Here is a 111,829-nt window from a genome sequence, read left to right as displayed (position 1 = left end):
AGTGGATCCGGGGTGACTACCTGATCTCAGGCATCACCCTGAACCGCTTCTTCGCCTTGCACGTGGTGGCCTTGCCCATCGTGATCCTGGGCCTGGTGGTGTTGCACATCCTGGCGCTGCACGAAGTGGGTTCCAACAACCCGGATGGCGTGGACATCAAGAAGCACAAGGATGAAAACGGCATCCCGCTGGATGGAATTCCGTTCCACCCTTACTACACCGTCAAAGACATCGTAGGCGTAGTGGTGTTCCTGTTCGTGTTCTGCTCGATCGTGTTCTTTTTCCCGGAGATGGGCGGTTATTTCCTGGAGAAGCCTAACTTCGAGCAGGCCAACGCCTTCAAGACACCCGAGCATATCGCCCCGGTCTGGTACTTCACGCCGTTCTACGCGATCTTGCGGGCGATCCCCGACAAGCTCATGGGCGTGATCGCCATGGGCGCGGCCATTGCGGTGCTGTTCGTGTTGCCTTGGCTCGACCGCAGCCCGGTCAAGTCCATGCGCTACAAAGGCTGGCTGAGCAAGATCTGGCTGTGGGTGTTCTGCATTGCGTTCGTGATCCTGGGCGTGCTGGGCGTGCTGGCGCCAACCCCTGAGCGGACATTGCTGTCGCAGGTCTGCACCTTCCTGTACTTCGCCTACTTCATTCTGATGCCGTTCTACACCCGGCTCGAGAAGACCAAACCGGTTCCGGAAAGGGTGACTGGCTGATGAAAAAGTTATTCGTTGCATTGATCCTTGCGGCGCTGCCGCTGCTGTCTTTCGCTGCCGAGCACGGCGCGGAGCTGGAAAAAGTCGATATCGACGTGTCGGACAAAGCCGCCATGCAGGACGGTGCGCGCACCTTTGCCAACTATTGCATGGGTTGCCATAGCGCCAAGTTCCAGCGCTACGAGCGTGTGGCCGACGACCTCGGCATCCCGCATGAAATGATGCTGGAAAAACTGGTGTTCACCGGCGCCAAGATCGGCGACCACATGAACATTGGCATGAAGCCTGCCGACGCCAAAACCTGGTTCGGCGCGGCACCGCCGGACTTGACCCTGGTGGCACGTGTGCGCGGCACCGACTGGCTCTATGGCTACCTGAAATCCTTCTATGAAGACCCGGCGCGCCCCTATGGCGTGAACAACCGCGTGTTCCCGAATGTCGGTATGCCGAACGTTCTGGTCGGCCTGCAAGGCAAGCAAGTGGTAGGATGCAAGCAGATCCAGGTCGTTGAAGACGGCAAGAAGCAATACGATCCGCTTACCGGCACGCCTTTGACCCATGAAGCGTGCGATCAACTGAAGATAGAAACCCCAGGTTCGTTGACAGACGAGCAGTTCGACGCGAAGGTCAAGAACCTCGTGACCTTCCTGGCCTACTCGGCCAACCCGGTCAAACTGCAGCACCAGCGCATCGGTACCTATGTGTTGTTGTACCTGGCCTTCTTCTTCGTATTCGCCTACTTGCTCAAACGCGAATACTGGAAGGATGTGCATTGATCCAACCGTAAGCAATTGCTGTTAATCTTGCGCGCCCAGCGGCATCTCTGAATACGTAGCGATCTGGTTGTACCGGATGCTGCAGAGGTGCTCTCTGGGCGCGCTCGTTTTTGAGCTTTCGATAATTTCAACAAGCGAGGAGGACCGCCATGGGCGTGACCAATCGGTTGGCCTGTTACTCCGACCCCGCCGACCACTATTCCCACCGAGTACGCATCGTGCTCGCAGAGAAGGGTGTCAGCGCCGAGATCATCAGTGTGGAGGTGGGTCGTCACCCGCCGAAGCTGATCGAAGTGAACCCTTACGGCAGCTTGCCCACCCTGGTCGATCGTGACCTGGCGTTGTGGGAGTCGACCGTGGTGATGGAATACCTGGATGAGCGTTACCCGCATCCGCCTTTGCTGCCGGTGTACCCGGTGGCGCGCGCCAACAGCCGCCTGCTGATCCATCGGATCCAGCGTGACTGGTGCGGGTTGGTGGATTTGATTCTGGATACGCGCAGCAAAGAAGCCGCACGGGTACAGGCGCGTAAGGAATTGCGCGAAAGCCTGACCGGCGTTTCGCCGTTGTTCGCCGATAAACCTTTTTTCCTCAGTGAGGAACAAAGCTTGGTGGATTGCTGCCTATTACCGATACTCTGGCGCTTGCCAATTCTGGGTATTGAACTGCCGCGGCCGGCCAAGCCGCTGCTTGATTACATGGAGCGCCAGTTTGCGCGTGAGGCTTTCCAGGCGAGTCTGTCTGGCGTCGAACGCGATATGCGCTAAGGCTTAAGGAGCCGCTGATGAACTCCAGTCGACCCTACCTGGTCCGCGCGCTCTATGAGTGGATTGTGGACAACGATTGCACCCCGCACATGCTGGTCAATTCCGAATTTCCGGCGGTTCAGGTACCGCAGGGTTTTGCCAGTGACGGGCAGATTGTATTGAACGTATCGCCCAGCGCCGTGCGCCACCTGCACATGGACAACGAAGCGGTAAGCTTCGAAGGGCGTTTCGGCGGCGTGCCGCACACCCTGTACGTGCCAATTGGCGCTATCCTCGGCATTTACGCCCGAGAAAACGGCCAAGGCATGGTGTTCGATCTGGAATCGCCTTTCGAGGATGATGAAACGGTCGAAAGCACAGACGGCGACGATCTGCCGCCACCGGACTCCGAGCCACCGCGTCCCAGCGGCCGGCCGAGCCTGAAAGTGGTGAAATAACCGGCGTTCTCCTCGGAGCGGGCCAAAAAAATGCCTCGACCTGTGTCGGGGTATTTTTTTGCGCGCAGGATATGGATGAAAGTCGTGCCTGGACGGTGATCGTACAACAGCCATGGGCTATGATGCGTGCTCAAGTTCGCCGAAAAATGGATCACCATGGATAACGCCGCCGCCACCCCTCGTCTTCCCCGCAAGCGCCGCAGCCTTGCCCAGGAATTGGTCACGGTGTTGTCCGAGCAGATCCGCGACGGCCAGCTCAAGCGTGGCGACAAACTGCCCACCGAGTCGGCGATCATGGAAGCCCATGGGGTCAGCCGAACCGTGGTGCGTGAAGCCATCTCACGCTTGCAGGCGGCGGGGCAAGTGGAGACGCGGCACGGTATTGGCACCTTCGTGCTGGATACGCCGAGTCCGAGCGGCTTTCGCATCGACCCGGCCACCGTGGTGACCTTGCGTGATGTGCTGGCGATTCTGGAGTTGCGGATCAGCCTGGAAGTAGAGTCCGCCGGGTTGGCCGCCTTGCGCCGCAGTGACGAACAACTGGCCGCCATGCGTGCAGCGCTCGATGCCCTGAATGAGAGCGCGGCGCACGCCGGCGACGCGGTGGCCTCCGACTTCGCGTTCCACCTGGAAATTGCGCTGTCCACCGGCAACCGCTACTTCACCGACATCATGACCCACCTGGGCACCAGTATCATTCCGCGCACCCGCCTGAATTCGGCGCGCCTGGCCCATGATGACCAGCAGCACTACATGGGGCGCCTGAGTCGCGAGCACGAAGAGATCTATGAGGCGATTGCGCGCCAGGATTCGGACGCGGCGCGGGCGGCGATGCGGCTGCATTTGACGAATAGTCGGGAGAGGCTGCGCCATGCCCATGAAGAGGCGGAGGCTCAGCGGGGTTAAGGATCGCCTGTGGTGAGCGGGCTTGTCGAATCGTCGCACCGCCCGCGCTGGGTGGCGAAGCCGCCCCCAATAAAGACACTAGGGTGTTTCCAGATAAAACCAGGTCGCCTGGTTTGGGGCCGCTTCGCCGCCAAGCGCGGGGCAAGCCCGCTCACTACAGGGTTGTGTAGTGACCCATAATCAACTCACATCCTCGCAGCGCAGCGCCTTGTTCTCATCCAATAGCTCAATACCTCAAAGCTGAAGACTGATGATTTGCAGTTGACGAATCCATTTATAGTTGTACGATGACGTACGACATCACAAACCAACAATAACCTTTCGACAGAAAGTCTTTTACCCAGGGTGTTCGAATAATGAATCCACAAGAACTGAAGTCCATCCTTTCCCACGGTCTGCTGTCTTTCCCCGTGACCGATTTCAATGCCCAAGGTGATTTTCACCAGGCGGGCTACATCAAGCGCCTGGAATGGCTGGCCCCGTATGGCGCCACCGCCTTGTTCGCTGCCGGCGGCACCGGTGAGTTTTTCTCCCTCGCCGCCAGCGAATACTCCCAGGTGGTGAAAACCGCCGTCGATACCTGCGCCACCAGCGTGCCAATCCTGGCCGGCGTGGGCGGTGCGACCCGCCAGGCCATCGAGTACGCCCAGGAAGCCGAACGCCTCGGTGCCAAGGGCCTGCTGTTGCTGCCTCATTACCTGACCGAAGCCAGCCAGGACGGCGTTGCCGCCCACGTTGAAGCCGTGTGCAAGTCGGTCAAAATCGGCGTTGTGGTCTACAACCGCAACGTTTGCCGCCTGACCGCGCCGCTGCTGGAACGCCTAGCCGAGCGCTGCCCGAACCTGATCGGCTACAAGGATGGCCTGGGTGATATCGAGTTGATGGTGTCCATCCGCCGTCGCCTCGGCGATCGTTTCAGCTACCTGGGCGGCCTGCCGACCGCAGAGGTTTACGCCGCTGCCTACAAGGCCCTGGGCGTGCCGGTGTACTCCTCGGCGGTGTTCAACTTCATCCCGAAAACCGCGATGGACTTCTACCACGCCATTGCCCGCGAAGATCACGCCACCGTCGGCAAGATCATCGACGACTTCTTCCTGCCGTACCTGGACATTCGTAACCGCAAGGCCGGCTATGCCGTGAGCATCGTCAAGGCCGGTGCGAAAATCGCAGGTTATGACGCCGGCCCCGTGCGTACGCCGCTGACCGACCTGCTGCCGGAAGAATACGAAGCCCTCGCCGCGCTGATGGACAAGCAAGGCCCGCAATAATTTATCGATAAGGCCGCTGAGCAATCAGCGGCCTTTTGCGTCAGGAGAAGATTCGTGTCCCAAGCCCAACGTTTTGAAAACTACATCAACGGCCAATGGGTGGCCGGCGCCGACTACTGCGTCAACCTCAACCCGTCGGAGTTGTCCGATGTCATTGGCGAGTACGCCAAGGCGGATGTTGCCCAGGTCAACGCTGCCATCGACGCTGCGCGTGCCGCGTTCCCGGCCTGGTCCACCTCCGGGATCCAGGCACGTCACGATGCCTTGGATAAAGTCGGCAGCGAAATCCTCGCGCGCCGTGAAGAGCTCGGCACGCTGCTGGCCCGTGAAGAGGGCAAGACCCTGCCCGAAGCCATCGGCGAAGTGACCCGCGCCGGTAACATCTTCAAGTTCTTCGCCGGCGAATGCCTGCGCCTGTCGGGCGACTATGTGCCGTCGGTGCGTCCGGGCGTCAACGTTGAAGTCACCCGTGAAGCCCTGGGCGTGGTCGGTTTGATCACCCCGTGGAACTTCCCGATCGCCATCCCTGCGTGGAAGATCGCCCCGGCCCTGGCCTACGGCAACTGTGTGGTGATCAAGCCGGCTGAACTGGTGCCTGGCTGCGCCTGGGCCCTGGCCGAAATCATTTCCCGCGCCGGCTTCCCGGCCGGTGTGTTCAACCTGGTGATGGGCAGCGGTCGCGTGGTCGGCGATGTGCTGGTCAACAGCCCGAAAGTCGATGGCATCAGCTTTACCGGTTCCGTCGGCGTCGGCCGCCAGATCGCCGTCAGCTGCGTATCGCGCCAAGCCAAAGTTCAGTTGGAAATGGGCGGCAAGAACCCGCAGATCATCCTCGACGACGCCGACCTCAAGCAGGCTGTCGAGCTGTCCGTGCAGAGCGCGTTCTACTCCACCGGTCAGCGTTGCACCGCTTCCAGCCGTCTGATCGTCACCGCCGGTATCCACGACCAATTTGTCGCGGCCATGGCCGAACGCATGAAGTCGATCAAGGTCGGCCACGCGCTCAAAAGCGGCACCGACATCGGCCCTGTGGTTTCCCAGGCCCAGTTGGACCAGGACATGAAGTACATCGAGATCGGCCAAGGGGAAGGCGCGCGGCTGGTCAGCGGTGGCGGCCTGGTGACGTGCGACACCGAGGGCTACTACCTGGCGCCGACGTTGTTTGCCGACAGCGAAGCCCAGATGCGCATCAGCCGCGAAGAAATCTTCGGCCCGGTGGCCAACGTCGTGCGCGTGGCGGACTACGAGGCGGCGCTGGCCATGGCCAACGACACCGAGTTCGGCTTGTCGGCGGGCATCGCCACCACTTCGCTCAAGTACGCCAACCACTTCAAGCGCCACTCCCAGGCCGGGATGGTGATGGTCAACCTGCCCACCGCCGGCGTGGATTATCACGTGCCGTTCGGTGGCCGCAAGGGCTCCTCCTACGGTTCGCGTGAGCAAGGTCGCTATGCGCAAGAGTTCTACACCGTGGTGAAGACCAGCTACATCGGCTCGTAACACCCGTTTGACTGTAGGAGCGAGCTTGCTCGCGAAGAACGTCAATGATTACGCGAGCATTCAGGATGCCCGCGGTGCCTGTGAGTTTTTCGCGAGCAAGCTCGCTCCTACAGGGGCGGCACCCAGCAAGACATAAACATTACCCGCAAAAAAAATAATTAGTGGGAGTACTTCTACATGCAAGCGACCAAGCCGACCCATGTCCGCTATTTGATCCTGCTCATGCTTTTCCTGGTGACCACGATCAACTACGCCGACCGGGCTACCATCGCCATCGCGGGCTCCAGCCTGCAAAAAGACCTCGGCATCGACGCGGTCACCCTCGGTTATATCTTCTCCGCATTCGGTTGGGCCTACGTGGCCGGGCAAATTCCCGGTGGCTGGTTGCTGGACCGGTTCGGCTCGAAAAAAGTCTATGCCCTGAGCATCTTCACCTGGTCCCTGTTCACCGTGCTGCAAGGCTATGTGGGTGAATTCGGTATATCCACCGCCGTGGTTGCGCTGTTCATGCTGCGCTTTATGGTGGGCCTGGCCGAAGCGCCTTCCTTCCCGGGTAACGCACGCATCGTGGCGGCCTGGTTTCCTACCGCCGAGCGCGGCACGGCTTCGGCGATCTTCAACTCGGCGCAATACTTCGCCACCGTGTTGTTCGCGCCGTTGATGGGCTGGATTGTCTACCGCTTCGGCTGGCAGCACGTGTTTATCGTGATGGGCGTGATCGGTATCGTTTTCTCGCTGATCTGGCTGAAAGTGATCCACAGCCCGCGCCAACACCCGATGATCAACGAGGCCGAGTTCAATCACATCGCCGCCAATGGCGCGATGGTCGACATGGACCAGGACAAGGGCAAGGGTAAGAAAACCGACGGTCCGAAGTGGGATTACATCCGTCAGTTGCTGACCAACCGCATGATGCTCGGCGTTTACCTGGGCCAGTACTGCATCAACGGCATCACGTATTTCTTCCTGACCTGGTTCCCGGTGTACCTGGTGCAGGACCGTGGCATGACTATCCTCAAGGCCGGTTTCATCGCCTCGCTGCCGGCGATCTGCGGTTTTATAGGTGGTGTGCTCGGCGGTGTGATCTCCGACTACCTGCTGCGCAAGGGGCATTCGCTGACCTTCGCCCGCAAGGCGCCGATCATCGCCGGGCTGCTGGTGTCCAGCAGCATCATTGCGTGCAACTACGTCGACGTTGAATGGATGGTAGTGGGCTTCATGGCGTTGGCCTTCTTCGGCAAAGGCGTTGGCGCGCTGGGTTGGGCGGTCGTGTCCGACACGTCGCCCAAACAAATCGCCGGTCTCAGTGGCGGCCTGTTCAACACCTTCGGTAACCTGGCTTCGATCACCACGCCAATCGTGATCGGCTACATCATCAGCACCACCGGCTCGTTCAAGTGGGCCTTGGTGTTCGTCGGCGCCAACGCGCTGGTGGCGGTGTTCAGCTACCTGGTCATCGTCGGCCCGATCAAGCGTGTAGTACTCAAAGAGCCGCCAAGCAAGGGGCCAGAGTTGACCAACCTAACCCAAGCGCATTCCTGAGAGGCACCGTGATGCAGTTGATTGAACATGCCGACTCGCCGCGCTCGATTCGTTTGCACGAGCGCGACAACGTGGTGATCGTGGTCAATGACCAGGGCGTGCCGGCCGGGACCGAGTTCCCGGACGGCCTGGTGACCGTGGATTTCATCCCGCAGAGCCACAAAGTGACCCTGGAAGATATCCCCGAGGGTGGTGAGATCATTCGCTACGGCCAGACCATCGGTTATGCCCTGGCGCCGATTTCACGCGGCAGTTGGGTGCAGGAAGACCAATTGCGCATGCCAACCGCGCCGCCGCTGGACAGCTTGCCGCTGTCCACCGATGTGCCGCAGGCCCAGGCGCCGCTGGAAGGGTTCACGTTCGAGGGTTACCGCAACGCCGACGGCACGGTCGGTACGCGCAATATCCTGGGCATCACCACCACCGTGCAATGCGTGACCGGCGTGCTCGATCATGCGGTCAAGCGCATCAAGGACGAGTTGCTGCCCAAATACCCGCACGTCGATGACGTGGTGGCGTTGACCCACAGCTACGGCTGCGGGGTCGCGATCACCGCGACGGATGCCTACATCCCGATCCGCACCGTGCGCAACCTGGCGCGCAACCCGAACCTGGGCGGCGAAGCCCTGGTGATCAGCCTGGGCTGTGAGAAATTGCAGGCCGGGCAGGTGATGCACGACAACGACAGCTCGGTCGACCTGAGCGAGCCGTGGTTGTACCGCTTGCAGGACTCCAGCCACGGCTTTACCGAAATGATCGAGCAGATCATGGAACTGGCCGAGGTGCGCTTGAAGAAGCTCGATCAGCGCCGCCGCGAGACCGTGCCGGCGTCCGAGCTGATCCTGGGCATGCAGTGTGGCGGCAGTGATGCGTTCTCCGGCATCACCGCCAACCCGGCGCTGGGCTATGCCTCGGACTTGCTGCTGCGAGCCGGGGCGACGGTGATGTTTTCCGAAGTCACCGAAGTGCGTGACGCCATCTACTTGCTGACTTCTCGCGCAGAGACGAAGGAAGTTGCCGAAGAGTTGGTCAGGGAAATGGACTGGTACGACCGTTACCTGGCCAAGGGCGAGGCCGACCGCAGCGCCAACACCACGCCGGGCAACAAGAAGGGCGGGTTGTCGAATATCGTCGAGAAGTCCCTGGGCTCCATCGTCAAGTCCGGCAGCAGCGCGATCAACGGCGTACTGGGCCCGGGCGAGCGTTTCAAGGGCAAGGGCCTGATCTTTTGTGCGACACCGGCCAGTGACTTCGTGTGCGGCACCTTGCAACTGGCTGCGGGGATGAACCTGCATGTGTTCACCACTGGGCGCGGCACGCCGTACGGGCTGGCGATGGCGCCGGTGGTGAAGGTGTCGACGCGTACGGAGCTGGCGCAACGTTGGCCGGACCTCATCGATATCGACGCCGGGCGCATCGCTACCGGGCGTGCGAGCATCGAGGAGCTGGGTTGGGAGTTGTTCCACTTCTACCTGGATGTAGCCAGCGGCAAGAAACAGACGTGGGCCGAGCATCACAAGCTGCATAACGACATCACCTTGTTCAACCCGGCGCCGATTACCTGAGGGCTGGCGACTGATCGTTCCCACGCTCTGCGTGGGAATGCCTCATTGGACGCTCCGCGTCCGCTTTGGAACGGACGCGGAGCGTCCCAGGCTGCATTACCACGCAGAGCGTGGGAACGATCTGGATGAAAGTGGCTTATCATTAGCCACCTACCGACGCTGACCAAGGTTCTCCCCGGCATGCTGGCAATTTTCCTCACCACCCTCACCATCACCGCGCCGGTGTTTGCCATGCTGTTCCTGGGTGTGCTGCTCAAGCGCATCAAGTGGATCAACGACAACTTCATCCACACGGCGTCGTCCCTGGTGTTCAACGTCACCATGCCGGCGTTGCTGTTTTTGGGCATCCTGCATGCCGACCTGCATTCGGCGCTCAAGCCGGGCCTGCTGATCTACTTTTCCATCGCCACGCTGGTGAGTTTTGCCCTGGCCTGGGGCTGGGCGATCTTGCGCTGCAAGCGCGAAGACCGGGGTATCTATACCCAGGGCGCGTTTCGCGGCAACAACGGCGTGATCGGCTTGGCGCTGGCCGCCAGCATGTACGGTGACTACGGTATCTCGCTCGGCGCGATCCTCGCGGCGCTGGTGATTCTGTTCTACAACACGCTATCGACCATCGTGCTGGCGGTGTACAGCCCGGTGATCAAGTCCGATCCGTGGAGCATCTTCAAGAGTGTGGTGGCCAATCCGCTGATCATCAGCGTGTTTCTGGCGGCCCCATTTGCCTATTTTCAGATTGGCCTGCCGGGCTGGCTGGAAAAATCCATGCAATACCTTGCGGACACCACCTTGCCGCTGGCATTGATCTGCATTGGCGGCACGTTGTCCCTCGCTGCGCTACGCAAGAGCGGCAAGATGGCGCTGAGCGCGAGCTTGATGAAGATGGTCTGGTTGCCGGTGGTCGCCACGATGGGCGCTTGGCTGCTGGGGTTCCGCGGGCCGGAGCTGGGGATTCTGTTCCTGTATTTCGGTGCGCCGACAGCCGCAGCCAGCTTTGTGATGGCCAGGGCGGCCGAAGGGAATCATGAGCTGGCGGCGGCGATTATTGTGATCACCACGCTGATGGCGGCGGTGACCACCAATATCGGGATTTTCGTGTTGCAGGCGGGTGGCTGGATCTGAGATTTTCAGCGCCCTCAAGGGCCAATCGCAGGCAAGCCAGCTCCCACACCTGAATGTGTTCACACATCAAAACGTGGGAGCTGGCTTGCCTGCGATAGCTACCTGACAGTCACGGCTGTTCTGCCTGATACGCCTCAATCACTTCCTGCGCCGCCCGAAACGCATCAATTGCCGCCGGCACGCCCGCATACACCGCGCAATGCAGCAGCGCTTCGCGAATCTCCTCCACCGTACACCCATTGTTCAACGCGCCGCGCACGTGCCCCTTCAGCTCCTGTGGGCACTTGAGCGCGGTAAGGGCGGCGAGGGTGATCAGGCTGCGGGTCTTCAGCGGCAACCCTTCGCGATTCCACACGCTGCCCCAGGCGTGTTCGTTGACGAAATCCTGCAGCGGCTGGGTGAATTCGGTGGCATTGCCCAGGGCGCGGTCGACGAACACATCGCCCATGACTTGGCGACGCATTTCAACCCCGGGCTTTTTCTGATCGGTCATTGCGGTTCCCTCTTGTATTGGCGGCGCCAGGCTCGCAGCGTGCTGAATAACAGGAAAGCCACCAGCACTGGCAGTACGTAATACAGCATCAGTTGTTCAAGCTTGTTGGCCAGCGGCATGCCGGTGGTGAAAGCCATCACGTGCAGCCCGTACGCCAGGTACAGACCCAGCAGTACCAGGCCTTCGGCGCGGGTCATGCGGTAGCCGGTGTAGAACACCGGCAGGCACAGCAGTACCACGCCAAGCATCACCGGCAGGTCGAAATCCAGCGCGTTGGGCGAGACCGAGAGTGGCGAGGGCGCGAGCAGCGCGGTCAGCCCCAATACGCCAAGCAGGTTGAACAGGTTGCTGCCGATCACGTTGCCCACGGCGATTTCCCGCTGGCCGCGCAGCGCGGCAATCAACGACGTGGCGAGGCACGGCAACGACGTGCCGACGCCGATCAGCGTCAGGCCGATCACGCGCTCCGACAGGCCCAGATCGCTCGCCACATCGACCGCCGCGCCCAGCAGCAAATGTCCCGCCAGCACCAGGATCAGCAACCCGCCGAGCATCAGCAGCACGCTGCTCAACCAGGGCGCCCGGGCCACCGTGTTCAGCGTGCGCGGTCGCCGGGAATGGCGAGTCTGGTAGTGCAGCACGCCGAGGTAGGCGCCCAAGGCAACCAGCAGCAACAGGCCGTCGACGGGAGTGAGTTCTTCATTGGCGGCAAGAATGAACACCAGCAACCCGGCGAGGATCATCACCGGAATATCCAGGCGCACCAGTTGCCGCGAGACCCGCAGCGGAATGATCAGTGCCGACAGGCCCAGCGTTACCAGGATGTTGAAGATGCTGCTGCCGATCACGCTACCCACGGCGATATCGGTGTTACCGGCCAGGGTGGCCTGCAGGCTGACAGTCATTTGCGGTGCGCTGCTGCCAAAGGCGACGATCGTCAGCCCGATGATCAGCGGGCGCACCTTGAGGCTCGCGGCCAGGCGCACGGCGGCGCGCACCAGGATTTCGGCGCCGGCGATCAGCAGCAAAAGGCCGCCGGCCAGTTCCAGCAGGCTCCAGGGGGAGAGGGCGGTTAGTCCGAAAATGGCCAGGGCTCCATTGTCAGTTACTCATGGCTTGTACGCGCACGCGTGCCGTACCGCTGCCGATCATACCCAGTTGCTCGGCGGCCTTGCGTGAAAGATCGATCAGGCGCCCACGGGTATGCGGGCCGCGATCATTGATGCGCACCACCACAGATTTGTCGTTGTTCAGGTTGGTGACCTTGACCTGGGTGCCGAACGGCAGACGCCGATGGGCGGCGGTCAGCCCGTTCTGGTTGAAGGGCTCACCGCTGGCGGTACGTTTGCCATGGTGTCTGGCGCCGTAATAGGAGGCGGTGCCGGTTTCGTCGTAGCCGTTGGGGTCGATGACACCGCTGGCGCAGCCGGTCAGCAGGCCGAACACGGCCATAAGGCCGAGTAGACGCTTCATGTTCAAGGTGCCCCGTATGATCGTTCCCACGCTCTGCGTGGGAATGCAGCCCGTGACGCTCCGCGTCACAAAAGCGGACGCGGAGCGTCCAGTGAGGCGTTCCCACGCAAAGCGTGGGAACGATCAGGGTCAACCCTCGAGCTTGCTTTTCAGCAATTCGTTGACCTGTTGCGGGTTGGCCTTACCCTTGGAGGCTTTCATCGCCTGGCCGACAAAGAAGCCGAACATCTTGCCGCGCTTGGCTTCGTCCGCCGCGCGGTATTGCTCGACCTGCTCGGCGTTGGCCGCGAGCATTTCATCGAGTACGGCCGAGATCGCGCCGCTGTCGGTGACTTGCTTGAGGCCGCGCTTTTCGATGATCTCGTCCGCGCTGCCTTCGCCGCTGGCCATGGCTTCGAACACCGTCTTGGCGATTTTGCCGGAGATGGTGTTGTCCTTGATGCGCAGCAGCATGCCGCCCAGTTGCTCGGCGGACACCGGGGCCTCGTCGATTTCTAGGCCCTGCTTGTTCAGCAGGCTGCCCAGCTCGACCATTACCCAGTTGGCCGCCAGTTTGGCATCACCGGCAATGCTCACGACCTTTTCGAAGTAATCGGCTTGCTCGCGGCTGGAGGCCAGGACGCTGGCATCGTAGACCGACAGGCCGAACTGCGCCTGGAAGCGCTCGCGTTTCTGTTGCGGCAATTCCGGCAGGGTGGCGCGGATGTCGTTGAGGAACGAATCCTCCAGCACCACCGGCAACAGGTCCGGGTCGGGGAAGTAACGGTAGTCGTTGGCTTCTTCCTTGCTGCGCATGGCGCGGGTTTCGTCTTTGTTCGGGTCATACAGGCGGGTTTGCTGGATGACCTTGCCGCCGTCTTCGATCAGCTCGATCTGGCGACGCACTTCGCTGTTGATCGCCTTCTCGATGAAGCGGAACGAGTTGACGTTCTTGATCTCGCAGCGCGTGCCGTATTCGGCCTGGCCCTTGGGGCGAATCGACACGTTGCAGTCGCAACGCAGCGAGCCTTCGGCCATGTTGCCGTCGCAGATGCCCAGGTAGCGCACCAGGGCGTGGATGGTCTTGACGTAGGCCACGGCCTCCTTGGCGCTGCGCATGTCCGGCTCGGAGACGATCTCCAGCAGCGGCGTGCCGGCACGGTTCAGGTCGATGCCGGTCGCGCCCGGGAATTCTTCGTGCAGGCTCTTGCCGGCGTCTTCCTCAAGGTGCGCACGGGTGACGCCAACGCGCTTGATGGTGCCGTCTTCCAGCGGGATATCCAGGTAGCCCTTGCCGACGATCGGCAATTCCATCTGGCTGATCTGATAGCCCTTGGGCAGGTCCGGGTAGAAGTAGTTCTTGCGCGCGAACACGTTGTGCTGACCGATCTCGGCGTCAATTGCCAGGCCGAACATCACCGCCATGCGCACCGCTTCCTGGTTCAGTACCGGCAGCACCCCGGGCATGCCCAGGTCCACCAGGCTGGCCTGGGTGTTGGGGCCTGCGCCGAACGTGGTGGAGCTGCCGGAGAAAATCTTCGATTGGGTGGCGAGCTGGGTATGAATCTCCAGCCCGATCACAACTTCCCATTGCATAGTGTTCTCCTCAGAAGCCGGTAGGGGTGCGGGTGTGCCAGTCAGTGTTCAACTGGTACTGGTGCGCCACATTGAGCAGGCGGCCTTCCTGGAAATACGGGGCGAGCAATTGCACACCCACCGGCAGGCCGTCGACGAAGCCGGCGGGCATGGACAAGCCCGGCAAGCCCGCGAGGTTGGCGGTGATGGTGTACAGGTCTTCCAGGTACTCGGCGATCGGGTCGCCGGTCTTGGCGCCGATCTTCCAGGCCGGGTTCGGCGTGGTCGGGCCGAGGATCACATCGACGTCTTCAAAGGCAGCCATGAAGTCGTTCTTGATCAGGCGGCGGATTTTCTGCGCCTTGAGGTAGTAAGCGTCGTAGTAGCCGGCCGAGAGGGCATAGGCGCCGACCATGATGCGGCGTTGCACTTCAGCGCCGAAGCCTTCGCCACGGGAGCGCTTGTACAGATCGGTGAGGTCTTTGGGGTTTTCACAGCGATAGCCGAAACGCACGCCGTCGAAACGCGACAGGTTGGAAGAGGCTTCCGCTGGCGCGATCACGTAATACGCAGCAATTGCGTGCTGATTGTTCGGCAGGCTGATTTCCTTGACCACGGCACCGAGGCCTTCCAGCGTCTTGACGCTGTTGTGCACCAGTTCGGCGATGCGCGGGTCGAGGCCGGCGCTGAAATATTCCTTCGGCACGCCGATGCGCAGGCCCTTGAGCGAGGTATTCAGGGCGGCGCTGTAGTCCGGCACAGGCTCGTCGATGCTGGTGGAGTCCTGCTTATCGAAACCCGCCATGCCTTGTAACAAAATCGCGCAGTCTTCGGCGGTGCGAGCCAGCGGGCCGCCCTGATCGAGGCTGGAGGCGTAGGCGATCATGCCCCAGCGGGAAACGCGACCGTAGGTCGGCTTCAATCCGGTGAGGTTGGTGAACGCGGCAGGCTGGCGGATCGAGCCGCCGGTGTCCGTGGCGGTGGCGGCCGGCAGGAAGCGCGCGGCCACCGCGGCGGCCGATCCACCGGACGAGCCGCCGGGTACGTGCGCAAGGTTCCACGGGTTTTTCACCGCGCCGTAGTAGCTCGACTCGTTGGCCGAACCCATGGCGAACTCGTCCATGTTGGTCTTGCCCAGGGTCACGGCGCCGGCGGCGGCCAGCTTGGACACCACGGTGGCGTCGTAGGGTGCCTTGAAGTTGTCGAGCATCTTCGAGCCGCAGCTGGTGCGAATGCCCTGGGTGCAGAACAGGTCTTTGTGGGCGATGGGGGCGCCCAGCAGTGCGCCATTTTCACCGTTGGCGCGACGTGCGTCGGCGGCCTTGGCCTGGCTCAAGGCCAGCTCCTCGGTGAGGCTGATGAAGCTGTTGACCTTTGGATCGAGCTCGGCGATGCGCGCAAGCAGGGTCTTGGTCAGCTCTTCGGAAGAAAACTTTTTGTCGGCGAGACCGCGGGCGATCTCGGCCAGAGTCATGTGATGCATTGCAGGCTCTTTCCCTTTAGTCGATGACTTTCGGAACCAGGTACAGGCCGTTTTCGACCGCTGGCGCGATGGACTGGTAGGCCTCGCGATTATTACTTTCGGTCACGACGTCTGCGCGCAGGCGCTGGCTGGCTTCCAGCGGGTGAGCCAGGGGCTCGATACCGTCGGTATTCACGGCCTGCATCTGGTCGACCAGCCCGAGAATGCTGTTCAGGGCTGCGGTGGTCTGTGGAAGATCGGCATCATTGAGGCCTAGCGAGGCCAGATGCGCGATTTTTTCCACGTCGGAGCGTTCTAGCGTCATGGGAATCTCCAGTGGAAAACAGAACGGAGGCTATCCGTGTGTTAGATTGTCGGAACACTACCGCATTTCTACGGTCTTACGGCCGCGATTGTGGGGTTGGGTGCACAGAAAGTCGGCCAATTTAGCACATTGGCGCCTTGCCCAAAATCCCTGTCGTTGTTAGAGTTTGCCGCACTTTTTTACCCACGCGTTGCCTAGGGTCCCTTTCCCATGTTCAAGAAACTGCGTGGCATGTTTTCCAGCGATCTTTCCATTGACCTGGGCACTGCCAACACCCTTATTTACGTGCGCGAGCGCGGTATCGTTCTGAATGAGCCATCGGTTGTGGCCATTCGGACCCATGGTAATCAGAAAAGTGTCGTTGCCGTTGGCACCGAGGCCAAGCGTATGCTCGGCCGTACACCAGGCAATATTGCTGCCATTCGTCCGATGAAAGACGGCGTGATCGCCGACTTCAGTGTCTGCGAGAAGATGCTGCAGTACTTCATCAACAAGGTTCACGAAAACAGTTTCCTGCAGCCCAGCCCTCGTGTGCTGATCTGCGTTCCCTGCAAGTCCACCCAGGTGGAGCGCCGCGCCATCCGCGAATCGGCCCTCGGCGCCGGTGCCCGTGAAGTGTTCCTGATCGAAGAGCCGATGGCCGCTGCGATCGGTGCCGGCCTGCCGGTTGAAGAAGCGCGCGGTTCGATGGTGGTGGATATCGGTGGTGGTACCACTGAAATCGCCCTGATTTCCCTGAACGGTGTGGTGTATGCCGAATCCGTGCGCGTGGGCGGCGACCGCTTCGACGAAGCGATCATCACGTATGTGCGTCGCAACTATGGCAGCCTGATCGGTGAGTCCACCGCCGAGCGCATCAAGCAGGAAATCGGTACGGCCTACCCGGGCGGCGAAGTGCGCGAAGTCGATGTTCGCGGCCGCAACCTGGCCGAAGGCGTGCCACGTGCCTTCACCCTGAACTCCAATGAAGTGCTGGAGGCGCTGCAAGAGTCGCTGGCCACCATCGTTCAGGCGGTGAAGAGTGCCCTGGAGCAATCGCCGCCGGAGTTGGCCTCCGACATCGCCGAGCGTGGCCTGGTACTGACCGGTGGTGGCGCCTTGCTGCGGGACCTCGACAAGCTGCTGGCCCAGGAAACCGGCCTGCCGGTGATCGTCGCCGAAGACCCGCTGACCTGCGTCGCCCGTGGCGGTGGCCGTGCACTGGAAATGATGGATAAACACACCATGGACCTGCTTTCCAGCGAATAAGTCGTTGCGGGTTTGCCCATGTTTCGCCCGCAGGCAGCACTTTGCAGTGCTGCCTGTTGGCGTTTATCTTCTTCAATCTGCATCCGGGCCGGTTAGATGCCGTATGAATAAAGCGAACATTTGCCTGGGAGGAGCGGCTTATTAAACCGCTTTTCGCCAAAGGCCCCTCATTGGGCGTGCGCCTGTTGGTGCTGGTCGTGCTATCGGTCGCGCTGATGGTGGTCGATGCCCGTTTTGCGCTGCTCAAACCGGTGCGCAGCCAAATGTCGCTGGTGCTGATGCAGACTTACTGGATCACCGACCTGCCGCAACGTCTGTACCAGGGCGTGGCCAGCCAATTCGGCAGCCGTACCGAGCTGGTTGCAGAGAACGAAAAACTCAAGACCGAAAACCTGCTGCTGCAGGGGCGCATGCAAAAGCTCGCGGCCCTCACCGAGCAGAACGTTCGGCTGCGCGAGTTGCTCAATTCTTCAGCGCTGGTCAATGAAAAGGTCGAAGTGGCCGAGTTGATCGGCATGGACCCGAACCCTTTTACCCATCGTATCATCATCAACAAGGGTGAACGCGACGGTGTGGTCCTCGGCCAGCCGGTGCTCGATGCCCGCGGCCTGATGGGTCAGGTGGTCGAGCTGATGCCCTACACCTCGCGGGTATTGCTGCTCACGGACACGACCCACAGCATTCCGGTGCAGGTCAACCGCAACGGCCTGCGTGCGATTGCCAGCGGCACCGGCAACCCCGAGCGCCTGGAATTGCGGCATGTGGCCGATACCGCCGACATCAAGGAAGGCGACCTGTTGGTCAGCTCCGGGCTGGGTCAGCGTTTCCCGGCGGGCTACCCGGTGGCGACGGTGAAGGAAGTGATCCACGATTCCGGCCAGCCGTTCGCCATTGTGCGCGCCGTGCCTACCGCCGCGTTGAACCGCAGCCGCTACCTGCTGCTGGTGTTCAGCGACAACCGCACTCCGGAAGAGCGGGCCAACGACGCTGCCCAGGCCCAGGAGGCGGAAGACAAGAAGAACGGCACTGCGCCGGTCATTCCTTCCACCGTGCCCAAGCCTGCCCCGGCACCTGCCACCCCTGCGGCCACCCCGGCAGTGGTTGCGCCTGCCGCGACGCCCGTCAAGCCGGCGGCGCACCCGGTCAAACCGGCCGCAACCAAACCTTCCGCGTCGACGCCAGCCACCACCACGCCGGCGGCTAAACCGCCTGCCGCCGCCCCGGCCGCACGCCCGGCGGCGACTGCCCCGGCAACCACGCGGCAGAGGGAGGAATAATGGCCAGTACTCATTCGCGCAATGGCTGGATCGTTTGGCTGACCTTTGCCGTCGGCCTGCTGCTCAGTGTCTCGCCACTGCCACAGTTCATGGAGATCCTGCGCCCGCTCTGGCTGGCCTTGCTGCTGGCCTTCTGGTCGCTGAACCTGCCGCATAAAGTCGGCATGGTCACCGCCATGTTCCTGGGTTTGGCGCAAGACGTGTTGTATGGCACCTTGTTGGGCCAGAACGCATTGATCCTGACCCTGATTACTTTTCTGGTGCTGTCGTTGCAGCAGCGCCTGCGCATGTTCCCGATGTGGCAGCAGTGCCTGGTGATCCTGGTGATCTTCGGGCTGGCGCAGCTTGTTCAGCTCTGGCTGAGCGCATTGACCGGTAATCGTCAGCCTACGCTAGCGCTGGTATTGCCGGCCCTGGTCAGCGCCTTGCTATGGCCATGGATCAGCTTCGGCCTGCGTGGGTTACGTCGCCGCTATAAGATCAATTGAATGGATTGCGAGGCTCTGCCTGGTTATCGAACCCTACAGGGAGAGTCTGCAATGAATTCGCTATACCTGGCCTCGGGCTCCCCGAGGCGGCGTGAACTGTTGACCCAGATCGGTGTGCCCTTCACCGTGGTCAGCGCCGCTATTGATGAAACCCCTCTTACAAATGAATCCGCCGTTTCCTACGTCGAGCGCTTGGCGCGCGGCAAGGCGATGGCGGGTTTCGCTGCGCTTGAGCAAACCGCCGACGCCTGTGTGTTGGGTGCCGATACTGCCGTGATGGTTGATGGCAAGATCCTCGGCAAACCCGTGGACCAGGCAGATGCCTTGGCGATGCTGATGGCCCTGGCGGGACGTGAACACCAAGTGCTGACCGCCATCGCGGTCACCGACGGCCAGCGTTGTGAAACGCAATGCGTAATCAGCCGTGTGCTTTTTCGCGGGATTACTGTCGAGGAGGCTACGACCTACTGGCACAGTGGCGAGCCTCAGGACAAGGCGGGCGGCTATGCTATTCAAGGACTGGGTTCAGTGTTTGTCGCCGGCCTCAATGGCAGTTATTCCGCCGTGGTCGGCCTGCCAGTGTGCGAAACCGCGCAACTGCTCGGCCAATTCGGCATACCCTGTTGGCAAAACCTAACCGTGCGCTGAACGCCTCTACTTGAGCGCCCAGCCTTAAGCGATCGGTCACTATTGTGAAAACGCCTGAACGAGACCCAGCCATGAGTGAAGAGATTCTGATCAATATCACGCCGATGGAATCGCGCGTGGCGGTGGTAGAGAACGGTGTTCTGCAAGAAGTCCACGTGGAGCGCACCCAGAAGCGCGGGATCGTCGGCAATATCTACAAGGGCAAGGTTGTGCGCGTGTTGCCGGGGATGCAGGCCGCCTTCGTCGACATCGGCCTGGATCGTGCCGCGTTTATCCATGCTTCGGAAATTTCCCTGCGCGAAGGCCCGGCGGTCGAAAGCATCAGCGCCCTGGTGCACGAAGGGCAGAGCCTGGTGGTGCAAGTCACCAAGGACCCCATCGGTTCCAAGGGCGCTCGCCTGACCACGCAGCTGTCGATTCCGTCGCGCTACCTGGTCTACATGCCGCGCACCGCCCATGTCGGCATTTCCCTGAAGATCGAAGACGAAGCCGAGCGCGAACGCCTCAAGAAGGTGGTCAGCGATTGCGTAGCCGCCGAAGGCATCAAGGAGGCCGGTGGTTTTATCCTGCGCACCGCCGCGGAGGGCGCGGGCGCCGATGAAATCCTGATGGACATCCGTTACCTGCGCCGGTTGTGGGACCAGATCGACGTGCAGATCAAGACCATCAGCGCGCCAAGCGTCATTTACGAAGACCTGGGCCTGGCCCTGCGCACACTGCGCGACCTGGTCAGCCCGAAGATTGAAAAAATTCGCATCGACTCGCGGGAAACCTTCCAGCGCACCACGCAGTTTGTCGCCGAGCTGATGCCGGAAATTGCCGACCGCCTGGAGCATTACCCTGGCGAACGGCCGATCTTTGACCTGTATGGCGTCGAAGATGAAATCCAGAAAGCCCTGGAACGCAAGGTACCACTCAAGTCCGGCGGCTATCTGGTGGTGGACCCGGCGGAAGCCATGACCACCATTGACGTCAACACGGGCGCGTTCGTCGGCCATCGCAACCTCGAAGAGACGATCTTCAAGACCAACCTCGAAGCAGCTACCGCAATTGCCCGCCAGCTGCGTCTGCGCAACCTGGGCGGCATCATCATCATCGACTTCATCGACATGGAAGACGAAGAGCACCAACGCCAGGTGCTGCGTACTCTCGAAAAGCAGCTGGAACGCGATCACGCCAAGACCAACATCATCGGCATTACCGAGCTGGGCCTGGTGCAGATGACCCGCAAGCGCACCCGCGAAAGCCTCGAGCAGGTGCTGTGCGAGCCGTGCAGCAGTTGCCAGGGGCGCGGTAAATTGAAGACGCCGGAAACGGTTTGCTACGAGATTTTCCGTGAAATCCTACGAGAGGCGCGAGCCTATCAGGCCGAAGGTTATAGAGTACTCGCCAACCAGAAAGTGGTGGATCGGCTGCTGGACGAAGAGTCCGGCAACGTTGCCGAGCTGGAGGGGTTTATCGGGCGCACGATTCGCTTCCAGGTCGAAACCATGTATTCCCAGGAACAATATGACGTGGTGCTGCTCTGATCCCCAACCGTTTTCCTTTATTCGACGGGCAGACGTTGATCTGCCGTCCGCCTACCGCCTTGAGGGTCGCCTGACATGGAGCGTCTGATACGCTTTTTTGCCGCTTTGACCCGTTGGGGCCTGGGCCTTTGCGCCTTGCTGCTGGTACTGGCGGCCGTGTATGTGAGCCTGGGTCGTGAATTGACCCCACTGGTGGCCGAATACCGTGGGGAAGTCGAAGCCAAGGCCCAGGCTGCGGTGGACATGCCCCTGCATATCGGCAGTCTTGAAGGCCGCTGGAGCGGCTTCGCCCCGGTATTGCTGGCCCATGATGTGATGGTGGGCGAGGGCAGCAGTGCCCTGCGCCTGGACCAGGTCGAAATGGTGCCGGATATCTGGGCCAGCCTCATGGCTCGCGAAGTGCGCATTGCGCATTTGCAAGTCAGTGGCTTGCAGCTCAGCGTAAAGGAGGACAAGGACGGCAAGTGGGCCCTCCAGGGCCTGCCGCTGCGCGACGACCAGCCGCTGGACCCGGAGCAGTTGCTCATGCGCATGCAGCGGGTCAAGCGTGTGTCGCTGCTCGACAGCCAAGTCACGTTGCAACCGTTTGACCAGGCACCCGTGACGCTGACGTATGTCGGGCTGAGCCTGCAAACCGGCATGACCCGCCAGCGTCTGGACGCGCGCTTGACCCTGCCCGATGGTCAGCCGCTCGCCTTGAGCCTGCGCACGCGTATTCGCGCCACTCAGTGGAAGGACGGCGAAGTCCAGGCCTACCTGAGCCTGCCGCAAAGCGATTGGGCCAAGTGGATCCCGGCCAAGTTGACCCAGCAGTGGGCACTCAGCCAATTCAAGGCCGGTGGCGAATTCTGGCTGACCTGGGCCAAAGGCACCGTGCAAAGTGCAGTGGTGCGCCTCAACTCGCCTCAAGTCAAAGGCCGTTACGCCGAGCGCAAGCCTGTGCACGTCGAAAACCTTGCGCTCACCGCCTACCTGCAGCGCAGCGACACCGGCCTCAAGGTGCTGTTCGACTCCCTGGCGATGAACCTGGGGCAAACCCGTTGGGAATCCCGCCTGCAACTCCAGCAGACCCTGGCTACCGACAAGGACCAGGAAATCTGGAAACTTCAGGCCGATCGCCTGGACCTGACGCCGCTCACGCCACTGCTCAATGCCCTGGCGCCGCTGCCGGAGGGTTTCGCCAAAACCATCGAGCACCTCAAGGCCACCGGCCTGCTGCGTAATGTGCTGGTGGACTTTCGCCCTCAAGACACCACCGATCAAAAAGTCAGCTTCGCCGCCAACCTCGAGCGCATCGGTTTCGATGCCTACTCTGGCGCGCCGGCCGCGCGTAACGTGTCGGGCAGTATCAGCGGCGACCTGGGCCATGGCGAGCTGCGCATGGACAGCAAGGACTTCTCCCTGCACCTCGACCCGATCTTCGCCAAGCCCTGGCAGTATCTGCAGGCCAATGCACGCCTGACCTGGAAGCTGGACAAGCAAGGCTTCACCCTGATCGCCCCTTATATCAAAGTGCTGGGCGAGGAGGGCAAGATCGCCGCCGACTTCCTGATTCGCCTGCATTTCGACCACAGCCAGGAAGACTACATGGACCTGCGCGTCGGCATGGTCGATGGCGACGGGCGCTTCACCCCCAAGTACCTGCCGGCGGTGTTGAGCCCGGCACTGGATGAATGGTTGCGCACCGCGATTCTCAAGGGCGCGGTGGACCAGGGCTTCTTCCAGTACCAGGGTTCGCTGAACCACGGCGCGTTGCCGGCTTCGCGCAATATCAGCCTGTTCTTCAAGGTGCATGACGCCGAACTGGCGTTCCAGCCGGGCTGGCCCCATGTGAGCAAGGTCAACGGTGAAGTGTTTGTCGAGGAGAGCGGCGTACGCATCCTGGCCAGCAAAGGCCAGTTGCTCGACACCAAGGTCAAGGACATCTACGTCAATATTCCCCATGCGCTTGCCGGCAAGGACAGCCATCTGTTGCTGACGGGTGGTTTTGCCGGGGGTTTGGGTGATGGCCTGAAGATTCTCCAGGAAGCACCGATCGGCACGGCATCGACCTTCGCCGGCTGGAAAGGCGAGGGCGACCTGCAAGGCAATCTCGACCTGGATATTCCGTTGACCAAGGGCGCCGAACCTAAAATCGTGGTGGACTTCAAGACCGATAAGGCGCGCCTGCAACTGGCGGAGCCCAGCCTTGACCTGACCCAGCTCAAGGGCGATTTCCGCTTTGACAGCACCAAGGGCCTCAGTGGCCAGAACATCACGGCCCAGGCGTTCGACCGGCCGATCACCGCGCAGATTTTTGCCGACGGCAAGCCGGGCACTGTCAGCACGCGCGTGGTTGCCAAGGGCCAGGTAACGGTCAAGCGGCTGACGGACTGGCTGAACGTCACTCAGCCGTTGCCGGTCTCCGGTGATATTCCCTACCAGTTGCAACTGGACCTGAGCGGCGCCGACAGCCAACTGATGGTCAGCTCGAACCTCAAGGGCGTGGCGGTGGATTTGCCCGCGCCGTTCGGCATGCCAGCCAGCCAGGGCCGTGACAGCGTATTTCGCATGACCCTGCAGGGCGCCGAGCGCCGCTATTGGTTCGATTACGGCGAATTGGCGAATTTTACTTTTGCCGCGCCGCCGGACAAATTTAATGATGGCCGGGGAGAGCTGTTCCTCGGTGATGGCGATGCGGTGCTGCCAGGTGCCAGGGGCTTGCGTATTCGCGGCGTGCTGTCGGAACTGGATATCGATCCCTGGAGAAAGCTCGTCAACCAGTACGCCGGGAACGACCCTGGCGGCAGTGCCAAGCAATTGCTCAGCGGCGCCGATTTCAAGGTGGGCAAACTGACCGGTTTTGGCACCCAGTTTGATCGCGTGAACTTGCAATTGGACCGTAAGCAGGCGGCGTGGGGCTTGCAGCTCGACAGCCAGCAGGCCAAGGGCACGGTCAACCTGCCGGACGCCAAGGGCGCACCGATTGCGATCAACCTGCAATACGTGAAACTGCCGGCGGTGGACCCGACGGTGCAGGCGGACGAAAACGCGCCGGACCCATTGGCGAGCATCGATCCGAAGGATATTCCGGCGCTGGATATCGCCATAGACCAGTTGTTCCAAGGCCCGGACCTGGTCGGCGCCTGGTCGCTGAAAATCCGCCCGACCGCCAAGGGCCTGGCGTTCACTAACCTGGACCTGGGCCTCAAGGGCATGCAGCTCAAGGGGGCCGGTGGTTGGGAGGGCGCCGCGGGCGCCAGCGGCAGTTGGTACAAGGGCCGCCTGGACGGCAAGAATATTGGTGATGTGCTCAAGGGGTGGGGTTATGCACCGACCGTCACCAGCCAGGATTTCCATCTGGACGTGGATGGTCGCTGGCCCGGTTCGCCGGCCTATGTAGGGCCCAAGCGCTTCTCGGGCAGCCTGGACGCGGCATTCCGCAACGGTCAGTTCGTGGAAGTGGAAGGCGGTGCCCAGGCCCTGCGGGTATTCGGCCTGCTGAACTTCAACTCCATCGGGCGCCGGTTGCGCCTGGACTTTTCCGACTTGCTCGGCAAGGGCTTGAGCTATGACCGGGTCAAAGGCTTGTTGGCCGCCAGTGACGGTGTGTTCGTGACCCGTGAACCGATCACCATGACCGGGCCATCGACCAACCTGGAGCTCAACGGCACCCTGGACTTGGTCGCCGACCGGGTTGACGCCAAGCTGCTGGTCACCCTGCCGGTCACCAATAACCTGCCGATCGCCGCGCTGATCGTGGGCGCGCCGGCGATTGGCGGTGCGTTGTTCCTGATCGACAAGCTGATCGGTGACCGTGTTGCGCGCTTCGCCAGCGTGCAATACAAGGTGGAAGGCCCATGGAAAGACCCGAAAATCACCTTCGACAAGCCATTTGAAAAGCCAAACTGAGAGCCTGTGGAGTAGCATGGCGACCTATCCTTCAGGGAGTGTCGGCCCATGTCCTTTGCGGTAATTCAAATGGTCAGCCAGAGCGATGTGCTGGCCAACCTGGCCCAGGCCCGGCGTCTGCTGGAGCAAGCGGCGGCGGGGGGTGCGAAGTTGGCGGTGCTGCCCGAAAACTTCGCCGCCATGGGCCGTCGCGATGTGGCCGATATCGGCCGCGCCGAAGCGCTGGGCGACGGCCCGATCCTGCCATGGTTGAAACAGACCGCCCGCGACCTCACCTTATGGATAGTGGCCGGTACTTTGCCGTTGCCACCCGAGGATCAACCGCACGCCAAGCCACATGCCTGCTCGCTGTTGGTCGATGATCGCGGCCAGACCATTGCCCGTTACGACAAGCTGCATTTGTTCGATGTCGATGTGGCGGACGCTCGAGGTCGCTATCGCGAGTCTGATGACTATGCTTTCGGGGGCAACGTGGTGGTCGCGGATACACCGGTCGGCCGCCTGGGGCTGACGGTATGTTACGACCTGCGCTTCCCCGAGCTCTACAGCGAGTTGCGTGCGGCGGGGGCGCAATTGATTAGCGCACCTTCGGCGTTTACGGCCGTGACCGGCGCCGCGCATTGGGATGTGCTGGTGCGTGCAAGGGCCATCGAAACCCAGTGCTACCTGCTGGCGGCCGCCCAGGGCGGTGTGCATCCAGGCCCACGGGAAACCCATGGGCACGCGGCGATTGTCGACCCGTGGGGGCGCGTGCTGGCGCAACAGGACAAAGGCGAAGCGGTGTTGTTGGCCGAGCGCGATAGCAGTGAACAGGCGTCGATTCGGGCGCGCATGCCGGTGGTCAACCATCGGCGCTTTTTCTCGCAGGGCGCACAGCGGCCTGCTTCGGAACGATGAATTTAAGGCCATACCTATGAGCGAGTTGTTGTCCTCAGTCAGTGAACACCTCCTGGCACCCGGTGGCGTGACCATCGAAAGTCTGCAAACCGTGCTCGGCGATCTGGCCGGGCCGGGCATTGACGCGGCCGATCTGTATTTCCAGGGCCAGATCTCCGAGTCCTGGTCGTTGGAAGACGGGATCGTCAAGGAAGGCAGTTTCAATCTTGATCAGGGTGTCGGCGTGCGTGCGCAATCCGGCGAGAAAACCGGTTTCGCCTACAGCAACGCGATCACCCTGGAAGCCTTGGGCCTGGCGGCGCGTGCTGCGCGCTCGATCTCGCGCGCCGGGCAAAACGGCACGGTGCAGGCATTCAGCACCCAGGACGTGGCCCAGTTGTACGCACCGGAGAACCCACTGGAAGTGATCAGCCGCGCGGAAAAGGTCGAGCTGCTCAAGCGTGTCGACGCGGCCACCCGTGCCCTGGACCCACGTATCCAGCAGGTCACCGTGAGCATGGCCGGCGTGTGGGAACGTATCCTGGTGGCGTCCACCGATGGCGGCCTGGCGGCGGATGTACGGCCGCTGGTGCGTTTCAACGTGAGTGTGATCGTCGAGCAGAACGGCCGTCGCGAGCGCGGCGGCCATGGCGGCGGCGGGCGTACCGACTACCGTTATTTCCTCAGTGATGACCGCGCCATGGGGTATGCCCGTGAAGCGCTGCGCCAGGCGCTGGTCAACCTGGAAGCGATTCCGGCACCGGCGGGTACCCTGCCGGTAGTGCTGGGTTCGGGCTGGTCCGGTGTGCTGCTGCACGAAGCGGTCGGGCATGGCCTGGAAGGGGACTTCAACCGCAAGGGCAGTTCGGCCTACAGCGGGCGCATGGGCGAAATGGTTGCGTCCAAGCTCTGCACTATCGTCGATGACGGCACCCTGGCCGGGCGTCGTGGCTCGCTGAGCGTGGATGATGAGGGGACCCCAACCGAGTGCACCACCCTGATCGAAAACGGCGTGCTCAAGGGCTATATGCAAGACAAGCTCAACGCTCGCCTGATGGGGGTTGCCCGCACCGGTAACGGCCGCCGCGAATCTTATGCGCACCTGCCGATGCCACGCATGACCAATACCTACATGCTCGGTGGCCAAAGCGATCCGGCGGAAATCATCGCTTCGGTAAAGCGCGGCATCTACTGCGCCAACCTCGGTGGCGGCCAGGTGGATATCACCAGCGGCAAGTTCGTGTTTTCCACCAGCGAGGCATACCTGATCGAAGACGGCAAGATTACCGCGCCGGTCAAAGGGGCAACGTTGATCGGTAACGGCCCGGAAGCAATGAGCAAGGTGTCGATGGTCGGCAACGACCTGTCGCTGGACAGCGGTGTGGGCACGTGCGGTAAGGATGGGCAGTCGGTGCCGGTGGGTGTCGGCCAGCCAACGCTGAAGATTGATGCGATCACCGTGGGTGGCACGGGGTCGTGAGCCGTGGAGCTTCGGGTGGCGAAGACCGCCACCCGGGGAAGAGGATCAGCGCAGACCGCGTTGAGTCTCGTCCAGCTCTCGGATGTACTTGAAGATTTTACGGCTGGTGGCCGGCGCTTTGTTATGCGCCTGCTCGTGCTGGGCCTGACGGATCAGGGAGCGCAGTTGCTGGCGGTCCGCATCCGGATAGTCCAGCACGAATTTCTCCAGCACGGCGTCATCGCCCTCAATCAGGCGGTCACGCCAACGCTCCAGGTTATGGAAGCGTTCGTTGTACTGGCGAGTGGAGGCATCGGTTTGATCAAGCAAGGCCAGAATGGCGTCAGTGTCCTGATCGCGCATCAGTTTGCCGATAAACATGATGTGCCGTTTACGCGCGATATTCGCGGTGTGCTTGGGCGCATCCGCCAAAGCCCGGCGCATTTCGTCGGTCAACGGCAGTTTTGCAATCAAATCCTTCTTGAGCGTTGTAAGGCGCTCGCCGAGGTCAACCAGAGCATGCAGCTCACGTTTGACCTGGGTTTTGCTTTTCTCCCCATCGAGGGAGTCGTCGTAAGAATCAACCATGGTGGCAGTCCGCAAAGAAACGCCGCCATGATAACCAGTCGGGGGCCGCTTGTCCGGCCCGGTCGCTCGATGGCCTTAACCGAAAGCAGAATTTGAGTGGAGAAAACCATGAGTGCAGCCCAAAGCGTCGGTCCGCAAGCGTTACCGGCACTGCAGGAACAAGTGGAGCAGATCCTTGCCGAGGCCAAGCGCCAGGGGGCCAGCGCCTGTGAAGTGGCGGTGTCGCTGGAGCAAGGGCTGTCGACGTCGGTCCGTCAGCGAGAAGTGGAAACCGTTGAGTTCAATCGCGACCAAGGGTTCGGCATTACTTTGTATGTAGGGCAGCGCAAAGGGTCGGCCAGTACCTCGGCCAGCGGCCCGGAGGCGATTCGCGAAACCGTGGCCGCTGCATTGGCGATCGCCAAGCACACCTCCGAAGATGAAAGCTCGGGCTTGGCCGACAAGGCGCTGATGGCCAAGGACCTGCAGGATTTCGATCTGTTCCACGCCTGGGACATCACGCCGGAGCAGGCCATCGAGCAGGCGTTGATCTGCGAATCGGCGGCGTTCGACGCCGATGCCCGCATCAAGAACGCCGATGGCACCACGTTGAGTACTCACCAGGGGTGCCGCGTGTACGGCAACAGTCATGGTTTTATCGGCGGTTATGCTTCTACGCGCCATAGCCTGAGCTGCGTGATGATCGCCGAGGCCAACGGCCAGATGCAACGCGATTACTGGTACGACGTGAACCGCCAGGGTGACCTGCTCGCGGATCCGGTCAGCATTGGCCAACGCGCCGCGCAACGTGCGGCGAGTCGCCTGGGTGCGCGCCCGGTGCCAACCTGTGAAGTGCCGGTGCTGTTTTCCGCAGAGCTGGCCGGTGGTTTGTTCGGCAGTTTCCTGGGGGCGATTTCCGGTGGCAATCTGTACCGCAAATCTTCGTTTCTCGAAGGTGCGATCGGCCAGAAACTGTTTCCCGAGTGGCTGACCATTGACGAACGCCCGCACCTGATGCGCGCCCTGGGCAGCACATCGTTCGATGGCGATGGCTTGGCGACTTATGCCAAGCCGTTTGTCGAGAACGGCGAGTTGGTCTCCTACGTATTGAGCACCTATTCCGGCCGCAAACTCGGCCTGCCGAGCACTGCCAACTCCGGTGGCGTGCACAACCTGTTCGTCACCCACGGCGACGAAGACCAGGCCGCCCTGCTGCGGCGCATGGGGCGTGGCCTGCTGGTGACCGAATTGATGGGCCATGGCTTGAACATGGTTACCGGTGATTACTCCCGTGGCGCCGCGGGTTTCTGGGTGGAAAACGGCGAGATTCAATTTGCCGTCCAGGAGGTGACCATCGCTGGCAACATGCGCGATATGTTCAAGCAGATCGTCGCGGTGGGTAATGACTTGGAACTGCGCAGCAACATTCGTACAGGTTCGGTGTTGATCGAGCGAATGACTGTCGCTGGTAGCTGATCCTCTCATCGCTTCACCCAAAGGCGCGCCGTCTTGAAGATGGCGCGTTTTTTTTTGGGCGTGGCAAGGGATTAACACGCCGCCCTTGTTTTGATTCTTAATATCATTTAATAATAAATCTCATTACCGAGTGAGTGTGGATCATGAAGCCTGTCCTGCATGAGGATCCTTACCTTGAGAGTTGGCGCTGGATGAGTCGCCAGATTCGTTGCGGCCTCGACCCCAACGAGCCGCGCTTGATCGAGCATTACCTCGATGAGGGGCGGTACCTGGTGTGCTGCAACGCCACCCATCCATGGACGATCGCTGAAACCTCATTCCGTTTGCTACTCGACACAGCCAGCGATATCGCGCTGCCCTGGCATTGGCGTTCCATGTGCCTGGATCAGGCCTGGCGCCCACTGCGCGATCTGGAAAAGCTCTCCCACTGTGCCTGCCGCCTCAAGCGCTGGCAGACCCTGGCCTGGCAATTGGCTACGTGCCAATTGCTGCCTTCCCTTTCCGTTACTGACCTGGTCCAAGGATCCTCCGATGAGTGATACCCGTATCGAACGCGACAGCATGGGCGAATTGCAGGTGCCCGCCGAGGCTTTATACGGCGCCCAGACCCAGCGCGCGGTGAACAATTTCCCGATCAGCCATCAACCCATGCCGGCGCAATTCATTCGCGCATTGATTCTGGCCAAAGCCGCCGCCGCCAAGGTCAATGTCGACCTCGAGCAAATCAGCGCAGGGCAGGGCAAGGCTATCGTCGATGCCGCCCAAGGTTTGCTCGAAAGTGATTTCATGCGGCACTTCCCGGTGGATATCTTCCAGACCGGTTCCGGCACCAGCTCCAACATGAATGCCAACGAGGTGATTGCAGCCCTCGCGACCCGTTTGCTGGGCGAGCCGGTCAACCCCAACGACCACGTGAACTGCGGCCAAAGCAGCAATGACATCATTCCGACCACGATCCACGTCAGTGCTGCGCTGGTGCTGCATGAGCGCACGCTGCCGGCCTTGCTGCATTTGGTTCAGGTGATCGAGCAGAAAGCCGAAGAGGTCCACCCGTTCATCAAGACCGGCCGCACGCACCTGATGGACGCCATGCCGGTGCGCATGAGCCAGGTGCTCAACGGCTGGGCGCAGCAGCTCAAGGCCAACATCGGGCATTTGCAGGATTTGCTGCCAAGCTTGCAAGCGCTGGCCCAAGGCGGCACGGCGGTCGGCACCGGAGTCAACGCACACCCGCAGTTCGCCGCGTGTTTCAGCCAGCAACTGAGCACCATGACTGGCGTGACCTTCACCCCAGGCAAGAACCTGTTTGCGCTGATCAGCTCCCAGGACACCGCCGTTGCTGTCTCCGGCCAGTTGAAAGCCACCGCCGTGTCGCTGATGAAAATCGCCAACGACTTGCGCTGGATGAACTCCGGCCCGCTCGCCGGCCTGGGCGAAATCGAACTCGAAGCCCTGCAGCCGGGCTCCTCGATCATGCCCGGTAAGGTCAACCCGGTGATCCCGGAAGCGACCGCCATGGTCGCCGCCCAGGTCATCGGCAACGACACGGTGATCACCGTCGCCGGCCAGTCGGGCAATTTCGAGCTGAACGTGATGCTGCCGGTCATCGCCCAGAACCTGCTCAGCAGTCTCCAATTGCTGGCCAATGCCAGCCGTTTGCTGGCAGACAAGGCCATTGCCAGCTTCAAGGTCAATGAAGCCAAGCTCAAGGAAGCGTTATCGCGCAACCCGATCCTGGTCACCGCACTCAACCCGATCATCGGTTACCAAAAGGCTGCCGAGATCGCCAAGACGGCCTATCAGCAGGGCCGCCCGGTGATTGATGTCGCCCTCGAGCACACTGACTTGCCGCGCAGCCAACTGGAAGTCCTGCTGGATCCGGAAAAGCTCACGGCTGGTGGCGTGTAATCACCGACCCTGCTTTGGAGGCTCACCATGGAGCACTGGAAACGCACGATCGAACGGGCCAATCGCTGTTTTATGGCGGGCGAACTGGTGGACGCTCGCGAGGCCTACTTGCAAGCCCTGGCCCTGGCCCAAGTGTTGTTCGAACGCTGGGCGGATGCCGACGAAGCGGTGGCGGCCTGCGTCATTTCCCATCACAACCTGGCGGATCTGCACCTGCGCCTGAACCAGCCGGAAGAGAGCGCCGAATACCTCTGCGCGATCCACCAGCGCCTGCTGCAAACCATGCAGGACTCTCGGTTGAGCGCGCAATTGCGCGAAGCGGCCCTGCGTCAGAGCAGCAAGACTTACGTCGAGCTATTGAACTTCATCAGTGATCACGGTGAGTACCCGCGCACCCATCGCTTGCTGGGTGGCGCTGCGGCGCAACCGACCACTTCCCTCTACGGAGCACATTGATATGACTTACACCTTGCCTGCCTTGCCTTACGCCTACGACGCCCTGGAACCGCATATCGATGCGCAGACCATGGAAATTCATTACACCAAGCACCACCAGACCTACATCAACAACCTCAACGCGGCCGTAGAAGGCACCGAGTTTGCGGGCTGGCCGGTGGAGAAGCTGGTGTCCAGCGTGCAGCAGCTGCCGGAAAAACTGCGCGCTGCGGTGATCAACCAAGGCGGCGGCCACGCCAACCATTCGTTGTTCTGGGCGGTGATGTCGCCCAAGGGGGGAGGTAAACCGGAGGGTGCGCTGGGCAAGGCGATTGACGAGCAATTGGGTGGCTTCGACAGCTTCAAGGAAGCGTTCACGAAGGCGGCCCTGACCCGTTTCGGCAGCGGTTGGGCCTGGCTGAGCGTCACCCCGCAAAAGACCCTGATTGTGGAAAGCAGCGGTAACCAGGACAGCCCGCTGATGAACGGTAATACGCCGATCCTCGGCCTGGACGTCTGGGAGCACGCCTACTACCTGCTGTATCAGAACCGTCGCCCCGAATACATCAATGCCTTCTACAGTGTTATTAACTGGCCGGAAGTTGCCGCGCGCTATCAGGCCGCTGTTGCCTGACTTCAACCTCATAACAAGATCTAAGGCCGATTATGGGCACTGAAACACTGGCGATCAGCAGCGGGCGAATGTTTCGTTATGCGTTTGGCTCGCTGCTGCTATTGGCAGGTTCTGCATTGCTGGTGGCCCAGGGGCTGGCCTGGCTGGACCTGGAACCGCGTATTCTGCGCGCCCTGCAGGGCGGGGCCATCTGCGCGCTCGGCACGGCGCTTGGTGCCGTTCCGGTGCTGGTCATCCGGCGCATGCCGGTAGCGCTGAGCGATACGTTGCTGGGCTTTGGTGCCGGGGTGATGCTGGCGGCGACGGCGTTCTCGCTGATCGTGCCGGGCATTGCCGCGGCCGAGAGCCTGGGACTGTCGCCCTGGGGTGCCAGCGGCTTGATCAGTTTCGGCATTATGTTCGGGGCATTCGGGCTGTACCTGGTTGACCGCCAGGTCTCCGGTGCCAGCCCGGAAATGCTGGTGGGCACGCCGGACAAACCGGTGATCCCGCCGCGCATCTGGCTGTTCGTGTTTGCCATCATCGCCCACAACATTCCGGAAGGCATGGCGGTGGGCGTCTCCGCCGGTGGCGGCATGCCGGAGGCCGACAGCCTGGCTATGGGCATTGCATTGCAGGATGTGCCTGAAGGCCTGGTGATTGCGCTGGTATTGGCCGGGGCAGGGATGTCACGGGTCAAGGCCTTCCTGATCGGTGCGGCGTCAGGGCTGGTGGAGCCGGTGTTTGCCGTGCTCTGCGCGTGGCTGGTAAGCCTGGCCGAGGTGCTGTTGCCTTTGGGCCTGGCGTTGGCTGCTGGCGCGATGCTGTTGGTGGTGACTCACGAAGTCATTCCCGAATCGCGGCGCAATGGTCACGAAAAGCTTGCCAGCCTTGGGCTGTGTACGGGGTTTTGTCTGATGATGGTGATGGATACTGCGCTGGGGTGATTGCTGCTCTTTGTAGGAGCGAGCTTGCTCGCGAAGAACGTAAACGATAACGCGGGCATTCTGGTTTAACCGGGTGCCTGTGCGTTTCACGAGCAAGCTCGCTCCTACAAAGAGGGTTATTCGCCTTCGTCAAAATAGTTGTTGATCAACGCCACCAAAGCATCCATCGCTTCCTGCTCCTGCTCGCCTTCGGTCTTCAAGTGAATCTTGGTGCCCTTGCCGGCCGCCAGCATCATCATGGCCATGATGCTCTTGCCGTCGACCATGGATTCCGGGGTGCGCCCCGCGCGGATCTGGCAGGGGAACTGACCCGCCACACCCACGAACTTGGCCGAGGCGCGGGCGTGCAAACCCAGCTTGTTGATGATTTCAATTTCACGAGCGGGCATCGCGGGTGTGTTCCTTTCAGCTAAGGTCGCGGTGGCGGACCTGGACGTTCTTGAGGGTTTTTTGCAGCACCTGGCCCAGGCGCTCGGTCAGGTAGACGGAGCGGTGGTGACCGCCAGTGCAGCCGATGGCAATGGTGACATAGGCCCGATTGCTGGCGGCGAAGCGCGGCAGCCATTTGAGCAAGTAGCTGGAAATGTCCTGGAACATCTCCTCTACATCCGGTTGCGCGGCCAGGTAATCGGCCACCGGCTGGTCCAAACCGGATTGTTCACGCAGCTCCGGCTTCCAGTAGGGGTTTGGCAGGCAGCGCACATCGAATACCAGATCGGCATCCACCGGCATGCCCCGCTTGAAGCCAAACGACTCCACTAGAAACGCCGTGCCCGGCTCCGGCTGGTTCAACAGGCGCAGTTTTATGGCATCGCGCAACTGATACAGGTTGAGGCTGGTGGTATTGATCTTGAGGTCGGCCAGGTCAATGATCGGCCCCAGCAGCTTGGTTTCGTCTTCGATGGCTTCGGCCAGCGAACGCTGGGCGCTGCTGAGGGGGTGACGTCGACGGGTCTCGGAGAAGCGCTTGAGCAGGGTCTCTTCGTCGGCGTCCAGGTACAGCACGTCGCAATGGATGTGCTTGGCGCGCACTTCCTCGAGCAGTTCGGGGAACCGTGAGAGGTGGCTTGGCAGGTTGCGGGCGTCGATCGAAACCGCGACCAGCGGCTGCGCCAGCTCCGTGTGGATCAGTGCGCGCTCGGCCAGTTCCGGCAGCAGGCCGGCGGGCAGGTTGTCGATACAGTAGAAACCGCTGTCCTCAAGAACATTGAGGGCGGTGCTTTTACCCGAGCCGGAACGGCCGCTGACGATGATCAAACGCATGGTTACTGCCCGTTCTGTTCATCCAGGACAACCTGGTACAGCGCCTCGTTGCTGCTGGCACTGCGCAATTTGTCGCGTACTTCCTTGCGGTCGAGCATGCTGGCGATCTGCCGAAGCAGTTCCAGGTGTTTATCGGTGGCGGCCTGTGGGACCAGCAATACAAACAGCAGGTCAACCGGGGCGCCGTCGATGGCGTCAAAATCAATGGGAGCGTCCAGATGCAGCAGGGCGCTGACCGGTGTCTCGCAGCCTTTCAGGCGGCAGTGAGGAATGGCGATGCCGTTGCCAAAACCGGTGGAACCGAGTTTTTCACGGGCAATCAGGGCCTCGAAAACATCTTGCATCTCCAGCTCAGGCACTTGGCTGCTGATCAGGTTGGCAATTTGTTCAAGGGCGCGCTTTTTACTGCCGCCCGGCACGTTCACAAGGGAACGGCCGGGGGTCAGGATGGTTTCAAGTCGGATCATGGGGGGGGAGTTAACGACCTGTACCTTGCATCAGGTGCAGATTCTTTTCCTTATGCTTTTTGAGTTGGCGGTCAAGCTTGTCGGTGAGCAAGTCGATCGATGCATACATGTCTTCATGCTCGGCGTTAGCAACCACTTCGCCACCGGGAATCTGAAGGGTCGCCTCGATTTTCTGCTGAAGCTTATCGACCTTCATGATGACCTGCACGTTGGTGATCTTGTCGAAATGTCCTTCAAGCTTCTTCAGCTTCTGCTCGACGTATTCGCGCATCGGAGGGGTGACTTCTACATGGTGTCCACTGATGTTGACTTGCATACAGCTTCTCCTTCGTTGCCAGTGCATAAAGCGACAGGTAAGGAATACCTGCCACTGGAACGCTGCGGCCCGCCCGTCACATCAAACGCTTACGCTCGCTGGAAGGCGCGATCCCGAGGGACTCGCGGTACTTGGCGACGGTTCGACGGGCGACCTGAATGCCTTGTGCCTCCAGTAAACCAGCGATCTTACTGTCACTCAATGGCTTTTTCTGATTTTCCGCGGCAACCAGTTTCTTGATGATCGCGCGGATCGCCGTGGACGAGCATTCGCCGCCTTCGGAGGTGCTCACATGGCTGGAGAAAAAGTATTTCAGCTCATATATACCCCGTGGGGTATGCATGAATTTTTGCGTCGTTACCCGGGAAATCGTCGATTCGTGCATGCCTACCGCCTCGGCGATGTCATGCAGCACCAGCGGCTTCATCGCTTCGTCGCCGTATTCCAGGAAGCCGCGCTGGTGCTCGACGATCTGGGTGGCGACTTTCATCAGGGTTTCGTTGCGGCTTTGCAGGCTCTTGATGAACCAGCGCGCTTCCTGCAGTTGGTTACGCATGAAGGTGTTGTCGGCGCTGGTATCGGCGCGGCGCACGAAACCGGCATATTGCGGATTGACCCGCAGGCGCGGCACCGACTCCTGGTTCAATTCCACCAGCCAGCGCTCGTTGTCCTTGCGCACGATCACGTCGGGGACTACATATTCGGCCTCGCTGGACTCGATCTGCGAGCCAGGGCGCGGGTTAAGGCTCTGTACCAGCTCGATGACCTGGCGCAGGTCGTCTTCCTTGAGCTTCATGCGGCGCATCAACTGGCTGTAGTCGCGGCTGCCCAGCAGGTCGATGTAATCGGTGACCAGACGCTGGGCCTCGGCGAGCCAGGCGGTCTTGGCGGGCAGCTGGCGCAGTTGCAGCAGCAGGCATTCGCTGAGATTGCGCGCGCCGATACCGGCGGGCTCGAATTGCTGGATGCGATGCAGGACGGCTTCGATTTCGTCCAGCTCGATGTCCAGCTCCGGGTCGAACGCCTCGAGGATTTCCTCTAGTGTCTCGTCCAGGTAGCCCTGATTGTTGATGCAATCGATCAGGGTCACGGCGATCAAGCGATCGGTGTCCGACATCGGTGCAAGGTTCAGTTGCCACAGCAGGTGGCTCTGCAAGCTCTCGCCAACAGAAGTACGGGTAGTAAAGTCCCACTCGTCATCATCGTTGCTGGGCAGGCTGCTGGCGCTGGTCTGGTAGACGTCTTCCCAGGCGGTGTCGACGGGAAGTTCGTTGGGAATGCGTTCGTTCCAGTCACCTTCCTCAAGGTTGTCCACCGTGGGGGCGGTTTCCTGGTAGGAGGGTTCCTGCACGTCGGAATTGGGTTTTTGCTCGATGTTGTCGGCCAGCGGGTCCGCATTATCGAAGTCGTCGCCTTCTTCTTGGCGTTCGAGCATCGGATTGGATTCCAGGGCCTCCTGGATTTCCTGTTGCAGGTCCAGGGTCGACAATTGGAGCAGGCGGATGGCCTGTTGCAGCTGCGGTGTCATCGTCAGCTGCTGGCCCATTCTCAGGACTAGCGATGGTTTCATGGCAGGGGCTTAACACCTTATTCGCCGGCGCAATGCGCCATCCACGACAGGGCGCGTGAGCGCCAAACATAAGCAAATTATATGCCTGATATCGGGGGCTTTGCCTAGAGCGCGGTAACAATAAAAATCCGGAGGTTTTCATTGACTCCCGCGCACCTTGGCAAACGGCCTTTCACCGCCTTTTTCAGACAGGCTGGCTTACAGGCGGAACTCATGACCCAAGTACACTTCCTTGACCAGCTCGTTGGCCAGGATGGTGGCGGAATCGCCCTCGGCGATCAGCTGGCCATCGTTGACGATATACGCGGTTTCGCAGATATCGAGGGTCTCACGGACGTTGTGGTCGGTGATCAGCACGCCAATGCCCTTGGCCTTGAGGTGATGGATGATCTGCTTGATATCCCCAACGGAAATTGGGTCGACGCCGGCAAACGGTTCGTCCAGCAGGATGAACTTGGGTGCGGTGGCCAGGGCGCGAGCGATTTCTACACGACGACGTTCACCGCCGGAAAGGCTCATGCCGAGGTTGTCGCGGATGTGGTTGATGTGAAATTCCTGCAGCAGGCTTTCCAGCTCTTTGCGGCGGCCGTCACGGTCGAGTTCCTTGCGGGTCTCGAGAATGGCCATGATGTTGTCGGCTACCGACAGTTTGCGAAAGATCGACGCTTCCTGCGGCAGATAGCCAATACCGGCGCGGGCACGGCCGTGCATCGGCTGGTGGCTCACGTCCAGGTCATCGATCAATACACGACCCTGATCCGCCTGGACCAGGCCGACGATCATGTAGAAGCAGGTGGTCTTGCCGGCGCCGTTGGGGCCAAGCAAGCCGACGATCTGGCCGCTGTCGATCGACAGGCTGACGTCGCGCACGACCTGACGGCTTTTATAGGCCTTGGCCAGATGCTGGGCTTTCAGGGTTGCCATTACTCGGCCTTCTTCTTCGGCTGGATAACCATGTCGATGCGTGGGCGTGGCGCGCTGACCTTGGTGCCGTTGGCACGCCCAGCCTGCGCGACCTGGGTCTGCGTGTTGTAAACGATCTTCTCGCCTTCGGTAGAGTTACCGTCAGCACTGAGCACCTTCGCCTGGTCGATCAGAACGATGCGATTTTGCTGCGCATGATATTGGATAGTTTTGCCATAGCCCTTCATCGGGCCAGGATCTTCTGCTTTTTGCTTCTGTTCGAAGTAAGCCAGGTTACCCACCGAGGTCACCACGTCGATGTCGCCGGCCTGCGTGCGAGTCAGCGTCACCGTGTTGCCGGTGATCTTCATCGAGCCCTGGGTGATGATTACACCGCCCGTGTAGGTGGCGACGCCTTGCTTATCGTCCAGTTGCGCATCGTCAGCCGAAATGTGGATCGGCTGCTGGCTATCGTTCGGCAGAGCCCAGGCGCTCACGCTTCCCAGTGCTGCGCCCAGGCCGAGCAAAATAGGGAGAGTTTTAACGAGCCTCATACTGTCCTCTTACGTTCGATAGCAGGTGTATCCTGCTTTCTTTCAAATACGCTTTCATTCCCTTGCCAGTCGATACACCGCCAGCGCCGTCGATTCTAACGTCTTGCTCGGTCTGCGCATATTGCTTCTGCGGGAATACGGTCATGCGACTGCTGGTAATCACGGTGTCGCGGTTTTTATCGTCAGTACGCGCAACGCGCACCGAGTCGATCAGTTCCACCTCGGTACCGTCCGGGTTGACCTCACCACGCTTACTGGTGACGTGCCACGGGAACTCGGTGCCGCGGTAAATGTTCATGTCGGGATTGGTCAGCAGCGTGACTTCGCTGGCTTTGACATGCTCGACCTTGTCTGAGGTCATCTCGTACTGCAACTTGCCATCGGGCAGGAACTGCACGCTCCTGGCATTGGTGGCGTAATAATCGATAGTGCCTTCGTCAACCTGCGCGGCAGGCTGGTCGAGAAAGCGCTCCGGGCTGATATTCCAGTAGCCCACCGCCAGGAACAGCGCGGCGATGACCCCGAATAGCAGGAAGTTGCGAATCTTTTTGCTCAGCATAAAACGCTCTATAAGTAGGCGGCGTGGGCCGCTTCAAGGCTGCCCTGGGCACGCAGGATCAGCTCGCAGAACTCGCGGGCGGCGCCTTCACCGCCACGGGCGGTGGTGACGCCATGGGCGTGCTCGCGAACAAACGCCGCCGCATTGGCGACGGCCATGCCCAGGCCCACTCGGCGAATCACCGGCAGGTCGGGAAGGTCGTCGCCCAGGTAGGCGACCTGCTCATAGCTTAGGTTGAGTTGGCCAAGAAGCTCGTCCAGGACCACCAGTTTATCCTCACGGCCCTGATACAGGTGAGCAATTCCCAGGTTTTGTGCGCGGCGTTCCACAACGGGGGTTTTTCGGCCGCTGATAATCGCCGTCTGCACGCCCGCCGCCATCAGCATTTTGATGCCCTGGCCGTCGAGGGTGTTGAACGTCTTGAATTCGCTGCCGTCCTCGAGGAAATACAGGCGGCCATCGGTCAGCACGCCGTCGACGTCGAAAATCGCCAGCTTGATGTGCTTGCCGCGTTGCAACAGGTCGCTGCTCATCTACATCACTCCCGCACGCAGCAAGTCGTGCATGTTCAGGGCGCCAATCGGACGGTCATCACTATTGACCACCACCAATGCGCCGATCTTGTGGTCTTCCATGATCTTCAATGCTTCGGCTGCGAGCATTTCAGGGCGAGCGGTCTTGCCGTGGGGCGTCATCACCGCATCAATGGTGGCAGTGTGAATATCGATGGCGCGGTCCAGGGTGCGGCGCAAATCACCGTCGGTGAATACGCCGGCCAGGCGCCCATCGGCTTCCAGGATCACAGTCATGCCAAGGCCCTTGCGGGTCATTTCCATCAGCGCGTCCTTGAGCAGCGTGCCGCGCTGGACGTGGGGCAATTCATCGCCCGAGTGCATGACGTTTTCGACTTTCAACAGCAGGCGACGTCCCAGGGCACCGCCCGGGTGCGAAAACGCGAAGTCCTCGGCGGTAAAGCCGCGGGCTTCCAGCAACGCCACGGCCAAGGCATCGCCCATGACCAGCGCGGCGGTCGTGGAGGAGGTTGGCGCCAGGTTCAGCGGGCAGGCCTCGTGGGCCACGTGAACGTTGAGGTTTACTTCGGCGGCCTTGGCCAGTGTCGATTCCGGGTTGCCGGTGACGCTGATCATCTGGATGCCCAGGCGCTTGATCAGCGGCAGCAGGGTCACGATTTCGTTGGTGGTGCCAGAGTTGGATAGTGCCAGGATGATGTCATCCTTGGTGATCATGCCCATGTCGCCATGGCTGGCCTCGGCCGGGTGCACGAAGAACGCGGTGGTCCCGGTGCTGGCCAGCGTGGCGGCGATCTTGTTGCCGACGTGACCCGATTTGCCCATGCCGACCACGACCACTCGGCCCTTGCTGGCCAGAATCATCTCGCAGGCGCGTACGAAATCTGCGTCGATATGGGCCAGCAAGCCTTCTACGGCTTCAAGCTCGAGGCGGATGGTGCGTTGCGCGGATTGGATAAGGTCGCTGGATTGGCTCATGTCTGAATCGTATAGCCTGACGAAAAGTCGGCGATTATAACGGTAATGATCAATTCCCTCACGCAAGTTCGTCAGGGTTTGTACGCGATGCGCGTGAGATTCATCTCAAACAACGTTTTTTCCCTGCCTCCAATCTGAACTAGCGCAGTTCCGGCCTTGGGCGACTTGTACCAGCAGTGATATAGTTCGCCGCCAGTTCGGCCCGCCCTGCCCATGCGCCAACTAATGCGAGTTATTTGCACAGGCGTTGCAAACGTTTGTCGCAAGCGTGGTGTCTGAGTGAGAGGCTGCATCCCAAGGAGTTTAGATGAGTGCCGATAACGCCTACGCGGTCGAGCTGAAGGGCCTTTCCTTCAAGCGCGGGACGCGCAGCATCTTCAATAACGTCGATATTCGCATTCCCCGCGGCAAGGTCACGGGCATCATGGGGCCTTCCGGCAGCGGCAAGACCACCCTGTTGCGCCTGATGGGCATGCAATTGCGCCCCAGCGCCGGCGAAGTGTGGGTCAACGGCCAGAACCTGCCGACCCTGTCGCGCAGCGATCTGTTCGACGCGCGCAAGCACATGGGTGTGCTCTTCCAGAGTGGTGCACTGTTCACTGACCTCGATGTGTTCGAGAACGTGGCCTTTCCGTTGCGGGTGCATACCCAGCTGCCTGATGAAATGATTCGTGACATTGTGTTGCTGAAATTGCAGGCCGTAGGCCTTCGCGGTGCCATCGACCTGATGCCCGACGAACTGTCCGGCGGCATGAAGCGTCGTGTCGCCCTGGCGCGTGCCATCGCCCTCGACCCGCAGATACTCATGTACGACGAGCCTTTTGTTGGTCAGGATCCCATCGCCATGGGCGTGCTGGTACGTCTGATCCGCTTGCTCAACGATGCGCTGGGCATAACCAGCATCGTGGTTTCCCATGATCTTGCAGAAACCGCGAGCATTGCCGATTACCTCTATGTAGTGGGCGATGGCCAGGTGCTGGGCCAAGGCACGCCCGAGGAACTGATGAACGCCGACAACCCGCGCATTCGCCAATTCATGACCGGCGATCCCGATGGCCCTGTGCCTTTTCACTTTCCGGCAGCGGATTACCGCTCAGATCTTCTGGGGAAGCGCTGATGCGCAAGACATCTCTTATCGAGAAGGTTCGCCTTTTCGGTCGCTCGGGCATCGACGTTGTCGAAGTGCTGGGCCGTTCGACGATTTTCCTGTTTCACGCCTTGCTTGGCCGTGGTGGCATTGGCGGCGGTTTTGGCCTGCTGATCAAGCAGCTGCATTCAGTTGGCGTGATGTCGCTGGTCATTATTGTGGTGTCGGGTATCTTCATCGGCATGGTGCTGGCGTTGCAGGGCTTCAATATCCTTTCCGGCTACGGTTCGGAGCAGGCCGTTGGGCAGATGGTCGCCCTGACGCTGTTGCGCGAACTCGGGCCGGTGGTTACGGCATTGCTGTTTGCGGGTCGCGCCGGTTCTGCGCTGACCGCCGAAATCGGCAACATGAAGTCCACCGAGCAATTGTCCAGCCTGGAAATGATCGGCGTGGACCCGCTCAAGTATATTGTTGCGCCGCGCCTGTGGGCCGGTTTCATTTCCCTGCCTCTGCTGGCGATGATCTTCAGCGTGGTGGGTATCTGGGGCGGTTCGTGGGTGGCGGTTGACTGGTTGGGCGTCTACGACGGCTCCTACTGGGGCAACATGCAAAACAGTGTGACCTTCAGCGGTGACGTGCTCAACGGCATCATAAAGAGCATCGTCTTCGCCTTTGTAGTGACCTGGATCGCCGTATTCCAAGGCTACGACTGTGAACCCACCTCAGAAGGGATCAGTCGCGCCACCACCAAGACCGTTGTGTACGCCTCGCTGGCGGTACTGGGCCTTGACTTCATTTTGACCGCCTTGATGTTTGGAGATTTCTGATGCAAAACCGCACTGTGGAAATCGGTGTCGGCCTTTTCTTGCTGGCTGGCATCCTGGCTTTACTGTTGTTGGCCCTGCGAGTCAGCGGCCTGTCGGCCAGCCCCACCGCCGATACCTATAAACTTTACGCGTACTTCGACAATATCGCCGGTTTGACTGTCAGAGCTAAAGTGACCATGGCCGGTGTAACGATCGGCAAGGTCACGGCAATCGATCTGGACCGCGACAGCTTCACCGGTCGAGTGACCATGCAACTGGATAAGAAGGTGGATAACCTGCCGACCGACTCCACTGCATCTATCCTCACCGCGGGTTTGCTGGGCGAGAAATACATCGGTGTCAGCGTGGGCGGGGAAACAGCTCTGCTCAAGGATGGTTCGACAATCCACGACACACAGTCGTCGCTGGTGCTTGAAGACCTGATCGGTAAATTCCTGCTTAATACGGTCAACAAAGACGCCAAATGAGGAATCTGTACATGATCTCTACCTTGCGACGTGGCCTCCTGGTACTGCTTGCAGCGCTGCCTTTGATGGCCAACGCAGCAGGTTCTGCACACGAGCTGGTGCAGGACACGACCAACAAGATGTTGGCTGACCTTTCAGCCAACAAGGAAAAGTACAAACAGGATCCAACCCAGTTCTACAATGCGCTCAACACTATTGTTGGCCCGGTGGTCGATGCCGAAGGCATCTCGCGCAGCATCATGACGGTCAAGTATTCGCGCAAGGCAACACCCGCCCAGATGCAGACCTTCCAGGAAAACTTCAAGAAAGGCCTGTTCCAGTTTTACGGCAATGCGCTGCTTGAATACAACAACCAGGGCATCACCGTCGCTCCAGCCGGGGATGAGTCCGGCGATCGCACCAGCGTGAACATGAGCGTCAAGGGCAACAACGGCGCCGTCTACCCTGTGCAGTACACGCTGGAGAAGGTCAACGGCGAGTGGAAGCTGCGTAACGTGATCATCAACGGCATCAACATTGGCAAGCTGTTCCGTGACCAGTTCGCCGATGCCATGCAGCGCAATGGCAACGACCTGGACAAAACCATCAATGGTTGGGCCGGTGAAGTCGCCAAGGCCAAGGAAGAAACCGATAAAGCTGCCGGGAAGCCCGCGCAATGACCGAGTCGGCCGTTCGTCTCGGCGACGCCGGCGAGCTGTTCCTCAGCGGCGTGCTGGATTACCGCACCGGGCCTGGCCTGCGCAAGCAGGGCCAGGCACTGATCAAGACCAGCACCGCGCCTGCGCTGGTGCTGGACTGCTCGGCGGTGACGAAGTCCAGCAGTGTCGGTTTATCGTTGCTGCTGTGCTTCATGCGTGACGCTGAGGCAGCCAAAAAACCGGTCAGCATCCGCGCGATGCCGGAAGACATGCGCGAAATTGCCGAGGTCTCCGGCTTGAACGAGCTGTTGATGCATCCTTAATACACGTTTATTAGAGAAGCCCCCCGTCAGAGTCCTGCCATGCGGGGTTCGCAGGCGCGGGGCTTTTTTGTATGATGTGCGACCCGCGCGCACTGGGCGCCGATAGAGGTTGAGCATGCAGGCCCTAGAAGTTAAGAGCTTTCTTGAAGGAAAGCTGCCGGAAACGACCGTAGAAGTTGAAGGCGAAGGCTGCAACTTCCAGTTGAATGTGATTAGCGATGAACTGGCGGCACTTAGCCCGGTCAAGCGTCAGCAGCAGATCTATGCCCATTTGAACCCGTGGATCACCGATGGCAGCATCCATGCGGTCACTATGAAATTTTTCAGCCGCGCGGCCTGGGCCGAGCGCACCTGAGCCCCCAAGGCGTCGAGAGTTCTTATGGATAAATTGATTATTACCGGCGGTGCCCGCCTTGATGGCGAAATTCGCATCTCCGGTGCAAAAAACTCCGCCTTGCCGATCCTGGCAGCGACCCTGCTGTGTGATGGCCCGGTGACCGTGGCCAACCTGCCGCACCTGCACGACATCACCACCATGATCGAGCTTTTCGGTCGCATGGGCATTGAGCCTGTGATCGACGAAAAGCTCTCGGTTGAAATCGACCCACGCACCATCAAGACCCTGATCGCCCCGTACGAGCTGGTGAAAACCATGCGTGCGTCGATCCTGGTGCTCGGTCCGATGGTCGCGCGTTTCGGCGAAGCCGAAGTTGCATTGCCTGGCGGCTGCGCCATCGGCTCGCGTCCGGTTGACCTGCACATTCGCGGCCTGGAAGCCATGGGTGCAATCATCGACGTCGAAGGCGGCTACATCAAGGCCAAGGCGCCGGAAGGCGGCCTGCGTGGCGCCAGCTTCTTCTTTGATACCGTCAGCGTGACCGGTACCGAGAACATCATGATGGCCGCTGCCCTGGCCAAAGGCCGCAGCGTACTGCAAAACGCCGCGCGCGAGCCGGAAGTGGTTGACCTGGCCAACTTCCTGAACGCCATGGGCGCGAAGGTTTCCGGTGCCGGCACCGACACCATCACCATCGATGGTGTTGAGCGTCTGCACACCGCAACCTACAAAGTGATGCCCGACCGCATCGAGACCGGTACCTACCTGGTTGCCGCCGCCGTCACCGGTGGCCGCGTCAAGGTCAAGGACACCGATCCGACCATCCTGGAAGCGGTCCTGGAAAAACTGCGCGAAGCCGGTGCCGAAATCACTACCGGTGAAGACTGGATCGAACTGAACATGCACGGCAAGCGACCAAAAGCCGTCAACGTGCGTACTGCTCCGTACCCGGCGTTCCCGACCGACATGCAGGCACAGTTCATTTCCCTGAACGCGATTGCCGAAGGCACCGGTGCCGTCATCGAGACCATCTTCGAAAACCGCTTCATGCACGTGTACGAACTGCACCGCATGGGCGCGAAGATCCAGGTCGAAGGCAACACCGCCATCGTGACCGGCACTGAAAAGCTCAAGGGCGCGCCCGTCATGGCGACCGACCTGCGGGCTTCGGCCAGCCTGGTAATCTCGGCGCTGATCGCCGAAGGCGATACCCTGATCGACCGCATCTACCACATAGACCGTGGTTATGAGTGCATCGAAGAGAAACTGCAGATGCTCGGCGCCAAAATCCGCCGCGTACCGGGCTAGTTCCGGTAGCTGCGAACTTTGTCACTGTGGCGAGCGGGCTTGCCCCGCGTTGGACTGCGTAGCAGTCCCGTTTTGGGGGGCGCTACGCAACCCAGCGCGGGGCAAGCCCGCTCACTACAAGGCACCGGGCGGTATGCTGAATCTGTTTCAAATCGAGGCTGTAATGGCCTCGATCTGTGTCTGGCGCCGTATGCGACCAGGCAGCAATAGTCTGATGAAGGATTGACGTTTCCCATGTTGACCATCGCACTGTCCAAGGGCCGCATCCTTGACGATACTTTGCCGCTTCTGGCTGAAGCGGGCATCGTGCCGACCGAGAATCCGGACAAGAGCCGCAAGCTGATCATTCCCACGACCCAGGACGATGTTCGCCTTCTGATCGTGCGGGCTACCGACGTGCCGACCTACGTGGAACATGGCGCGGCCGACCTGGGCGTCGCCGGTAAAGACGTACTGATGGAATACGGCGGCCAGGGCCTGTACGAGCCATTGGACCTGCGTATCGCCTTGTGCAAGCTGATGACCGCCGGCCGTGTCGGCGACGTCGAGCCAAAAGGGCGTCTGCGCGTGGCCACCAAGTTCGTCAACGTTGCCAAGCGCTACTACGCCGAGCAAGGGCGTCAGGTCGACATCATCAAGCTCTATGGTTCGATGGAGCTGGCGCCGCTGATCGGCCTGGCCGACAAGATCATCGACGTGGTCGACACTGGCAACACCCTGCGCGCCAATGGCCTGGAACCCCAGGATTTCATTGCCGACATCAGCTCCCGCCTGATCGTCAACAAAGCTTCGATGAAAATGCAGCACGCCCGTATCCAGGCGTTGATCGACACCCTGCGCACCGCAGTGGAGTCTCGACACCGCGGTTGACTCACCCGCGTAGCCCGAAGGCTGCGCCCGTCTATCCGCCTCATAGCCAGAATTCTCAGGTGCCCAAGCGGAGCGAACGGTAGTTTAGGGCGCCTGAGTTTTGCCAATCCTATGAGGCCCTCGCTATGACCACGTCCACTGCAATTGCCCGACTCAACGCTGCCGACCCGGATTTCGCCCATCATCTGGATCATCTGCTGAGCTGGGAAAGCGTGTCCGACGACTCGGTCAACCTGCGGGTGCTCGACATCATCAAGGCCGTGCGCGAGCGCGGGGATGCGGCGCTGGTGGACTTTACCCGTCAGTTCGATGGCCTGGATGTCAAATCCATGGCCGACCTGATCCTGCCGCGCGAACGCCTCGAGCTGGCCTTGACGCGCATCACCGCGCCGCAGCGCGAAGCTCTTGAAGTGGCGGCGGCGCGCGTGCGCAGCTACCACGAAAAACAGAAACAGGACTCCTGGAACTACACCGAGGCCGATGGCACCGTGCTCGGCCAGAAGGTCACGCCCCTGGACCGCGCCGGTCTGTACGTGCCGGGTGGCAAGGCGTCCTACCCGTCGTCGGTACTGATGAACGCAATCCCGGCCAAAGTGGCGGGCGTGACCGAAGTGGTCATGGTCGTGCCGACGCCGCGCGGTGAAATCAACGAACTGGTGCTGGCGGCTGCCTGCATCGCCGGGGTCGACCGTGTGTTCACCATCGGTGGTGCCCAGGCCGTCGCGGCCCTGGCCTATGGCACCGAAAGCGTGCCGAAGGTCGACAAAGTGGTCGGCCCCGGCAACATTTATGTCGCCACCGCCAAGCGCCACGTATTCGGCCAGGTCGGTATCGACATGATCGCCGGTCCCTCGGAAATCCTCGTGGTCTGTGACGGCCAGACCGATCCGGACTGGATCGCCATGGACCTGTTCTCCCAGGCCGAGCACGACGAAGACGCCCAGGCCATCCTGGTCAGCCCGGACGCCGAGTTTCTCGACAAGGTCGCCGCCAGCATCGATAAGCTGTTGCCGACCATGGATCGCGCCGAGATCATCGAGAAATCGATCAATGGCCGCGGTGCGCTGATCCTGGTGCGTGACATGGCGCAGGCCATTGACGTGGCCAACCGCATTGCGCCGGAACACTTGGAACTGTCCGTAGCCGATCCACAAGCCTGGCTGCCGTCAATTCGCCATGCCGGTGCGATCTTCATGGGCCGTCACACCAGTGAAGCCCTGGGTGACTATTGTGCGGGCCCCAACCACGTGCTGCCGACCTCCGGCACCGCGCGTTTCTCGTCGCCGCTGGGGGTGTATGACTTCCAGAAGCGCTCGTCGATTATCTTCTGCTCGCCACAGGGCGCTTCCGAGCTGGGCAAGACCGCTTCGGTCCTCGCCCGTGGCGAGTCCCTGAGCGCCCACGCCCGCAGCGCCGAATACCGCATCCTGGAAGAGGGGAACTGAGGCATGAGCAAATTCTGGAGCCCCTTCGTCAAGGACCTCGTGCCTTACGTGCCCGGCGAGCAGCCGAAACTGACCAAGCTGGTCAAGCTCAACACCAATGAAAACCCCTACGGCCCATCGCCCAAGGCATTGGCGGCGATGCAGGCCGAGCTGAACGACAACCTGCGTCTGTACCCGGACCCCAACAGCGACCTGCTCAAGCAGGCGGTGGCCACGTATTATGGGATCGACGCAGGAAAGGTGTTTCTCGGCAACGGGTCCGACGAAGTCCTCGCGCACATTTTCCATGGCTTGTTCCAGCACGATTTGCCGCTGTTGTTCCCGGACATCAGCTACAGCTTTTATCCGGTCTACTGCGGCCTCTACGGCATCACATCCTACCCGGTGCCGCTGGACGAACAGTTCCAGATCCGCGTGGCAGACTATGCCAAGCCCAACGGGGGGATCATCCTCCCCAACCCGAACGCGCCGACCGGCTGCGTGCTGGCGCTGGACGCGGTGGAACAGATCCTTAAGGCCAGCCCGGATTCGGTAGTGGTGGTGGATGAAGCCTATATCGACTTCGGAGGCGAGACGGCCATCAGCCTGGTGGACCGCTACCCCAACTTGCTGGTGACGCAGACCCTGTCCAAATCGCGCTCACTGGCCGGTTTGCGTGTGGGCCTGGCCGTTGGCCACCCGGACCTCATCGAGGCGCTGGAGCGGGTCAAGAACAGCTTCAACTCCTATCCATTGGATCGCCTGGCGATTGCCGGCGCGGCGGCCGCGTTCGACGACCGTGAGTACTTCGATAAGACCTGCCGGTTGGTGATCGACAGCCGCAACACGCTGGTCGCACAGCTGGAGGTTAAAGGCTTTGAGGTGCTGCCGTCAGCGGCCAATTTCATATTCGCGCGCCACCCACGGCACGATGCAGCCGGCCTGGCGGCCAAGTTGCGTGAGCAGGGTGTGATCGTGCGCCATTTCAAGCAGGCGCGCATCGCCCAGTTCCTGCGGATCAGCATCGGTACGCCGGAGCAGAACCAGGCGTTGATCGATGGGCTTGGTGAGCTCTAAGCCACACTGAAAATCAAAAATGTGGGAGCGGGCTTGCTCGCGAAAGCGGAGTGTCAGTCGATACATGTTTGACTGATGCACCGCCTTCGCGAGCAAGCCCGCTCCCACATTTGGTTTTGTCGCGTTACTTAGAGCAACGGCTCATCCGGCTTCTTGGTCTTCCAGCCATCGTTGCCCGGCAGCAGCAGGTTCAAGCCAATCGCGACTACCGCACACAGGGCGATGCCCTTGAGGCCGAAATCATCCGGGCCGTCGCCGGTGCCGACCAGCACACCACCAATCCCGAACACCAGGGTCACTGACACAATCACCAGGTTGCGCGCTTCGCCGAGGTCAATCCTGTGGCGGATCAGGGTATTCATGCCCACCGCCGCAATCGAGCCGAACAGCAGGCACAGAATCCCGCCCATCACCGGCACCGGAATACTCTGCAGCAGCGCGCCGAACTTACCGATAAATGCCAGGCTGATGGCAAACACCGCCGCCCAGGTCATGATCTTAGGGTTGTAGTTCTTGGTCAGCATCACCGCACCGGTCACTTCGGCGTAGGTGGTGTTCGGTGGGCCGCCAAACAGGCCGGCGGCCGTGGTGGCAATGCCGTCACCCAGCAGGGTGCGGTGCAGGCCGGGCTTCTTCAGGTAGTCGCGACCGGTCACGCTGCCCACCGCAATCACACCGCCAATGTGTTCGATCGCCGGGGCCAGGGCCACCGGGACGATAAACAGGATCGCCTGCCAGTTGAATTCCGGCGCGGTGAAATGGGGCAAGGCGAACCACGGCGCGGCGGCGATCTTTGCGGTGTCAACCACGCCAAAGTAGAACGCCATGGCAAAACCCACCAGCACGCCGGAAATGATCGGCACCAGGCGGAAAATGCCCTTGCCGAATACCGCTACGATCAGGGTCGTAAGCAGCGCCGGCATCGAGATCATCATGGCGGTCTGGTAATGGATCAGCTCGGCACCGTCTCCGGACTTGCCCATCGCCATGTTCGCGGCGATCGGCGCCATCGCCAGGCCGATGGAAATGATCACCGGCCCGATCACCACCGGCGGCAGCAGCCGGTCGATAAAACCGGTGCCTTTGATCTTCACCGCCGCGCCGAGGAAGGTGTAAACGAAACCGGCCGCCATCACCCCGCCCATGGTCGCCGCGAGGCCGAACTGGTCCTTGGCGAGAATGATCGGGGTAATGAAGGCGAAGCTCGACGCCAGGAAGACCGGTACCTGGCGCCCGGTCACCACCTGGAACAGCAACGTGCCCAGGCCCGCGGTGAACAGTGCGACGTTTGGATCAAGGCCTGTGATCAGCGGCATCAACACCAGCGCGCCAAATGCCACGAAGAGCATTTGTGCGCCAGACAGGATCTGGCGCCAAAGCGGGTCGTTGAATTCATCCTGCATGCTCAACCGTCCTTCTGCTTGGTGCCGAAGATCTTGTCACCGGCATCGCCAAGGCCTGGGATGATGTAGCCGTGTTCGTTCAAGCGTTCGTCGATGGACGCCGTGTAGATCTGCACGTCCGGGTGGGCTTTCTCGACGGCGGCAATGCCTTCGGGCGCAGCCACCAGCACCATGGCGCGGATGTCCTTGCAGCCGGCTTTTTTCAGCAGGTCGATGGTGGCGACCATGGAACTGCCGGTGGCGAGCATCGGGTCGATGATCATCGCCAGGCGCTCATCGATTTCCGGGACGAGTTTTTCCAGGTAGGTGTGGGCCTGCAAGGTTTGTTCATTGCGCGCTACGCCCACGGCGCTGACCTTGGCGCCCGGGATCAGGCTGAGGACGCCTTCGAGCATGCCGATACCGGCGCGCAGGATAGGCACGACGGTGATTTTCTTACCGGCGATTTTCTCGACCTGGACGGTTCCCGCCCAGCCTTGAATATCGTAGGTTTCCAAGGGCAGATCCTTGGTGGCTTCGTAAGTGAGCAACGCTCCGACTTCCTGAGCAAGCTCACGGAAATTCTTCGTGCTAATGTCGGCGCGGCGCATAAGGCCGAGTTTGTGTCGGATCAGCGGGTGGCGGATCTCGCGAGTGGGCATGGGAAAGGCTCCGGCGGCGGGCAAAAAAACCGGCCTAGATTAATCTATCCGAGGGTGTTGTCCTATAGACATCACCTACGTTAGTCCATAAAGGCTTGCTCGGAGCGCATGAGAAGCGTACCTTCGCTCGCTTTTCTTGCCACCGCACCCCTTGGAGAGCGCCATGTCCGCTGATCTCGAGCATATCCGTCAAATCATGCGCGAGGCTGACTGCCTGTACACCGAAGCGCAAGTCGAAGCAGCGATCGCCAAGGTCGGCGCACACATCACCCGCGAAATGGCGGACACCAACCCGGTGGTTTTCTGCGTGATGAACGGCGGCCTGATTTTCGCCGGCAAATTGCTGACGCATCTGCAATTCCCGCTGGAGGCGTCTTACCTGCACGCCACCCGCTATCGCAACGAAACCACCGGCGGCGACCTGTTCTGGAAAGCCAAGCCGGAAGTCTCGTTCATCGATCGCGACGTGCTGATCATTGACGACATCCTCGACGAAGGTCACACCCTGGGCGCGATCATCGACTTCTGCAAACACGCCGGAGCGCGTAAAGTGCACACCGCCGTACTGATCGACAAAGACCACGACCGCAAGGCGCGCCCGGATCTGAAGGCCGATTATGTTGGCTTGCCGTGCATTGACCGCTACATCTTCGGTTACGGCATGGACTACAAAGGCTACTGGCGCAACGCCAATGGCATTTTCGCCGTCAAAGGGATGTAAACCATGACCCGCTTTCTTGATCAGACATTGTTTACCGAGCTGGCCGAGAAGGCGGCCGCCAGCCCCCGTGGCCGGCACCACCACAACTTCCACCAGATGGACGAGCCGTGCCACCGCCTGGCCGTGGGCTTGCAACCCAGCACCTATGTGCCGCCACATCGGCATCTGAGTGCCGACAAAGCCGAAACCTTGCTGGTGGTTCAAGGCAGCCTGGGCCTGCTGGTGTTCAGCGAAACCGGCGAAGTGCTCGCCAAGCGCATCATGCAGGCAGGTGGTGAATGTTCCGGCGTCGATCTGCCGCCCGGCGTGTTCCATGGCTTGGTGGTGCTGGCACCCGACACCGTGATGTTCGAGTGCAAAGCCGGGCCTTATCGTCCGGTAGGCGAGGGTGAACTGGCTGAGTGGGCGCCGCGTGAAGGCGATGCGGGCGTGGCCGAGTATCAACGCTGGATGCTCGCGCAGTTCGATTGAGCTACAGTGCTGGGCTATCTCGCACGGAGCGGCCCATGAACCTGTTTTTGATACGCACCTGCGCCGCCCTGGCGCTGACCCTGAGTTTGCCCCTGGCCGCCGCCCCGGCGCTGATGCACAGCCAGTTCCTGCCGCCCGACGACCTCACCCTGCGTACCGAAACCCCTGACCAGCAGCAATTGCTGCAGGTCACCGAGTACGCGGTAACAGTGGGCAACCAGCGCCAGTCCAACCAGCAACCGATCCCGGTGACCTCGCCGCTGGTGGTCCGCCTCAAGGGCAAGTCCCTGAACAAGGGCGCGACCATCAGCCAAGTGGTGCTCAATTTTGACGCTGAAAGCAAAAGCCTGAAAAAGCCGGTGTACGACGACAAGAGCAAAACCTTGACCTTGTCTTACCCCGTTGCTCAATACCGAGTCATCGTTGATTTGCTGCGCAACGACACGGTGTATGTACAGTTCCTCAGCTATGCCAACGGGCATATATGGGCGGACCTGCATACAGGCTCTGTTCGCGCACGGTAGTAAGAGCACAGAGTAACCAAATGTGGGAGCGGGCTTGCTCGCGAATACGGTATATCAGTTAAAGATAAGTTGGATGACCCACCGCATTCGCGAGCAAGCCCGCTCCCACATGGGGTCTGCGTCGCTTCCGAAGCTTGCGCGCCGCAGGTAAACTGCTCCTCCGTGTAATGTCCGCAGGCTGGAGTCGGTAATGCGTAAAGATAAGAAACAGGTGATTGGCGACGAAATCGGCGACGATCAGATCAAGTTGTTCCTGGACTTCGAGCCGGTCGACGCAACTTCGCCCTCCCTGCACAAACTGATCAAGGCCTACCGTGGCCTGCGTATCGACGATTTCGAGCGGTTCCTGGGCTTTTTCAAGGAGGCCGGCCTGGACCTCGACGGCAAGGATGAGCATGGCCAGACGTTCGTCGACCTGATCAAGGACCAGCGTAACGCCGCTGAGTACATCGAGCTGATCGACAACGCTCGCGGCTGATTCCGCAACCATAAAAAAACGCCCCGTTCTCGCAAGAGTCCGGGGCGTTTCGCTTTCACTGTAGGAGCGAGCTTGCTCGCGAAGAACCTGAGAACACCGCGTTAAACCAGGCGCGCTGCGTCATCGTTAACGTTTTTCGCGAGCAAGCTCGCTCCTACAAGTTCCAGGCTGATGTTGTTCTGCGTGTTGATCTTGCGATACAGCTCGGCATCGGTCTCCAGGACTTTTTCCCGGGCCGGGAAGATCTCGTGCAGTTTGGCCGCCCACTCACCGGCAGCTTTTTCCGGGAAGCAGCGCTCGATCAGTTCCAGCATGATCGAAACCGTCACCGAGGCACCTGGGGACGCGCCCAGCAGTGCCGCCAGCGAGCCGTCCTTGGCCGCCACCAGTTCGGTACCGAATTGCAGCACGCCGCCTTTTTTCGGGTCTTTCTTGATGATTTGCACCCGTTGGCCGGCCACTTCCAGGCGCCAGTCTTCGGCCTTCGCCTCAGGGTAGAAGCGACGCAGGGATTCCAGGCGCTGCTCCATGGACTGGCGCACTTCGCTGACCAGGTACTTGGTCAGGTCCATGTTGTCCCGCGCCACGGCCAGCATCGGGCCGATGTTGCCGGCGCGAATCGACAGCGGCAGGTCCATGAACGAGCCGTGCTTGAGGAACTTGGTGGTGAAACCGGCATAGGGCCCGAACAGCAGGGATTTCTTGCCGTCCACCACGCGGGTGTCCAGGTGGGGGACGGACATCGGCGGCGAACCCACGGCGGCCTGGCTGTAGACCTTGGCCTGGTGGTGTTTGACCACTTCCGGATTGTCGCAACGCAGCCATTGGCCGCTGACCGGGAAGCCGCCGAAACCTTTGCTTTCTTCTATGCCCGAGGCTTGCAGCAGTGGCAGCGCCGCGCCACCGGCGCCCAGGAACACGAATTTGGCATCCACTTCACGGCTGTTGCCGCTGTTGACGTCCTTGATGCTGACGGTCCAGCCGGCGCCGTTGCGTTTGAGACCCGTGACACGCTTGCAGTATTTGACCTGGGCATCGGCCGAGCTGGTCAGGTGGCTGAGCAGCTGAATCGTCAGGGCGCCGAAGTTGACGTCGGTACCGTTCATGACACGGGTGGCGGCGATTTTTTCGTCGAGCGGGCGGCCCGGCATCATCAGCGGCATCCACTCAGCCATCTCGCCACGGTCTTCGGTGTAGTGCATGTCCGAAAACGCGTGGTGCCGGCTGAGCGTTTCAAAGCGCTTCTTGAGGAAATCCACGCCTTTTTCGCCCTGCACGAAGCTCAGGTGCGGCACCGGGCTGATAAAGGATTTGGACGAGCCAAAGGTGCCCTTTTGGGTCAGGTACGCCCAGAACTGCTTCGACACCTCGAACTGGGTGTTGATATGCACGGCTTTCTTGATGTCGATGGAGCCATCGGCGGCCTGGGGTGTGTAGTTCAGCTCACACAGCCCGGCGTGGCCGGTACCGGCGTTGTTCCACGGGTTGGAACTTTCCGCGGCACCCGAATCCATCAGCTCAACGACTTCCAGCTTGAGGCCGGGGTCGAGCTCTTTGAGCAGTACGGCCAGGGTGGCACTCATGATGCCGGCCCCTACCAGTACGACGTCGACTGCTTCGTTATGCGCCATTTAACGCGTCTCCAAAATCTGCAGCACCAAATTGACGGCATGGCTGCCAGGAGTGACGGGGCGGTTCACGTGTTGCCCCAGGTTACCCATGGCCAGGATTGCCATGTCCGATTCGCAATTCTTTGCATGTTCAGCGCACGCTTGCTGCCAGCTAATCTGCCTATGAACGCATTCATGGGCGCCTGTGGCAATTCGACTTATGGTCAAAGCGTGCGATTCGTGCAATCAATCCGTAGCGGACAGGCTCAAGCTCCGGTTGTCGAGGCGCGCTCGGTCCTGTTGGGTTGGGCTGTTCCAGACGCTGATGGTGCTTGTACAAACGCCAAACTATTCATTTGCTCGCCACACTCTTGTGAAGTTGTGAATACCCGTTTTTTTCACGCTCTTTTGAAGACGTGAACCTCAAAAAAGGGCTGCCCCCGTCTGGCACCTGGCCCGCAACACTTTTGCCGACACGGCAAAACGGGCAAACAACTCAAGTGGCCGAGCGTAATGGCAGCTCTGGCAGATTCGGTAAAGGCGGGTGGTTTGCAAGGAATACAGCAAGCGCGCCAGCTTCACACGATCTGTGTGGGCGGCTCTCTGTGGGCGATTCTTGGGCTAATGCCGAGGCATTAACGATGCTGCGAGGCCCGATCAGGAGACGTCCTTATAATCGGGGGGAGATTGTAGCGAAGAACGCCAGGGAAATGGGCGTGTTTTATGACTTTTATTAGGTGTTCGGTCAGGCGGCCAACGGCTGGTGCCGTTGCGACCGCGCAGGCCGTGGGCTGACACGGGCGCGGGCAGGCAGCGGATGGTGCATCCAGCTCAGGCGGATTTCATCGATTTCCACCCAGCCCTCGCCCGTGGGAGGTTGGCGGCATTCTTTGAACGCCTGGCAACGGCCTTGCGCATCAAGCAGGGCGAACTGACGAAGGGCGGGCTTGCGCGTGAACAATGACCAGAGAAAATGCATGGTGATCAGCCTCCTGAAATTAAGGCCAAGCATGCCTGCCCAGGATGACGGGCCTATGTAACGGGTGTGACATATCGGTGACATCGAACCGCTCCCGAGGGAAGGGGTCACAGGTTGTAACTGATGCTGGTTCCCCGCAGTGGCGCCCCGCTATACTGCCGGCCTGTCGGTACCTGATTTCTGGAGAGAAGAGCATGTTGCAACGCCTGTTGTTCGGTTTGATCACTTTGACCAGTTTGACCCTGGTTGGCTGCGCCAACAGCCCGCAACAACTGACCCCGGAGCCGAAGATCACCACGCAACTTGCCCCCGTGGGCCACGGCCAGCCGGTGTCGGTGCGTGTGGTCGATGGTCGTCCGTCGCCTACGCTCGGCTCGCGCGGCGGCCTGTATCCGGAGACTGCGCTGATTTCGGTGAACGCTCAGGACGTGCTGCCCAAATTGCAGGCCCAGGCTGAAGCTGCCGTGCGTTTGCTGGGGTTCACGCCCAGCCCCAACGCGCCAGGTGCGCCGCAGTTGACGGTCACCCTGGCCGAATTGAAGTATCAGTCGCCTAAAGAGGGTCTTTACGTGACCGAAGCCTCCATCGGTGCGACCTTCAAGTCCGACGTCTCCGCCGGCACCCGCCGTTACAGCGGTCGCTACGCAGCGTCGTTGAACCAGCGTTTCGGCATGTCGCCGAACCAGGACACCAACACCAAGCTGGTCAGCGATGTCCTGAGTGACGCCTTGACCCGTCTGTTCAAGGACCCAAGCATCGGTTCGCTGCTCAGCGCGCAATAACCGATCCTGTAAAAAACCGGGCTCAGTGATGAGCCCGGTTTTTTTTCGCCTGCAGTTTTACGCGGCGGTGTCGATACAGAAATCCAGCAGGCTCACCCCCGTCAACAGATCGGTCTCCGGCAAGTCCGCATGCTGATGCCCGCCAAGGGCGCAATACACCAGCCAGTGGCGGTCCTGCACGTTGAACGCCAGGCCGCCGATCAGCGCCTCTTGCTCGTCGCTTTGGGCGATCAGGTACAACCGATCCTGGTTTTGCGCGTGCAGCATGACAAGCTCCTAAAGCGTCGAAGGGCAACAGAGTGGACTGTTAAGGTGACGTTCAGGTGACGCTGTAAATTACTGGATACAGTTGTCGTCAATGGGGGAGGGAGCGTTTCGGGCGCAGGAGGCCACTATCGTTCAGATGTGTATCTGAACCGATACCCAGACACTGTGTTACCGAGGTTTGCGATGGCGTCGTCCGCACTGTTGATCAATGTTGTTGCTTTAGCGGTGGCTTGCCCAGGGGCGGCGCTGCTGTTCATTACCCGCCTGCGCGAACAGCGCGCGATGGCCGACCTGGGCGCGCAAAGCGAAGACCGCGCGATCGACCAGCCGATGTTGTTCCTGGATGTGCGCACCGAACGGGCGCATCGCTTGGCGTATCGCATTGGGTTCGTTTGCCTGGGCCTTGCGTTGGCGACTTCCTGGCTTAGCACCCACCTGTAAAAACACCGCTAAACAAATGTGGGAGCGGGCTTGCTCGCGAATGCGCAGTGTCAGTCGACATATTCATCAACTGACAGCATTCGCGAGCAAGCCCGCTCCCACATTTTTAATCGGTGTTTACAGCGGGATTCCAGCTTTAACCCGATATTGATTACGCACCGGCGTTGCATATTGCACCACCAGGAACGGCCGGTGTTCAGCCGGGCATTCCTCCAGTCGACGCTCCCATTCCGCCTCTGCCTTGGCCAACTCGTCCGCCGGGAATATTTCGGCCGCCGTCGGTACCTGCAGTTGCGGGTCGGCGTCGCTCCATTGTGCATACGCCAGGTAATGCACCGGAAACAGCCGGTAACCGCCGAGAATCTGCCGGTCCATTTCCACGGCCAGCAGCTTGGTGTCTTCGAAACGCTCGGTGATCGGCGGTGCGAAGTTGATGTGAACCCGTCCCTTGTAGCCGGTGATGCCAAGGGCGATGCTCACGTCGTCCTCACCCGGTGCCTTGCAATAGGTGCCCGTGGTCGCGCGGATATACAACTCGCGTGCCTTGGCGGTATCGCAGGGGTCGTACTCGTAGCTGATGGACACCGGCGTCAGGTTCAACGACTGGATCACCTCGGCGAACGGCTCATCCTTGCGGCTGACGTGGAACATCTTGAGGATCGCCGACTCAGTGCGATCATCCCCATCCTTGGCGCGCCCTTCGGCCTGGGCGATCCAGATCGATTGGCCATCGTTGCGGATCGAGTGGTTGATGTAGGCCGACAGCAGATTGAACGCTGCCATCTTTTCCTTCCGTCCGGTGATCGAGCGGTGCACGATGAAGCTCTTGTTCAGGCGCATCAGGTCGCTGACGAACGGCTTTTGCAGCAGATTGTCGCCGATGGCGATCCTGGGGGTCGGCAGGCCGGCGTGGTACACCGCGTAGTTGACGAAGGCCGGGTCCATCACGATATCGCGGTGGTTGGCCAGGAACAGGTAAGCGGTACCGGACTTGAGCTGCTCGACGCCGGTGTAGGTCACGCCGTCGGTCGCGCGGTCAATGGTGTGATCGACGTAGTATTCGACTTTGTCCTGCAGCGTGGCCACGGTGGTGACGCCGGCGAACTCACGGCGCAGTTTTCGGGCGATCATCGGCTTGAGCAGCCAGCCCAGGGCGCCGGCGAAGCGCGGGAAGCGGAAGTGGGTCAGGATGTCCAGAAAGGCCTTGTCCCTGAACAGACGTGCCAGCACTGCCGGGACTTCGCTGTCGTTGTAAGGTCGGATGGTATCGAATTCGCCCATCATGCTCTCTTGTTAGAAACGGCTAGGGTAAGTAGAAGTAAATACCAGGGTGCGCCTGAGTAATGGGCTCAGCCGAACGATAACCCTGTGAATAGACCGGCGATTATACGCACAAGTCACCTTGGAGGCTGCGATGCTGGAAACTGCTACGTACGATTGCCCTTATTGTGGTGAAGGGGTCGAGACCACGGTGGATTTGTCCGGTGGGGACCAGGTCTACATAGAAGACTGCCAGGTGTGCTGCCGACCCATCACGTTCGATCTGCAAGTGCATGGCGAAGAGTGGATGCTCGAAACCCGAAGCGAAAATGAATAACAGGTACGCCGATGCAGCGAATCTACGAACCGGAAAACCTGATGGAGGGCGAGCTGCTGCAACAGATGCTTGCCAGCGAAGGGATCGAGGCGCATCTGGTGGGTCGCCATTTGCTCGGCGGCACCGGCGAGTTGCCCATCTTCGGCCTGCTGGGCCTGGAGGTGGACAACGACCAGGCCGCCTACGCCCGCGAACTGATTACCGCCTACATCGGCGCGCAACCCGTGCCGGGCGATGAACCCGACAGCTTCCCGGACGTGCTGGTCTGTTAGGCTGTCCGTCGGTTTAGCCAAGAGTCGTGTTGCCCCATGTGTGGACGTTATGCCCTGTTTCGCTGGAACCCCGCCTTTGCGGCCTTGCCGGGCTTCCCGGCCGACCAGCAGGCCCAGTGGAACATTTCCCCGAATGATTCGGTGCTGATCCAGCGCGCCAGCGAGGGCCAACGTACCCTGGCGCGCGCCCGCTGGGGCTTGACGCCGCCGTGGTTGACCGACCTCTCGCGCACGCCGGCCCACGCCCGCGCCGAAACCCTGGCCGAGCAACCGATGTTTCGCGAAGCGTTCCGCCAGCGCCGTTGCCTGCTGCCGGCCAACGGCTTCTACGAATGGCGCGGTACCCAGCGCAAACGCCCGTACTGGCTCACACCGGGGGAGGGCTCCACGCTGTTTTTTGCGGCGATCTGGGAAGCGTATCCGGTGCAGGAACAGGTGTGGCTGAGCACGGCGGTGGTGACGCAAGCGGCGCAGAGCCAACGCCGGCCACTGATTCTGGACGCGGCCGGGCAGCAAGCCTGGCTCGATCCCGAGACGCCGCTGCCGGTGTTGCAGGCTTTGCTGGCCAGCGAGCCTGCTGCGCTGCGCGAGCGGGTGCTGGCCAACATGGTCAATGATCCCAAGCTCAATGGCCCGGAGTGCCTGACCCCGGCTTGAACAGATTGGCTATTTTTGTTGCCTTTGCTGGCCTCTTCGCGAGCAAGCCCGCTCCCACATTTGAATGTATTCACAGATCCACCTGTGGGAGCGGGCTTGCTCGCGAAGGCGGCCTCAAACCGCCGCATCTCTCTAAACCTTGAACCGATTGATCTGTCGCCGCTGCGCAGGCAGGTGAGATGTATCCGAAAATCAGCGTTTAAACATCAGGTGTATCTAGCGCCGATACAAATCTGCGCCTACGATACCCGCCATGTTTTCAGGGAGCGTGTTCATGAAGAAGTCATTGGTAATAAGTGGGTTGGTTGCGGCGATGCTGCTGGCCGGGTGTCAGTCGGTCAATACCACCAGCGGCGGCGCCGTTGGGGTCGAGCGCAAGCAGTACATGTTCAGCATGCTGTCGAGTCAGGAAGTCGACCAGATGTATGCCCAGTCTTACCAGCAGACCTTGGGCGAAGCCAGCAGCAAGGGCCAGCTGGACAAGACCAGCGCCAATGCCAAGCGCGTGCAGGCCATCGCCAAGCGGCTGATCGCCCAGGCGCCCACCTTCCGCCCCGATGCGGCGCAGTGGCAGTGGGAAGTCAACCTGATCAAGAGCGACGAGATGAACGCCAACTGCGGGCCTGGCGGCAAGATCTTCGTGTACAGCGCCTTGATCGATAACCTCAAGCTGACCGATGACGAACTGGCGGCGGTGATGGGCCATGAAATCGCCCACGCCTTGCGTGAACATGGCCGTGAGGCCATGTCCAAGGCATACGGGATCGAGATGGCCAAGCAGGGTGCCGGTGCGTTGTTCGGCCTTGGCCAGGACAGCCTGGCACTGGCCGATACCGTGGCCAACTACGGCATGACCTTGCCCAATAGCCGCAGCAACGAAAACGAAGCCGACCTGATCGGCCTGGAGCTGTCGGCCCGCGCCGGCTACAACCCGAACGCGGCGATCACGCTGTGGAACAAGATGGCCAAGGCTTCGGAAGGTTCGCCACCGGAGTTCATGAGTACGCACCCGGCGTCCGACAGCCGGATTGCGTCGTTGCAGGCGGCGATTCCGAAAGTGATGCCGCTGTACCAGCAGGCCAAAAAATCCTGATCCACCGATAAGCACATGGCTGGATTTTTGTAGTGAGCGAGCTTGCCTCGCGCGGGGCAAGCCCGCTCACTACAGAACTGTGCTCATGAGCGCCTTAGATCCACCCGCTGCTTTGCATGGCCTTGTACACCGCCACAACCGCCAGAATGAAAAACGCGGTCGCCGCGAGTCGTCGGATCAAGGTCAACGGCAATTTCTCCGCCGCAAAATTCCCCGCCAATACCACCGGCACGTTGGCAATCAACATGCCCACGGTCGTCCCGATAATCACCAGCCACAACTCTGGGTACTGCGCCGCCAGCATCACCGTGGCAATCTGCGTCTTATCACCGATTTCGGCGAGGAAAAACGCAATCAACGTGGTCAGGAACGGTCCGAATTTGCGGCTGGTACTGGCTTCATCCTCGTCGAGTTTGTCCGGCACCAGGGTCCAGAGCGCCGTGGCGCAGAAGCTCGCTGCCAGGATCCAATGCAACACCGCATCCGAGAAGAAGCTACCGAACCAGGCCCCCACGGCACCGGCGGCCGCGTGGTTGGCCAGGGTCGCGGCAACGATGCCGGCGATGATCGGCCAGGGTTTGCGAAAGCGTGCGGCAAGGATGAGCGCGAGCAGTTGCGTCTTGTCGCCGATTTCGGCCAAGGCAACGATTGCGGTGGGAACGAGCAGTGAATCCAGCATCAGGTAGGTTTCCAGGGGCGGGTCGACACGGCTATGACACGTACAGCCTTCCCGCCCCGGGTAAGGTGTGCGTGTCATAGGTCTTGTCAAACCCCGGTCCGTCTGTGCGGACTCCTGGGTCGCATACGCCATGGTCTGTTGACCAAGTATGTTGACGTATGCCGGACGAGCGTGGCGCTCGTGGGAGACTACTCCCCTAGGACGGAGCGGATTCTGCCTAGGCAAAACCCGTTCGGCAAGCGTTCTTTTTCAAACGGGCCTCAGCCGCGTTTGGCCCGGTAGATGCGGAAACCGTTGCCTTCTGCCTTGATCGCACAGATGCCCAAGTGCTCCTCGATCAAGGGCTGGTACTTGAGGAAACTGTTCGCGACCAAGCGCAGTTCGCCGCCTTTTGCCAGGTGTTTGCCGGCTTTTCGCAGAAGATTCTCCGTGGCGAAATAGTCGGTGTGCACGCCTACATGGAAGGGCGGGTTGGTCAGAATCGCATTCAAACCCTGCGGTGCCGCGTCGATGCCATCACCGGTCAGCACTTCGGCTTCCAGACCGTTGGCGGCCAGGGTCAGGCGGCTGCTGGCGGCGGCGAACGCATCCACATCCAGCATCGTCACGGTGTTGTGCGGGTAGCGCCGCTTGACCGCAGCCCCCAGCACGCCGGCACCGCAACCGAAGTCCAGCAGATGGCCGCTGGGCAGCTTGTCCAGATGCTGCAGCAACAACTCGGTGCCGCGATCCAGACGGCCGTGGCTGAATACGCCCGGCAAGCTCACGACTTTCAGAGGGCCTTCGGCCAGGGGCACTTCGAAGACCTGTGCCAGGCTCTCCAGCTCGACGGCCTGCGGCGCGTTGGCCACGGTAATCTGCCACAGCTGGCAATGCCGCGCGCTGTCGAGCTTGCGCGGTTTGCCCAAAGGGCTCATCTGCTTGGCGGCGCTTTCGATGCCGGCTTTTTTCTCCCCCACCAGGAACAGCTCGGCGTCGGGCAGGCGCGCGGCCACCGCATTGAGCAGGTAGTCGGTGAGGTCCTTGGACTTGGGCAGGAAGATCACCGCCGCCTCAAACTCGCGCTCGGGCACATTCACGCCGAACTGGCTGCGCTCCGGGAAGCGGGCGTCGAGCGCCGCCTGGTCGCCGGCATGCCAGCACCAGCCGTGAGCGTTGGGCAAGCGCCCCAGCAAGTCGTCGGCAGGCAAACCCACCAGCAGCAGCTTGCCCTGAAAAAGTTCGGCCTGGCGAAGCAGTACTTCACTGCGCGGATCCATGGTCTGCTCCTTGAAAAGGGGCGAAGTTTATCAACTCACGACGCGCAGCGGGGCGCCGCCGAAAAAGCCGCGGGCGTTTTCGGCCAGTTGGCCGACGATGCGCTGGCGCGCTTCGCGGCTGCCCCAGGCATTGTGCGGCGTGACGATCAGCCTTGGAATATCGCCGGCCAGCAGCGGGTTGCCGTAGACCGGTGGTTCCACGCTCAGCACATCGGTCGCCGCGCCGCCCAAGTGGCCGCTGCGCAACGCATCCGCCAGGGCCTGCTCGTCGATCAAGCCGCCGCGTGCGGTGTTGACCACAAACGCGCCAGGCTTGAGCAGCGCCAGTTCACGGGCGCCGATAAAGCCGCGGGTGTGTTCGTTGAGCGGGCAGTGCAAGGTCAGCGCGTCGACCTGCGCCAGCAGTTCATCCAGCGGCACGCGATCAGCGCGGGCAGGACGCCCGGGGATCGCGCCGAGCAGCACGCGCATGCCAAAGGCTTCGGCCAGGCGCGCCACGGCGCTGCCCAGCTCACCGTGGCCGAGCAGGCCGAGGGTTTTGCCCTCCAGCTCGACAATCGGGTGGTCCAGCAGGCAGAACTGCTTGGCTTGCTGCCACTTGCCGGCGTTCACATTCCGTTGATAATCCTGCAAGCGCGTTGCCAGGTTGAGCAACAGCATGATCGTGTGCTGTGCCACCGAGGGCGTGCCGTAGCCTTGGCAGTTGCTCACGGTGATGCCATGGGCGCGCGCGGCGTCGAGGTCGATGTTGTTGGTACCGGTGGCCGACACCAGGATCAGCTTGAGTGCCGGGCAGGTCGCCAGGGTTTCAGCGGTGAGCGGGATTTTGTTACTGATGACCACTTGAATGCCTTGAAGGCGTTCGGCCACGTTCTGCGCGGTGGTGTCCGAAAACAACAGCAGCTCGCCGAAGCTGTCGCGCAGCTCACTGAGGTCAAGGTCCCCCAGGTCCAGGGACGGGTGATCAAGGAAGACGGCGCGGCGATTGTTCGTCATTGAAACTCCAGTTATTAGTAAGTTCATTTTTTAGTTGGGTTTGTCGTATCTATTGGTTCTGGGTCTCCTTGCGCTGGCTTTTCTTTATTGATTATGTGAAAGTTCTCTGTGAAATCTTGTAGACGCTTTTTTATCTCTGCTTGTTTGATTGGGATGTTTCGATAATTTCCTGATAAGAACTCTTTAAGTAGTTCCATCTTTAGTAAAGATTTTTGTGCGTAAATTAACTCCGCAGGAATATCGAGTCCGTCAGCCGAGGAGAGCGCGTTGTCCTTTGCGATAATAGATAGTTTTGTTAATAGTAAACGTTCTTGATGTATTTCGAATGTTCTATTAAGGAGTTGGAAAAGTATTTTCATGGCGGCGACCATTATGATGCCTAAAACAATCGCAAAGGGCAGGCGTGAGAGCAGTAAGTCAAATGCACTTATTTCTTTCAATATTTCAGGATCTCTAACTAAGGTTAATGATGACGCGATTAGTCTGTAAAGACAGACAAACAAAATGATAAAGCACGCCGCGCCTATTAAAAGGTAGCTGTTGATGCTTTCTCTGCCCTGCTTCACATAGGACGAGAACTCCTCCATAAATATGCTGTTATCTGATAGTAGGTTGTCTCGTCTCACACGATTGGCTTCTATCTCTTTCATTAAGTTGTTGTTTATTTCGTGTTGCGAAGCCGCCTTGTCTTCTAGTTCTGTGGATTTATTATTTATGATGTCAAATTTGGTTTGTGATTTTTCTATCTCCAGTTGAATTTGTTTTTCTTTATCGGATAGTAGTTCGACTTCGGTTTTTAAGGTTTCAATTGTGCTATTTAAATCTAATATTTGAGTTTCTTTTTGAGCAGCCAAAACCTCTTTAGCTGTGAGGTCCTCAATTATCTTATCGCGCTCTTTATGAAAGTCGGCTGAGGAGTTGAGGAATTCACTCACTTTGGAGTTGAAGTCATGGAATTCTTGCGCGGAAAAACCTCTAAGTACGATTTTTTTGCATGCCGCAGGGGATAAGATGTTTTTAAGACTGCCGAGGCTTGAAAAGCTAATATGTATCTCGTCAATAAAGTCTTTCAGGTAGTAGTCTGCAAATTTTTCGTGTGCGTTCAACTCAATGGTTTTGGAAGATCCTCGAGAGTGTTTAATTAAAACTTGAGTATGTTGTGCTATTTTCTGAGTTTGTGCTGTGCTGTTTTCTGTGATCCAAAAAGTTAAATCATATACCCATGTCGGGTCTTTGAACTTTATTGTTATTTTTCCATTTGTTATATCTGTAGAAGTGGGGTTTTGGCTATTTACTAACGTCGCCTGCTTTCCTGAGAGGCTGAGAAACTGCGTCGGAATAGGTGGAGGGTTGTCCAGTTGCTGTACCTTTATTTCTGCAATCTCAGCGACAGTCACAGTCTCATCCTTTAGTAAGTGGTAATTATGGCAAATAAGTCGTTCCGATTTCGTGGTTATGAAGAAGGTACTCGAAACGAGGCGGTTTCATGCGACTTGTTAGCGTATGCTGGCTTTTTGATTTCAGCAACTCTTCCATCGCCAAAACAACCTCGTGCTCACTAAAAAGTGCTTTCGACAGATAAAGGCAACAGATAATCTGATGTTCAATCTTCAGCCATTTCGTAGGTTTCTCTATGTTTCTCGCCGAGTTTTTGACCGTAGCCCTGATTCACCTGTTGGCGGTGGCCAGCCCCGGCCCGGATTTCGCGGTGGTGGTGCGTGAAAGCGTGACCCATGGCCGCCGTGCCGGGACTTGGACCGCGCTGGGGGTGGGCTCGGCGATTTTCCTGCACGTGGGTTACTCGCTGCTCGGCATCGGCTTGATCGTGTCCCAGTCCATCGTGCTGTTCAATGCGTTGAAATGGGCCGCGGCGGCGTACCTGCTCTATATCGGCTTCAAAGCCCTGCGTGCGCAGCCGGCCAAGCCTGCCGCCGAAGGTGAGCTGCATCGCGAAGCGGGCGAACGCACCCCGCGTGGCGCGTTTACCGCAGGCTTCGTGACCAATGGCTTGAACCCCAAGGCGACGTTGTTCTTCCTCTCGCTGTTCACCGTAGTGATCAACCCGCACACGCCGCTGGCGATCCAGGCCGGTTATGGGGTGTATTTGGCGGTGGCGACGGCGCTGTGGTTCTGCCTGGTAGCGATGCTGTTCAGCCAGCAGCGCGTGCGCGCCGGGTTTGCGCGGATGGGGCACTGGTTTGACCGGACCATGGGCGCGGTGTTGATTGCCATCGGCGTGAAGTTGGCCTTTACCAGCATGAAATAAACCCAGTTCTCACATTGCATGTTCGCAGAGTCATGAGGATGGCCTAAAGCTAGCATTCACTGCCTCCTACAAATCATTCCTTTGGCTGATTTGACTGAAACATAAGGTCTCTAAAGTGCAGGTTTTCAAGCCAAGACCGTGCAGTCATAAAAGGGATTCGTATGTTGCAGACCCGTGTCATTCCGCCCGCCGAAGGTGCGTATCAATACCCGCTCTTGATCAAGCGCCTGCTGATGTCCGGGACCCGCTACGAGAAGACTCGGGAGATCGTCTACCGCGACAAACTGCGCTACACCTACCCGACCCTGATCGAGCGGGTCGCGCGCCTGGCCAATGTGCTGACCGAGGCCGGGGTCAAGGCCGGTGATACCGTGGCGGTGATGGACTGGGACAGCCATCGGTACCTGGAATGCATGTTTGCCATCCCGATGATCGGCGCGGTGATCCACACCATCAATGTGCGCCTGTCGCCGGAACAGATCCTGTACACCATGAACCATGCCGAGGACCGTTTCGTGCTGGTCAACAGTGAGTTCGTGGGGCTTTACCAAGCCATCGCCGGGCAGCTCACTACTGTCGACAAGACCCTGCTGCTCACCGATGGCGAGGCCATGACCGCCGAGCTGCCCAATCTGGTGGGCGAGTACGAAACCCTGCTCGCCGCCGCCAGCCCGAAGTACGACTTCCAGGACTTCGACGAACACTCCGTCGCCACCACCTTCTACACCACCGGTACCACCGGCAACCCCAAGGGGGTGTACTTCACCCATCGCCAACTGGTGCTGCACACCATCGGCGTGGCGACCATCATGGGCAGCGTCGACAGCGTGCGCCTGCTGGGCACCAACGACGTGTACATGCCGATCACGCCGATGTTCCACGTACATGCCTGGGGCTTGCCTTACGTGGCGACCATGCTGGGGCTGAAGCAGGTTTATCCCGGCCGCTACGACCCGGAGTACCTGGTGGAGCTGTGGCGCAAGGAGCAGGTCACCTTTTCCCACTGCGTGCCGACCATCCTGCAAATGGTGCTCAACGCCAAGGCCGCCCAAGGCGTGGATTTCGGCGGCTGGAAAATCGTCATTGGCGGCAGTGCGCTCAACCGTACGCTGTATGAAGCGTCCAAGGCGCGTGGCATTCAGTTGACCGCGGCCTACGGCATGTCCGAAACCGGGCCGCTGGTGTCCTGCGCCCACCTCAACGAAGAGCTGATGGCCGGCACCGAGGATGAACGCACCACTTACCGCATCAAGGCCGGTGTCCCCGGGCCCCTGGTGGAAGCGGCGATCATGGACGGCGAGGGCAACTTCCTGCCCGCCGACGGCGAGTCCCAGGGCGAGCTGGTGCTGCGCGCGCCGTGGCTGACCGAAGGGTATTACCAGGAGCCGCAGAAGGGCGCCGAGCTGTGGGCCGGCGGCTGGATGCACACCGGCGACGTCGCGACCCTGGACGCCTTTGGTGTGATCGACATCCGCGACCGCATCAAGGACGTGATCAAGACCGGCGGCGAATGGGTCTCGTCCCTGGCCCTCGAAGACCTGGTCAGCCGTCACCCGGCGGTACGCGAAGTAGCGGTAGTGGGCATCGCCGATCCGCAGTGGGGCGAGCGCCCGTTTGCCCTGCTGGTGGTACATGATGGCCATGTGATAGGGGCCCGCGAGCTCAAGGAACACCTCAAGCCGTTCGTGGAACTGGGCCATTTGAGCAAGTGGGCCATTCCGAGCCAGATCGCGGTTGTTACTGAAATTCCCAAGACCAGTGTCGGCAAGCTCGACAAAAAACGTATCCGCATTGACATCATCGAATGGCAGGCCAACAACAGCACGTTCCTGTCCACCCTCTGACGCCCATTGCCGTGCCCATTCGGGCACGGCAATGCTCTATCTCGCAGCTTTACTTGTGATTTGCGAATTTTCAGCCATCCTTCCCGCGTCGGCCTTCGCCGACATGGCGAAAGGGTCGTGGCAGACGGGTCGGTGATGCAAATCACACTTTAGAGGGATCAAGCACTACCCCCTGCTGGCTATAGTCCCTCCCAGAGTTTTTCAAGGATGTTTCGCTACGGGCCAAGGGGGCCTGGTTGCCGAGCGGCATTGGAATCGTTGTATTCCGGCCGTTACAAGCATCACCGAAAGTACTCACTGCCATAACAATAATGCACATGGAGTAGCGTCGATGACCCAAGTAAACCAGTTCTGGCGCCGGGCGAAATTGCCCCTGGCCGTCAGTCTCGCTTCTACGCTCGCCGGGCCCGCATTCGGCGTCAGTTTCAATATCGGTGAAATCGAAGGGAGCTTTGATTCGTCGCTTTCGGTGGGGGCAAGCTGGTCGACGGCCAAGCCTAACCGCGACCTGATTGGCGCAAACAATGGCGGTCGGGGCCTGTCTCAGACTTCCGATGACGGTCACTTGAATTTCAAACGTGGCGAAACCTTCTCGAAGATCTTCAAGGGTATTCACGATCTGGAGCTGAAATACGGCGACACTGGCGTGTTTGTGCGTGGCAAGTACTGGTATGACTTCGAACTCAAGGATGAAAGCCGAGAGTTCAAGGACATCAGTGACAGCAACCGCAAAGAGGGCGCCAAGTCCTCGGGCGGGCAGATCCTCGACGCGTTCGTTTACCACAACTACTCCATTGCCGATCAGCCTGGCAACGTGCGCTTCGGCAAGCAGGTGGTGAGCTGGGGTGAAAGTACCTTCATCGGCGGCGGTATCAACTCCATCAACCCGATCGACGTGTCTGCGTTCCGGCGTCCCGGCGCGGAAATCAAGGAAGGCTTGATTCCGGTCAACATGTTCTACGTGTCGCAGACTTTGACGGATAACCTGTCGGCGGAGGCGTTTTACCAACTGGAGTGGGACCAGACTGTTACCGATAACTGCGGTACGTTCTTCTCGCAGCCGGACGTGATCTCGGATGGCTGCAGCGATAACCTGCGTGTATTGAACAAGCGTTCGACCATTCCTGGCGCGGCGTTGCCAACGTTGAATGCACTGGGCGTGGACGTCAACAGCGAGGGCGTGCTGGTACGTCGTGGCCCGGATCGGGATGCGCGCGACAGCGGCCAGTTCGGCGTGGCCATGCACTACAACTTCGAGCCGCTGGACACCGAATTCGGTGCCTACTTCATGAACTACCACAGCCGTGCGCCGATCTTCAGTGCCCAAGGCGCGCCTTCCGCTGCCTATACCCGGCCACTGGGGCCGCTGGGCGCTTTGCGTCCATTGATCGTAGCCGGCAGCTCGAACTATTTCGTCGAGTATCCGGAAGATATCCGCCTGTACGGCTTGAGCTTCTCCACCACCTTGCCTACCGGCACCGCCTGGAGTGGTGAGCTGAGCTATCGGCCGAACGCGCCGGTACAACTGAGCACTACCGATATTCTCTTCGCCGGTGTTACACCGATTCCCGGCTTCGGCAACGCGTCGGTGCTCAAAGGCTCGCCAGGCCAGGATCTGCACGGATACAAGCGCAAGGAAGTCACTCAATTCCAGACCACCTTCACGCACTTCTTCGACCAAGTCATGGGCGCCAGCCGCCTGACCACCGTGGGTGAAATCGGCGTGACCCATGTGGGCGGCCTGGAAAGCAAATCCGAAGCCCGTTATGGCCGTGATCCGGTATTTGGCCCAGGCAGCCTGCCGGGTGGCTTCTGTAACGCCCTGAACAACTCGACCGCTACCGGCGCCGGCTTGCCTAACGCCGCAGGCTTGAACACCAACTGCAATAACGATGGCTACACCACCGCAACCTCCTGGGGCTACCGCGCCCGCGCCATCTGGGAATACCCGGACGTGTTCGCCGGCGTCAACCTCAAGCCAAACGTGGCCTGGTCCCATGACGTCAAAGGTTATTCGCCGGGCCCTGGCGGTAACTTTGAAGAAGGTCGCAAGGCCGTCAGCCTGGGCCTGGACGCCGAGTACCAGAACACCTACACCGCCAGCCTGGCTTACACCAACTTCTTTGGTGGCAAGTTCAGCACGGTGGATGACCGCGACTTTGTCGCCCTGAGCTTCGGCGCCAACTTCTAAGTACACTGCATTTCAGGAAGACCAGAACATGAAAATAACCAAAAGTCTGTTGCACGTGGGTGTGCTTGGGCTGTCGATCCTGGCGAGCAACGTCATGGCGGCAGTGTCGGCGGACGAAGCCGCCAAGCTGGGCACCACCTTGACGCCGATGGGTGCTGAAATGGCGGGCAATGCGGCCGGTACTATCCCTAAATGGTCGCCGATGCCCACCAATGCCGGAGCCGTGGATGCCAAAGGCTTCCTGGCGAACCCGTACGCCAGTGAGCAACCGCAGTTCACCATCACCGCGCAGAATGTCGAGCAGTACAAGGACAAGCTGGCGCCGGGGCAGTACGCGATGTTCAAGCGTTACCCGGACTCCTTCAAGATGCCGGTCTATCCGACTCATCGTGGCGCCACGGTGCCTGCCGAGGTGTTTGCCTCGATCAAGAAAAACGCTACCAACACCAACCTGGTGTCCGGCGGCAACGGTCTGGAAAACTTCGAGACGGCCGTGCCGTTCCCGATCCCGAAAACCGGTGTGGAGGTGATCTGGAACCACATCACCCGTTATCGCGGCGGCAGCGTGACCCGTCTGGTGACCCAGGCCACGCCTCAGACCAACGGCTCCTACAGCCTGGTGTACTTCCAGGATCAGTTTGTGTTCCGCGACAAGATGAAGGATTTCGATCCGAAGAATCCCGGCAATGTGCTGTTCTACTTCAAGCAGGAGGTCACCGCGCCGGCGCGCCTGGCCGGTGGCGTATTGCTGGTGCACGAAACCTTGGACCAGGTGAAGGAGCCGCGCTCGGCGTGGGTCTACAACGCCGGTCAGCGCCGTGTGCGTCGCGCGCCGCAAGTCTCCTACGACGGGCCGGGTACCGCCGCTGACGGGCTGCGCACCTCCGACAACCTCGATATGTACAACGGTGCGCCGGATCGCTACGACTGGAAGCTGGAAGGCAAGAAGGAGATGTACATCGCCGCCAACAGCCACAAGATCGACGATCCGAAGCTCAAGTACGCCGACATCATCAAGGCCGGCCACATCAACCAGGACCTGACGCGCTATGAGCTGCGCCGCGTCTGGCACGTGACCGCTACCTTGAAGGACGGCCAGCGCCACATCTATGCCAAGCGTGACTTCTACATTGACGAAGACACCTGGCAAGCGGCCGTGATCGATCATTACGACGGTCGTGGCCAATTGTGGCGCGTGGCAGAGGCGCATTCGGAGAATTACTACGACAAACAAGTGCCGTGGTATGCCCTGGAAACGCTCTACGACCTGCAGTCCGGTCGCTACCTGGCCCTGGGCATGAAGAACGAAGAGAAGCGCGCCTATGACTTCGGCTTCACGGCCTCTACCGCCGACTTCTCCCCGGCGGCCCTGCGTCAGGCCGGTGTTCGCTAAGCTGGGTTAACTTTCCGATGTGGCAGCTGGCTCCTGTGGGAGCTGGCTTGCCTGCGATAGCCATAGGTATCTACACAACCCTCAAAGGCTGACAAATCTCTCTGTAGTGAGCGGGCTTGTCCCGCGCTGGGTGGCGAAGCCGCCCCAATAAAGGCATCGCCGAGCTTCAGGTAGAATCCGGTCGCCTGGTTTGGGGCTGCTTCGCCGCCCAGCGCGGGGCAAGCCCGCTCACTACAAAGATGTGTAGATACCTATGCTGCGATAGCATCACCTCGGTATCACTGAAATACTGAGGTAATGTAATCTCAGGCAGGCCAGCTCCCACATTTTTTGTCGCAGTCTTTTCAGCAAGATTCAGTAAAAACCTACAAACCTGCCGCCTTTACCGCTAGTCTGCGGACATCTGCAATGCCGACAACAGCCTTCTACAAGAGCCCGGCGATGACTGATCTGTCCCGAATCCAAGGGCCTGCCGGAATGGTAATCCCAACCCTGGAGGGCCGCTTCTACAGGCCACCCTTGCCTGACGGCTACGTGCTGCGACCTCGCCTGTGCGAACGCCTCAGCGCCGGGCTGCAAGGGCGATTGTTGCTGGTGAGCGCTCCGGCTGGGTTTGGCAAAAGTTCGTTGGCGGTGGAGTTCTGCCAGGGTTTGCCGGCCCATTGGCAAAGCCTGTGGCTGGGCCTGAGCCCGCGAGACAACGACCCCGGCCGTTTCCTCGAGCGCCTGCTCGAGGGTTTGCAACAATTCTTCCCGCAACTCGGCGCCCAGTCCCTGGGCCTGCTGAAAATGCGCCAGCGTCATCAACCCTTTGCCTTTGAAGAATGGCTGGATGGCCTGCTCGATGAACTGACCCTGCACCTGTCCACGCGCGCGCCGCTGTTGCTGGTGCTGGATGACTACCATCTGGCCCAAGGCCCTGTACTCGACCGTTGTCTGCAGTTTTTTCTCAACCATTTGCCTGATGGCCTGGTGGTGCTGGTCACCAGTCGCCAGCGCCCGGACTGGCACCTGGCGCGGTTGCGTTTGTCGCGTCACCTGCTGGAATTGCACGAACAAGACCTGCGCCTGACGCACAGCGAATCCCTGGCGGTGCTGGATCGCCACAGCAGTTCGTTGCGCGGCGAAGCCCTCGACAATCTTATTCGCCGCAGCGAAGGCTGGGTCGCCGGCCTGCGTTTCTGGTTGCTGGCCGCCTCCGAAGCTGGCGGCGACGGCGCCTTGCCCCAGAGCCTGCACGGCGGCGAAGGGCTGATCCGCGATTATTTGCTTGAAGAAGTGATCGATTGCCTGCCGGCCGAAGTGCAGGCGTTCCTGTACGACACAGCCCCTCAGGACCGGTTTTGCAGCGGCCTCTGCGACGCGGTGCGCGAAGCCCATGACAGCGCCGAAATCCTGCGTTACCTGCAAGCCCATCAAGTGTTCTTGGTGCCCCTGGACGAGCAGGGCCACTGGTACCGCTATCACCACCTGTTTTCCGACCTGCTGCGCACGCGGCGCGCAAGCAGCAATGTGCTGCCGGCGGCCAGCCTGCACCTGCGTGCGTGCCGCTGGTTCAATGCCCAGGGCTTGATTGACGAGGCGGTGGAGCAGGCGTTGCGCGCAGGGCACCTGGATGTGGCGGCCAACCTGGTGCAGAACCTGTCCGAAGAACAACTGCTGGCCGAGCAGAATGTGGGCATGCTGCTGCGCTGGAAAATGGACTTGCCCGACAGCCTGCTGATCAGCACCCCGCGCTTGATCGTGCTGTACAGCTGGGCATTGGGCCTGGCCTGCCAGTTGGATGCGGCGGAAGAACTGTCCAGTTACCTCAGCCGCTTCCTGCCGGCACCATCGGCCACCGCGCAGAAATCGATGTTGGCCCAGTGGCTGGCGCTGAGCGGGATCATCGCCCGGGGGCGGGGCGATCGCGAACTGACCCTGCGCTATTGCAGCGAGGCGCTGGAAAGCCTGCCGCAACGGCGTTACGGCCAGCGCTTGATGTGCCTATCGACGCTCTCCAACCTGGCGATTGTCGATGCCGACCTGTGGCGTGCGCGTGGCTTGAATCGCGAATCCCTCGAGCTAGCGCAGCGCGTCGGCAACCCATTGTTCGAGGCCTTGGCCCATTACGATCGGGCGCGGGTATTGCAGGCGCGCGGCGAAAGCCTGCGCTCCCTGGACGAAGTGCGCCAGGGCCTGCAACGCCTGCACGGCCTGGCACCGCAGCGGTTGTATGCGGTGCGTGCGCGGTTATCGCTCTATGAAGGTTACTTGTTGCTGTTGCGGTTCCAGCCCGAAGCCGGTCTGGCCCGCTTGCGCGCCGGGCTCGCCGAAGCGCGCGCTTGCCGCGACATCAGTGTATTGATCGGGCACTGTGTGATCGCCAGTTTCGAAGGCCGTCGCGGTGACTTTGCCAAAGCCTTCGCCGAACTCGCCGAGGCCGAGCGGCTGATGCACATCTGGGACGTTCCGCCGATCTACTACCTGGCGATGATCACCCTGATCAAATGCGAGTTATGGCTGGCCCAGGGCCGCACCGACCTGGCCGACGCCTGGCTGACGCGCCTGGCGCAAACCTATAACGGCGAACAGGCCGCCGCTGCGCCCGAATTCCACCCGCATCTGCCCCAGCACATCGAGCTGCAGCAAGCGGCGCTGGATGCCACCCGGCATCAACCCGCCGCGGCATTACAGCGGCTTGAAGCGTTGGCGCGGCAGGCCCACAACAGCGGTCGCCAAATGATTGCCCTGATGGCGCTGACCCAGCAGGCGCAATTGCTTCTGGAATGTGGCCAGGAGGCCAAGGCGCGTCCGGTGCTGGCCCAGGCCCTTGGCGCCGCCGACGGCGGTGCGCTGCAACCCTTCCAGCGCTTGCTGGAAAGTCACCCTGCCTGGATGCGCGAACAACTGCGCAAGGACTCTCACGGTTCGCTGAGCCAGAGTCTGTTGGCGCTGCTGCCTACGGTCGCTGCACCTGAGGCTGCGCCGGCTCACGAAACCTTGAGCACGCGAGAGTTGGCGGTGCTGAAACTGATCGCCCAAGGCTGCTCCAACCAGGAAATCAGTAACCAGCTGTTCATCTCACTGCACACCGTGAAAACCCACGCCAGCCACATCAACAGCAAGTTGGGCGTGGAGCGGCGGACCCAGGCGGTGGCCCGTGCCAAGGCGATGGGCCTGCTGGCGTAACCCTGCGGTCTACGGAGCGCTCGGACACTGGCCCGATGCGCTGTCGACTACCTGGCGAACCTGCGCCGCGAAGCGCTTGAGGTTGTTCTGGTGGGCGAGCACCAGGTCGTCAATGCTCGGGCCCGCCGGGGACTGCAAGGTGGTCCGGCAGGTCAGCGGCGCGCGATCGCTGGCGGCGGCTTGCCGCAGCCGCCACTTGACGTCGAACAGTGCGTACTGACCGGGCACGGAGTCAAAGCGCTGAACTTCCAGGCGTAACAACATCGGTTGCCGAGCATGGCTGCTGGCAAATTGGTCCACCAGTGCGCTTCGCAACTCATCCACCAGGCTGGCAGCCCACCACTGGGTATCGAGGATCGTCACGCCACTGTTGCCTTGGCGAACCACGATCTGCGGTCGGTCGACTTGCGGCGGTACAACGATGCTTTCAATGCGGATCGCACCCGCGTCGCTTCCCGTGGTGTTGCTCCATTGCACCGGGGTCAGGGTGTGAAAGCTGATGGGGGTGCTGCTGCATGCCCCCAATGCGAGCAATGCGCTGAGCAGGGTGATCTTCAACGGTAACGTCATGGTGCTTGCTCCACGGTTCATTTGCGCGGTGGCCCTTGCAGGTCCAGGGGCGCAGCGTTGTCGGGGCGGCCGCGAATCAATGATTCCGGGTGTCGACCCAGGTAGTCCGACAGTTCGCGCAAGGAGCGCGACATGCGACCCAATTCATCCAGCGTCTGGGTCAGCTGCTCACGTTGCGGTGAGTCTTCAGCCAGGGTCGAACTGGCCGATTGCAACGTCTTGCTCACGTCAGCCAAGGTGTTCTGGACGCTGGGCAAGGTCTTGGCGTTGAACTGGGTCAGCCCTTTACGCAATTCCACAAGGTTGCTGTCGAGGTTGCCGGCGATGCGCTCGATCGGCAGTTGGTTGATCTTGTTGACGATGTTTTCGAGTTTTTCCTGCAGTTGCTCCAGGTTGCCGGGGATAGTCGGAATGCTGACCGGGCGCAGTTTGGGGTCAAACGCGACCTTCTCGGCTTTCGGGTAGAAATCCAGGGCGATGTACAACTGGCCGGTCAGCAAATTGCCGCTGCGCGCCTGGGCCCTCAGGCCGTTTTCGATAAACGTGCCGATCAGCCGCACACCGGCGGCTTCGTCATTGGGGTCATGATTCATTGTCTTGAGCAATTTGGTATGGGCCTGACCAAGCAATTGCGGGTAGATCACGATGCCGACATTGAGCGGGAAGCTGCGTTTCTTCGCGTCGAAATCCAGGTTGATCGACACCACCCGGCCAAACTCGACCCCAAGGAATTCCACCGGTGCGCCGACCTTGAGCCCGCGTAACGCCTGGTCGAAGCGCAGGCTCATGTATTGCCCCTCGCCATTGGGCGGGGCGAGGGCGCTGAGCTGATCGTCGAACAACTCAAAGGTGCGTTCTTCACCGGCCGGCTTGTCGTTAGGGCTATAAGGCGGTGCCAGGAATGCGATACCGCCGACCAGCAGGGAGGACAGCGACTCGGTTTTCAAGGCAAAACCATTGGCGCCGACACTCAGGTCGACTCCACTGGCGTTCCAGAAACGCGTGTTCTCGGTCACGTAGACATCGTTGGGCGCATGCACGAACACCTCGATGTCGACGCCCTTGCCTTCGGCGTCCAGTTTGTAGGCCACCACTTGGCCGACTTCGATTTTGCGGTAATACACCGGCGAGCCGATATCCAGCGAGCCCAGGGCCTGGGTGTGCAAAGTGAAGCGCTTGCCCGGTTCGCCATAGGTGATGGGCGGCGGGTTTTCCAGGCCGATAAACCGTTTGGCGCGAGTCTCGGACTGGCCGATGTCGGCGCCGATGTAGTCGCCGGAGAGCAGGGTGTCGATGCCCGACACGCCGCCGGCACCGATGCGCGGGCGCACGACCCAGAACTGCGAGTCGGCGCGGGTGAAGCTTTCGGCCTGCTTGGCCAGTTTCACGGTCGCGTTGACGCTTTTCTGGTCATCGCTCAAGGCCACCTCGGTCACCTGGCCAATCACCACGTTGCGGTATTTGACCTCGGTTTTATTCGCCGTCAGGCCGCTGCCGGTCTTGAAATTGAGGGTGATGGTCGGGCCCTGCTGGAGCACGCTGTGGACCACCAGGGAAATCCCCACCAGCACCGCGACGATGGGCACGATCCAGACCAGCGAAACGCTGAAGCGCCGAGTTTTGATGGCAGGCGTGCCTGGCGTTTGCGGCTTGTCAGGGGTGGGTGACGTCATCCGAGGTCTCCTTGGTGGTTGGGGTTTCCCAGATCAGCCTCGGGTCGAAGCTCATGGCGGCCAGCATGGTAAACACCACCACCAGGCCGAAAAACAGAATGCCCAGTCGCGGCTCGATGGTCCCCAGCGCCTGGAATTTGACCAGCGCGGCCACCAGGGCAACCACGATCACATCGAGCATGGACCAATAGCCGATCAGTTCGACAAACCGAAACATTTTTGAGCGCTCCTTGCGCGCCCAGAGGCTATTGCGCTGCACGGTAACCAGCAGCAGGGTCAACGACACGAACTTGATTCCCGGTACTGCGATGCTGGCGATGAAAATGATCAGCGCGATGTCCCACGCGCCATGCTGCCAGAATTCCAGCACTCCACTCATGATGGTGCTGTCCGCACCCGAACCGAGCATGGTGGTGTTCATCACCGGCAGCAGGTTGGCGGGCACATAGAAGGCCAATGCCGCCAGCATGTAGGCCCAGGTGCGGGCCAGGGAATTGACTTTACGCGAGTGCAAGGGCGCGCCGCAGCGCGCGCAATCCGTCGCGCCGTTGCTGATATCGGCAGACAGGCCACAACTGTGGCACAGGCACAGGTCAAGCTCGCGGGCTGTCGGCGGTGGGTTCATACGGTGTCCCAGAGGTCGCGAACGTCGCGCCCGGCAATACGGATCAGCAGCAGGCTGAGCACCGCCAGGGCAAACAGGCCGATGCCGGGCATTACGTCCAGCATGCCGGCCAGCTTGAACACCGCCACCATCGCGCCGAGCAGGCACACCTCCAGCATGCTCCAGGGCCTCAAGGCTTCAAGCCAGCGCATGCACAGTTTGAAGGCGGGCGAGCGTCTGCCCCAAAGGGCGAAACTCAACACCCACGTCAGCAGCAACAGTTGGAAAACCGGGGCGATGATGATGGAGATCGCGGCCACCAAGGCGATAAAGGTAATCGGCCCCAGGCTCAGCGCAACCACCGAATCCCATAGGGTGGCACTGTTTTTCAGGCCTTGCAGGCTGATACTCATCACCGGATAGAAATTGGCGAAGGTCCACAACACAGCAGCGGTCAGGGTCAAGGCCAGGCGTTGTTGCACCGACAGGCCGTTGTAACGCTGAAGCACGCCGGCACAACGCACGCATTCGGCTTTTTGATGTTTGGCGAGCGTGACTTTCTCGTACACGCAGTCGCAGTGCTCGCAGATGATCAGTTGATTCGCCATGGGGCTCGCTCCAACGCGGCATGGTTGCGGTCTTGGATGGTTATGCAATGGCGCTCGGAAAGTTTAGCAGGTGGTTCTCGGGCGGTGCCCCCTTTCGGGCCGGAGCTGTCGTTACCCATACGCTGTGCCGAATATGCCACAGCGCCCGCAGGAGCACCGATGAATATGGGTTGGTCACCCCAAAGCGCCGCCCCGTTTACCCCATTTATGGGATATCACTTTGCGCGCTTCGCTATAACCTTATAAGCGACCGCCAATTAGACTTGAGCACGTGCAGTCCATGCCGTGATCGAGGATAACAACGTGCAAGAGATATTCAGCATCAACTGGCTGCTTTGGCTGTCAACCATGGCCCCGCTGACCCTCAGTGCAGGGCCTGGCAACTTGATGGTTGCGACATCGGGCGCACAAAGCGGCGTACGTCGTTCGGTGCAGTTCATCGTCGGCCTGGACATCACCTATTTTCTGCTGGCGGTGCTGGTCGGGTTGGGGCTTTACCACACGTTAATGAATAGCCCGCGGCTGGTGTGGGTGCTGCAAGTGCTCGGCAGTTTCTACATTCTTTGGCTGGGCGTACGCCTGCTGCGTCGTCCGCTGAAGGCGCCCGGCGACAAAGCCATACACTTGCAGTTTCGAGACGGCATCGTCGTGCAGTTGGGCAACGTGCAGGGCATCGTGATGCTGCTGGTGATGTTTTCCACCTTCATGCCCTCGGGAGAGACCAGCAGCAGCGCGGTGCTGATCTTGAGCGCTGCACTGATTTCGCTGAATTTCTTTTCCCATGTCGTCTGGGTATCGATGGGCTCATCCGTGCAGAGACTGATCCAGGCGCGGCCAAAGCTGCTGGTGCTCCAGAACGCGGTGTTTGGGTTGATGCTGATCGCGGTGGCGGTTTGGATTTTCCTGCGTACCGGCCCGCTGTAAGGAGGTCGCATGACCCGTGCCCAAGCTGTTGTCTTCGCCGCGCCCGGAGAACCCCAGGTTCTCGAACTGCTGGAATGCCCATTACGGGCAGCCGGCCCCGGGGAAATCACCGTTGCCATTGAGGCGGCTGGCGTCAATTTCATCGATGTGCATCGGCGCTCCGGGGTGCTTGAGGATGGCTCTGCCTTTCCACGGAACCTGGGCGTGGAGGGCGCGGGAAGGGTGGTCGATTGTGGACCGCAGGTGCGAGGTTTCAGCCCCGGCGACCGGGTCGCCTTCGTGGACAGTTCCACGGGCAGCTACGCCAGTCATGCTGTACTGCCAGCCACGCGCGCCATTCGGCTGCCCGATGACGTATCGAGTGAAACCGCCGCTGCGTTGATGTTCAAGGGGCTGACCGCCGAATACCTGACTCATCGCTGCGTACCGCTCGCGGCTGACGATTGGGTGGTGTGGCATGCGGCTGCCGGCGGTGTGGGGAGCATTGCCACCGGTTGGCTGGCGGCCAGGGGCGTACGGGTTTTGGGGCTTGCTTCCAGCGAAGCCAAGCGGCGCCAGGCGCTGGATGCCGGCTGCTACGCGGCCCTTGACCCCGACGCTCCCGGCGCCTTGTCGTTCATTCGTGAAGTGACCGACGGCAAGGGTGCTCACACCGTGTTCGACTCTGTCGGACGCGCTACCTTTGAGCTGTCATTGGCCAGCCTGCGCCAGCGCGGTCATCTGGTGCTCTTTGGCAATGCATCAGGCGATGTGACGGGGTTCAATCTGTCGCGGCTTGGAAGCATGGGCTCGCTGCATGTAACGCGGCCGTCTTTGAAGCACTACATCGGTCAGGACGCCGAGCTTGCCACCAGTGCTGCACAGGTGCTCGCGGCCCTGTCCAAAAGTCTGATAGCTGCGCCCCTCATAACGCGCCTGCCGCTCGCCATGGCAGCCGAGGCTCACCGCATCATGCAGGACCGGCAAACCCAGGGTTCACTGATCCTGGTGCCATGACCCTTCATCCACGGGATGTTATTGCATCTCCGCCGTTTTGCTGTGAAACAGCTCCGTCAGGTAGTCCACCACTTGATCGACGCGGCCCACGCCCTGCGTCGCCTGATTGCGCAGCAGCCATATATCGGAGCTGTGCAGCGGGCGGTCGGCCAGGACCTGACGCAAGCCTGACTGGCGCGCGACATAGGTTGGCAGCGCGGCGATCCCCAGATGAGCCTCCACCGCCTTCAACTGAGCATTGAGATTGGACACGCGCATCCACGGTTTCTGCTCGCCGCTCACCTCATTGAGCCATTGCGCGAGCGGCATATAGGACATCTCCTCGGTCCATCCAATCAGGTGGTGGTCTTTCAGGTCATCCGGCGTGGCGGGCAGTTTGTTGGCGGTCGCATACCCGTCGGAACAGAAAAGCCCCTGCATCAGCGTGCCGACCCGGCGCATGGTGAAGTTACCGTTTTCCGGCCTGCGCAGTCGGATAATGATGTCGCTATGGCTTTGCGTGAGTTTTGACGACACTGCCGTATTGATGAAGTCGAAGCTGATCTCGGGGTATCGATCACGGAAGTCCGCCAGCCCGGGAATGATCAGGTGCGTGCCCATCAACTCCGGGCAATCGATGCGCACCGGCCCGGCCATCCGGTCATTTGGCTGCGACATCTGACGCTCCATGAGCTTGAAGCGCTCTTGCGTCTCCAATGCCAGCGGAAGCAACGCTCTGCCGGCTTCCGTCAGAAAATAGCCGTTGGTCTTTTTCAGGAACAGCACGGTACTGAGCGAATCCTCAAGTGCGGCGATCTTGCGCGACACCGTCGATGCCGAAACTTTCAGCGAGTTTCCCGCCTCGGTCACGTTATTGGACTTGGCCACGAAGATAAAAACTTTCAGATCATCCCAGTTCACGTTGATGCCGTACTCAAAAATGGAAAATCGATCCCCACGTATTTCTGTTCGAAATAACGAGAGGCCACGGTACAGTTTTTTTCGATGGAGCGAACCCGCAGAGGAAACATGGATGATACGTAACTCGATGCGCACCCTTCCAGGGTTCATGCAGCCATTTTTGAGCTGGCTGACCGCCAAGCCTCTACCTGAGGATCTTAACCAGGTTCGCACGCTGAAACCCATTCACCATATTCTTGTGTCAACGGGATTAGTTGCATCGGGCGTGGTGTTGGCCGGCGTCGGTTACTTGCACGCCAGCGTAATGTTGTGGGTGCTGGGTTTTGTGCTGGCCACCGGCGGTATCAAGCAGATGCAGGTAATGATTTGCCACAACTGCGCCCATGAGATGGTGTTTGAACAGCGTGAAACGAACGTGACCGTGGGCCGGATTATTTCCGGCGTATTGATGCTCAAACCCTTCGATACCTATAAGCGCGAGCACGCGCTGCACCACAGTTCCAAGACACTGCTGACCGACGATGACGACACCCTCTCGTACCTGCAAGGGGTGGTGGGATTAACGCCGTCCGACAGCGTGGCCACGATGTGGACCAAACTGGTTTGCACGGCGCTGTCACCGCTGGCGATCCTGCGCTCGTTCTGGAGCCGGGTTAAGGGCACCGCAACCGCGTCGAACCGCCGTGTCGCCGCCCTGACGCTGAGCTTCTGGGCCACGATCAGTCTGCTGGCGGCAACCCTGGGCCATTTCGATCTTTTCATTATGGCGTGGGTGTTGCCGGTGTTTGCCGGCTATCACATCAGCACCACGTTCCGCCTGGCTGCCGAGCATACCTGGCCCAGTGTGGAGGTCTTGAAACGGCGCGGTATCGACTTCATCTGCGAAAGCACGACCGGCGTATTCATTGGTGAAGAGTTGCGCATACCGCAGGCTGCGGGCGCTGTTCGACGCACCGCCTGCATCAGCGTCTGGCTGATCAAAATGTTGGGTTTTCATTTGTTCATCCGCGTGTTCGTGATGGTTGGCGATACACCGTGCCATGACTTTCACCATCGGCGCCCCCGTTCCAAAGAGTGGCCCAATTACATAACCGCGCGCGAGCGCGACAGGATCGACGGCTCAAAACCGTTTCCGACCAACTATGCCGATTACTGGGGCTATATAAACGCCGTCACCGTCAACTTTCGCAACTTCCAGAACGCACTTCCGTATTACGCAAACAGAACAGAAACTTAAAAGGGATTTTAACGATGACGTTCAACAAAACCGCACTGCTCAGCACCGTGCCATCAGACTCCCATAGCTGGAATCTGGTGTTCATGGAGTTTCTGCTCAATGACCTGGGCTACACGGTAGAAAACCTGGGGCCCAACACGCCGATGGACGACGTGATTGCGCGGCTTGAGCGCAATGGCTGCGCAATCGTTGTGATCAGCACGGTCAATGGTCACGGTTACCTTGAGGGCGCCGAGCTCGCCCGGCGCATTCGCAGCGAGACCCATCACGTCGACGGGCTCTACATCGGCGGAAAAATCTGCACCGAAAACGACGCCCAGACCATCGCCCGGCACAGCGATACGCTTAGGGCCGCAGGGTTTGACGAGGTGTTCGACGACAGCGTGGCGAACAGTTTTGATGCCTTCCAGGCGCTCGTCAGTGCACAGTTGTTTCCCGCCCATTACCTGGAAAAGCGGGTCGCACGATGAGCGCGTACTCGGCGCCAGATAACATAGGTACCGGAAAAGGCCTGCCGACATGATCGACTTCAACAGCCACGTGCTTGAACAGTTTGACCTGCACGGCCCGGTGCTGCAGCCGCGCATGGGCTTCAGCGAACCCGGCCTGATGCAGTCCGGGCTTGAGGCCACGGCGGCCAGCCGCGCGAACACCGTATGCACCATCACCCTCGATGCATTCACCCGAGTGAATAACCTTGAGGCGGCGCAACGGGCGATCGACAGCGCGTCCATGCTTAACGGCTACCCGATCGTTAATCACCCGGCGGCGAAAACCCGCGCGATGCTTGAGCAGATTCATGCCCGCTATCAACTGCCGGTGCAGATTCGCCATGGCTCGCCCGATCCGCTGCACATCTTCGAACGCATGGTCGAAATCGGCTCGGCCACCACCGAGGGCGGGCCCATTTCCTATTGCCTGCCGTACAGCCGTACGCCGCTGCGTGAGGCTTTCGGCCACTGGAAAAAAGCCTGTCAGGTGCTTTGCGCAGGAGTGGAGCACAGCCATATCGAGAGCTTTGCCGGCTGCATGATGGGGCAGATGTGCGACCCGGTCATTCTAGTGGCGCTCAACATTCTGGAAGGCCTGTTTTTGCGCGCTCAGGGAATCAAGACGTTGTCGTTCTCCTACGCCCAGGGCACCTCGCCCGTGCAGGACCGCGCTGCCGTGGCCGCCTTGCAACAACTCGCCAGCGAATACTTCGCACCGGGCAGCTACCACTTCGTCGGCTACGTGTTCATGGGGTTTTTCCCACGAACCCTGGGTGGGTTTTGCCGGATCACCGGCGATGCACTCGGCATGATCCGATCCACCGGCGTACAGCGCGTGATCATAAAAACGCCGGTGGAGTCACGGCGTATTCCTCGGATCGAAGAAAACATCGCCGCATTGGAATACGCCAGCTATTGCCTGCATACGAAGGGTGTGTTGCCGGATGTGCCGTTCGACGCGCAAGAGCACGCCCGCATCCTGGGCGCATCAAGGCGACTGGTTGAAGGCACGCTGGCGCGTGATGCCGACTTGTCCGAAGCGATACTCAGCGCATTCGACAGTGGGTTTTTATCGATTCCTTATTGTCTCCACCCGGATAACAAACGCGGCGCGGGTACGGTGCTGACGGCGAACAATTACTACCAGGGGTTTGAGGGGGAGCGGGTGGAGAATGCCTTTTCCTTTCTGGCGGCGTTGCGGCAGAACATTCGGACTTATGATGGGGTGATGTGAGTGGTGGATCTGTCGATTGCTACGTCACTGACCTGCGTAGTGACCAACAGGCGCGTCGTCAAACGGTCATATCCTCTACGGCAGGCACGCTTTGTAGCAAAAACTCAGGCGGTGTTCAGCGTGCGTCTGCTAGGGTTTCTGTAGCCACGGAATTTTTACCGTTTGTTGCGTTCCAAACTCGGCACAGGTCCATTGCCAATGTCCTTTGCACCTTAGAATGCAAAAGTAGGAGCTCCCTTCATGTTCACTTCGCGTCGTCTGCTGGTTGTCGCTACCGCCGTAGCCTTGTTGTCCGGCTGCGCATCCCCTAACCCCTATGACGGCAGCAGTCAGGGACAGGCGAGCAATGAATCCGGCGGTATGAGCAAGACCGCCAAGTACGGTGGCCTGGGTGCCCTTGCCGGTGCCTTGGCGGGTGCGGCGATCGACCACAACAACCGTGGCAAGGGCGCGCTGATCGGTGCCGTGGTTGCAGGTGCCGGCGCTGCGGGCTATGGCTACTACGCCGACCAGCAAGAGAAGAAACTGCGTGAAAGCATGGCCAATACCGGGGTTGAAGTTCAGCGCCAGGGCGACAAGATCAAGCTGATCATGCCGGGCAACATCACCTTCGCGACCAATTCGGATGCCATCTCCAGCAGCTTCTACCAGCCGCTGAACAACCTGGCCAACTCCCTCAAGCAGTTCAACCAGAACACTATCCAGATCGTCGGCTACACCGACAGCACGGGTAGCCGTCAGTTGAACATGGACCTGTCCCAACGCCGTGCGCAGAGCGTCGCCAATTACCTGACCTCCCAAGGTGTGAGCCCGACCAACCTGAGTGCCCGCGGTGCCGGCCCGGATAACCCGATCGCCAGCAACGCCGACGTCAACGGCCGTGCCCAGAACCGTCGTGTGGAAGTGAACCTCGGCCCGATCCCAGGCCAACAGTACGGCCAGCCAGGTGCGCAACAACAGGCACCACAGCAGAACAATCAGTTCCAGGGCAACCCGTACTCGCAATACCAGTAAAGGTTCGCCAATAAATAAGGGCGCCGTGCAATCACTGCACGGCGCCCTTTTTTGCGGCTGCCGTTTACGTCAATCGATGTATTCGAAAACCTTGACGATTTTTTGCACGCCGGATACGCCCTGCACCAGGTTGGCTGCGCGAGTCGCTTCTGCCTGGGTGAGCAAGCCCATCAAATAAACGATGCCGTTGTCGGTGACCACCTTGATGCGCGATCCCGGAATCGCGTTATCGGTGAGCATCTGTGCCTTGATCTTGGTGGTCAGCAGGGCGTCGTTGCTGATCGCCAGCAGGGTGATCGGGTCCATCACCTGCAGTTCGTTGTGGACTTTTTTCACGCGCTGTACCGCGGCGGCGGCTTGCTCGGCCTGGGCCTTGAGGTCGGCGCGTGGCGTCTGGCCGGCCAGCAGTACGACGCCGTTGAAGCTGGTCACGACAATGCGCGAGGCACCGTTGCCCAGGTCCGGAGCGGCCTTGGCGACGTTGACTTCGACCTTGGTTTCGATCAGCGAGTCATCAATCTTGCTGCCGAAGGTGCGGGTGCCCTTGTCGTCCTGAATAGGGGTGTCACGTGTTGCGGTGATGGCCGTGCTGCAGCCGCTGATAGCGAGGCACAGGGTGATGGCCAAAAGGCTGAGGCGGTTAACGGTCATTCTTCACTCCCAAACAGTTGGCTGTCGATCAGATCACACAGGCAGTGGATCGTCAGCAGGTGGACTTCCTGGATACGTGCGGTGACATTGGCCGGGACGCGAATCTCGACGTCTTCCGGCAAGAGCAGCGAGGCCATGCCGCCGCCATCGCGCCCGGTCAATGCTACGACAATCATTTCGCGATCATGTGCGGCCTGGATCGCTTGAATAATATTCGCCGAGTTGCCGCTGGTGGAAATCGCCAGCAGCACGTCACCTGGTTGGCCCAGGGCGCGGATCTGCTTGGAAAAGATCTCGTTGTAGCTGTAGTCGTTGGCAATCGAGGTGATTGTCGACGAATCGGTGGTCAACGCGATGGCCGGCAGGCTCGGGCGCTCCCGTTCAAAGCGGTTGAGCAGCTCGGATGAGAAATGCTGGGCATCGCCGGCCGAACCGCCGTTGCCGCACGAAAGCATTTTGCCCTCGTTGAGCAGGGCATTGACCATGACCTGACTGGCTTGCTCGATGTGCGGTGCAAGTACGTCCATCGCCTGTTGCTTGGTGTCGATGCTGGCCTGGAAAAGCTGGCGAATTCGGGATTGCATGTCCATCTGTGTGACCTTAATTAGCGCGGCTGTTTGGCACAGGAATGTGCAGCCCGCAAAGCAAAGAGCAAAAGTGTGGGGTGAAGATGTCCGGCGAATCAGCTGTCGAAGGCATCTTTGAGCCAGTTCAGTTCAGCGATGCCAGACGGTGTGCTTTCAATGGCAACCACATCGAAACGGCAGGGGGAATCAGCCCAGCGATGCTCTTTTTGCAGGTAAAACTGCGCGGCGAGTATCAGCTTCTGACGCTTGCGCCCGTCGATACTGGCGAGTGCGCCACCCCATTGTGCGTGTTTCCTGTAGCGGACCTCGACGAATACTACTGTATCGCCGTCAAGCATGACCAGATCAAGCTCGCCGCGTTTACACAACCAGTTCTGCGCCAGTAGGCGCAGACCCTGCTGTTGCAAGTGCTTGAGCGCTTGGAGTTCGGCGTCCTTGCCGCTTTGTGCGCTGGGCCGCTCGGGCATCAGCGCGGGGTGTCCGGCAGACGCTGGATTTCGCCGCCGACAAACTTGGCCCATGGCATCTGGCGGTCAACGCGCTGGTTGGCGCTGATGCCCAGGTTGCCCGAAAGACCGTCGACACGGGTATCCGGCAGTGCCTTGAGCTGCCCGAGACGCGGCGCCAGGCGGTACGCATCGACACCCATCGCGTACAGGCGGCCGAGGCTGCCATTGGCTTGCGGCCATTGGGCGGCAACCTGGTTGCGCAGCGGATCGGTGGTGTTGAGCAACCAAGGGGTTTCGCAGAACATCACGTTGGTCATGTCCAGGTACTGGTTCTTGTCGCCGCTGGCGCTGAACACGTGGGACGTGGCGTACACCGGCACATCACCGGCGTACTGGAAGTTCAGGGTCGGCTTGATCTGCTGGGCCAGTTGCGGCGTCACGGCCAGGAAAATGAACTCGATGTCCTGGCGACGCGAAGGCTGCGCTGCAACGTCGGTGCCGACCGTGCTTTGCAGGCTCTTGGCGCGGCCTTCGCTTTTACGCAGCTGGAACAGGTCAGCGATCTGCTGGGCGAGGGCGACGGGCTGATCGACGTACTCAACGCCCATCACGGTGCCGCCATTGGCTTCCCAATCCTGACGGAAGGCCTTGTACACGCGCTCGCCCCATTCGCCACGCGGCACCATCGCTGCGGCGCGATGCAGGCCATCGGCACGGGCACGGCGCGATACTTCGCGGGCTTCGTCTTCAGCGGCCAGGCCGAACTGGAACAGCTGCGCCGGGCCTTGATCGCCCTCGCTGTAGTTCAGCGCCAGGGTAGTGATCGGCAATTGAGGGCGTGCACTGAGCTGTTTGACCAAAGGCTTTTCCAGCGGACCGACCACCAATTGCACACCTGCGGCCTGGGCCTTGGCGTAAAACTCATCGATGGAGGTCAGGCGCGAGCTGTCGTAGAACTCGATCACCGGCGGCTTCTGTCCGGCTTGTTCAGCCTGGTAGTGCGCCGCCATGAAACCTTCGCGCAGTGCCTTGCCCACGGAAGCCAGGGGGCCGTCCTGTGGCAGCAGCAGGGCGATCTTGGTCAGGGGCTGGCTGGCCAGCTCCTTGAGTTTGGTCAGCGGCGTCGGCAGTTGCACCGCAGCCGGGTGGCCCGGGTTCTGCGCGCGCCAGGTGTCGATGGCCGCCTGTTGCTGCTCCAGCGTACCGGCGCCCTTGACCGATTGGGCCAGGGTGATCCAGCCGTCCAGCACCGGGTTGCCGCTGGCTTTCAGTTGTTCGGCCGGCAGGGCGGCAATCAGGGCCCAGATGGCTTCGTGGTTGCTGTTGGCCGCATCGCCGCTGAGCAGCGGAGCCATGGCGACGCGCTCGCGGGCGGCGGCCAGGGTCTGGCCGTCGGCTTCATAGGCGCGGGCGTGCACGCTGCCGGTACGGATCTGCTGTTCCGGCGGCAGCTCCTTCAGGCTTTGCAGGCTCGGGTGGTTCAGGGCGGTCAACGCCGCCTTGGGCTGGTTGCGCGCCATCGCCAGTTCGGCGGCCAGCGTGCTGGCGAACACCTGCGCGGCCGGCTTGAGAGCATCCAGGGGCACCTGCGCAAGAATCTGCGACGAGCGTCCCGGGTTGTTCTGCTTGTAGGCCAGGTCTGCCGCACCCAGGCGCAGCATCGCGGCCTTTTCCGGCGTGGTGGCGGTCGTGGCCTGTTCGAGCAGTTGCTCGATACTGGCGTCCGGGGTCCGTGGAAGGTCGCCAAGGCTGGACGAGGGCGAGCTGGCGCAAGCGGCCAACAAGGCAGCAAGGCAGAGGGCGGAGAGCAGCCGCAGGCAAGCGATCATGTAAGTGTTCCTGATACCGATCAAATTAGCGTGGAAGTGTACCCAAGCACTGGCCCAGGCGCGATGTTACTGATGTGAAACCGTTGATTTAGGTCGTGCAAATGTTGCAATTGGCGTTAAACGGCTGAAAGGGCATCGGCAGCGATGGCATATTTTCAAGGCGCCTACGCGCTACAATGTGGTTTTTGCCAACCATCGAGGTGTGCGTTTTGACTGCTCCAGGTCCTTTGAATTCCACTGCAGGCTCGCTTTTTGTCGTGGCGACGCCCATTGGCAACCTGGACGACATCAGTGCGCGTGCGCTTAAGGTGTTGCGCGACGTTAAATTGATTGCGGCTGAAGACACGCGGCACTCCCAGCGGTTGATGCAGCACTTTGGCATTAGCACGCCACTGGCGGCCTGCCATGAGCACAACGAACGCGAAGAAGGCAGCCGTTTTATCGTGCGCTTGCTGGCTGGCGACGATGTGGCGCTGATCTCCGACGCGGGCACGCCGCTGATTTCCGACCCTGGCTACCACCTGGTGCGCCAGGCGCGGGCGGCTGGTATCAATGTAGTGCCTGTTCCGGGTGCGTGCGCGCTGATTGCAGCGTTATCGGCGGCGGGCCTGCCGTCCGACCGGTTTATCTTCGAGGGCTTCCTGCCGGCCAAGGCAGTTGGGCGTCGTGCGCGCTTGCAAGCGCTGAAGGAAGAGCCGCGCACCTTGATCTTCTATGAAGCCCCGCATCGCATCCTTGAATGCCTGCAGGACATGGAGCTGGTGTTTGGCGGCGAGCGCCTCGCACTGCTGGCCCGTGAGCTGACCAAAACCTTTGAAACCCTCAAGGGCCTGCCGCTGGAAGAACTGCGCGCCTTTGTCGAAGGCGACAGCAACCAGCAGCGCGGCGAGTGCGTGGTGCTGGTGGCGGGCTGGACGGCGCCGGCAAGCGAAGAGGCCGTGGGCACTGAGGCCATGCGCGTCCTGGACCTGCTGCTCAAGGAAATGCCGCTCAAGCGCGCGGCGGCCCTGGCTGCGGAAATTACCGGGGTGCGCAAAAATGTGCTGTACCAGGCGGCGCTCGATAAACAGAAAGCCGATTAGTTCCGGGATTGAGCCGGTATTTCGTCTGAGGGTGATGGCGGTTCTGAACTTTTAACACTTGTCCTAAGTCCGCGGTGCCGTTAACCTGCGCGGCGGAGAGTCGATTGGACAGTCGCTGCCCTCTATGAAAATTAGGGGGGGGAGGAAAGTCCGGGCTCCATAGGGCGAAGTGCCAGGTAATGCCTGGGAGGCGTGAGCCTACGGAAAGTGCCACAGAAAATAACCGCCTAAGCACTTCGGTGCCGGTAAGGGTGAAAAGGTGCGGTAAGAGCGCACCGCGCGACTGGCAACAGTTCGTGGCTAGGTAAACCCCACTTGGAGCAAGACCAAATAGGGTCCCAAGGCGTGGCCCGCGCTGGGACCGGGTAGGTTGCTAAAGATGTCCAGTGATGGCCATCGTAGACGAATGACTGTTCACGACAGAACCCGGCTTACAGATCGACTCTCCACCTTTTTCCTTTTGCCTGAGTCTCGGGCAGAAACCCGGTAGTAACGCAAGAATCCCTCCCTGCCAAATCATTGGCAGATGCGTCTTCGTAATACCAAAAAAATCTTACTCTTAATAAATCACTTTAACTTTGAGCTATAGCTCTTTGAGCCTTCTGCGCTTGCTGGGTCAAAAACACCGCCGAACTCTGGTTTCTCCTCCGTTTACGCTCCTAAATCTCCGTTCTGTAAGGCTTTTCCTTGAATCCGCGCCTTGACGGTGTGGTGGGCGCATTCCTATAGTGTGCGCAAGTGGCGGAAAGTGGCACAAAGTGGGTTTTTTGAACGTAAAACGCTAAAATTTGGAGAAACGCATCTGTGTTTCGCGGAGCTAACGCTATCAGTCTCGATGCAAAAGGCCGTCTCGCTATGCCGAGCCGGTATCGTGACGAGCTCATTTCGCGAAGTTCCGGACAGTTGATCATCACCATTGATGCCGTCGACCCTTGTTTATGTGTTTACCCGCTCGATGAGTGGGAGTTGATCGAAACCAAACTGCGCGCCCTGCCTTCATTGCGTGAAGAGAACCGCCGCCTGCAGCGTTTGCTGATCGGTAATGCCGTCGACCTTGAACTCGATGGCAGCGGTCGTTTCCTGGTGCCTCCGCGTTTGCGCGAGTACGCCAAGCTGGATAAGCGCGCAATGCTGGTCGGCCAGCTGAACAAGTTCCAATTGTGGGACGAAGATGCCTGGGACGCTGTTTCCGCAGCTGACCTGGCGGCTATTCAACAACCGGGCGCCATGCCTGATGAACTGCGTGATTTGATCCTGTGACTATTGATAGCGGCTTTAACCACATCACCGTACTGCTTGACGAAGCCGTTGAGGCTCTCGCCGTACGCGCGGATGGCTGCTATCTGGATGGCACCTTCGGCAGGGGCGGGCATAGCCGCCTGATACTCAGCCGGCTCGGGCCCGACGGTAAACTCCTGGGGTTCGACAAGGACCCCCAAGCGATTGCCACCGGGCAAGCGCTAGCGGCCGAAGACGGCCGCTTTGTCGTTGTGCAACGCAGCTTTGCCGAGCTGGGTGCCGAAGTCGCCGCGCGTGACATGGCGGGCAAGGTGGCCGGGGTTTTGCTCGACCTGGGCGTTTCCTCGCCACAGCTTGACGACCCGGAGCGCGGCTTCAGTTTCATGAATGACGGCCCGCTCGACATGCGTATGGACCCGACCCGTGGCGTCAGCGCCGCACAGTTCATCGCTACCGCGCCGGTGGAAGAAATTGCCCGTGTGTTCAAGGAATACGGTGAAGAGCGCTTCGCCGGCCGCATGGCCCGCGCCGTGGTCGAGCGTCGCGAAATCCAGCCGTTCGAGCGCACCGCCGACCTGGCCGAAGTGCTGAAGGTCGCCAACCCTGCCTGGGAGAAGGGCAAGAACCCGGCAACCCGTGCGTTCCAGGGCCTGCGTATTCACGTCAACAACGAATTGGGCGACCTGGAGGCCGGCCTTGAGGCGGCCCTCGAGGCGCTGGAAGTGGGTGGTCGTCTGGTGGTGATCAGCTTCCACTCTCTGGAAGACCGTATCGTCAAACTGTTCATGCGCCGCCTGGTCAAGGGCGAGTCCGACAACCTGCCGCGCAACCTGCCGGTACGTTTCGAAGCCTTTGTGCCGAAAATCAAAATCCATGGCAAAGCCCAGTTCGCTTCCGAAGCCGAACTCAAGGCCAATCCACGTTCCCGTAGCGCCGTCATGCGCGTTGCCGAGAAGTTGCGGTGAGCAAGCTTTTCGCCAAACCCCTCCCGGGCGGCAGCTTCTTCATGATGCTGCTGTACGTTGGCGTGCTGGTGTCCGCGATTGCGGTGTCCTACAGCGCGCACTACAACCGCCAATTGCTCAATACCCTGTATGGGGAATTGAGTGTGCGTGACAAGGCGCAGGCCGAGTGGGGCCGGCTGATCCTGGAGCAAAGTACCTGGACGGCCCATAGCCGTATCGAAGTGCTGGCCACCGAACAGTTGAAAATGCACATTCCGAGCGCGGCCGACGTTCGCATGGTGGCGCCATGATGAAGCTTGAAGGCGCACTTTACCCATGGCGCTTCCGCCTGATGCTGGGGTTGCTCGCATTGATGGTGGGTGCGATCGTCTGGCGCATTGTCGACCTGCAAGTGATCGACCGCGACTTCCTGATCGGCCAGGGCGACGCCCGCAGTCTGCGGCATATCCCGATTCCCGCGCACCGTGGCCTGATCACCGACCGTAACGGCGAGCCTCTGGCTGTCAGCACCCCGGTGACTACCCTGTGGGCCAACGCCAAGGAACTCCAGGTCGCCAAGGACAAGTGGCCGCAACTGGCGGCTGCCCTCGGCCAGGAGCCCAAGGCCTTGGCCGAACGCCTCGAAGCCCAGGCCAACAAGGAATTCATCTATCTGGTCCGTGGGCTCACCCCCGAACAAGGCCAGCAAGTACTCGACCTTAAAGTCCCCGGTGTCTATGGCATCGAGGAATTTCGTCGTTTCTACCCGGCGGGTGAAACCACCGCGCACATGGTTGGCTTTACCGACATTGACGACCACGGTCGTGAAGGGGTGGAGCTGGCCTATGACGAATGGCTCGCCGGGGTTCCCGGCAAACGACAAGTCATCAAGGATCGGCGCGGCCGACTGATCAAGGATGTCCAGGTCACTAAAAACGCCAAGGCCGGCAAGCCCTTGGCGTTGTCGATTGACCTGCGCCTGCAATACCTGGCCAACCGCGAGCTGCGTAACGCGATCATCGAGAATGGCGCCAAGGCCGGCAGCCTGGTGATCATGGACGTGAAGAGCGGCGAGATCCTGGCCATGGTCAACCAGCCGACCTACAACCCGAACAACCGCCGCAACCTGCAGCCGGCGATGATGCGCAACCGCGCGATGATCGACGTGTTCGAGCCGGGTTCGACCATGAAAGCCATCTCCATGAGCGCCGCCCTGGAAACCGGACGCTGGAAGCCCAGCGACAAGGTCGAGGTGTATCCGGGTACCTTGCAGTTGGGCCGCTATACCATCCGCGACGTATCCCGTACCGAAGGTCCGGTGCTGGATCTGACAGGTATCCTGATCAACTCCAGTAACGTGGGCATGAGTAAGGTCGCCTTTGATATCGGCGGCGAAGCCATCTACCGCCTGGCGCAGAAAATCGGCCTGGGCCAACCCACCGGCCTTAACTTCCCGGGCGAGCGCGTAGGCAACCTGCCGAACTACCGCGACTGGAAAAAGGCCGAGACCGCCACGCTTTCCTATGGCTACGGCCTGTCGGTGACCGCGATCCAGCTGGCTCACGCTTTCTCTGTACTGGCGAATAATGGCCGGATGGTTCCACTGAGCCTGATCCACGTCGACGAAGCGCCGCAAGCCACCCAGGTGATCCCGGAGAACGTCGCCAAGACCATGCAAGGCATGCTGCAACAGGTGATCGAAGCACCGCGCGGCGTGTTCCGTGCCCAGGTGCCGGCGTATCACGTGGCCGGCAAGTCGGGTACCGCGCGCAAGACATCGGTGGGCACCAAGGGCTACGCCGAAAACTCCTACCGTTCGTTGTTCGCCGGCTTCGGGCCGATGAGTGACCCACGCTACGCCGTCGTGGTCGTGATCGATGAACCGAGTAAAGCCGGCTACTTCGGTGGCCTGGTATCGGCGCCGGTGTTCAGCAAAGTGATGTCCGGCACCCTGCGCCTGATGAACATCACGCCGGACAACCTGCCGCCGACCCAGCAAGCGAACGCCGGTGCACCGGTCGCTGCGGTAAAAGCCAATGGAGGGCGCGGCTGATGTCTCTTAGCCTGAACAAGATTTTTGCCCACGCCGGTCGCGATCTGTTGATCCGCGAGTTGAGCCTGGACAGCCGTAATGTGCGCGCCGGTGACCTGTTCCTGGCCGTGCCTGGCGGTAAATTCGATGGCCGCGCGCATATCGCGGATGCGTTGCAACGCGGCGCGGCAGCCGTGGCCTATGAAGTGGACGGCGCCACCGTGCTGCCGATCACCGACGTGCCGCTGATTCCGGTCAAAGGCTTGGCCAGGCAGCTGTCTGACATCGCCGGGCGTTTCTACGGCGAGCCCAGCCGGCACCTCAACCTGGTCGGCGTTACCGGCACCAACGGCAAGACCAGCGTGACCCAACTGGTTGCCCAGGCCCTCGACCTGCTGGGCCAGCACTGCGGCATCGTCGGCACCCTGGGCACGGGCTTCTATGGCGCGCTGCAAAGCGGCCTGCACACCACGCCGAACCCTATTGCCGTGCAAGCGACCCTGGCCGACCTGAAGAAGGCCGGTGCCAAGGCGGTTGCCATGGAAGTGTCGTCCCATGGCCTGGATCAGGGCCGCGTGACGGCGCTGGCGTTCGACGTGGCGGTGATGACCAACCTGTCTCGGGATCACCTGGACTACCACGGCACCATGGAGGCGTACGCCGCCGCCAAGGCCAAGCTGTTTGCCTGGAATGATCTGAAGTGCCGGGTGGTCAACCTCGATGACGCGTTCGGTCGCCAACTGGCTGCCGAGGAAAACGAGTCGCGCCTGATCACCTACAGCCTGGAAGACTCCAGCGCCTACCTGTATTGCCGCGAAGCGCAGTTCAATGACGAGGGCGTGCGCGCCACCTTGGTCACGCCTCAGGGTGAACACCACCTGCGCAGCACCTTGCTCGGTCGCTTCAACCTGAGCAACGTCCTCGCCGCCGTCGGCGCGTTGCTCGGCCTGGATTACGCGCTGGATGAAATCCTCAAGGTCTTGCCCAAGCTCGAAGGCCCGGCCGGTCGCATGCAGCGCCTGGGTGGCGGCACGCAGCCGCTGGTCGTGGTCGATTACGCACATACCCCGGATGCACTGGAAAAAGTCCTGGTGGCACTGCGTCCACACGCCAAGGGCAAGTTGCTGTGCCTGTTCGGTTGCGGCGGTGATCGCGATCGCGGCAAGCGCCCGTTGATGGCCGAGATCGTCGAGCGCCTGGCCGATGGCGTGCTCGTCACCGACGACAACCCCCGCAGCGAAGACCCGGGCCAGATTTTCGACGACATCCGGACGGGCTTCAACGACGTGTCCAAGGCCGCCTTCGTTTCCGGTCGCGGCGCAGCCATCGCCCAGTTGATCGCCAGCGCCAGCGCGGACGACGTGGTGGTGTTGGCCGGTAAAGGCCACGAGGACTATCAGGAAATCAACGGCGAGCGCCATGCGTTCTCCGACCTGGTCGAGGCTGATCGCGCCTTGGCCGCCTGGGAGGTCGCCCATGCTTAAGGCGATGACATTCAGCGAGTTGGCCCAGGCCCTGTCGGCCCGTGTGTTGTCGAGCGATTGCAGCTTTGACGGCGTCAGTATCGACAGCCGCGCCATCAAGCCGGGTCAACTGTTCGTGGCGTTGGCGGGGCCGCGCTTCGATGGGCATGACTATCTCAATGACGTTGCCGCCAAAGGTGCCGTGGGTGCCTTGGTACAGCGCGCCGTGGCGGACTCCACGCTGCCGCAATTGCTGGTGGCCGATACCCGTCTGGCCCTCGGCCAACTGGGCGCGCTGAACCGTGCCGCCTTTGACAAGCCGGTTGCCGCCATCACCGGCTCCAGCGGCAAGACCACGGTCAAGGAACTGCTGGCGGGTGTGCTGCGCACGCGCGGGCCGGTACTGGCCACCCGTGGCAACCTGAATAATGATTTCGGCGCACCGCTGACCTTGCTTGAACTGGCCCCGGAACACACGGCGGCCGTGATTGAGTTGGGCGCGTCGCGCATCGGCGAAATTGCCTACACCGTGGCGCTGACCAAACCCCAGGTTGCGATCATCAATAATGCCGGTACCGCCCATGTCGGCGAGTTCGGCGGCCCGGAGAAAATCGTTCAGGCCAAGGGCGAAATCCTCGAAGGCCTCGATGCATCGGGCACGGCGGTATTGAACCTGGATGACAAGGCCTTCGAGACCTGGCGTGTTCGCGCCGCCGGTCGCAAGGTCCTGACGTTTGCCGTGCTCAATGCGGCGGCTGATTTCCACGCCTCCCACCTCAGCGTCGATGCCCGTGGCTGCCCGTCCTTTACCTTGCACACCCCGCAAGGCAGTGAACACGTGCAGTTGAACCTGCTGGGTAACCATAACGTCGCCAATGCCCTGGCCGCCGCCGCTGCCGCCTACGCCTTGGGCGTGTCGCTGTTCGGTATCGCCACCGGCCTGGGCGCGGTGCAGCCGGTCAAGGGCCGTACCGTGGCGCAACTGGCAACCAACGGCATGCGCGTGATAGACGACACTTACAACGCCAACCCGTCCTCCGTTAACGCGGCAGTCGACCTGCTGAACGGCTTTGCCGGACGCAAGGTGCTGGTGCTGGGCGATATCGGCGAACTGGGCGAGTGGGCTGAGCAAGGCCATCGCGAAGTCGGCGCCCACGCCGTCGGCAAAGCTGACGCGCTCTACGCCGTCGGCCCCAACATGGCCCACGCCGTCAAAGCGTTCGGCCCCGGTGCGCGGCATTTCACGACCCAGGCTGAACTCATCCAGGCGCTGACGGCGGCTGAGCAAGACACACACACAACCATTTTGATCAAGGGATCGCGCAGCGCGGTGATGGAAAACGTCGTCGCGGCCTTGTGTGGCTCAAGTACGGAGAAACATTAATGCTGCTGCTGCTGGCTGAGTATCTGCAACAGTTCCACAAAGGCTTCGCGGTCTTTCAGTACCTGACCCTGCGCGGGATCCTGGGTGTGCTGACCGCGCTGTGTTTGTCGCTGTTCCTGGGGCCGTGGATGATCCGCACCCTGCAGAACCTGCAAATTGGTCAATCGGTTCGCAATGACGGCCCGCAGTCGCACCTGTCCAAATCCGGTACGCCGACCATGGGCGGCGCGCTGATCCTGTCGTCCATCGGTATCAGCACCTTGCTGTGGGCTGACCTGAATAACCGCTATGTCTGGACCGTGTTGCTGGTCACCCTGTTGTTCGGCGCCATCGGTTGGGTCGACGACTACCGCAAAGTGATCGAGAAGAACTCCAAGGGGCTGCCAAGCCGCTGGAAGTATTTCTGGCAGTCGGTGTTCGGTCTCGGCGCCGCGATCTTCCTGTACAGCACCGCGCCGAGCGCCGTGGAAACCACCTTGATCTTCCCGATGCTCAAGGATGCCAGCATCCCACTGGGCATCGGCTTTGTGGTGCTGACCTACTTCGTAATCGTCGGCTCCAGCAACGCGGTGAACCTGACCGACGGCCTCGACGGCCTGGCGATCATGCCGACGGTGATGGTGGGCGGCGCGCTGGGCATCTTCTGCTACCTGTCGGGCAACGTGAAATTCGCTGAATACCTGCTGATTCCGTACGTACCGGGCGCGGGTGAACTGATCGTGTTCTGCGGCGCGCTGATCGGTGCCGGCCTGGGGTTCCTGTGGTTCAACACTTACCCGGCACAAGTCTTCATGGGCGACGTCGGTGCGCTGGCGCTGGGCGCGGCCCTGGGCACCATCGCGGTGATCGTGCGCCAGGAAATCGTGCTGTTCATCATGGGCGGTGTGTTCGTGATGGAAACCCTGTCGGTGGTCATCCAGGTGGCCTCCTTCAAATTGACCGGGCGCCGTGTGTTCCGCATGGCGCCGATTCACCACCACTTTGAACTCAAGGGCTGGCCCGAGCCGCGCGTGATTGTCCGTTTCTGGATCATCACCGTGATTCTGGTACTGGTCGGCCTTGCCACCCTGAAACTGAGGTAGAAACGAGTGTCCCTGATCGCTTCAGACCACTTCCGCATCGTTGTCGGCCTCGGCAAGAGCGGCATGTCCCTGGTTCGCTTCCTGGCGAACCGGGGCACGTCGTTTGCCGTGGCCGATACGCGGGAAAATCCACCGGAGCTGGTCACGCTGCGCCGTGACTACCCGCACGTGGAAGTGCGTTGTGGCGAGCTGGATGTCGAGTTTCTGTGCCGCGCCGATGAACTCTACGTGAGCCCCGGCCTGGCCCTGGCGACACCGGCCCTGCAAGCCGCAGCGGCGCGTGGCGTGAAGCTGTCCGGCGATATCGACCTGTTCGCGCGTAACGCCAAGGCGCCGATCGTGGCGATCAGCGGTTCCAACGCAAAAAGCACCGTGACTACCCTGGTCGGCGAGATGGCGATGGCTGCCGGCAAGCGTGTGGCGGTGGGCGGTAATCTCGGGATGCCCGCCCTGGACCTGCTCAGCGACGACGTCGAGCTGTACGTGATGGAGCTGTCGAGCTTCCAGCTGGAAACCACCCATGACCTCGGTGCCGAAGTGGCAACCGTATTGAACGTGAGTGAAGACCACATGGACCGCTACAGCGGCCTGCCGGCCTATCATCTGGCCAAGCACCGAATCTTCCGCGGTGCCAGGCAATTTGTGGTCAACCGCCAGGATGCCCTGAGCCGTCCACTGATCGGCGAGGGCATGCCGTGCTGGACCTTCGGCCTGAGCAAGCCCGACTTCAAGGCGTTCGGCATTCGTGAAGAGAACGGCGAGAAATACCTGGCCTTCGAATTCCAGAACCTGATGCCGGTGCGCGAACTGAAGATCCGTGGCGCGCATAACCAGGCCAACGCCCTGGCGGCCCTGGCGCTCGGCCACGCCGTTGGCCTGCCGTTCGACGCAATGCTGTCGGCGCTGCGCACCTTCGGCGGCCTGGAGCATCGCTGCCAATGGGTCCGTGACCTGAACGGGGTCAGCTATTACAACGATTCCAAGGCCACCAACGTCGGTGCGGCCCTGGCTGCGATCGAGGGCCTTGGCGCCGATATCGACGGCAAGCTGGTGCTGATCGCCGGTGGCGATGGCAAGGGCGCCGACTTCAAGGACCTTAAAGGCCCTGTGGCCGCGCATTGCCGCGCGGTGGTGCTGATGGGCCGCGATGCCGACTTGATCGCCGCCGCCCTGGGCGACGCCGTGCCGCAAGTGCGCGCCACCTCCCTGGGCGACGCCATTGCCCAGTGCAAAGCCTTGGCCCAGCCGGGCGATGCGGTGCTGCTGTCGCCCGCGTGTGCAAGTTTCGACATGTTCAAGAACTACGAAGAGCGCGGTCAGCTGTTCGCTCGCGCCGTGGAGGCCTTGGCATGAATATCGACTGGCGTAACATCATCAAGCCGTACCCCTCGCCGATCATTACCGGGCGCGGCATCGACCTGGATTTCCCGATGCTCGCCGGTTGCCTGGCGTTGCTGGGCCTGGGCCTGGTGATGATCACGTCGGCCTCTTCCGAAGTGGCCGCCGTGCAGTCGGGCAACACGCTTTACATGATGATCCGCCACCTGGTTTACCTGGTGATCGGTCTTGGCGCGTGCGTCGTCACCATGATGATCCCTATCGCCACCTGGCAGCGCCTGGGTTGGATGATGCTCATCGGCGCGTTCGGCTTGCTGGTCATGGTGATCCTGCCCGGCATCGGCCGCGAGGTGAACGGTTCGATGCGCTGGATCGGCTTTGGTGCGTTCAACGTGCAGCCGTCGGAAATCGCCAAGGTGTTCGTGGTGATCTACCTCGCCGGCTACCTGGTGCGGCGTCAGAAAGAAGTGCGCGAAAGCTGGATGGGCTTCTTCAAGCCGTTCATCGTGCTGCTGCCCATGGCCGGCCTGTTGCTGATGGAGCCCGACTTCGGTGCCACGGTGGTGATGATGGGCGCGGCGGCGGTCATGCTGTTCCTGGGGGGCGTTGGTCTTATACGCTTCGCCTTGATGGTCGTGCTGGCGGTGGTTGCCGTTTATCTATTGGTCCTGGCGCAGCCCTACCGGATGGCCCGCCTGATTACCTTTACCGATCCCTGGTCTGATCAGTTTGGCGCGGGTTACCAGTTGACCCAGGCCCTGATTGCCTTTGGTCGAGGCGGGTGGTTTGGCGTAGGACTGGGGAACAGTGTGCAGAAGCAGTTCTACCTGCCGGAAGCCCACACCGACTTCGTGTTTTCGGTCCTTGCCGAAGAGCTGGGTGTAGTGGGCTCGCTGTGCACCGTTGCGCTGTTTGTTTTCGTCTGTGTGCGCGCCATGTACATCGGCCTGTGGGCCGAAAAGGCCAAGCAATTCTTCGCCGCTTACGTTGCCTACGGGTTGGCTTTCCTTTGGATCGGCCAATTCCTGATCAACGTCGGGGTAAATGTCGGGCGGCTGCCTACCAAGGGCCTGACCCTGCCGTTCCTCAGCTACGGCGGCAGTTCGCTGGTGATTTGCTGCATTTGTCTGGGGTTGTTGCTGCGCATCGAGTGGGAGAGTCGAACCCACTTGGGCAGCGAAGAGATGGAGTTCAGCGAAAGCGACTTCGCCGAGGAGCCGACCCATGGGCGCTAACGTGCTGATCATGGCCGGCGGCACCGGGGGCCACGTGTTCCCGGCCCTGGCCTGCGCGCGGGAATTCCAGGCCCGTGGCTACAGCGTGCACTGGCTGGGCACGCCGCGCGGCATCGAAAACGAGCTGGTGCCGAACGCCGGTTTGCCGCTGCACCTGATCAACGTCACGGGCTTGCGTGGCAAGGGCAAGCTATCGCTGCTCAAGGCGCCGTTCGTGTTGCTCAAGGCGGTCATGCAGGCACGGAAAGTCATTCGTGACGTGAAGCCTGTGTGTGTACTCGGCTTTGGCGGTTATGTAACCGGCCCCGGTGGCGTGGCGGCAAAACTCGCCGGTGTGCCGGTGATCGTGCACGAACAGAACGCCGTTGCCGGTACCGCCAACCGCTTGCTGGTGCCGCTGGCCGCGCGGGTGTGTGAAGCCTTCCCGAACACTTTCTCGGCTTCGGACAAACGCCGCACTACCGGTAACCCGGTGCGCACCGAGCTATTCATGGGCATTGCCCGTGAGGCGCTGGCCGGACGCAAGGCACATCTGCTGATCCTCGGCGGAAGCCTGGGCGCCGAGCCGCTGAACAAACTGCTGCCTGAAGCCGTTGCGCAACTGCCTGAAGCGCTGCGCCCGGAAATCTTCCATCAGGCCGGCAAGCACCACGATGAAGTCACCGCCTCGCGCTATCGCGAGGCCGGTGTAGAGGCGAACGTACAGCCCTTCATCAAAGACATGGCCCACGCCTATGGCTGGGCCGACCTGGTGGTCTGTCGCGCTGGCGCGCTGACCGTCAGTGAACTGGCTGCTGCCGGTCTGCCGTCCTTGCTGGTGCCTTTGCCCCATGCCATCGACGACCACCAGACCCGCAACGCCGAATATTTGGCCGGGGAGGGCGCTGCCTTCCTGCTGCCGCAAAGAACGACTGGCGCCGCCGATTTGGCCGCACGCCTGACCGAGGTTTTGATGCAACCGGAACGACTCAATAGCATGGCGAGCACCGCAAGCCGCCTGGCCAAACCTGACGCAACCCGCACCGTGGTCGATATCTGCCTGGAGGTGGCCCATGGTTGAGAATCAGAAAGCCATGCCGCAGCCGGAAATGCGCCGCATCCGTCGTATCCACTTCGTCGGTATCGGCGGCGTGGGCATGTGCGGGATTGCCGAAGTATTGCTGAACCTGGGCTATCAGGTGTCCGGCTCTGATTTGAAGGAATCGCCGGTCACCGATCGCCTGAAGTCCTTTGGCGCCCAGATCTTTATCGGCCACCGCGCCGAGAACGCCGCCGAGGCTGACGTGCTGGTGGTGTCCAGTGCCGTGAACACCTCCAACCCGGAAGTGGCTACCGCCCTGGAACGCCGCATTCCCGTGGTGCCTCGTGCCGAGATGCTGGCCGAGCTGATGCGTTATCGCCACGGCATCGCCGTCGCCGGTACTCACGGCAAAACCACCACCACCAGCCTGATCGCCTCGGTGTTCGCGGCCGGCGGCCTGGACCCGACGTTCGTCATCGGTGGACGCCTGAATGCAGCCGGCACCAATGCCCAGCTCGGCACCAGCCGCTACCTGATCGCCGAAGCCGATGAAAGTGACGCGAGCTTCCTGCACCTGCAGCCGTTGGTCGCCGTGGTCACCAACATCGACGCCGACCACATGGCTACCTACGACGGCGACTTCAACAAACTGAAGAAAACCTTCGTCGAGTTCCTGCACAACCTGCCGTTCTACGGTCTGGCCGTGGTGTGCCTGGACGATCCGGTGGTGCGCGAAATCCTGCCGCTGGTCAAGCGTCCGACCGTCACCTATGGCTTCAGCGAAGACGCCGACGTGCGCGCAATCAATGTGCGCCAGGAAGGCATGCAAACCTATTTCACCGTACTGCGCCCCGACCGTGAGCCGCTGGATGTATCGGTGAATATGCCGGGCAACCACAACGTGCTCAACTCCCTGGCGACCATTTGTATCGCCACCGATGAAGGCGTCAGCGATGAAGCCATCGTCGAAGGCCTGTCACGTTTTGCCGGGGTCGGCCGACGCTTCCAGGTCTACGGTCAACTGCCGGTCGAGGGCGGTGACGTGATGCTGGTGGACGACTACGGTCACCACCCCACCGAAGTCGCGGCCGTCATCAAGGCCGTACGCGGTGGCTGGCCGGAGCGTCGCCTGGTGATGGTCTACCAGCCGCACCGTTACAGCCGTACGCGCGATCTGTACGACGATTTCGTCAATGTATTGGCCGATGCCAACGTGCTGCTGCTGATGGAAGTGTACCCGGCCGGTGAAGAGCCGATTCCGGGCGCGGACAGCCGCAAGCTGTGCAACAGCATCCGCCAGCGTGGCCAGTTGGACCCGATCTACATCGAGCGAGGCGTGGACCTGGCGCCGATCGTCAAGCCGCTGCTGCGTGCCGGTGACATCCTGCTGTGCCAGGGCGCCGGTGACATTGGCGGCCTTGCGCCTAAATTGTTGGCGAGCCCGCTGTTTGCCGTACAGAAGGGGAAGTCGAAATGATCACTGACTACGGCTCCCTGTTCTCGACCATCGCACCGGCTGATTTCGGCCGCGTCGCGGTGTTGTTCGGCGGTAAAAGTGCTGAGCGCGAAGTGTCGCTCAAGTCCGGCAACGCCGTGCTCCAAGCGCTGCAAAGTGCCGGTGTGAACGCATTCGGCATCGACGTGGGCGATGACTTCCTCGCCCGCCTGCAGGCCGAGAAGATCGACCGCGCCTTCATTATCCTGCACGGCCGTGGCGGTGAAGACGGCAGCATGCAGGGCTTGTTGGAGTGCGCCGGCATCCCTTACACCGGCAGCGGCATCCTTGCGTCGGCGCTGGCCATGGACAAGTTGCGCACCAAGCAGGTGTGGCACAGCCTGGGCATTCCGACGCCGCGTCACAGCGTGCTGTGCAGCGAGGACGATTGTATTTCTGCGGCCAAGGAACTGGGCCTGCCTTTGATCGTCAAACCAGCCCATGAAGGCTCCAGTATCGGCATGGCCAAAGTGAACTCGGCCGCCGAATTGATCGACGCATGGAAAGCGGCAAGTACCTACGATTCGCAAGTGTTGGTGGAACAGTGGATCCAGGGTCCCGAGTACACCATCGCCACCCTGCGTGGCCAGGTATTGCCGCCTATCGCATTGGGCACGCCCCACACCTTTTACGACTACGACGCCAAATACGTGGCTTCCGATACCCAGTACCGGATCCCGTGCGGCCTCGATGCAAGCAAAGAACAGGAACTGATGGACCTCACGGCGAAAGCCTGTGAGGCGCTGGGTATCGCCGGTTGGGGGCGGGCAGACGTGATGCAGGACGACCAGGGGAATTTCTGGTTCCTGGAAGTCAACACTGCGCCGGGCATGACCGACCACAGCCTGGTGCCCATGGCCGCTCGCGCAGCCGGCCTGGATTTCCAGCAGTTGGTGCTGGCGATCCTGGCGGCAAGCGTCACCGGTGCAGGTGCCGGTGAAGTAAGGAACCGAGGCTAAGACATGAAAGGCGCATCGCTTCGTCATCAGCCCCCACAAGCACCGAGCCGCAAGCCGGTGCCGCGGGGTGCCAGCCGGATGGTGGCTAAAGAGCCGATGTCGGCGCGCCTGCCCAAAGCCAACTTTGGGTTTATCAAGGCACTGTTCTGGCCGGTGATGCTGGTGGTGTTGGGCTTTGGCACTTACGAGGGCGCGCAGCGTCTACTGCCGTATGCCGATCGGCCGATCACCAAGATCAGCGTGCAGGGCGACTTGAGCTACATCAGCCAACAAGCGGTACAGCAGCGCATCGGGCCTTTCCTGGCGGCGAGCTTCTTTACCATCGACCTGGCCGGCATGCGCGCCGAGCTGGAACAGATGCCCTGGATCGCACACGCCGAAGTGCGTCGCGTATGGCCGGACCAGGTAACGATCCGCCTGGAAGAGCAACTGCCCGTGGCCCGTTGGGGCGACGAAGCGCTGTTGAACAACCAGGGCCAGGCGTTCACCCCGCGTGAGCTGGCCAACTATGAGCACCTGCCGCAGCTGTTCGGGCCGCAGCGGGCGCAGCAGCAAGTGATGCAGCAGTACCAGGCCTTGAGCCAGATGCTGCGGCCGCTGGGCTTCTCCATTGCACGCCTGGAACTGCGTGAACGGGGCAGCTGGTTTTTGACGACCGGGGCAGGCAGTTCCGGCCCGGGCATCCAGTTGTTGCTGGGACGCGACCGCTTGGTGGAAAAGATGCGCCGTTTCATCGCCATCTATGACAAGACCTTGAAAGAACAGATTACGAACATTGCGAGCGTCGACCTGCGTTACGCCAACGGCCTTGCCGTCGGCTGGCGTGAACCGGCTGCGCCCACGGCAGCGCAACCCGCTGTCGCGAAGAATTAAGAAGAGGCAGGACCCATGGCAAACGTGCAAAGCGGCAAAATGATCGTCGGTCTCGATATCGGCACCTCCAAGGTGGTGGCGCTGGTGGGCGAGGTCGGGGAAGACGGCACGATCGAAATCGTCGGTATTGGCACGCATCCGTCCCGGGGCCTGAAGAAGGGCGTGGTGGTGAACATCGAGTCCACCGTGCAATCGATCCAGCGCGCCATCGAAGAAGCGCAGCTGATGGCCGGTTGCCGGATCCACTCGGCGTTTGTCGGCGTGGCCGGCAACCATATCCGCAGCCTGAACTCCCACGGCATCGTGGCGATCCGCGACCGTGAAGTCAGCTCGGCCGACCTTGAGCGCGTCCTCGACGCCGCCCAGGCCGTGGCGATCCCGGCTGACCAGCGCGTGCTGCACACGCTGCCGCAGGACTACGTGATCGACAACCAGGAAGGCGTTCGCGAGCCGCTGGGCATGTCGGGCGTACGCCTGGAAGCCAAGGTTCACGTGGTGACCTGCGCCGTCAACGCCGCCCAGAACATCGAAAAATGCGTGCGCCGCTGCGGCCTGGAAATCGACGACATCATTCTCGAGCAGTTGGCTTCGGCCTACTCGGTACTGACCGACGACGAAAAAGAACTGGGCGTGTGCCTGGTGGACATCGGCGGCGGCACCACCGACATCGCGATCTTCACCGAGGGTGCGATCCGTCACACCGCCGTGATCCCGATTGCCGGCGACCAGGTCACCAACGACATCGCCATGGCGCTGCGTACACCGACCCAGTACGCCGAAGAAATCAAGATCCGCTACGCCTGTGCCCTGGCCAAGCTGGCCGGTGCCGGGGAGACCATCAAGGTGCCGAGCGTGGGCGACCGTCCACCGCGCGAACTGTCGCGCCAGGCCCTGGCCGAAGTGGTCGAGCCGCGCTACGACGAACTGTTCACCCTGATCCAGGCTGAACTGCGCCGCAGCGGCTACGAAGATTTGATCCCGGCCGGCATCGTGCTGACCGGTGGTACCTCGAAGATGGAAGGCGCGGTCGAGTTGGCCGAGGAAATCTTCCACATGCCGGTTCGCCTGGGCGTGCCCCATGGCGTCAAGGGCCTGGGCGACGTGGTGCGCAACCCGATTTATTCCACTGGCGTGGGCTTGCTGTTGTACGGGCTGCAAAAGCAGACCGACGGCATTTCCCTGTCGGGCCCGAGCAACCGTGACAGCTACCGCAGCGACGACGAAGCGAAAGCGCCGTTGTTCGAGCGGCTGCAGGCATGGGTCAAGGGCAACTTCTAACGATTTACCGCGGCACCGCAACACGCAACAAAGCAGTAGGCGAAAAAACTAGAGATAACGAAAGGAGAGGGAACATGTTTGAACTCGTAGACAACATCCCCGCTAGCCCGGTCATTAAAGTGATCGGTGTCGGCGGTGGCGGCGGCAACGCTGTCAACCATATGGTCAAGAGCAACATTGAAGGCGTTGAATTCATCTGCGCCAACACTGATGCCCAGGCGCTCAAAAGCATCGGCGCGCGGACCATCCTGCAATTGGGCACAGCCGTGACCAAGGGCCTCGGCGCCGGCGCCAATCCGGAAGTCGGCCGTCAAGCCGCCCTGGAAGACCGCGAGCGTATTGCCGAAGTGCTGCAAGGCACCAACATGGTGTTCATCACCACGGGCATGGGCGGCGGTACCGGTACCGGTGCAGCGCCGATCATTGCCGAAGTGGCCAAGGAAATGGGGATCCTGACGGTTGCGGTCGTGACCCGTCCGTTCCCGTTCGAAGGTCGCAAGCGCATGCAGATCGCCGACGAAGGTATCCGTCTGCTGTCTGAAAGCGTCGACTCGTTGATCACCATTCCCAACGAGAAACTGCTGACCATCCTGGGCAAGGACGCGAGCCTGCTGTCCGCATTCGCCAAGGCTGACGATGTACTGGCGGGTGCCGTTCGCGGTATCTCCGACATCATCAAGCGCCCAGGCATGATCAACGTCGACTTTGCCGACGTCCGTACCGTGATGAGCGAAATGGGCATGGCGATGATGGGCACTGGCTGCGCCAGCGGTCCGAACCGTGCGCGTGAAGCCACCGAAGCGGCCATCCGCAACCCATTGCTGGAAGACGTGAACCTGCAAGGTGCACGCGGCATCCTGGTGAATATCACCGCAGGTCCCGACCTGTCCCTGGGTGAGTACTCGGACGTAGGTAGCATCATCGAAGCCTTCGCTTCCGAGCACGCCATGGTCAAAGTCGGTACCGTGATCGATCCGGACATGCGCGACGAGCTGCACGTGACCGTGGTTGCAACCGGCCTGGGCGCAAAAATCGAGAAGCCTGTGAAGGTCATCGACAACACCCTGCACAACAGCCAGGCCAGCCACGCCAGCCAAGCGGCTGCCGCTCCAGCGCCTTCGCGCCAGGAACTGCCGTCGGTGAACTACCGTGACCTGGACCGTCCGACCGTGATGCGCAACCAGGCGCAAGCCGGTGCCGCGGCGTCCCGTAGCCCGAATCCGCAAGATGATTTGGACTACCTGGATATCCCGGCATTCCTGCGTCGTCAGGCCGATTGATGGAATGTATCAGGGCTATGAAGGTGATTGGTGTTCAGCAAAGGTCTGGTCTGCTATTATCGCCAGCCTTTGTTGATACCAGTTCGCAATTTGCGCTCAAGCGGTCCAAGCCATGATTAAACAACGCACCCTGAAGAATATTATCCGTGCCACAGGTGTAGGTCTGCACTCCGGGGAGAAGGTATACCTGACCCTCAAGCCCGCACCTGTCGACACCGGCATCGTGTTTGTTCGTGCCGACCTGGACCCTGTGGTGCAGATTCCTGCTCGCGCGGAAAACGTTGGCGAAACCACTATGTCGACCACATTGGTCAACGGTGACGTCAAAGTGGACACGGTGGAGCACTTGCTCTCGGCCATGGCCGGTTTGGGCATCGATAACGCCTACGTCGAGCTCTCCGCGTCCGAAGTCCCAATCATGGATGGCAGCGCTGGACCTTTCGTATTCCTGATTCAATCTGCCGGCCTGGAAGAACAGGACGCAGCCAAGAAGTTCATACGCATTCTGCGGGAAGTGACAGTAGAAGACGGCGACAAGCGCGCCACCTTCGTCCCGTTCGAAGGCTTTAAAGTGAGCTTTGAGATCGATTTCGATCACCCGGTATTCCGTGACCGCACCCAAAGTGCAAGCGTGGATTTTTCCAGCACTTCGTTTGTAAAAGAAGTCAGCCGCGCCCGTACCTTTGGTTTCATGAGTGACATCGAGTACCTGCGCAAGCACAACCTCGCACTCGGCGGCAGCGTTGAAAACGCCATTGTGGTCGACGCGGATGGTGTACTGAACGAAGACGGCCTTCGCTATGAAGACGAATTCGTCAAGCACAAGATCCTCGATGCAATCGGTGACCTCTACCTGCTGGGCAATAGCCTGATAGGCGAGTTCAAAGGCTTCAAGTCGGGCCACGCCCTTAACAACCAGCTGCTGCGCAAGTTGATTGAGCAGACAGACGCTTGGGAAGTCGTAACCTTCGAAGATGCCAGCACCGCACCGATCTCTTACATGCGTCCCGTTGCGGCGGTGTAAGTAACAACTCTCTTTCTTTAGTTTTAAAAGGCTGCCTTCGGGTGGCCTTTTTTTATGTGTGCGATCTTGGCCGCGAAGAAGCTCGGCAGCTCCCACAGGGGACTTGCTGTGTGAGGTGGATTGGATTGCACCTGCGAACCGCAATCTCAGCAACGATCGAGCTCAATTGTGGGAGCTGTCGAGCCCCAGCGATGCTGCGATGGGGTCACCTCGGTGTGGCCTTAATATCGATCCGTCTGCACCTCGGCCCAGTCGAATCGTCACACTGCAGCTCCCGCTTCGGCTTGACTCACAGATCCTGAAGGGTGGCGGCGTCCACGATCCGATTGCGCCCACTGTGCTTGGCCTCGTATAACGCCTGATCGGCACTCAGCAGCAATGCTTCCAGCGACTGGCGTTTGCGTTTGTCCCAGGTGCTCAGCCCAATACTCACCGTAATCGGTCGCTCATCGCCCGCCACCCGTGGCAAGTGTTCGACGCTGCTGCGGATGTGCTCGGCGATGACCCAGGCACCCTGGGTGTCGGTATGCGGCAGTACCACCGCAAATTCTTCTCCGCCATACCGCGCCGCCAAGTCGGCAGGTCGGCGGATGTTGCCGCCGATCACCTGGGCAACGGTACGCAATGCTTCGTCGCCGCCTTGATGGCCGTGTCGATCATTGAAGGCCTTGAAGTGGTCCACATCGATCATCAGCAACGTCAGCGGCTCGGTCGAGCGTTGCGCGCGGTCCCATTCCAGGCGCAGGCGTTCGTCCAGGATGCGCCGGTTGGCCAGGCCGGTCAGTGCGTCAGTGGCTGCCAGTTCTGACAGCACCCGTTCGGCACGGAATCGGCGTCGCAGTTCGCGGCGTAACATCCAAGTGAGCCACAGCAGGCCGACACAGAGGATGCCGGTGGCGCTGCTGGTCAACAGCGCGGCGCGTCTCCAGGCAGCGAATACATCATCACTGGACAGGGCCACCACCACAATCAGCGGCAGCTCGCCGACGTTGGTGAAGGTATACAAGCGTTCCTTGCCACTGATGGCGGAGATGGCCTGGAAGCTTCCACTGCCCTCACTCAAGATGCGTTTGAAGTTCGGCCGCGCGCTGAGGTCCTTGTCAATCATGTCGCGTTCGAACAAGGGCTGTTGAGCCAACAGGATGCCGCGGTTGTTGAGCAGGTTGACGCTGCTGCTGTTACCGATCGTCAGGGTGCTGAACAGTTGATCGAAATAAGCCAGGCGCATGGTCGCGACTGCTACACCGAGGAATTCGCCATTGGGCCCCGACACGCGCCGGCTAAAAGCAATGCGCCATACCTGTTCGCAGTCGCAATGGACCCTGAATGGCCGGCTGATAAACAAGCCTGCCTGCGGCTCCCTGACATGGACCTGGAAATAGTCGCGGTTGGCGAAATTACGTGGCGTGGGTTGCAAGGTCGACGAGTCCGCGATCACGGTGCCGTCGGCGTCCAGCAGCAACACTTCGCCTTTGAACGGCGCAGCGGTGGATAAATCGAACTGCACAAGGTGCTGGATATTCGGCGTCACCTGGGCCAGGTCTTCACGCTGTTTGGCTGCGATCAGCCCTTTGAGCGCCAGGTCGTACAGCTCGACGTTACGCAGCACATCGGCATTGATCAATTGGGCGATGTTGGTGGTTGAGCGCTTGGCCGCCTGCAAGGTACTGGCGTGCTCGCGGATCAACAATGCCGCGACGATGATCACGATCAGGGCAACAGTGACGCCGCTGCCGAGCATCAGCAGCAGCTCCGGATGTGCGGGTGAGAGACGGGCGGGGCGTTGGCTCATCGGGCAGACTTCAGCGGTGAGGATGCTGGCAGTTTAGTTCTACCCGATGAAAATTAGCTGCTGGGTTAAAAAGAAATCTTTAGCCGTCAGAATACGTTGATCGGATAGTCGACGATCACCCGGTACTCATCCACGTCCCTGTCCACCGCCGAGTAGCCGTTGCTGCCGCGGTTGACTGCCCATTGCAGGCGCACCGCCAGGTCCTTGGCCTTGCCGCCCTGCACCACGTATTTCACGTCGATATCCCGCTCCCAATGCTTGGCGTCCTTGCCATCGGCGCTGTACCAGGCGCTGTAGCCACGGCTTTGCGGGTCGACTTTGCTCAGGTCGGTCTTGCCGCTGATGTAGGACACGGCCGAGGTCAGGCCGGGCAAGCCCAGGCCGCCGAAGTTATAGGCGTACTTGAGTTTCCACGAGCGCTCATTGGGGCCGTTGAAATCCGAATATTGCTGGGAGTTGTCCAGGTACACGCTGTCGCCTTGGGCGATGTAGTCGAACGGCGTATTGCCGTTGACTCGCTGATAGGCGGCGGTAACGCTGTGATGGCCCGCGTTCACGGTGAAATGCAGGCTGTAGGTGTTGTTGTCGATAGCCCCGAGCAGTGACTGACCGGTGTCCTGGGTGTGGTAGTAGTGCAGGCCGGGGTTGAGACTGATCATCTCGCTCACCGCATAGGTGTAATCCAGGTCGTAATAATACTGCTGCCACACATCCTTGAGCTCGGAGGCGTAGAGGTTGCTCGACAGCCCGTCAATACCGCTGAACGATACGCCCGCCCAGTTCAAGTGCTGGCTGCCGACAGCGTTCGGCAGCGCGCCATAGCTGGTGCCGATGCGGCGGTGACCGCTCTGGTTGTAGAGCTTGGTGAAGCTGACCTGGCCCCCTTCGAACATCCAGCCGTCGAGGCTGTGGTTGGTCAGGCTCACGCCGCGGAAGGTCTGAGGCAGCATGCGGGTCATGCCGCCGGCGATCACCGGATTGTTAAGAAACAGGTCACCCGCCTTCAGCTCGGTATCGAACGCGCGCATCTTCAAGGTGCCACCGGCCGTGGAGAACGAACCGGGCGCCTTGCCGTTGCCGCTGCCGTACGGAAGGATGCTGGAGCCATCAGTGCCGCCACCGCCGTCCAGCTTGAGGCCGAGCATGGCGTGAGCGTCCAGGCCGAAACCGACGGCGCCTTGGGTGTAGCCGGATTCGAAGGTGCCGATGAAACCCTGGCCCCACTCCTTGCTGTCGTCGGTGTGGATATCGCGACGGTCGCGGTTCATGTAGTAGTTGCGAGCGTTGAGGTTGAGGTGGGAACCTTCGACGAAACCGTCGCTGGGGTTGGAACCTGCCGCGTGGGCGAGGGGGGCAATCGTTGCTGCAATCGCGAGGAATAACGGGGTGAACGTCAGCGAGTTCTTCACCGGTAAAGCTCCTTTGGTCAAACGCAAACGGCCAATGTCGTAAGGGTGCCTGGCCTTTTTTTACGGCAAAAAAAAGCCGCTGAAGTCAGCGGCTTTAAGACAGATTCCCAGTGTAGAGCCCTGGAAATAAGTCGAGGGAAATTCGGGTAAGCGGAGACTGCCTTTGCCGTCGCGCTCATCGATGCGTCAAATTAACGCAGGCGAGCGGTACGATACAGAGTGTAACAAGATAATGACTGTTGCCCAAATCGCAACAGTAGCGCGCCGCACGTCTTGGATGTACCCGCTCGCACAGTGTTTACCGTGACGACTCCAGGGGCAGGGTGATGCCGAAGGTATTACCGCCACCCTCGCTGCGCACGAACACGTCGCCGCCATGCATCAGCGCAATCGCCTTGACGATAGCCAGTCCCAGGCCATGATTGGCCCCGCTGTTGCTGCGCGACGCATCCACCCGATAAAAGCGTTCGAACAGGCGTGGCAGGTGCTCGTCGGCGATCGCGCCGCCGGGATTGGTTACGCCGATTGCCACCTGGTCGTCCTGCACATCGATCTTCACTTCAATCACCTGCCCCGGTTCAGTGTGCAGTACCGCGTTGCTCAGCAGGTTGATCAGCGCGCGGCGCAGGTGGGCTTT

The 111,829-nt window shown here is 60.6% G+C and carries 111 protein-coding genes, 1 other RNA gene and 1 riboswitch (2 of these 113 cut by a window edge); of the genes, 73 read left to right on the top strand and 39 right to left on the bottom strand.

Translation table 11 applies throughout. The annotated features are described in order from the left end of the window. The 10 genes from ACLH0H_RS04790 to ACLH0H_RS04745 all read left to right on the top strand — a co-directional run. Positions 1–710 carry the 3' portion of a cytochrome b gene (locus tag ACLH0H_RS04790; RefSeq protein WP_003171746.1) on the top strand. 502 nt of this gene lie to the left of the window's left edge, so only the last 710 of its 1,212 coding nucleotides appear in the window; the start codon falls outside the window, past its left edge; it ends in the stop codon at positions 708–710. Then, positions 710–1,486, top strand: a complete 777-nt coding sequence (locus tag ACLH0H_RS04785; RefSeq protein WP_411381180.1) for a cytochrome c1 — start codon at positions 710–712, stop codon at positions 1,484–1,486. The genes ACLH0H_RS04790 and ACLH0H_RS04785 overlap by 1 nt, the downstream gene beginning before the upstream one ends. Before the next feature lie 149 nt (positions 1,487–1,635). Then, positions 1,636–2,253, top strand: coding sequence for a glutathione S-transferase N-terminal domain-containing protein (locus tag ACLH0H_RS04780; protein WP_027604841.1), 618 nt, complete (start codon positions 1,636–1,638; stop codon positions 2,251–2,253). Positions 2,254–2,270: 17 nt separating this feature from the next. Beyond that, on the top strand, positions 2,271–2,690 hold the full coding sequence (locus ACLH0H_RS04775) for a ClpXP protease specificity-enhancing factor (protein WP_076951148.1): 420 nt from the start codon (positions 2,271–2,273) through the stop codon (positions 2,688–2,690). 156 nt (positions 2,691–2,846) lie between these two features. After that, a complete protein-coding gene (locus ACLH0H_RS04770; protein WP_411382366.1) occupies positions 2,847–3,596 on the top strand; it encodes a FadR/GntR family transcriptional regulator in 750 nt (249 codons plus the stop codon). Between the two features lie 356 nt (positions 3,597–3,952). After that, positions 3,953–4,864 (top strand): 5-dehydro-4-deoxyglucarate dehydratase, encoded by a 912-nt coding sequence (gene kdgD / locus ACLH0H_RS04765; protein WP_411381179.1) that lies wholly within the window; start codon positions 3,953–3,955, stop codon positions 4,862–4,864. A 54-nt stretch (positions 4,865–4,918) separates the two neighbouring features. Beyond that, a complete protein-coding gene (locus ACLH0H_RS04760; protein ID WP_186688302.1) occupies positions 4,919–6,364 on the top strand; it encodes an aldehyde dehydrogenase family protein in 1,446 nt (481 codons plus the stop codon). Positions 6,365–6,541: 177 nt separating this feature from the next. Next, a complete protein-coding gene (locus tag ACLH0H_RS04755) occupies positions 6,542–7,906 on the top strand; it encodes an MFS transporter (RefSeq protein ID WP_411381178.1) in 1,365 nt (454 codons plus the stop codon). Positions 7,907–7,917: 11 nt separating this feature from the next. After that, on the top strand, positions 7,918–9,471 hold the full coding sequence (gene garD / locus ACLH0H_RS04750) for a galactarate dehydratase (protein WP_411382365.1): 1,554 nt from the start codon (positions 7,918–7,920) through the stop codon (positions 9,469–9,471). Between the two features lie 180 nt (positions 9,472–9,651). Beyond that, on the top strand, positions 9,652–10,593 hold the full coding sequence (locus ACLH0H_RS04745) for an AEC family transporter (protein ID WP_411381177.1): 942 nt from the start codon (positions 9,652–9,654) through the stop codon (positions 10,591–10,593). A gap of 109 nt (positions 10,594–10,702) precedes the next feature. Here the strand turns inward: ACLH0H_RS04745 and ACLH0H_RS04740 are convergent, their stop codons facing one another. The 6 genes from ACLH0H_RS04740 to gatC form a co-directional block, all read right to left on the bottom strand. Beyond that, complete coding sequence (locus ACLH0H_RS04740; protein ID WP_411381176.1) at positions 10,703–11,086, bottom strand: carboxymuconolactone decarboxylase family protein; 384 nt, start codon at positions 11,084–11,086, stop codon at positions 10,703–10,705. Beyond that, positions 11,083–12,129, bottom strand: a complete 1,047-nt coding sequence (locus tag ACLH0H_RS04735; RefSeq protein ID WP_411382364.1) for a calcium/sodium antiporter — start codon at positions 12,127–12,129, stop codon at positions 11,083–11,085. The genes ACLH0H_RS04740 and ACLH0H_RS04735 overlap by 4 nt, the downstream gene beginning before the upstream one ends. Positions 12,130–12,187: 58 nt before the next feature. Then, positions 12,188–12,559: a septal ring lytic transglycosylase RlpA family protein gene (locus ACLH0H_RS04730; RefSeq protein WP_411381175.1), complete on the bottom strand. Its 372-nt coding sequence runs from the start codon at positions 12,557–12,559 to the stop codon at positions 12,188–12,190. 129 nt (positions 12,560–12,688) lie between these two features. Continuing rightward, positions 12,689–14,134 (bottom strand): Asp-tRNA(Asn)/Glu-tRNA(Gln) amidotransferase subunit GatB, encoded by a 1,446-nt coding sequence (gene gatB / locus ACLH0H_RS04725; RefSeq protein WP_411381174.1) that lies wholly within the window; start codon positions 14,132–14,134, stop codon positions 12,689–12,691. 10 nt (positions 14,135–14,144) lie between these two features. Next, positions 14,145–15,596, bottom strand: coding sequence for an Asp-tRNA(Asn)/Glu-tRNA(Gln) amidotransferase subunit GatA (gatA, locus tag ACLH0H_RS04720; RefSeq protein ID WP_411381173.1), 1,452 nt, complete (start codon positions 15,594–15,596; stop codon positions 14,145–14,147). Positions 15,597–15,612: 16 nt separating this feature from the next. Then, positions 15,613–15,900 (bottom strand): Asp-tRNA(Asn)/Glu-tRNA(Gln) amidotransferase subunit GatC, encoded by a 288-nt coding sequence (gene gatC, locus ACLH0H_RS04715; RefSeq protein ID WP_010213142.1) that lies wholly within the window; start codon positions 15,898–15,900, stop codon positions 15,613–15,615. A gap of 210 nt (positions 15,901–16,110) precedes the next feature. Here gatC and mreB point away from each other — a divergent pair, with 210 nt between their 5' ends. From mreB to tldD, 8 genes are all read left to right on the top strand, one after another. Then, positions 16,111–17,148: a rod shape-determining protein MreB gene (gene mreB / locus ACLH0H_RS04710; RefSeq protein ID WP_002555108.1), complete on the top strand. Its 1,038-nt coding sequence runs from the start codon at positions 16,111–16,113 to the stop codon at positions 17,146–17,148. 140 nt (positions 17,149–17,288) lie between these two features. Beyond that, positions 17,289–18,425, top strand: a complete 1,137-nt coding sequence (gene mreC, locus ACLH0H_RS04705; RefSeq protein ID WP_411382363.1) for a rod shape-determining protein MreC — start codon at positions 17,289–17,291, stop codon at positions 18,423–18,425. Continuing rightward, the gene (gene mreD / locus ACLH0H_RS04700) at positions 18,425–18,913 is read left to right on the top strand and encodes a rod shape-determining protein MreD (protein ID WP_186688315.1); all 489 of its coding nucleotides are present in this window, start codon (positions 18,425–18,427) and stop codon (positions 18,911–18,913) included. Before mreC ends, mreD begins: the two co-directional genes overlap by 1 nt. Positions 18,914–18,964: 51 nt before the next feature. Beyond that, the gene (locus ACLH0H_RS04695; protein ID WP_411381172.1) at positions 18,965–19,561 is read left to right on the top strand and encodes a Maf family protein; all 597 of its coding nucleotides are present in this window, start codon (positions 18,965–18,967) and stop codon (positions 19,559–19,561) included. A 71-nt stretch (positions 19,562–19,632) separates the two neighbouring features. After that, positions 19,633–21,090, top strand: coding sequence for a ribonuclease G (gene rng / locus ACLH0H_RS04690; protein ID WP_076951166.1), 1,458 nt, complete (start codon positions 19,633–19,635; stop codon positions 21,088–21,090). A gap of 75 nt (positions 21,091–21,165) precedes the next feature. Further along, positions 21,166–24,981: a YhdP family protein gene (locus ACLH0H_RS04685; RefSeq protein WP_411381171.1), complete on the top strand. Its 3,816-nt coding sequence runs from the start codon at positions 21,166–21,168 to the stop codon at positions 24,979–24,981. 48 nt (positions 24,982–25,029) lie between these two features. Continuing rightward, entirely contained in the window at positions 25,030–25,878 is an 849-nt protein-coding gene (locus tag ACLH0H_RS04680; RefSeq protein WP_411381170.1) for a carbon-nitrogen hydrolase family protein, read from the top strand. A gap of 16 nt (positions 25,879–25,894) precedes the next feature. Beyond that, positions 25,895–27,337 carry a metalloprotease TldD gene (tldD, locus tag ACLH0H_RS04675; protein WP_411381169.1) on the top strand — a complete coding sequence of 481 codons (1,443 nt, stop codon included), beginning with the start codon at positions 25,895–25,897 and terminating at the stop codon, positions 27,335–27,337. Positions 27,338–27,382: 45 nt separating this feature from the next. On the opposite strand, the gene yjgA is transcribed toward tldD, so the two are convergent. Then, the gene (gene yjgA / locus ACLH0H_RS04670) at positions 27,383–27,904 is read right to left on the bottom strand and encodes a ribosome biogenesis factor YjgA (RefSeq protein WP_076951170.1); all 522 of its coding nucleotides are present in this window, start codon (positions 27,902–27,904) and stop codon (positions 27,383–27,385) included. A 108-nt stretch (positions 27,905–28,012) separates the two neighbouring features. Here yjgA and pmbA point away from each other — a divergent pair, with 108 nt between their 5' ends. The 6 genes from pmbA (at position 28,013) to ACLH0H_RS04640 (ending at position 33,262) form a co-directional block, all read left to right on the top strand. Further along, the gene (pmbA, locus tag ACLH0H_RS04665; protein WP_411381168.1) at positions 28,013–29,359 is read left to right on the top strand and encodes a metalloprotease PmbA; all 1,347 of its coding nucleotides are present in this window, start codon (positions 28,013–28,015) and stop codon (positions 29,357–29,359) included. A gap of 143 nt (positions 29,360–29,502) precedes the next feature. Next, positions 29,503–29,898 carry a FagA protein gene (locus tag ACLH0H_RS04660; RefSeq protein WP_411381167.1) on the top strand — a complete coding sequence of 132 codons (396 nt, stop codon included), beginning with the start codon at positions 29,503–29,505 and terminating at the stop codon, positions 29,896–29,898. Beyond that, on the top strand, positions 29,891–31,267 hold the full coding sequence (locus tag ACLH0H_RS04655) for a class II fumarate hydratase (RefSeq protein WP_411381166.1): 1,377 nt from the start codon (positions 29,891–29,893) through the stop codon (positions 31,265–31,267). Before ACLH0H_RS04660 ends, ACLH0H_RS04655 begins: the two co-directional genes overlap by 8 nt. Before the next feature lie 27 nt (positions 31,268–31,294). Beyond that, the gene (locus ACLH0H_RS04650; protein ID WP_411381165.1) at positions 31,295–31,723 is read left to right on the top strand and encodes a hypothetical protein; all 429 of its coding nucleotides are present in this window, start codon (positions 31,295–31,297) and stop codon (positions 31,721–31,723) included. Between the two features lies 1 nt (position 31,724). Next, the gene (locus ACLH0H_RS04645; RefSeq protein WP_411381164.1) at positions 31,725–32,336 is read left to right on the top strand and encodes a superoxide dismutase; all 612 of its coding nucleotides are present in this window, start codon (positions 31,725–31,727) and stop codon (positions 32,334–32,336) included. A 32-nt stretch (positions 32,337–32,368) separates the two neighbouring features. Then, a complete protein-coding gene (locus ACLH0H_RS04640) occupies positions 32,369–33,262 on the top strand; it encodes a ZIP family metal transporter (protein ID WP_411381163.1) in 894 nt (297 codons plus the stop codon). Positions 33,263–33,378: 116 nt separating this feature from the next. Here the strand turns inward: ACLH0H_RS04640 and ACLH0H_RS04635 are convergent, their stop codons facing one another. The 10 genes from ACLH0H_RS04635 to ACLH0H_RS04590 all read right to left on the bottom strand — a co-directional run bounded on the left by ACLH0H_RS04635 (position 33,379) and on the right by ACLH0H_RS04590 (position 40,402). Further along, positions 33,379–33,651 carry an HPr family phosphocarrier protein gene (locus ACLH0H_RS04635; RefSeq protein ID WP_044271635.1) on the bottom strand — a complete coding sequence of 91 codons (273 nt, stop codon included), beginning with the start codon at positions 33,649–33,651 and terminating at the stop codon, positions 33,379–33,381. A gap of 16 nt (positions 33,652–33,667) precedes the next feature. Continuing rightward, entirely contained in the window at positions 33,668–34,525 is an 858-nt protein-coding gene (gene rapZ / locus ACLH0H_RS04630; RefSeq protein ID WP_411381162.1) for an RNase adapter RapZ, read from the bottom strand. Between the two features lie 2 nt (positions 34,526–34,527). Further along, entirely contained in the window at positions 34,528–34,992 is a 465-nt protein-coding gene (gene ptsN, locus ACLH0H_RS04625; protein ID WP_411381161.1) for a PTS IIA-like nitrogen regulatory protein PtsN, read from the bottom strand. Positions 34,993–35,002: 10 nt separating this feature from the next. Next, positions 35,003–35,308: a ribosome hibernation-promoting factor, HPF/YfiA family gene (hpf, locus tag ACLH0H_RS04620; protein ID WP_057724572.1), complete on the bottom strand. Its 306-nt coding sequence runs from the start codon at positions 35,306–35,308 to the stop codon at positions 35,003–35,005. Between the two features lie 76 nt (positions 35,309–35,384). Then, the gene (locus ACLH0H_RS04615; RefSeq protein WP_076951180.1) at positions 35,385–36,878 is read right to left on the bottom strand and encodes an RNA polymerase factor sigma-54; all 1,494 of its coding nucleotides are present in this window, start codon (positions 36,876–36,878) and stop codon (positions 35,385–35,387) included. Between the two features lie 198 nt (positions 36,879–37,076). Next, positions 37,077–37,802, bottom strand: coding sequence for an LPS export ABC transporter ATP-binding protein (gene lptB / locus ACLH0H_RS04610; RefSeq protein ID WP_003171806.1), 726 nt, complete (start codon positions 37,800–37,802; stop codon positions 37,077–37,079). After that, positions 37,802–38,335 carry a lipopolysaccharide transport periplasmic protein LptA gene (lptA, locus tag ACLH0H_RS04605; RefSeq protein ID WP_307387103.1) on the bottom strand — a complete coding sequence of 178 codons (534 nt, stop codon included), beginning with the start codon at positions 38,333–38,335 and terminating at the stop codon, positions 37,802–37,804. Before lptA ends, lptB begins: the two co-directional genes overlap by 1 nt. Then, positions 38,322–38,894, bottom strand: a complete 573-nt coding sequence (gene lptC, locus ACLH0H_RS04600; protein WP_411381160.1) for an LPS export ABC transporter periplasmic protein LptC — start codon at positions 38,892–38,894, stop codon at positions 38,322–38,324. The genes lptA and lptC overlap by 14 nt, the downstream gene beginning before the upstream one ends. An 8-nt stretch (positions 38,895–38,902) precedes the next feature. Further along, positions 38,903–39,427: a KdsC family phosphatase gene (locus tag ACLH0H_RS04595; protein WP_411381159.1), complete on the bottom strand. Its 525-nt coding sequence runs from the start codon at positions 39,425–39,427 to the stop codon at positions 38,903–38,905. Continuing rightward, positions 39,428–40,402 (bottom strand): KpsF/GutQ family sugar-phosphate isomerase, encoded by a 975-nt coding sequence (locus ACLH0H_RS04590; protein WP_076951184.1) that lies wholly within the window; start codon positions 40,400–40,402, stop codon positions 39,428–39,430. A 307-nt stretch (positions 40,403–40,709) separates the two neighbouring features. Here ACLH0H_RS04590 and ACLH0H_RS04585 point away from each other — a divergent pair, with 307 nt between their 5' ends. The 10 genes from ACLH0H_RS04585 (at position 40,710) to hisC (ending at position 48,760) form a co-directional block, all read left to right on the top strand. Continuing rightward, the gene (locus tag ACLH0H_RS04585; protein ID WP_076951185.1) at positions 40,710–41,519 is read left to right on the top strand and encodes an ATP-binding cassette domain-containing protein; all 810 of its coding nucleotides are present in this window, start codon (positions 40,710–40,712) and stop codon (positions 41,517–41,519) included. Beyond that, positions 41,519–42,316: a lipid asymmetry maintenance ABC transporter permease subunit MlaE gene (gene mlaE / locus ACLH0H_RS04580; RefSeq protein ID WP_076951186.1), complete on the top strand. Its 798-nt coding sequence runs from the start codon at positions 41,519–41,521 to the stop codon at positions 42,314–42,316. Before ACLH0H_RS04585 ends, mlaE begins: the two co-directional genes overlap by 1 nt. Then, positions 42,316–42,783, top strand: a complete 468-nt coding sequence (gene mlaD, locus ACLH0H_RS04575; protein ID WP_003171814.1) for an outer membrane lipid asymmetry maintenance protein MlaD — start codon at positions 42,316–42,318, stop codon at positions 42,781–42,783. Before mlaE ends, mlaD begins: the two co-directional genes overlap by 1 nt. Positions 42,784–42,794: 11 nt before the next feature. Beyond that, positions 42,795–43,442 carry a phospholipid-binding protein MlaC gene (locus ACLH0H_RS04570; RefSeq protein ID WP_076951188.1) on the top strand — a complete coding sequence of 216 codons (648 nt, stop codon included), beginning with the start codon at positions 42,795–42,797 and terminating at the stop codon, positions 43,440–43,442. Beyond that, positions 43,439–43,744 carry a lipid asymmetry maintenance protein MlaB gene (locus ACLH0H_RS04565; protein ID WP_411381158.1) on the top strand — a complete coding sequence of 102 codons (306 nt, stop codon included), beginning with the start codon at positions 43,439–43,441 and terminating at the stop codon, positions 43,742–43,744. The genes ACLH0H_RS04570 and ACLH0H_RS04565 overlap by 4 nt, the downstream gene beginning before the upstream one ends. A gap of 115 nt (positions 43,745–43,859) precedes the next feature. Then, the gene (locus ACLH0H_RS04560) at positions 43,860–44,099 is read left to right on the top strand and encodes a BolA family protein (protein ID WP_003188597.1); all 240 of its coding nucleotides are present in this window, start codon (positions 43,860–43,862) and stop codon (positions 44,097–44,099) included. A gap of 24 nt (positions 44,100–44,123) precedes the next feature. Continuing rightward, a complete protein-coding gene (gene murA / locus ACLH0H_RS04555; RefSeq protein WP_186688339.1) occupies positions 44,124–45,389 on the top strand; it encodes a UDP-N-acetylglucosamine 1-carboxyvinyltransferase in 1,266 nt (421 codons plus the stop codon). Between the two features lie 234 nt (positions 45,390–45,623). Beyond that, positions 45,624–46,259 (top strand): ATP phosphoribosyltransferase, encoded by a 636-nt coding sequence (hisG, locus tag ACLH0H_RS04550; protein WP_003171824.1) that lies wholly within the window; start codon positions 45,624–45,626, stop codon positions 46,257–46,259. A 125-nt stretch (positions 46,260–46,384) separates the two neighbouring features. Beyond that, positions 46,385–47,704, top strand: a complete 1,320-nt coding sequence (hisD, locus tag ACLH0H_RS04545; protein WP_411381157.1) for a histidinol dehydrogenase — start codon at positions 46,385–46,387, stop codon at positions 47,702–47,704. 3 nt (positions 47,705–47,707) lie between these two features. Next, positions 47,708–48,760 (top strand): histidinol-phosphate transaminase, encoded by a 1,053-nt coding sequence (gene hisC, locus ACLH0H_RS04540; protein ID WP_411381156.1) that lies wholly within the window; start codon positions 47,708–47,710, stop codon positions 48,758–48,760. Between the two features lie 128 nt (positions 48,761–48,888). On the opposite strand, the gene ACLH0H_RS04535 is transcribed toward hisC, so the two are convergent. Together ACLH0H_RS04535 and upp are read right to left on the bottom strand one after the other, a co-directional pair. Continuing rightward, complete coding sequence (locus ACLH0H_RS04535; RefSeq protein ID WP_076951194.1) at positions 48,889–50,163, bottom strand: uracil-xanthine permease family protein; 1,275 nt, start codon at positions 50,161–50,163, stop codon at positions 48,889–48,891. Positions 50,164–50,165: 2 nt separating this feature from the next. Further along, entirely contained in the window at positions 50,166–50,804 is a 639-nt protein-coding gene (gene upp, locus ACLH0H_RS04530; RefSeq protein WP_076951195.1) for a uracil phosphoribosyltransferase, read from the bottom strand. Positions 50,805–50,967: 163 nt separating this feature from the next. Here upp and ACLH0H_RS04525 point away from each other — a divergent pair, with 163 nt between their 5' ends. The 4 genes from ACLH0H_RS04525 to ACLH0H_RS04510 all read left to right on the top strand — a co-directional run bounded on the left by ACLH0H_RS04525 (position 50,968) and on the right by ACLH0H_RS04510 (position 52,998). Beyond that, positions 50,968–51,525, top strand: coding sequence for a hypoxanthine-guanine phosphoribosyltransferase (locus ACLH0H_RS04525; RefSeq protein WP_411381155.1), 558 nt, complete (start codon positions 50,968–50,970; stop codon positions 51,523–51,525). Positions 51,526–51,528: 3 nt separating this feature from the next. Beyond that, positions 51,529–51,996 carry a WbuC family cupin fold metalloprotein gene (locus ACLH0H_RS04520; RefSeq protein WP_411381154.1) on the top strand — a complete coding sequence of 156 codons (468 nt, stop codon included), beginning with the start codon at positions 51,529–51,531 and terminating at the stop codon, positions 51,994–51,996. A gap of 35 nt (positions 51,997–52,031) precedes the next feature. After that, a complete protein-coding gene (locus ACLH0H_RS04515; protein ID WP_411381153.1) occupies positions 52,032–52,520 on the top strand; it encodes a hypothetical protein in 489 nt (162 codons plus the stop codon). Between the two features lie 190 nt (positions 52,521–52,710). Next, positions 52,711–52,998, top strand: a complete 288-nt coding sequence (locus ACLH0H_RS04510; RefSeq protein WP_003188614.1) for a PA4642 family protein — start codon at positions 52,711–52,713, stop codon at positions 52,996–52,998. A gap of 101 nt (positions 52,999–53,099) precedes the next feature. Here ACLH0H_RS04510 and mqo read toward each other — a convergent pair whose 3' ends face one another. Continuing rightward, positions 53,100–54,629 (bottom strand): malate dehydrogenase (quinone), encoded by a 1,530-nt coding sequence (gene mqo / locus ACLH0H_RS04505; protein ID WP_411381152.1) that lies wholly within the window; start codon positions 54,627–54,629, stop codon positions 53,100–53,102. 724 nt (positions 54,630–55,353) lie between these two features. Next, complete coding sequence (locus ACLH0H_RS04500) at positions 55,354–55,587, bottom strand: hypothetical protein (protein WP_411381151.1); 234 nt, start codon at positions 55,585–55,587, stop codon at positions 55,354–55,356. 194 nt (positions 55,588–55,781) lie between these two features. Here ACLH0H_RS04500 and ACLH0H_RS04495 point away from each other — a divergent pair, with 194 nt between their 5' ends. Beyond that, entirely contained in the window at positions 55,782–56,369 is a 588-nt protein-coding gene (locus tag ACLH0H_RS04495) for a YajG family lipoprotein (protein WP_411381150.1), read from the top strand. 57 nt (positions 56,370–56,426) lie between these two features. On the opposite strand, the gene ACLH0H_RS04490 is transcribed toward ACLH0H_RS04495, so the two are convergent. Continuing rightward, positions 56,427–56,636: a hypothetical protein gene (locus ACLH0H_RS04490; protein WP_076951202.1), complete on the bottom strand. Its 210-nt coding sequence runs from the start codon at positions 56,634–56,636 to the stop codon at positions 56,427–56,429. 183 nt (positions 56,637–56,819) lie between these two features. Here ACLH0H_RS04490 and ACLH0H_RS04485 point away from each other — a divergent pair, with 183 nt between their 5' ends. After that, entirely contained in the window at positions 56,820–57,077 is a 258-nt protein-coding gene (locus ACLH0H_RS04485) for a hypothetical protein (protein WP_411381149.1), read from the top strand. A 117-nt stretch (positions 57,078–57,194) separates the two neighbouring features. On the opposite strand, the gene ACLH0H_RS04480 is transcribed toward ACLH0H_RS04485, so the two are convergent. Beyond that, positions 57,195–58,358 (bottom strand): 1-acyl-sn-glycerol-3-phosphate acyltransferase, encoded by a 1,164-nt coding sequence (locus ACLH0H_RS04480; RefSeq protein WP_411381148.1) that lies wholly within the window; start codon positions 58,356–58,358, stop codon positions 57,195–57,197. A gap of 133 nt (positions 58,359–58,491) precedes the next feature. Here ACLH0H_RS04480 and ACLH0H_RS04475 point away from each other — a divergent pair, with 133 nt between their 5' ends. The 4 genes from ACLH0H_RS04475 (at position 58,492) to ACLH0H_RS04460 (ending at position 60,696) form a co-directional block, all read left to right on the top strand. Continuing rightward, positions 58,492–58,674 (top strand): CPXCG motif-containing cysteine-rich protein, encoded by a 183-nt coding sequence (locus ACLH0H_RS04475; protein WP_411381147.1) that lies wholly within the window; start codon positions 58,492–58,494, stop codon positions 58,672–58,674. Between the two features lie 11 nt (positions 58,675–58,685). Continuing rightward, on the top strand, positions 58,686–58,946 hold the full coding sequence (locus ACLH0H_RS04470; RefSeq protein ID WP_076951206.1) for a putative signal transducing protein: 261 nt from the start codon (positions 58,686–58,688) through the stop codon (positions 58,944–58,946). A 36-nt stretch (positions 58,947–58,982) separates the two neighbouring features. After that, positions 58,983–59,603, top strand: coding sequence for an SOS response-associated peptidase (locus ACLH0H_RS04465; RefSeq protein ID WP_411381146.1), 621 nt, complete (start codon positions 58,983–58,985; stop codon positions 59,601–59,603). Positions 59,604–59,877: 274 nt separating this feature from the next. Beyond that, the gene (locus ACLH0H_RS04460) at positions 59,878–60,696 is read left to right on the top strand and encodes a M48 family metalloprotease (protein ID WP_411381145.1); all 819 of its coding nucleotides are present in this window, start codon (positions 59,878–59,880) and stop codon (positions 60,694–60,696) included. 94 nt (positions 60,697–60,790) lie between these two features. Here the strand turns inward: ACLH0H_RS04460 and ACLH0H_RS04455 are convergent, their stop codons facing one another. The 4 genes from ACLH0H_RS04455 to ACLH0H_RS04440 all read right to left on the bottom strand — a co-directional run bounded on the left by ACLH0H_RS04455 (position 60,791) and on the right by ACLH0H_RS04440 (position 65,027). Further along, positions 60,791–61,375: a TMEM165/GDT1 family protein gene (locus ACLH0H_RS04455; protein WP_076951209.1), complete on the bottom strand. Its 585-nt coding sequence runs from the start codon at positions 61,373–61,375 to the stop codon at positions 60,791–60,793. Positions 61,376–61,464: 89 nt separating this feature from the next. After that, positions 61,465–61,584: riboswitch (yybP-ykoY riboswitch) on the bottom strand. Positions 61,585–61,635: 51 nt separating this feature from the next. Beyond that, positions 61,636–62,634, bottom strand: coding sequence for a methyltransferase (locus ACLH0H_RS04450; protein ID WP_411381144.1), 999 nt, complete (start codon positions 62,632–62,634; stop codon positions 61,636–61,638). Positions 62,635–62,664: 30 nt separating this feature from the next. Next, entirely contained in the window at positions 62,665–63,630 is a 966-nt protein-coding gene (locus tag ACLH0H_RS04445) for a 2-hydroxyacid dehydrogenase (protein ID WP_411381143.1), read from the bottom strand. Between the two features lie 23 nt (positions 63,631–63,653). Continuing rightward, a complete protein-coding gene (locus ACLH0H_RS04440; RefSeq protein WP_411381142.1) occupies positions 63,654–65,027 on the bottom strand; it encodes a hypothetical protein in 1,374 nt (457 codons plus the stop codon). A gap of 236 nt (positions 65,028–65,263) precedes the next feature. Between ACLH0H_RS04440 and ACLH0H_RS04435 the strand changes: the two genes are divergently transcribed. From ACLH0H_RS04435 to ACLH0H_RS04415, 5 genes are all read left to right on the top strand, one after another. Then, positions 65,264–65,896 carry a LysE family translocator gene (locus tag ACLH0H_RS04435; RefSeq protein ID WP_411381141.1) on the top strand — a complete coding sequence of 211 codons (633 nt, stop codon included), beginning with the start codon at positions 65,264–65,266 and terminating at the stop codon, positions 65,894–65,896. A gap of 161 nt (positions 65,897–66,057) precedes the next feature. Then, a complete protein-coding gene (locus ACLH0H_RS04430) occupies positions 66,058–67,740 on the top strand; it encodes a fatty acid--CoA ligase (RefSeq protein WP_411381140.1) in 1,683 nt (560 codons plus the stop codon). A 331-nt stretch (positions 67,741–68,071) separates the two neighbouring features. Then, positions 68,072–69,931 (top strand): DUF1302 domain-containing protein, encoded by a 1,860-nt coding sequence (locus ACLH0H_RS04425; protein WP_411381139.1) that lies wholly within the window; start codon positions 68,072–68,074, stop codon positions 69,929–69,931. Positions 69,932–69,959: 28 nt separating this feature from the next. Next, positions 69,960–71,324 carry a DUF1329 domain-containing protein gene (locus tag ACLH0H_RS04420; RefSeq protein WP_411381138.1) on the top strand — a complete coding sequence of 455 codons (1,365 nt, stop codon included), beginning with the start codon at positions 69,960–69,962 and terminating at the stop codon, positions 71,322–71,324. 441 nt (positions 71,325–71,765) lie between these two features. Beyond that, positions 71,766–74,495 carry a LuxR C-terminal-related transcriptional regulator gene (locus ACLH0H_RS04415; protein WP_411381137.1) on the top strand — a complete coding sequence of 910 codons (2,730 nt, stop codon included), beginning with the start codon at positions 71,766–71,768 and terminating at the stop codon, positions 74,493–74,495. Between the two features lie 9 nt (positions 74,496–74,504). On the opposite strand, the gene ACLH0H_RS04410 is transcribed toward ACLH0H_RS04415, so the two are convergent. From ACLH0H_RS04410 to ACLH0H_RS04395, 4 genes are read right to left on the bottom strand one after another with little or no spacing between them, the layout of a single operon-like run. Continuing rightward, complete coding sequence (locus tag ACLH0H_RS04410) at positions 74,505–75,065, bottom strand: membrane integrity-associated transporter subunit PqiC (protein ID WP_411381136.1); 561 nt, start codon at positions 75,063–75,065, stop codon at positions 74,505–74,507. A gap of 17 nt (positions 75,066–75,082) precedes the next feature. Then, entirely contained in the window at positions 75,083–76,738 is a 1,656-nt protein-coding gene (locus ACLH0H_RS04405) for an intermembrane transport protein PqiB (RefSeq protein WP_411381135.1), read from the bottom strand. Next, on the bottom strand, positions 76,719–77,363 hold the full coding sequence (locus ACLH0H_RS04400; protein WP_411381134.1) for a paraquat-inducible protein A: 645 nt from the start codon (positions 77,361–77,363) through the stop codon (positions 76,719–76,721). The genes ACLH0H_RS04405 and ACLH0H_RS04400 overlap by 20 nt, the downstream gene beginning before the upstream one ends. After that, on the bottom strand, positions 77,360–77,950 hold the full coding sequence (locus tag ACLH0H_RS04395) for a paraquat-inducible protein A (protein WP_411381133.1): 591 nt from the start codon (positions 77,948–77,950) through the stop codon (positions 77,360–77,362). The genes ACLH0H_RS04400 and ACLH0H_RS04395 overlap by 4 nt, the downstream gene beginning before the upstream one ends. A 303-nt stretch (positions 77,951–78,253) precedes the next feature. On the opposite strand from ACLH0H_RS04395, the gene ACLH0H_RS04390 reads away from it, so the two are divergent. Both ACLH0H_RS04390 and ACLH0H_RS04385 read left to right on the top strand, forming a co-directional pair. Continuing rightward, positions 78,254–78,874 (top strand): LysE family translocator, encoded by a 621-nt coding sequence (locus ACLH0H_RS04390; RefSeq protein ID WP_411381132.1) that lies wholly within the window; start codon positions 78,254–78,256, stop codon positions 78,872–78,874. A gap of 9 nt (positions 78,875–78,883) precedes the next feature. Beyond that, a complete protein-coding gene (locus ACLH0H_RS04385; protein WP_411381131.1) occupies positions 78,884–79,870 on the top strand; it encodes a quinone oxidoreductase family protein in 987 nt (328 codons plus the stop codon). A gap of 18 nt (positions 79,871–79,888) precedes the next feature. On the opposite strand, the gene ACLH0H_RS04380 is transcribed toward ACLH0H_RS04385, so the two are convergent. Next, entirely contained in the window at positions 79,889–80,770 is an 882-nt protein-coding gene (locus ACLH0H_RS04380) for a LysR family transcriptional regulator (protein ID WP_411382362.1), read from the bottom strand. A 160-nt stretch (positions 80,771–80,930) separates the two neighbouring features. On the opposite strand from ACLH0H_RS04380, the gene ACLH0H_RS04375 reads away from it, so the two are divergent. The 4 genes from ACLH0H_RS04375 to ACLH0H_RS04360 all read left to right on the top strand — a co-directional run bounded on the left by ACLH0H_RS04375 (position 80,931) and on the right by ACLH0H_RS04360 (position 84,746). Further along, on the top strand, positions 80,931–82,007 hold the full coding sequence (locus ACLH0H_RS04375; protein ID WP_411381130.1) for a fatty acid desaturase: 1,077 nt from the start codon (positions 80,931–80,933) through the stop codon (positions 82,005–82,007). A gap of 14 nt (positions 82,008–82,021) precedes the next feature. Beyond that, complete coding sequence (locus ACLH0H_RS04370; protein WP_411381129.1) at positions 82,022–82,477, top strand: cobalamin B12-binding domain-containing protein; 456 nt, start codon at positions 82,022–82,024, stop codon at positions 82,475–82,477. A 49-nt stretch (positions 82,478–82,526) separates the two neighbouring features. Continuing rightward, complete coding sequence (locus tag ACLH0H_RS04365; protein WP_411381128.1) at positions 82,527–83,732, top strand: methylaspartate mutase; 1,206 nt, start codon at positions 82,527–82,529, stop codon at positions 83,730–83,732. 240 nt (positions 83,733–83,972) lie between these two features. Next, a complete protein-coding gene (locus ACLH0H_RS04360) occupies positions 83,973–84,746 on the top strand; it encodes an OmpA family protein (RefSeq protein WP_411381127.1) in 774 nt (257 codons plus the stop codon). Positions 84,747–84,815: 69 nt separating this feature from the next. Here the strand turns inward: ACLH0H_RS04360 and ACLH0H_RS04355 are convergent, their stop codons facing one another. From ACLH0H_RS04355 to ACLH0H_RS04340, 4 genes are all read right to left on the bottom strand, one after another. Then, positions 84,816–85,397: a BON domain-containing protein gene (locus ACLH0H_RS04355; protein WP_012722284.1), complete on the bottom strand. Its 582-nt coding sequence runs from the start codon at positions 85,395–85,397 to the stop codon at positions 84,816–84,818. After that, complete coding sequence (locus tag ACLH0H_RS04350) at positions 85,394–85,987, bottom strand: phosphoheptose isomerase (protein WP_003171862.1); 594 nt, start codon at positions 85,985–85,987, stop codon at positions 85,394–85,396. Before ACLH0H_RS04350 ends, ACLH0H_RS04355 begins: the two co-directional genes overlap by 4 nt. Before the next feature lie 92 nt (positions 85,988–86,079). Next, complete coding sequence (locus ACLH0H_RS04345) at positions 86,080–86,451, bottom strand: YraN family protein (protein WP_411381126.1); 372 nt, start codon at positions 86,449–86,451, stop codon at positions 86,080–86,082. Further along, complete coding sequence (locus tag ACLH0H_RS04340) at positions 86,451–88,262, bottom strand: penicillin-binding protein activator (protein WP_411381125.1); 1,812 nt, start codon at positions 88,260–88,262, stop codon at positions 86,451–86,453. Before ACLH0H_RS04340 ends, ACLH0H_RS04345 begins: the two co-directional genes overlap by 1 nt. A gap of 176 nt (positions 88,263–88,438) precedes the next feature. Here ACLH0H_RS04340 and rsmI point away from each other — a divergent pair, with 176 nt between their 5' ends. The 18 genes from rsmI (at position 88,439) to lpxC (ending at position 107,991) form a co-directional block, all read left to right on the top strand. Next, positions 88,439–89,344, top strand: coding sequence for a 16S rRNA (cytidine(1402)-2'-O)-methyltransferase (gene rsmI / locus ACLH0H_RS04335; protein WP_411381124.1), 906 nt, complete (start codon positions 88,439–88,441; stop codon positions 89,342–89,344). A gap of 96 nt (positions 89,345–89,440) precedes the next feature. Beyond that, positions 89,441–89,794: RNase P RNA component class A (gene rnpB / locus ACLH0H_RS04330), an RNA gene on the top strand. A gap of 354 nt (positions 89,795–90,148) precedes the next feature. Continuing rightward, positions 90,149–90,604, top strand: coding sequence for a division/cell wall cluster transcriptional repressor MraZ (mraZ, locus tag ACLH0H_RS04325; RefSeq protein ID WP_003171868.1), 456 nt, complete (start codon positions 90,149–90,151; stop codon positions 90,602–90,604). After that, on the top strand, positions 90,601–91,548 hold the full coding sequence (rsmH, locus tag ACLH0H_RS04320; RefSeq protein ID WP_411381123.1) for a 16S rRNA (cytosine(1402)-N(4))-methyltransferase RsmH: 948 nt from the start codon (positions 90,601–90,603) through the stop codon (positions 91,546–91,548). Before mraZ ends, rsmH begins: the two co-directional genes overlap by 4 nt. After that, positions 91,545–91,838, top strand: a complete 294-nt coding sequence (gene ftsL, locus ACLH0H_RS04315) for a cell division protein FtsL (RefSeq protein ID WP_411381122.1) — start codon at positions 91,545–91,547, stop codon at positions 91,836–91,838. Before rsmH ends, ftsL begins: the two co-directional genes overlap by 4 nt. Further along, entirely contained in the window at positions 91,838–93,580 is a 1,743-nt protein-coding gene (locus tag ACLH0H_RS04310; RefSeq protein WP_186688644.1) for a peptidoglycan D,D-transpeptidase FtsI family protein, read from the top strand. The genes ftsL and ACLH0H_RS04310 overlap by 1 nt, the downstream gene beginning before the upstream one ends. Further along, complete coding sequence (locus ACLH0H_RS04305) at positions 93,580–95,043, top strand: UDP-N-acetylmuramoyl-L-alanyl-D-glutamate--2,6-diaminopimelate ligase (RefSeq protein ID WP_411381121.1); 1,464 nt, start codon at positions 93,580–93,582, stop codon at positions 95,041–95,043. The genes ACLH0H_RS04310 and ACLH0H_RS04305 overlap by 1 nt, the downstream gene beginning before the upstream one ends. Further along, entirely contained in the window at positions 95,036–96,406 is a 1,371-nt protein-coding gene (locus tag ACLH0H_RS04300) for a UDP-N-acetylmuramoyl-tripeptide--D-alanyl-D-alanine ligase (protein ID WP_411381120.1), read from the top strand. Before ACLH0H_RS04305 ends, ACLH0H_RS04300 begins: the two co-directional genes overlap by 8 nt. Then, on the top strand, positions 96,406–97,488 hold the full coding sequence (gene mraY / locus ACLH0H_RS04295) for a phospho-N-acetylmuramoyl-pentapeptide-transferase (RefSeq protein ID WP_411381119.1): 1,083 nt from the start codon (positions 96,406–96,408) through the stop codon (positions 97,486–97,488). The genes ACLH0H_RS04300 and mraY overlap by 1 nt, the downstream gene beginning before the upstream one ends. Before the next feature lie 6 nt (positions 97,489–97,494). Further along, positions 97,495–98,841: a UDP-N-acetylmuramoyl-L-alanine--D-glutamate ligase gene (murD, locus tag ACLH0H_RS04290; protein WP_411381118.1), complete on the top strand. Its 1,347-nt coding sequence runs from the start codon at positions 97,495–97,497 to the stop codon at positions 98,839–98,841. Continuing rightward, a complete protein-coding gene (gene ftsW / locus ACLH0H_RS04285) occupies positions 98,838–100,061 on the top strand; it encodes a putative lipid II flippase FtsW (protein ID WP_186688397.1) in 1,224 nt (407 codons plus the stop codon). Before murD ends, ftsW begins: the two co-directional genes overlap by 4 nt. Then, positions 100,051–101,121 carry an undecaprenyldiphospho-muramoylpentapeptide beta-N-acetylglucosaminyltransferase gene (gene murG / locus ACLH0H_RS04280; protein WP_411381117.1) on the top strand — a complete coding sequence of 357 codons (1,071 nt, stop codon included), beginning with the start codon at positions 100,051–100,053 and terminating at the stop codon, positions 101,119–101,121. The genes ftsW and murG overlap by 11 nt, the downstream gene beginning before the upstream one ends. Further along, positions 101,114–102,559: a UDP-N-acetylmuramate--L-alanine ligase gene (gene murC, locus ACLH0H_RS04275; RefSeq protein ID WP_411381116.1), complete on the top strand. Its 1,446-nt coding sequence runs from the start codon at positions 101,114–101,116 to the stop codon at positions 102,557–102,559. The genes murG and murC overlap by 8 nt, the downstream gene beginning before the upstream one ends. Continuing rightward, entirely contained in the window at positions 102,556–103,536 is a 981-nt protein-coding gene (locus ACLH0H_RS04270; RefSeq protein WP_411381115.1) for a D-alanine--D-alanine ligase, read from the top strand. The genes murC and ACLH0H_RS04270 overlap by 4 nt, the downstream gene beginning before the upstream one ends. Positions 103,537–103,539: 3 nt before the next feature. Continuing rightward, positions 103,540–104,409 carry a cell division protein FtsQ/DivIB gene (locus ACLH0H_RS04265; protein WP_076951237.1) on the top strand — a complete coding sequence of 290 codons (870 nt, stop codon included), beginning with the start codon at positions 103,540–103,542 and terminating at the stop codon, positions 104,407–104,409. A gap of 15 nt (positions 104,410–104,424) precedes the next feature. Continuing rightward, positions 104,425–105,687: a cell division protein FtsA gene (gene ftsA, locus ACLH0H_RS04260; protein ID WP_025855584.1), complete on the top strand. Its 1,263-nt coding sequence runs from the start codon at positions 104,425–104,427 to the stop codon at positions 105,685–105,687. Between the two features lie 74 nt (positions 105,688–105,761). Further along, positions 105,762–106,967 (top strand): cell division protein FtsZ, encoded by a 1,206-nt coding sequence (ftsZ, locus tag ACLH0H_RS04255; protein WP_017526184.1) that lies wholly within the window; start codon positions 105,762–105,764, stop codon positions 106,965–106,967. A 112-nt stretch (positions 106,968–107,079) separates the two neighbouring features. Then, entirely contained in the window at positions 107,080–107,991 is a 912-nt protein-coding gene (lpxC, locus tag ACLH0H_RS04250) for a UDP-3-O-acyl-N-acetylglucosamine deacetylase (RefSeq protein WP_003171886.1), read from the top strand. 289 nt (positions 107,992–108,280) lie between these two features. Here lpxC and ACLH0H_RS04245 read toward each other — a convergent pair whose 3' ends face one another. The 3 genes from ACLH0H_RS04245 to ACLH0H_RS04235 form a co-directional block, all read right to left on the bottom strand. After that, positions 108,281–109,783, bottom strand: a complete 1,503-nt coding sequence (locus tag ACLH0H_RS04245; RefSeq protein ID WP_411381114.1) for a sensor domain-containing diguanylate cyclase — start codon at positions 109,781–109,783, stop codon at positions 108,281–108,283. Positions 109,784–109,869: 86 nt separating this feature from the next. Then, positions 109,870–111,192 (bottom strand): OprD family porin, encoded by a 1,323-nt coding sequence (locus ACLH0H_RS04240; protein WP_411381113.1) that lies wholly within the window; start codon positions 111,190–111,192, stop codon positions 109,870–109,872. A gap of 298 nt (positions 111,193–111,490) precedes the next feature. Next, a protein-coding gene (locus ACLH0H_RS04235; RefSeq protein ID WP_411381112.1) for a heavy metal sensor histidine kinase crosses the window boundary here: on the bottom strand, positions 111,491–111,829 show its 3' portion. It continues 1,038 nt past the right edge of the window; only the last 339 of its 1,377 coding nucleotides appear in the window; its start codon lies beyond the right edge, outside the window; the stop codon is at positions 111,491–111,493.

Origin of the sequence: Pseudomonas sp. MPB26, from assembly GCF_046605355.1 — a bacterium.
GTDB classification, from domain to species: Bacteria; Pseudomonadota; Gammaproteobacteria; order Pseudomonadales; family Pseudomonadaceae; genus Aquipseudomonas; species Aquipseudomonas cedrina.
Note: the sequence above shows the minus strand (reverse complement) of the source record. Positions and strands in the feature narration are given on the sequence as shown.

Coding starts and splice junctions, on each gene's coding strand:
- ACLH0H_RS04785 (WP_411381180.1), top strand. CDS start 710: ATGAAAAAGTTATTCGTTGCATTGATCCTTGCGGCGCTGCCGCTGCTG.
- ACLH0H_RS04780 (WP_027604841.1), top strand. CDS start 1,636: ATGGGCGTGACCAATCGGTTGGCCTGTTACTCCGACCCCGCCGACCAC.
- ACLH0H_RS04775 (WP_076951148.1), top strand. CDS start 2,271: ATGAACTCCAGTCGACCCTACCTGGTCCGCGCGCTCTATGAGTGGATT.
- ACLH0H_RS04770 (WP_411382366.1), top strand. CDS start 2,847: ATGGATAACGCCGCCGCCACCCCTCGTCTTCCCCGCAAGCGCCGCAGC.
- kdgD (WP_411381179.1), top strand. CDS start 3,953: ATGAATCCACAAGAACTGAAGTCCATCCTTTCCCACGGTCTGCTGTCT.
- ACLH0H_RS04755 (WP_411381178.1), top strand. CDS start 6,542: ATGCAAGCGACCAAGCCGACCCATGTCCGCTATTTGATCCTGCTCATG.
- garD (WP_411382365.1), top strand. CDS start 7,918: ATGCAGTTGATTGAACATGCCGACTCGCCGCGCTCGATTCGTTTGCAC.
- ACLH0H_RS04745 (WP_411381177.1), top strand. CDS start 9,652: ATGCTGGCAATTTTCCTCACCACCCTCACCATCACCGCGCCGGTGTTT.
- ACLH0H_RS04740 (WP_411381176.1), bottom strand. CDS start 11,086: ATGACCGATCAGAAAAAGCCCGGGGTTGAAATGCGTCGCCAAGTCATG.
- ACLH0H_RS04730 (WP_411381175.1), bottom strand. CDS start 12,559: ATGAAGCGTCTACTCGGCCTTATGGCCGTGTTCGGCCTGCTGACCGGC.
- gatB (WP_411381174.1), bottom strand. CDS start 14,134: ATGCAATGGGAAGTTGTGATCGGGCTGGAGATTCATACCCAGCTCGCC.
- gatA (WP_411381173.1), bottom strand. CDS start 15,596: ATGCATCACATGACTCTGGCCGAGATCGCCCGCGGTCTCGCCGACAAA.
- gatC (WP_010213142.1), bottom strand. CDS start 15,900: ATGACGCTAGAACGCTCCGACGTGGAAAAAATCGCGCATCTGGCCTCG.
- mreB (WP_002555108.1), top strand. CDS start 16,111: ATGTTCAAGAAACTGCGTGGCATGTTTTCCAGCGATCTTTCCATTGAC.
- mreD (WP_186688315.1), top strand. CDS start 18,425: ATGGCCAGTACTCATTCGCGCAATGGCTGGATCGTTTGGCTGACCTTT.
- ACLH0H_RS04695 (WP_411381172.1), top strand. CDS start 18,965: ATGAATTCGCTATACCTGGCCTCGGGCTCCCCGAGGCGGCGTGAACTG.
- rng (WP_076951166.1), top strand. CDS start 19,633: ATGAGTGAAGAGATTCTGATCAATATCACGCCGATGGAATCGCGCGTG.
- ACLH0H_RS04685 (WP_411381171.1), top strand. CDS start 21,166: ATGGAGCGTCTGATACGCTTTTTTGCCGCTTTGACCCGTTGGGGCCTG.
- ACLH0H_RS04680 (WP_411381170.1), top strand. CDS start 25,030: ATGTCCTTTGCGGTAATTCAAATGGTCAGCCAGAGCGATGTGCTGGCC.
- tldD (WP_411381169.1), top strand. CDS start 25,895: ATGAGCGAGTTGTTGTCCTCAGTCAGTGAACACCTCCTGGCACCCGGT.
- yjgA (WP_076951170.1), bottom strand. CDS start 27,904: ATGGTTGATTCTTACGACGACTCCCTCGATGGGGAGAAAAGCAAAACC.
- pmbA (WP_411381168.1), top strand. CDS start 28,013: ATGAGTGCAGCCCAAAGCGTCGGTCCGCAAGCGTTACCGGCACTGCAG.
- ACLH0H_RS04660 (WP_411381167.1), top strand. CDS start 29,503: ATGAAGCCTGTCCTGCATGAGGATCCTTACCTTGAGAGTTGGCGCTGG.
- ACLH0H_RS04655 (WP_411381166.1), top strand. CDS start 29,891: ATGAGTGATACCCGTATCGAACGCGACAGCATGGGCGAATTGCAGGTG.
- ACLH0H_RS04650 (WP_411381165.1), top strand. CDS start 31,295: ATGGAGCACTGGAAACGCACGATCGAACGGGCCAATCGCTGTTTTATG.
- ACLH0H_RS04645 (WP_411381164.1), top strand. CDS start 31,725: ATGACTTACACCTTGCCTGCCTTGCCTTACGCCTACGACGCCCTGGAA.
- ACLH0H_RS04640 (WP_411381163.1), top strand. CDS start 32,369: ATGGGCACTGAAACACTGGCGATCAGCAGCGGGCGAATGTTTCGTTAT.
- ACLH0H_RS04635 (WP_044271635.1), bottom strand. CDS start 33,651: ATGCCCGCTCGTGAAATTGAAATCATCAACAAGCTGGGTTTGCACGCC.
- rapZ (WP_411381162.1), bottom strand. CDS start 34,525: ATGCGTTTGATCATCGTCAGCGGCCGTTCCGGCTCGGGTAAAAGCACC.
- ptsN (WP_411381161.1), bottom strand. CDS start 34,992: ATGATCCGACTTGAAACCATCCTGACCCCCGGCCGTTCCCTTGTGAAC.
- hpf (WP_057724572.1), bottom strand. CDS start 35,308: ATGCAAGTCAACATCAGTGGACACCATGTAGAAGTCACCCCTCCGATG.
- ACLH0H_RS04615 (WP_076951180.1), bottom strand. CDS start 36,878: ATGAAACCATCGCTAGTCCTGAGAATGGGCCAGCAGCTGACGATGACA.
- lptB (WP_003171806.1), bottom strand. CDS start 37,802: ATGGCAACCCTGAAAGCCCAGCATCTGGCCAAGGCCTATAAAAGCCGT.
- lptA (WP_307387103.1), bottom strand. CDS start 38,335: ATGAGGCTCGTTAAAACTCTCCCTATTTTGCTCGGCCTGGGCGCAGCA.
- lptC (WP_411381160.1), bottom strand. CDS start 38,894: ATGCTGAGCAAAAAGATTCGCAACTTCCTGCTATTCGGGGTCATCGCC.
- ACLH0H_RS04595 (WP_411381159.1), bottom strand. CDS start 39,427: ATGAGCAGCGACCTGTTGCAACGCGGCAAGCACATCAAGCTGGCGATT.
- ACLH0H_RS04590 (WP_076951184.1), bottom strand. CDS start 40,402: ATGAGCCAATCCAGCGACCTTATCCAATCCGCGCAACGCACCATCCGC.
- ACLH0H_RS04585 (WP_076951185.1), top strand. CDS start 40,710: ATGAGTGCCGATAACGCCTACGCGGTCGAGCTGAAGGGCCTTTCCTTC.
- mlaE (WP_076951186.1), top strand. CDS start 41,519: ATGCGCAAGACATCTCTTATCGAGAAGGTTCGCCTTTTCGGTCGCTCG.
- mlaD (WP_003171814.1), top strand. CDS start 42,316: ATGCAAAACCGCACTGTGGAAATCGGTGTCGGCCTTTTCTTGCTGGCT.
- ACLH0H_RS04570 (WP_076951188.1), top strand. CDS start 42,795: ATGATCTCTACCTTGCGACGTGGCCTCCTGGTACTGCTTGCAGCGCTG.
- ACLH0H_RS04565 (WP_411381158.1), top strand. CDS start 43,439: ATGACCGAGTCGGCCGTTCGTCTCGGCGACGCCGGCGAGCTGTTCCTC.
- ACLH0H_RS04560 (WP_003188597.1), top strand. CDS start 43,860: ATGCAGGCCCTAGAAGTTAAGAGCTTTCTTGAAGGAAAGCTGCCGGAA.
- murA (WP_186688339.1), top strand. CDS start 44,124: ATGGATAAATTGATTATTACCGGCGGTGCCCGCCTTGATGGCGAAATT.
- hisG (WP_003171824.1), top strand. CDS start 45,624: ATGTTGACCATCGCACTGTCCAAGGGCCGCATCCTTGACGATACTTTG.
- hisD (WP_411381157.1), top strand. CDS start 46,385: ATGACCACGTCCACTGCAATTGCCCGACTCAACGCTGCCGACCCGGAT.
- hisC (WP_411381156.1), top strand. CDS start 47,708: ATGAGCAAATTCTGGAGCCCCTTCGTCAAGGACCTCGTGCCTTACGTG.
- ACLH0H_RS04535 (WP_076951194.1), bottom strand. CDS start 50,163: ATGCAGGATGAATTCAACGACCCGCTTTGGCGCCAGATCCTGTCTGGC.
- upp (WP_076951195.1), bottom strand. CDS start 50,804: ATGCCCACTCGCGAGATCCGCCACCCGCTGATCCGACACAAACTCGGC.
- ACLH0H_RS04525 (WP_411381155.1), top strand. CDS start 50,968: ATGTCCGCTGATCTCGAGCATATCCGTCAAATCATGCGCGAGGCTGAC.
- ACLH0H_RS04520 (WP_411381154.1), top strand. CDS start 51,529: ATGACCCGCTTTCTTGATCAGACATTGTTTACCGAGCTGGCCGAGAAG.
- ACLH0H_RS04515 (WP_411381153.1), top strand. CDS start 52,032: ATGAACCTGTTTTTGATACGCACCTGCGCCGCCCTGGCGCTGACCCTG.
- ACLH0H_RS04510 (WP_003188614.1), top strand. CDS start 52,711: ATGCGTAAAGATAAGAAACAGGTGATTGGCGACGAAATCGGCGACGAT.
- mqo (WP_411381152.1), bottom strand. CDS start 54,629: ATGGCGCATAACGAAGCAGTCGACGTCGTACTGGTAGGGGCCGGCATC.
- ACLH0H_RS04500 (WP_411381151.1), bottom strand. CDS start 55,587: ATGCATTTTCTCTGGTCATTGTTCACGCGCAAGCCCGCCCTTCGTCAG.
- ACLH0H_RS04495 (WP_411381150.1), top strand. CDS start 55,782: ATGTTGCAACGCCTGTTGTTCGGTTTGATCACTTTGACCAGTTTGACC.
- ACLH0H_RS04490 (WP_076951202.1), bottom strand. CDS start 56,636: ATGCTGCACGCGCAAAACCAGGATCGGTTGTACCTGATCGCCCAAAGC.
- ACLH0H_RS04485 (WP_411381149.1), top strand. CDS start 56,820: ATGGCGTCGTCCGCACTGTTGATCAATGTTGTTGCTTTAGCGGTGGCT.
- ACLH0H_RS04480 (WP_411381148.1), bottom strand. CDS start 58,358: ATGGGCGAATTCGATACCATCCGACCTTACAACGACAGCGAAGTCCCG.
- ACLH0H_RS04475 (WP_411381147.1), top strand. CDS start 58,492: ATGCTGGAAACTGCTACGTACGATTGCCCTTATTGTGGTGAAGGGGTC.
- ACLH0H_RS04470 (WP_076951206.1), top strand. CDS start 58,686: ATGCAGCGAATCTACGAACCGGAAAACCTGATGGAGGGCGAGCTGCTG.
- ACLH0H_RS04465 (WP_411381146.1), top strand. CDS start 58,983: ATGTGTGGACGTTATGCCCTGTTTCGCTGGAACCCCGCCTTTGCGGCC.
- ACLH0H_RS04460 (WP_411381145.1), top strand. CDS start 59,878: ATGAAGAAGTCATTGGTAATAAGTGGGTTGGTTGCGGCGATGCTGCTG.
- ACLH0H_RS04455 (WP_076951209.1), bottom strand. CDS start 61,375: ATGCTGGATTCACTGCTCGTTCCCACCGCAATCGTTGCCTTGGCCGAA.
- ACLH0H_RS04450 (WP_411381144.1), bottom strand. CDS start 62,634: ATGGATCCGCGCAGTGAAGTACTGCTTCGCCAGGCCGAACTTTTTCAG.
- ACLH0H_RS04445 (WP_411381143.1), bottom strand. CDS start 63,630: ATGACGAACAATCGCCGCGCCGTCTTCCTTGATCACCCGTCCCTGGAC.
- ACLH0H_RS04435 (WP_411381141.1), top strand. CDS start 65,264: ATGTTTCTCGCCGAGTTTTTGACCGTAGCCCTGATTCACCTGTTGGCG.
- ACLH0H_RS04430 (WP_411381140.1), top strand. CDS start 66,058: ATGTTGCAGACCCGTGTCATTCCGCCCGCCGAAGGTGCGTATCAATAC.
- ACLH0H_RS04425 (WP_411381139.1), top strand. CDS start 68,072: ATGACCCAAGTAAACCAGTTCTGGCGCCGGGCGAAATTGCCCCTGGCC.
- ACLH0H_RS04420 (WP_411381138.1), top strand. CDS start 69,960: ATGAAAATAACCAAAAGTCTGTTGCACGTGGGTGTGCTTGGGCTGTCG.
- ACLH0H_RS04415 (WP_411381137.1), top strand. CDS start 71,766: ATGACTGATCTGTCCCGAATCCAAGGGCCTGCCGGAATGGTAATCCCA.
- ACLH0H_RS04410 (WP_411381136.1), bottom strand. CDS start 75,065: ATGACGTTACCGTTGAAGATCACCCTGCTCAGCGCATTGCTCGCATTG.
- ACLH0H_RS04405 (WP_411381135.1), bottom strand. CDS start 76,738: ATGACGTCACCCACCCCTGACAAGCCGCAAACGCCAGGCACGCCTGCC.
- ACLH0H_RS04400 (WP_411381134.1), bottom strand. CDS start 77,363: ATGAACCCACCGCCGACAGCCCGCGAGCTTGACCTGTGCCTGTGCCAC.
- ACLH0H_RS04395 (WP_411381133.1), bottom strand. CDS start 77,950: ATGGCGAATCAACTGATCATCTGCGAGCACTGCGACTGCGTGTACGAG.
- ACLH0H_RS04385 (WP_411381131.1), top strand. CDS start 78,884: ATGACCCGTGCCCAAGCTGTTGTCTTCGCCGCGCCCGGAGAACCCCAG.
- ACLH0H_RS04370 (WP_411381129.1), top strand. CDS start 82,022: ATGACGTTCAACAAAACCGCACTGCTCAGCACCGTGCCATCAGACTCC.
- ACLH0H_RS04365 (WP_411381128.1), top strand. CDS start 82,527: ATGATCGACTTCAACAGCCACGTGCTTGAACAGTTTGACCTGCACGGC.
- ACLH0H_RS04360 (WP_411381127.1), top strand. CDS start 83,973: ATGTTCACTTCGCGTCGTCTGCTGGTTGTCGCTACCGCCGTAGCCTTG.
- ACLH0H_RS04355 (WP_012722284.1), bottom strand. CDS start 85,397: ATGACCGTTAACCGCCTCAGCCTTTTGGCCATCACCCTGTGCCTCGCT.
- ACLH0H_RS04350 (WP_003171862.1), bottom strand. CDS start 85,987: ATGGACATGCAATCCCGAATTCGCCAGCTTTTCCAGGCCAGCATCGAC.
- ACLH0H_RS04345 (WP_411381126.1), bottom strand. CDS start 86,451: ATGCCCGAGCGGCCCAGCGCACAAAGCGGCAAGGACGCCGAACTCCAA.
- ACLH0H_RS04340 (WP_411381125.1), bottom strand. CDS start 88,262: ATGATCGCTTGCCTGCGGCTGCTCTCCGCCCTCTGCCTTGCTGCCTTG.
- rsmI (WP_411381124.1), top strand. CDS start 88,439: ATGTGGTTTTTGCCAACCATCGAGGTGTGCGTTTTGACTGCTCCAGGT.
- ACLH0H_RS04310 (WP_186688644.1), top strand. CDS start 91,838: ATGAAGCTTGAAGGCGCACTTTACCCATGGCGCTTCCGCCTGATGCTG.
- ACLH0H_RS04305 (WP_411381121.1), top strand. CDS start 93,580: ATGTCTCTTAGCCTGAACAAGATTTTTGCCCACGCCGGTCGCGATCTG.
- ACLH0H_RS04300 (WP_411381120.1), top strand. CDS start 95,036: ATGCTTAAGGCGATGACATTCAGCGAGTTGGCCCAGGCCCTGTCGGCC.
- mraY (WP_411381119.1), top strand. CDS start 96,406: ATGCTGCTGCTGCTGGCTGAGTATCTGCAACAGTTCCACAAAGGCTTC.
- ftsW (WP_186688397.1), top strand. CDS start 98,838: ATGAATATCGACTGGCGTAACATCATCAAGCCGTACCCCTCGCCGATC.
- murG (WP_411381117.1), top strand. CDS start 100,051: ATGGGCGCTAACGTGCTGATCATGGCCGGCGGCACCGGGGGCCACGTG.
- murC (WP_411381116.1), top strand. CDS start 101,114: ATGGTTGAGAATCAGAAAGCCATGCCGCAGCCGGAAATGCGCCGCATC.
- ACLH0H_RS04270 (WP_411381115.1), top strand. CDS start 102,556: ATGATCACTGACTACGGCTCCCTGTTCTCGACCATCGCACCGGCTGAT.
- ACLH0H_RS04265 (WP_076951237.1), top strand. CDS start 103,540: ATGAAAGGCGCATCGCTTCGTCATCAGCCCCCACAAGCACCGAGCCGC.
- ftsA (WP_025855584.1), top strand. CDS start 104,425: ATGGCAAACGTGCAAAGCGGCAAAATGATCGTCGGTCTCGATATCGGC.
- ftsZ (WP_017526184.1), top strand. CDS start 105,762: ATGTTTGAACTCGTAGACAACATCCCCGCTAGCCCGGTCATTAAAGTG.
- lpxC (WP_003171886.1), top strand. CDS start 107,080: ATGATTAAACAACGCACCCTGAAGAATATTATCCGTGCCACAGGTGTA.
- ACLH0H_RS04245 (WP_411381114.1), bottom strand. CDS start 109,783: ATGAGCCAACGCCCCGCCCGTCTCTCACCCGCACATCCGGAGCTGCTG.